Origin of the sequence: Actinopolyspora mortivallis DSM 44261 (assembly GCF_000384035.1) — a bacterium.
Taxonomy (GTDB): domain Bacteria; phylum Actinomycetota; class Actinomycetes; order Mycobacteriales; family Pseudonocardiaceae; genus Actinopolyspora; species Actinopolyspora mortivallis.
The window spans coordinates 2,094,927-2,208,230 of the sequence record NZ_KB913024.1 but is presented as its reverse complement, the minus strand read 5'-3'; the positions used below and the strand labels follow the sequence as shown (position 1 = coordinate 2,208,230).

Here is a 113,304-nt window from a genome sequence, read left to right as displayed (position 1 = left end):
TCGACGGCCTGTCCTCGGCGTTGTCCACCTCCTACCGCAACACCGAGCTGGAGCAGCTGCGCAGCGACGACCAGCGGCGTCACGCGCTGGTGGAGGACCTGTTGGGGGGCAGAGCGCGGGACACCGCCTTCGCCCAGCGCACCGCCAAGGAGCTGGACCTGCCCACTTCGGGGCCCTATCTGGTGGTCGTGGCCGAGATGATCGCCGACGGCAGCTTCGCGTTGCGCGGGCAGCAGGCCGCGCTGTCGGCGCTGCACATCCGCTCGGTCTGGCAGGTGCGTGCCGACACCTTCGTCGGTCTGGTCGCGCTGGAGCAGCACGAGGAGGCGACCGCGCTGTCGGCCCTGCGCCAACTGGTGCGCGGGCGGGTGGGGGCCTCTCCGGTGGTGCGTGGTCTCGCCGAGGTCGGGGTGGGCCACGAACTGGCCGTCACGGCGTTGGGAACCTCGCCGCGGGGGGCGGTGGAGCTCGTCTCCCTGGGGCAGCGTTACCCGGAGGCGCTGTTGGTGCAGTCCCCCGACCTGGCGCAGCGGTTGTTGGACGAACACTTGGGCGCGATCCTCGCCCTCCAGCCCAAGGAGCGGGACATGCTGTTGGAGACCCTCTCCGCCTGGCTGGAGGAGAACTGTTCCACGGCGAACGCGGCGGTGCGGCTGCACTGTCACCGCAACACCGTGCTCAACCGGCTGCACAGGATCACCACCCTGATCGGCAGACCGCTGCACGGCCGGGACTCCTACGTGGCCCTGTCCCTGGCCTTGTCGGCGTTGCGGATGCGCTCCGAGGGGTGAGCTCCCACCGGGGGCTTGAACAATCCCTCCGCGCTGGGTCAACCGTGCGAGTGGGGAAATTTCCGTTTTTTTCACTCTGGGTCGGAGGCCGCTGTTGTTTCCCGGCGCTCTCTCTGGAGTTACTGCCAGTAGGTTCTCGGAGAGTGTTGGTTTGTGCGCTCTTCGTCGCTGAATAGTGGGAAAGATGTGCGGGGTGCACAGTCACGGGCGGTCAACTCTGGGCGTGACGGCATGGCGCGACCGTGGTCGCGGTCACGACACTCGACACGCGACAACGCGACGCTTTCGGCGGTGCGACACAGAAGGAGCACAGCGACGTGCAGGAATTCGACCTCCTCGTGGTAGGCGGGGGCCCCGGTGGCTACGTAGCGGCGATCCGTGCCGCCCAACGTGGCCTGTCGGTCGGCCTGGTGGAGAAGGAAAAAGCGGGCGGCGTGTGCCTGAACTGGGGCTGCATCCCCACCAAGGCGATGCTGCGTTCCGCCGAGGTGTACGAGACCGTCCTGCACTCCGAGGACTTCGGAGTGCACGCGGAGAACGTGCAACTCGACTTCGGGGCGGTCTCCCGCCGCAAGGACGGGGTCGTCAAGAACCTCACCGACGGGGTGGCCGGTCTGCTCAAGGCCAACGGAGTGACCGTCATCAACGGGCACGCCCGGTTCACCGGACCGACCAGCGTGGACGTCTACCCCACCGGGGAGTCGCCGCTGGGGGAGGGCGGCCCGAGGTACGCCGCTCAACCCGCCGGTGACCAGCCGGTTGAGCGGGCCAGCGCCCGGGACGTGATCCTGGCGACCGGTTCCGTGCCGGTCCGGCTGCCGATTCCCGGGGGCGACCTGCCGGGAGTGATCACCTCCGACGGGGCTTTCGGTCTCGACGACGTGCCCGGGCGCATCGCCGTGATCGGAGGCAGCGCCGTGGGAGCCGAGTGGGCGAGCATGTTCGCCGCCTTCGGCAGCGAGGTCACCATCGTGGAGATGGCCTCCAGCCTGGTTCCGATCGAGGACGCCGAGGTGGGCAAGGCCCTCGGGCGCTCCATGGCCAAGAGCGGGATCCGGGTGCTGACCGACTCGACCGTCTCCGCCGTCGAGCGCGGCGAACAGGGACTGCGGGTCCACGTCGACGGTGCCAAGGAACAGCAGCTCGACGTGGACGTCGTCCTCATGGGCGTGGGACGCAAACCCAACACCGGGGCCCTGGACCTGGAGGCCACGGGTGTGGACACCGACGAGCGCGGGTTCGTGCGGGTCGACGAGAGGATGCGCACCAACGTCGAGCACCTGTACGCCATCGGCGACATCACCGGTAAGGCGCTGCTCGCCCACGTCGCCTCCCACCAGGGCGTGGTCGCCGCCGACACCGTCGCGGGTCACGAGGCCCACATCGACTACGGGGTCGTGCCCGCCGCCACCTTCACCCACCCCGAGATCGCCAGCGTCGGTCTCACCGAGGCGGCGGCCAAGGAGGCGGGTCACGAGGTGGTCACCAGTCGTTTCCCCTTCGCCGCGCTGGGCAGGTCGAAGACCACCGGCGACGAGGAGGGCTTCATGAAGATCGTCGCCGGGGCCAAGCACGGCGAGATCCTCGGTGTCCACGTGATCGGCCCCTCCGCCAGCGACCTGATCACCGAGGGCACGCTGGCCATCAGCCTGGAGGCGACCCTCGACGAGCTCGCCGACACGATCCACGCGCACCCGACCCTGGGAGAGATCGGTATGGAGGCCGCCATGTCGGCACTCGGCCTCCCCCTGCACACCGCGCCGCCGCGACGCCGCTGACTCGCGGAGGAACCCGTCGGTCGGGACCCGCGCGAGGCGCTGGTCCCGGCCCCGCAGACATCGACGTTCGGCCGCGGCGGCCCCACCCGCCGTCGCGGCCGGCGGGACGTCGCAACCATCCACTCGAAGAGGGGATCTCTCATGGCGGAGACCGCTACCCGCACCAAGCCGGCAGGATCCGGTTCGAAGAGCCGTCGCGGCGGGAGCCGCTCGGGCGGCAGCCGGTCGCAGCAGCGCCGGGGGAACACCGCGCTGGGCTCCGAGTCCCCGGAGACACTGCGCGAGTACTTCCGGCAGATGACGCTCATCAGGCGTTTCGAGGAGCGCGCCGCCCAGGGCTACACCCAGGCCAAGGTCGGTGGCTACTGTCACCTGAACCTGGGCGAGGAGGCCACCGTGGTCGGGCTGATGAGTTCGCTGCGGGGCTCGGACTACCTGTTCACCAACTACCGTGAACACGGCTACGCCATCGCCAAGGGCATCGAGCCCGGCAGGGTGATGGCCGAGTTGTACGGCCGGACCACCGGCACCTCCAAGGGGCTGGGCGGCTCGATGCACATGTTCGACACCCAGGCGGGGCTGCTCGGCGGTTACGGCATCGTCGGCGGGCAGCTCCCGCTGGCGACCGGGGCCGCGCTGGCGATCGACTATCGCGGGGGCGACCAGGTGGTCATGTGCCAGATGGGGGACGGCACCACGAACATCGGGGCCTTCCACGAGTCGATGAACATCGCCGCGCTGTGGAACCTGCCCGTGGTGTTCGTGGTGGTCAACAACCACCTCGGTATGGGTACCACCGTGGAGATGGCCTCGGCCGAGTCCGAGCTGTACAAGCGGGCCGTGGCCTACCGGATGCACGGCGAGCGGGTGGACGGCAACGACGTGGTGGCGGTCAACGAGGCCGCCACGCGCCTGGTCGAGCACGCGCGCGGCACCGGTGAGCCGGCCATGCTGGAGGCGGTCAGCCACCGGATGAAGGGACACTCGGTGGTCGACCCGGCCAAGTACCGCAGTTCCGAGGACGCCGAGGCGGCCCGCGCCGCGGACCCGGTGGCCGCCTTCCGTGCCCGGTTGATCGCGGAAGGGGTGCTGGACGAGGACGGGGCCGCCGAGATCGAGAAGGCCGTCCAGGCCGATGTGGACGCCGCCGTCGCCTTCGCCGACGACAGCCCCCACCCGGACCCGTCCACGCTGTTCGACTACACCTACGCGACGCCGGTGGCCAACGACTCCCGGAGGTTGCCGGCCGATCCGGTCTTCTGAACGACCGTTCCGCCGGTCCGGCCGGGCCGTGCGCCACGGTTGACCGAACCACACCCCGCCACGAAGCGCCGGGGGCCGCCACGGCGGTCCCCGGGCGAAGCACGCCCAGGAGAAGAACCGTTGGCCGTCATTACCTATCGGCAGGCGCTGCACGACACGCTGCGCGAGGAGATGCTCGCCGATGAGAACGTCTTCCTCATCGGCGAGGAGATCGGAGTCTTCGAGGGCTCCTACAAGATCACCGCGGGACTGCTCGACGAGTTCGGGCACAAGCGCGTCCGCGACACCCCTATCGCGGAGGAGGGCTTCGTCGGTGCCGCGGTCGGTGCCGCCATGTTGGGGCTGCGTCCGGTGGTGGAGTTGATGACGATCAACTTCTCGCTGTTGGCGCTGGACCAGATCGTCAACCACGCCGCCAAGATCTACGGCATGTTCGGAGGACAGTGCAGCGCCCCGATGGTGCTGCGCACCCCGGGCGGCGGTGGCCAGCAGCTGGGGGCGACCCACTCCCAGAACATCGAGCTCTACTACGCCTTCGTGCCCGGGCTGAAAGTGGTCGCCCCCAGCACACCGGCCGACGCGAAGGCCCTGCTCAAAGCCGCGATCGCCGATAACGACCCGGTGTTGTTCCTGGAGAACCTGGCGCTGTACAACACCAAGGGCGAGGTGCCGGACGAGGTGGCTCCCGCCGAGATCGGCAAGGCGGGAGTGGTCCGCGAGGGCAGCGACATCACCGTCATCGGCTACTCCCGGATGGCCACTGTGGCCACCCAGGTGGCCGATCGGTTACAGCAGGAGGAGGGAATCTCGGCCGAGGTGGTGGACCTGCGCAGCCTGCGTCCCCTGGACCGGGAGACCATCGTCGAGTCGGTCCGCAAGACCGGCTGCGCCGTCATCGCCGAGGACGACTGGCTGACCTACGGGGTCGGGGCGGAGATCGCGGCCTCGATCTCGGACGGCGCCTTCGACTACCTCGACGCCCCGGTTCGGCGTGTCGCCGCGGCCGAGGTGCCGCTGCCGTACGCCAAGCCGTTGGAGCGGGCGGCGCTGCCTTCCGCCGACTCGTTGACCACGGCGGTCCACCAGACCCTCGAAGCCGTCGGACACCGTCGCTGACAGACCCAGCAAGGCGCAGACGCATCGTGCGGACGGGGGCCGGTGGGCCTCCGCGACCGGCTCGTCCCGCCCACGATGGGTCACTCACCAGGAGCCGAGGAAGACCATGACCGAGATACACATGCCGCGCCTGTCCGACACCATGGAGGAGGGCGTCATCTCCGCCTGGCGCAAGCGGGTGGGGGACCAGATCAACCGCGGTGACGTGGTGGCCGACATCGAGACCGACAAGGCCGTCATGGAGCTGGAGGCCTACGACGAGGGGGTCCTGGAGAAGATCCTGGTCGGCGAGGGCGAGACCGTGCCGATCGGAACCCCGATCGGTCTGCTCGGCGACGGTTCCGGCTCCGCGGCCGAGGCCGGGCCGTCCACGAGCGCTGCTCCCGCCCCGGAGGCGGAGGAGTCCGGGCAGGACGACACCTCCGCCTCCTCCGAGCAGTCCGGCATGGGCACGGCGACGCGGCCCGAGCCCTCCCGGGACGGGACCTCGACGGGCACGGGGCAGCGCCCCAAGGCGTCCCCGCTGGCCAGGGCCATCGCCCGGGAGAAGGGTGTCGACCTGTCCACGGTCACCGGCACCGGCCCCGGAGGCAGGATCATCCGGGTGGACGTCGAGGCGGCGGCCGAGCGGAACCAGGGCACCGCCTCCCCGGCTCCGAGCGCCACCCCCGCGGCGGCACCCGCTCAGCAGGAGGACCCCGACGTGGAGGAGATCCCGCTGAGCAACATCCGCAGGGTGACCGCCAAGCGGTTGACCGAGAGCAAGCAGCAGGCCCCGCACTTCTACCTGACCAGCGCCGTCGACGTCACGGACCTGGTGGCCTTCCGCGCCGACCTCAACGAGCGGTTGCGGGCCTCCGGCGGGCCGAAGGTCAGTGTGAACGACCTGGTCGTCAAGGCCTGCGCCACCGCGCTGCGCGCCAATCCCTCGGTCAACGTCTCCTACCGCGACGAGAAGCTGTTCCGGCACAAGCGGATCCACCTCGGCGTGGCGGTCGCCCTGGACTCCGGACTCGTGGTGCCGGTGGTCCGGGACGCCGACCGCAAGAGCGTCTCCGAGATCGCGGTCGAGGGCAAGGAGAAGGCCGAGCGCGCCCGCGAGGGCAAGCTCAAGCCGGACGAGATGACCGGCAGCACCTTCAGTGTGTCCAATTTGGGCATGTTCGGTATCGAGGAGTTCTCCGCGGTGATCAACCCGCCCGAGGCGGCCATCCTGGCCGTCGGGGCCACCCGCGAGGAGGTCCAGGTGCGTGACGGCGAGTTCGTGGCGCGCAAGATGCTGCGCATCACGCTCTCGGCCGATCACCGGGCCGTGGACGGCGCCGTGGGGGCGGTGTTCATGCAGCAGCTCACGAGCCTGCTGGAGGATCCGATCCGGATCATCGCGTGAGTCGAGCCCCCGGGGCGGTTTCCGCGTCGTGTCCGCCCCGGGATCCGGGCACCGTGCGCGGCCCTTCGGCGGCCCGTGCACGGTGCCGCGGAGCCGTCCGTCGGCGGGTGCCCGGCCGTGGAGGTGTCGGTGCCAGGCACCGGAGGCCGTGCACTAGGATCGCCGCAACGATGGCTTCGAACCGCGGGAGTTCGGTGATGAGCGAGGCGGCCGCGGGGCTGCGGGACCTCGGGACCGGCTTCACCAGCATGGTGCGTTCCCCGCGTATGCTGCTGCTGGGGGCCGTCCCGGCCCTGCTCAGCGGTGTGGTGCTGCTGACCGGTGTGGCGGTGGTGGCCTGGTTCAGCGGTGATCTGGCGCTGTTGCTCACCCCCTTCGCCGAGGACTGGTCGGACTGGCAACGCGTGCTGCTGCGCGCGCTGCTGGCCGTGGTGTTGGTGGCGGGGGCCGTGCTGGTGGGGGCGGTGTCCTTCGTGGCCCTGACCCTGTTGATCGGTGGGCCGTTCTACGACCACATCGCCGAGAGCTGCGAACACCGGCGTGGACTGGACAGCGGTTCCGACGGTGCCGGTTCGCTACGGATGGTGTGGCGGGGTGTCCGGGACGCGGGGTACCTGGTGCTGGTCGCCGTGGTGGGTACCCTGGTGCTGTTTCCGTTCGGTTTCGTGCCGGTGCTGGGGCAGACGGTGGTGCCGCTGCTCGGGCTGGCCTTCGGTTCCTGGTTGGTCGCCCTCGAAGTGACCGGACCGGTGTTCCAACGGCTCGGTGTGGGGGTCGGTGGGCGACACCGGATGCTGTGGCGTCATCGGCGTGAGGTGCTGGGCTTCGCGGTTCCGACGTATCTGCTGTGCCTGGTGCCCGTGGCCCAGCTGGTGGTGATTCCCTCCTCCGTGGTCGGGGGGACGCTGCTGGCCCACCGGGTGTTGGCCCGGCGACGACGGGGCGGGGAAGACGACCCGCGGGTCGGCGCGGAGCGGGCAACGTGACCGTGTCGTCGCGGTCGGTGTCCTGGGCGGGACCGACCGCTGTCCTGAGGATGTTCCATGGACGAACTCGGCCGTGACCTGTCGTCTCTCGTGGACTCCGTGCCCGCTCCGGTGGTCGGGCTGCTCGCGCTCGTGCTGGTCGGTTACCGGGGCAGCTGGCGGGTGCTGCGCAATGTGGTCACCATCGCCCACGAGGGCGGGCACGCCGGGGTGGCGCTGCTCAGCGGCCGCAAGCTCAACGGGATCCGGTTGCATTCGGACACCTCCGGGCTGACGGTCTCCACGGGTCCCGCGCACGGCCCGGGGATGGTGCTCACCCTGTTCGCCGGGTATCCGACCGTCTCGCTGTTGGGACTGGCGGCCTCCGGGCTGGTTTCCGGGGGACACCCGGAGACGCTGCTCTGGGCCGCGGTGGCCTCGTTGGCGTTGTTGCTGGTGGCGCTGCGCAATCTCTACGGGGTGCTGGCCGTGGTGGTCACCGGTGGTGTGCTCGCGGCCCTGGCCTGGTGGGGTGACGCGGGGCTCCGGCTGGTCTGCGCCGAGCTGCTGAGCTGGCTGCTGCTGTTGGGCGGGGTGCGGCCACTGTTCGAGCTGGCCCGCAAGCGTCGTGGGGGCAGGGCGGCGAACTCCGATGCGGACCAGCTCGCCCGGTTGACCGGAGTGGCCGGTGGGGTCTGGCTGCTGGTCTGGTTCGTGATCACTGTCGGGATGCTGCTGCTCGGGGCGGGCTGGCTGCTGGAGCTGTCCCCACCGGAGTGGGGGCGATTGTTCTGAGGCCGTGACGTGTTGGCCCGTGTGGAGCGATTCGGTGTCCGCCGTGCTTGCCGAGGCACCGCACCGTGGACGAGCATCGTCACAGTGACGTTGGGCGGTCACGGGCGAGACGTTCGTCCGTCGCTCGTGCCCGTGCGGGTCGTTCCGGGGAGTCGGTGTCGGACCGATTCGTCGGAGTCGCCCAGTAGCCTTGGTGCGTGTGACGGAGCCGACGAGGTGGTGGGATGACGGCACGGACCGGTTGGTTGCCGCGGAGTCTGGACGAGGAGGTTCCCACCGCGGCCAGGGTGTACGACTACCTGCTGGGTGGTGCGCACAACTTCGTGGCCGACCGACGGCTGGGTGAGCGGTTCCTGACCGCACTGCCCAGCGCGCGTGACGTGGCTCGGCTGAACCGGGGGTTCCTGCGCCGGGCCGTGCTCACTCTGCTCGGAGCCGGAATACGGCAGTTCGTCGACCTGGGAACGGGAATCCCCACCGCGGGCAGTGTGCACGAGATAACCGAACGGGCTGGGCGGGGCTGCCGGGTGGTCTATGTGGACCGTGAACCGGTCGCGGTCGCGCACAGCGAGTTGTTGCTGCGCAACGACCCACACGCAGCCATGCTGCGCGCCGACCTGCTGGATCCCGACCGCGTGCTCGGGCATCCGTACACCCGCCGCCTGCTGGACTTCTCCGAACCCATAGGCCTGTTGTTGGTGGGAGTGCTGCACTTCGCCTTTCCCCAGGACCGCCCCGAGGAGGTGGTGCGCCGTTACCGGGAGGCTCTGCCGAGCGGCAGTTGCCTGGCCCTGTCGCACTTCACGGCCGACCTCGCACCGGAGAACATGCGGCAGGTCGTCGAGGTGATGCGCGGCAGCGCGAATCCGGTGTACCCGCGTTCCCACGCGGAGGTAAGCGCGTTCTTCGACGGCTTCGAACTGGTGGAGCCCGGAGTGGTGGGCACGGGGCTGTGGCGCCCGGAACACGCCGAGGACGTGCGGACGCCCGGTGCCGAGCAGATCTACGCCGGTGTCGGTTACAAACCGTGAGAACGAGGATCCCCGGTTGCGTGATTGCGGGAACTCCGGTATGCGATTCGCAGCACGCGATGTGTGATCCGTGTGGTTCGTGTGGTGGTGAGTCCGGACGGAACACCGAGGGAGAGGTGGAATGAGTCGCGCTGGTTCCGGGAGCGGTGTTTCGGGGGAGGGGCTCGCGGGGACTCCGGAACTTCCCCGGTGGGGGAGTGCGTCCTGGTGCGCGGAGCTCGCGGCGCGCTGGGCCGGAGGACTGGTCCGCACCTGCTACGTGCCGATGAGTCGTGGCGAGCTCGAGGAGCGCACGCACGCGTTGGTGGAGCGCTTGGTGGAGGCGCTCGGGGACCCGACCCTGGCCGAGCGGGCCGGTCGTTCGGTGGGCGAGCAGTTGGTCCGGTTGAACGCCACGGGCGAGGAGAGCCTCACCTGGACCCTGGAGTTGCTCTGCGACGCCCTGCTGCCGCAGCGCACCGAGGAGACCCGTGATGTCGTCGGGTTGCTGGCCGCCGTGGCGGCGGGATACACCGAGGCCCGCCAGGCCAGCACCCTCGACCAGCAGGAGACGCTGCGTCGCGCCCTGTTGAGGACCAAACTGGACACCGATCGTCGGCTCCGGGTCAGCGAGGACCGGTTCCGGGAGATCTTCCGGAACACGCCCGTGGGGATGGGGATCTGTGACCTGGAGGGGACGTTCCTGGACGTCAACGACGCCCTGAAGGACACCCTCGGTTACTCCGAGCGGGAACTGCTGTCCCTGCGCCTGGACCAGTTGTTCCCCGCCGGGCAGACCGACGTCGTCTCGGGCGCCTACGCCGACCTGCTGCGGGGAGCCCGCAGCGGGCTGCGGGAGCGATGCGACCTGCGACGCGCCGACGGCGGCACCGCCTGGACCTACGTGGCCCTGTCGGGGCTGCGCGACGAGAACGGCGAGCCGACCCGTTTCGTCGTGATGGTGGAGGACCTGCGGGAACTGAGCTATCTGCAGGAGCGGCTGCGGCACCAGACACTGCACGACAGCGTCACGGGACTGCCGAACCGGCAGCACTTCTGGTCCAGGCTGGAAACCGCGCTGGCCGGTTCGCCGGCCGAGGACCGCCTCACGCTGTACCAGTTACGCCTGGACGGTTTCGGTCTGATCAACGAGGGGCTGGGCTACGAGACCGGTGACGCCATCGTCCGGGCGGTGGCCAACAGGCTCCAGCGGCTCGTCGAGGGGGAGGACGGCTTGGTGGCCCGCATCGGCGGTACCCAGTTCGCCGTGCTGGTGCGCCAGGGGCCGCACACTCCCGGCGTCGCCGAGTTCGCCGAACTGATCAACCGGGAACTGGACGAGCCGATCTACATCGGGGAGAACGGGCTGGCTCCCACGGCCAGTATCGGAGTCATCCAGCGCGCGGTGGGTGACCGGGAACCGGCGGACATGATGTGGGCGGCGGAGGTGGCGCTGCGCAACGCCGAACAGGCCGGCAAACGACAGTGGGCGCTGTTCGACCCGGACCGGGCTCCGCTGGAGCGTTCGGACTCCAAACTGGCCGCCACCATGCCCGGAGCCCTGGAACTCGGGGAGTTCGAGGTGCGCTATCGCCCCCTGGTCTCCCTGCCGGAGGAGCGGATCACGGGGGTGGAGGCGCGGTTGAGCTGGCAACCCCCGGACCACGACGAACTCGGCCACGAGGAGTGTCTACGTCTGGCCGAGCGGTCCGGCATCACGTTGTCACTGCGGGACTGGATGCTGGAGACCGCGTGGAGACAGCTGGAACAGTGGCACGAGCGGGGACTGTGTCCGCAGCTGGTGGTGGGACTCAGCCCCAACCAGTCCAGGGACCCGGACCTGGTCGGAACGGTCCGCAGGACCGTGGGCTCCGGAACGCTCGCGGCGGACCGGCTGCGGTTGTGCGTGTCCATGGGCGCCTTGATGCGCAGCGGAGGTGAGGCCAGGGACAACCTGGACACCCTCGCCGCCACGGGGGTGCGGACAGCCGCCCACGAGTTCCGCGCCTCCCCGGCGGAACTGCGTTTCCTGCGGGAGCATCCCACCCAGGCGGTGCTGTTGTCACCGGAGCTCGTGCGGCTGGTCGACGACGACGCCGGAGAGGAGTCTCCCGAGTTCAGGGCGCTGTGCGGCACGATCCCGCTGGTGCGGGAGCAGGGGATTCCGGTGGCCGTACCGGAGGTGCGCACCGCGCGGCAGGCCCGCTGGTGGTACGAGGCGGGCTGCGAGATCGCGGCCGGGGAGTACTACGGCGTCCCTCTGGACGCCGGGGCGATGGGGGAGTTGCTCGCCCTGCGGGTGTGCGGGTCAGTGGGAGCGGAACGCCCTTAACATGCGTTCGGCGGCGATACCGGCGGTGAGTTCGCCGTCGAGAACCCGGCGTTCGACCTCGGCACGCACCCTGCCCACCTCGGGATCGCGCACCAACTCGTCGACGAGCTGGTCCCGCACCAGCTCCCAGGTCCACTCCAGACGCTGGTTCCGGCGTTTCTCCGCCAGTTCCCCGGCCTCCTCCAGCGTGGCCCGGTGCTCGGTGACCTGTTGCCACAGCTCCTCCAGCCCGGTCCCGGTGAGACCGCTACAGGTGAGCACCCGGGGTTTCCAGGAGGCGTTCGACGGGGTGAGCAGCCGGAGCGCCCCCCGCAGCTCCCGCGCCGTCTCGCGGGCCTCGCCCCGGTGCTCGCCGTCGGCCTTGTTCACCGCGACCAGATCGGCCAGTTCCAGCACGCCCTTCTTGATGCCCTGCAACTGGTCACCGGTCCGTGCCAGGGTCAGCAGCAGGAAGCAGTCCACCATGCCGGCCACGGCGGTCTCGGACTGGCCGACCCCGACGGTTTCCACCAGCACCACGTCGAATCCGGCGGCCTCCATGAGCACGATGGTCTCCCTGGTCGCCCGGGCCACCCCGCCGAGGGTCCCCGCGGTGGGGGAGGGGCGGATGAAGGCGTCCGACTCGGTGGCCAGCGAGCCCATGCGGGTCTTGTCGCCGAGGATGCTGCCGCCACTGCGTTGGGAGGAGGGGTCCACCGCCAGCACCCCCACCCGGTGCCCCTCGGCGACGAGGCGGGTGCCGAGCGCCTCGATGAACGTGGACTTGCCGACCCCGGGGACACCGGTGATGCCGAGACGGTGGGAGCCACCGGAGTGCGGAAGCAGCCGGGTCAGCAGGGACTGGGCCTTCTCCCTGTGGTCGGGTCGGGTGGACTCGACGAGGGTGATGGCTCGGGCGAGGGCGGCACGCGAGCCGTCCAGCACCCCCGTTGCGTAGGTGTCGACGTCGATGGTGCGCGGCATGGATGGAGCGTCCGTTTCGCTGCGGTGCCGAGGGGGTCAGTGCGCGCTCGGGTGGCCGAGTTCGGTGCGGAGACGGTGCAGCAGGGTCCCGGCGGCCTCGGCGATGACGGTGCCGGGGCCGAACACCGCGGCGGCGCCGGACTCGTGCAGCGCCGCGTGGTCGCCCGGAGGGATGACCCCGCCGACGACGATCACGATGTCCGCACCGCCCTGCTCGTCCAACGCCGCGCGCAGGGCGGGGACCAGGGTCAGGTGCCCCGCAGCCAGGGAGGACACCCCGACGATGTGCACGTCGGACTCCACCGCCTGCCGGGCCACCTCCTCGGGAGTCTGGAACAGCGGACCCACGTCGACGTCGAAGCCGAGGTCGGCGAAGGCGGTGGCGATGACCTTCTGCCCCCGGTCGTGGCCGTCCTGGCCCATCTTGGCCACCAGGATCCGCGGCCTGCGCCCCTCGTCGGCGGTGAACTCCTCCACCAGCTCGCGGGTGCGCTCGATGCCCGCGTTCTCGCCCGCCTCCTCGCTGTACACCCCGGAGATGGTACGGATCTGGCCGGAGTGCCTGCCGAAGGCGGCCTCCAGGGCGTCGGAGATCTCGCCGACGGTGGCGTGGGCGCGGGCGGCGTCCACGGCCAGGGTGAGCAGGTTGTGCTCCAGGTCGTCGGGGCGGTTGCCGTCCACGGTGGCCTGCGCGGCCGCGGTGAGTCGGCGCAGCGCCTCGGCGCAGCGCTGCCCGTCACGTTCTTCACGCAGTCTGCGCAGCTTGTCGAGCTGCTCGTTCCGGACGGCGCTGTTGTCCACCTTGCGCACCTCGAAGGAGCCGTCCTCGGTTTCGTCCGGGGCGTAGCGGTTGACCCCGATCACCGGCTGTCGTCCGGAGTCGATGCGCGCCTGGGTGCGGGCGGCGGCCTCCTCGATGCGCATCTTCGGGATCCCGGCGTCGATGGCGGCGGCCATGCCGCCGGCCTGCTCGATCTCGTCCAGGTGGGCTTGGGCCCGCTCGGCCAGGTCCTGGGTGAGGCGTTCCACGTAGTGACTGCCTCCCCACGGGTCGATGACCCGGGTGGTTCCGGACTCCTGCTGGAGCAGCAGCTGGGTGTTGCGGGCGATGCGGGCCGAGAAGTCGGTCGGCAGGGCCAGGGCCTCGTCCAGGGCGTTGGTGTGCAGCGACTGGGTGTGGCCCTGGGTGGCGGCCATGGCCTCCACGCAGGTGCGGACCACGTTGTTGAACGCGTCCTGGGCGGTCAACGACCACCCCGAGGTCTGCGAGTGGGTGCGCAGCGACAGCGACTTGGGGTCGGTGGCCCCGAACTCCGAGACGAGCCTCGCCCACAGCAGCCGGGCCGCGCGCAGCTTGGCCACCTCCATGCCGAAGTGCATCCCGATCCCCCAGAAGAACGACAACCGGGGGGCGAACGCGTCGATGTCCAGACCGGCGTTCAACCCCGCGCGGATGTAGTCCAGCCCGTCGGCGAGGGTGTAGGCCAGTTCCAGGTCGGCGGTGGCTCCGGCCTCCTGGATGTGGTAGCCGGAGATCGAGATCGAGTTGAACTTCGGCATCCGTGCCGAGGTGTAGGCGAAGATGTCGGAGATGATCCGCATCGACGGCTGCGGCGGGTAGATGTAGGTGTTGCGGACCATGAACTCCTTGAGGATGTCGTTCTGGATCGTGCCCGCCAGCTTCTCCGGCGGCACGCCCTGCTCCTCGGCGGCGACGATGAACAGCGCCAGCACCGGCAGCACCGCCCCGTTCATGGTCATCGACACGCTCATGCGGTCCAACGGGATCCCGTCGAACAGCTGACGCATGTCCAGGATCGAGTCGATGGCCACCCCGGCCATACCCACGTCCCCGGCCACCCGGGGGTGGTCGGAGTCGTACCCCCGGTGGGTGGCCAGGTCGAAGGCCACCGACAGGCCCTTCTGGCCGGCGGCCAGGTTCCGCCGGTAGAACGCGTTGGACTCGGCCGCGGTGGAGAAGCCCGCGTACTGCCGCACCGTCCACGGCTGGTTGACGTACATCGTGGAGTACGGCCCCCGCAGGTACGGGGCGATGCCGGGATAACTGTGCGGGAAGCGCAGTCCGGCCGTGTCCGCGGCGGTGTAGAGCGGTCGGACGTCGATGCCCTCCGGGGTGTGCCAACCGAGCTCGTCCGGGTCGGTGCCCGCGCTCTCGCGCACCCGCTCGTGCCAGCGCCGGGGGCTCTGCTCGGCCGGCGGCTCGTCCAGTTCGATCTCGGTGAAGTCGGGGATGCTGTCGTGGCTGGTCATGATGTGGCCCTCGAAGCGTCGGTGGTGCTGGCCCACTGCTGGTGGATCTCGGTCAGGAGCCGGGGCACGTCGCTGCGGCTGTGCACGAACCCGTCCACCCCGGCGGGGGGCTCCTCCCACGGAGGGCCGGCCAGCAGCACGAGCCGTGCCCCCGCCTGCCGCAGGGCGGTCGCGGTGGCCTCGGCGCGCTCCGCGTAGAGCTCCTCGCTCGAACACAGCACGGCCAGGTCCGTGCCGGATACGGCGAACTCGGCGGTGACGTCTTCGGCCGTGTCGGTCTCGCCCGCCTCGTACGTCTCCACACCGCCGGTGGCGAGCAGGTTGCGGGTGAACGAGGCGCGGGCGGTGTGGGTGGCCAGCGGCCCGAGGGTGGCCAGGAAGACGCGGGGACGGCCCTCGGGGAGTTCGGCCATCCGCTCGGCCTCGTCGCGCAGTTTCTCGTAGTCGTCCGCGTAACGCCTGCGCGGCAGACCCCCGGTTTCCGGTTCGGTGGGACGAGGGCGGCGACGCAGGGGCCGTTCGCCGGGTTCCGGGTACTCGCTGACCCCGGTGAGCTGGTCGGTGCGGTGGGCGAGCGCCTCCCGACGCCGTTGCCAGGTGGTCTCCAGCCGTTCGGCGACCCTTCCCGAGCGCAGGGCGGCGGACAGTCCTCCGGCCGCTTCGAGCTCCCGGAACCAGTTCCAGGCGGCGTGGGCGAGTTCGTCGGTCAGTGACTCCACGTAGTACGAACCTCCCGCCGGGTCGATGACCCGTCCCAGGTGGGCCTCGTCGAGCAGCAGCGCCTGGGTGTTGCGGGCGATCCGGCGGGAGAAGGAGTCGGGCAGTCCCAGCGGCGTGTCGAACGGTTGCACGGTGATCGCCGTCGCCCCACCGACCGCGGCGGCGAAGGCGGCGACGGCCGAACGCAGCATGTTCACCCAGGGGTCGTAACGGGTGAGCATCGCGGTGGAGGTCACCGCGTGCTGGTGTTGTCCCCGGGCGTGTTCGGGCGTTCCACAGGCCCGGAGTACGCGGTCCCAGAGGCGCCGGGCCGCGCGGAGTTTGGCGACGGTGGTGAACTGGTCCACTGTGGCCGCCAACCGGAACTCCAGCAGTCCCGCCGCCGTGGCGGTGGGGATTCCGGACTCGGTGAGCAGGCGGAGGTACTCGACTCCGGCCGCCACGGCACAACCGAGTTCCTCGGCGTCCGAGCCTCCCGCGTCGTGGTAGGCCAGTCCGTCCACGCTGATCGCGTGCATACCCGGCAGGTGGGTGCGGCAACGGTGGGCGAGTTCCACGGCCGGTGCGGGGTCGTGCTCCTCGCCGGTGCGGGCGTGCAGCCCGAGGGGGTCCGCTCCGAGGTTGCCCCGCAGCGCCTCGCCGGGCACGTCCCGTTCGGCCGCCAGCCGCAGCAGCTCCTCGGCGGTCTCCGCGTAGTGCTCGCCGGGCTGGAGGACGAGTCCGGCCAGGTCCAGGCGCATCCCGTGCAGGGCGTCCCCGAGTTCTCGGACGGGGACACCCGCCGATCCGGTGCGCAGCCACACCGACTCCGCGCCGCCCTCCAGGTCGGCGAGTATCTCGCGGTTGGTGGTGTCGGTGTCCGGGTCGTCGTGGTACTGGCGGACGTCCCAGCCCCGGTCGACGGCACCCACTGCTCTGCTGTGCCGGGTGAACGGGGCCAGCCCGGGAAGCCCGGGGCAGGGATGCGGGTCCCGGTGGGTGTACAGCGCACGGACCGTGATCCCGTCGTGGGTCTCGGTCTCCAGCAGTCGTTCCGGCTGTTCGGGAGCGGAGGCCTCCCGCGCCAGCAGTCCGGTTCTGCGCAGCACCTGGTCGACCTGTTTCCGCCACTGTTCGTGGGTGGGTGGTTCGAACCCCGCCATCAGGTCGAGCCGGTCTCCGTGCTCGCTCGACGTTGAGCGCTCCGACGCCGTCATGGGAGCCGATGGTAGGCCGGTGTCCGACGTCACGTGACCGGCATCGGGTGTGACGCGTGTCCCAAATCTGTTAGGGCTCGTTAACCGGGGCTGTTTCCGGTGTCGGCGCCCGGAAGTTCGCCGACGCCGCGTCTCGGTCGTGGTGTGGTCGCGGAACCGTTCCGCCGGGGGTTTCCGGGTTCTCCGAGTGCCGTGTGGTGGGGAGAACGGCGGGTGCCGCGCGGCTTTCCGTCCTGGTGTGCCTCGACGGATTCTCGTGTTAGCTCTGCTGAAGTTTTATTTAGCTTTTTTCACTTGTGCTAATATCAGTGGTGGAGCATCCTCGACAGTGACCAAGAAGGACGGACCCGTGGAACGGGCTTCTTTTCCGCGGGTGTCACGACGAGGGGAGCCGACGATGGCGAACAGGATTCTCGGGGACGAAGGGTGCTCGGGCGAGACGGCCACGGCGCTGTTGGACGGTGCCGAACACCTTTCTCCGGACACGGTGGAACACGGGACGACGCCGACGAACTCCGAACTCCACGAGTGCGGGCACGCCTTGGAGGAGACGCCGAGCGAGGTGAAGCCGTCCGCCGGAACCCCGAGGTGGCGTTCCTGGTTCTGCGAGATCGGACGTTGGCGTGCCGACGTGCTCAAGTGACCCGACGGCGTCGCCGAACCACCGGCCGCGGACCGTCACGGCCGACGGGGAGGTCCCGGCCGGTACGGGTGGTCACCCGTGTCCGCCCAGTTCCTCCAGTTCACGCACGATCTCCCCGAACGGTGGCAGCGCCAGGAACTGGCGCGCCATGGCTCGGGCGCGGTGCCGGTAGGAGGGACTGTTCAGCACCGTCTCCACGGTCTCGCGCAGTGTCGTGTGGGTGAGTTCGTCGAGGTGGAGTTGTTCTCCGACGCCCAGTTGTTCCACACGTTCGGCGTTGGCGGGTTGTTCGGCGAACATGGGAAGCACCGTCATGGGGACGCCGCTGCTGAGTGCCTCCCGAATCCCGCTGAAACCGCCGTGGGTGATGAAGACCTCGCAGGAGGGCAGCAGGAGCTGCTGTTGGACGAAGGAGGTCAGGTGCACGTTGTCCGGACGCGCTCCGTTCCAACTCTCCGGCGGGATGTCCCTGCCGAGGGCCACCACTCCGGTGACGGGGAGTTCACCGAGCACGTCCACGATGGTGTGCAGCGGGGTGCGTTCGGCGCTGTCGTGGATCCTGGCGGCGTTGGACCCCAGCGTGGCCAACACCAGGGGACGGTCGTCGGGCAGGGCGGCGAGTTCGGGATCGAGGCGGTGCTCCGCCGGTGGGGGCGCGTTGTGGTGGCGTGCGCCCTGCAATCGCAGCCGTTGGGGGTAGAAGCTCTCGGGGGCCAGCCCGATCCGTCCACCGTGGAAGGGGTGCAGCGGATCGGTCACGGGGGGCAGGTCGAACCTGTCCCGCTGCTCGTTGACGTTGGTGAGCACCGGGGCCTCGTCGAAGGGGGCCAACGGCCCGATGTCCAGGGCGAGGTGTCGGATGCCGAGGTACTCGGCGGCGTAGTAGCTCGCGTAGTCGGTGGACTCGCGCACGAGCAGGTCGGGGGCGAAGGACTTCAGGGACTCGATGGTTCCCTCCGCGTTGTCCCCCGCCACGGGGCCGGCGAACATCGTGGCGAAGAAGTCCGCCCCGGCACGGAAGGTGCGTCGCCCGAAGTCGTCCATGACGGAGGGATCCAGTCCGAGCCGTTCGACCAGGTCGGGACGTTGGAGAATATCCGGGGCGGCGATGATGTTCCTGGGAACCAGTGGGGTCAGGCCGAACCAGCGGACCTGTTCGGACAGTTCCTCCGAGGTGAGTACCACCACCTCGTGCCCCGCCTCGGCCGCCAGCCGCGCGAGCGGAAGCAGGGCCGGAACCAGGTGCGAGTAGATGGGTTGGCTGCCGAAGGCGATGCGCAAGACCGCTCCCGAAGACGTAGCAGGATCGTGATCGAGTTCCTCGGAATCGACACTACGCAGCGGGTTTCTCACTGTCAGTGAGATCGTTGCCACAGTACGCTTTCGTGTGGGCGTTCCGGGATGTGGCCGTGCCCGTGAGGTACCGGAGAGCGGCGGGAGGGGGCGGCTAGCGTGGACGGTGTGCTCGTCGCTGGTTCCGTGGCGCTGTTCGTGCTGGCCGCCCTCTGCGAGATAGGCGGTGCGTGGTTGGTGTGGCAGGGAGTGCGGGAGCGCCGTGGCTGGTGGTGGATCGGCGCGGGGGTGGCCGCGCTCGGCGCCTACGGGTTCGTGGCGACCCTGCAACCCGAGTCCCACTTCGGACGGATTCTGGCCGCCTACGGTGGTGTGTTCGTGGCCGGGTCGTTGGTCTGGGGGATGGTGGTGGACGGCTACCGCCCCGACCGCTACGACGTGCTCGGGGCGTTGGTCTGTCTGCTCGGAGTCGCGGTGATCATGTACGCGCCCAGAGCGTGAGCGTGGAGAAGAGGTCCTTGTTCCTCCTCCCGCCTCGGCGCGAAGGAGCACTCTTCTCCGGTGGGAAGCACGAACGCGTCGGTGCCGGGCGGTTCCCGGACACCGACGCGGGGTGTGGGCTGGTAGCCGTCGGGGTCGTCGTGTCAGTTCCCGGTGAATCTCACGTCACTGCAGAAGTAGTAGGACTGGTCCATGTGCGCGGCCTGCCAGATCGTGTAGACGATGTGGCGTCCGGTGCGGTCCCCCGCGTCGACGTCGATCGTCGTGGTCGTGGCGGGTGGCCGTTCGCCGACCTCGGTGACCAGTTCCAGGTCGTCCCAACCGAGCCGCTGGGTGGTGGGGTCGAAGCCCTGCTCGGTGATGTAGACCTTGTAGTAGTCCGCGCCGTGCTCGGCCTGGTCGGTCACGGTCACGGAGAACTGGTTGTCCCTGGTGACGGCCTTCCACGGGCCGACCTCGTCCAGCGCGGCGTAGCGGTCCCTTCCGGCGCTGCATAACTGTCCGTCCGGGACGGCGCCCTGGTGGTCGCCGTTGACGCCGTTGAGGTACAGCCCGTTCCAGTTCCACATCGCGTTCGGGTTGTCCTGCCACGCCTGCCAGCACATCGGGTCCTCGTCGGCCATCTCCGGTGACTGGAAGTCGTCGGCCCACCGGTCCCAGCAGCCGTAGTTGCGCGAGGGCGGGTCGGTGGCGGATCCGTGGGCGCTGGCCTGCTGGGGTTGGCTCAGCTGCGCCCCGGCGAACGTCGCGGCGACGGCGGCGGACAGGGCCACCATCCGGGTGAGGGCACCGGTACGTCGACGAGCGGAACGCTGGAACATTTTCTCCTCCTCTGGAGAGACACAGGGTTTGGGAGCGCTCCCAGAAGAGACCGTACCGGGAGTACCGAAAGATGTGAACCCTCTCACAGCCGCGTTCGACGCCCGTGGGCCTCAGCGGGAACCCTGGGGAGTGCGCTCACCGGGTTCCATGGTCGAGGAAGGGGGTGTGCGGGTGGTGCCGTGTCACCCGGTCATGGACCACGGTGTGCGGGACGTCGCGATCACTCGTCCGGTGGCAGGTTGTCCAGGACCATGCCCGCGATTTTGTCGGACATGGCACACGGATCCGAGTACTCGGGATTGCCCCGCCCCTCGGTACCGACGGTGAAAGAAACATAGAAAGTGTATTTTTCTGTCACTCCCACAGAGGTGGAGCAGCGAATATTCGTTTTCCCTATTCCGTGTACTGCCGGATACTCGTCAACCTTGTGGGTTGGTTTTCCGTCTTCCGTGTTGGTAAATGCTGTGTACTCAATTCCTTGTTTTTGCTGTGTATCGGGGGCGATGCTGATCGTCATCTGTTGGTTGCGCCATTTGCATTGTTGTTGTCCCCATGCTGATTTCCCGTCGGGTTGTGGTGCTCCGGCGTCGAGCTGGTGGATTTGTTGCTTGGTGAGTAGGTCGCAGGGATCCTTGATGGCGGCGAGGTTGAGGGGTTTCGGGATGGCGAAGGGGTCCTCCTTCGTGGTGGTGCTGGTGGTGTTCGGGTCGGTGTTGGCGGGGGTGTTGGTGGCGCAGCCCGCGAGGGCGGCGATGCAGGCCGCGGCGAGCAGGAGACGGGTGAGGTGCTGGTGTGTCATGGTCATGCGGTTTGGTTGGCCTCGTCGATGCGTTGGGTGTCGGTGATGGCCTGTTGGACGGCGGCTCTGAACTCGTCCACCCACCTGATCATTCCTGTGGCGGTGTCGAACAGGCTGTTCTCGCCGCCCTGGGCGCGTTGAGCGATCTGCTTGGTGATCTGTGCTGTCACCTCGTCATAAGCAGGAGGATGGATATAAGTAAGTTCGACTGCCAAATCTTGAGCGTTCTTATACTTCTCGCGTACCCGTTCGAGTCCGGCCAACAGGCGGGGGAGCATGTCGGGGTGGACTTCGAAGGTCTGTTGTCCGTCGACGGTGGCGGCGGTGATCAGGGCGGCGCCGGTGGTGGGGTTGAAGGGGGTCATGATTTTGCCGAGTCGCAGCATCTCGTCGGGGGTCATCTGTGGGGCCATGTGTGCTCCTTTCTGGTAGTGGGGTGTTGTCGGTGATCCTGGCACAGGGGTTTCGTGGGTGTGGGCCGGTTGGGGGCAACCGGGTTGTGATGTCGGCTACGTGTGGGTCTCAGTGGTCGTAGCGTCCGGTGCGTAGGGCGGTGAGGAAGGTTGTCCATGTGCCGGAGGGGATGGTCAGTGTGCCGTCGTGGGGGGTTTTGGAGTCCCGCACGGCGGTGATGCCGGGGCCGAAGGCGACCTCGACGCAGTTGCCGCCACCGGGACCGCCACTTCCTGAGCGGCTGCTCTTGCGCCAGGCGGTTGTCGGACCGAAAGGCTGACTGACCATTGTGTTCACCTCGGATCAGGAGTGTCTCTGTAGGGCTTGCTCGATCAAAGCTATCGAATCAGCTTGGGAACAGGAACGTTCTGTGAGGATCCCGAACTTGAACGTACAGTCTCGTACGGACGAGCGGTCCTCGATGTAGACACCGCCACCATGGCCTTCGACATAACCGAAATCCGGTATGGGGTCGGGCAAGGTCAGGAGGGAGAACGGTCCGTCGAGCGCTGGGCTGGCCCCTGTGGCTTTGGGAAGGATCTGGATGGTCACGTGATCCCTGGTTGCCTCGTCGAGCAGATGACGAAGCTGGTTACGCATGACCCTGGATCCGCCCACGGGGCGTTCCAGCACGGCTTCGTCCAGAATGACGTGGTACTGCAACGGCTTCTCGCGGTTGAGGATGCGTTGTCGTGCCAAACGAGCCGTCACCCGTCGTTCGACGATGTCCTCGGACAGCCCCGGAGCGGCACCGTGGATGAGCGCCCGGACGAAGTCCGCTGTTTGCAGAAGGCCGGGAAAGACCATCGTCTCGAACTGGCGTAGTGCGATCAGCGCGCTCTCCACGCTGAGGAACGAGTGGAAGTCCTCGGGGAGGTCCTTGCGCAGGGCGAGCCAGTATCCACGTTCGTGGGCGGTACCGGCGAGTTCGAGTACCCAGTTACGAAGTTGGACATCCTCCACCGCGTACAGATCGAGTAGCTGCTCGACCTCCCGGACACGTACTCCCTGCTCCCGTGTCTCTATACGCGACAGCTTGGAGGTCGACCATTTGCCGGAGCTCTGTTTGAGCCGCATGACGGCTTGGTCGATGGTCAGCCCAGCTTGTTCACGCAGCTGCCGAAGTGTCTCCGTGAGCTGCCATCGTCGCACCGTGGAGTTGGCGACCTCGCCGTTGTCCTGCTCCAACCTTCACCTCCCAGAGTGAGGATCTTCCTTGCTGCGGTCATCACATCGAGCGATACATCTGGGATCCCACTATTTTTTCTGCAATTCCACATGCATGCTGGTTGTTGCGTAGGGTGTCTGCGCGTACGCACAGTGCAGGAGGTTGTGATGCTAGTCGGTTCGCAGGGCGGTGGAGTGTGTGCCTCGGAGGGGGAGTCGGAAGCGTGGGGTGGTGCGGAGCTGTTCGCAGGGGCGGTGATTCCGGAGGAGGCGGCCGGGGTGGTTCCTCGGGTGTTCGCTCTGCTGGAACGTGGGGGTGAGTGCGGGCGGCGGTTGTTCGCCTGGGGAGTGGAGATCGGTGCGCACGCCAGTGTGTTCTGGCCCGACGGGCGGGTTCTGGGGCACTGCGACTCGGGTGTGGGCGCTCGGGAGATGTTCGCCCTGATCCGGGACGTGGTGTTGGTCTGGGTCGAGTGTCCCGGTGAGGGGCACTGTGGTGAGTGCTGACTCCGTCGGGAACCGTCACGGCGGCGGGCGGCTCGTGGAGGGCTACTGGGCGGGGATGGCCCATCACGGGCACGTGGTGCCCGTGGGCGCGCGGCCGGACTCCCGGGGTCGGATCGCCGCACTGTGCGGGGTGCTGGCTCTGCCGGGTGAGATCACCGGAGTCGACCGGCGGCCGGTGTGTGGCTGGTGTGCCGAACAGGTACACACCGGCCACGTGCTCCTGGCGACGTGAGAACAGCCACACCGGGGCTTTCCCCGTGTTGTCCGGGGAAAACCGTGGCCGGGTGCCTCCGGCCCGGCAACGCCGACGGCACCCGGCCAGTCATCCGACAGGCACTGTCCACGCCCCCGCCGGTCGCCGCGTCAGCGTCGCTCCTCCTCCGAGGAGCGACGGGGCGGTTCGAGGTCCCCGCCGATCACCGCCGGGGCGGTGCGGGGGATACCCAGGTCCTCCCACGCCTCGTCGGTGGGCAGCACGTACTTGGTCTCGTGCTCGGCGTCCTCCTCGCCGTTTCGGCCTGCCCCGCGACCGGCACCGGCCGGTCCCATCGCGGACCCGCCGCGAGCGGTGGAGGCACCTCCCGCCGCACCCGAGGTCGTACCGCCGGAACCGAACGAACCACCGACCCCGGCGCGGCCACCCGGGCCGAGCGTTCCCCGGCCGGAGCCCGTGCCGGACCCGGTGCCGTAACCACCCCGGGTTCCGGAGCCGCCGCGCACACCGGAACCGGAGCCCGCGCGTCCCCCGGTGCCCGGGCCACCACGGCCGCCTCCGGATCCGCCCGGGCCGCCGACGACGCCGACACCGCCGCCGGAGCCACCTCCGGACCCGCCTCCGGAACCCGGAGGCGGTGTGGGAGCCGGGCCTCCGGTGGAGGGAGGAGGAGTCCACGCCGAACCGCTGCCCGCGGCGGGCGGCACGGAACTCCCGGCGGAACCGGAACCGGAGCCGACACCTCCGGTTCCCGCACCCCCGGCCCCACCGGAGGAACCGAAACCGTCCGAGGTGCGGTAGGTACCGCCCGAACCGACACCGGAGCCACCCCCGGATCCGGGCCCGCTCATGCTCGGGTCGATCCTGCCCACCGGGTTCGTCTCGACAGCGCGGACGTCTCCGGAGAACGTCGGCACCGGGGAGAACCGCTGGATACCGTTGACCCGATCGTTGCTGGCCTGGGTGTAGCTCTCGTACTGGCGTCGGGCCTCGGCCTCGACCTCGTCGCGGTTCTGTTCGTGGGCCGCGTGCACCCCGGACTTGAGCGCGTAGCTGGTCGGGCTGAGGTAGTCGGACCAGCCGATGTTCGCCGGGGGGACGTCGTAGGGCTTGGGGAAGCTGTTCTTGAAGTCCGCCGACCCCTGGGCCTGCTGCTCGACCGCCGAGCCGGCCTGGGCGGCGACCGTGATCGACTCCTGCGTGGCCTGCTTCAACGGCGTGACGCTCTCCCGCATCCGGTCACCGGCGGCGCCCCGCATGGCCACCTGGGAGTCCTTCAGTACCGCCTCCAGTTCGGAGTGCGCCTCGTCGAAGGCCTTGCTGACCCGCTGCTGCCACTGCCCGGCGGCCTGCGACATGCTCGTCACACCGGGGCCGCTCTGCCACTGTTCGTAGATCTTCCTGTGGTCGAACGCGGCCCCGGCCCGGCCGCTCTGCCCGTCCGAGCCGAAGAACCATCCGAAAAGCCCCATCCGTGCCCCCTCTCGTTCGGTACACGTGCTCGCACATCTCCGTGATCGGGAGAAGATCCTCGCACACACGCCGGCGGCCGTGGTCCACAACGACCGGAAAAGGACCGCGGTCCGCACGTACGCGCCACGCGTGTGCTCAGCGGACGTCCTCTTTGGGCACCGGTTTCCCGTGGTGCTCGGACGGTGCGCTCACTCGTCCCCGAGGTCCTCGTGCAGCTCCCGCACGAGTCGTTCCGTGGTGTCGGCGACCGTGGCCAGGTCTGCGGGACCGACCGTGGTGGTGGAGCCGTCCGGAGGCTGGCGCACGATCGCCACCCGGCCGGAGGGCGCGTGGTGCAGGTTGATCGCCCGGGGGCCGATGTGCAGCGCACCACGCGTGTCCCGGGCGGCCACCGCGATCTGCGTCGTCGTGCGGTCGACCATCCGGTTGTACTCGCCCAGGGCCCTGGCCCGCTCGGCGGGAACGCCGCGTTCGCGGAGCGCGTGAGCCATGCGCAGGTGGTGCTCCCCCGGGCCGTCGGTGGCCTCGGCGACCTCGGCCAACAGGGAACTCGGCACCGTCACCGGCCTGCCCTCGGCGGGTTCCGCCGACGGCAGGTACGCCGCCAGCGCCTTCCACGCGTCGGCCGCGCGCACCTCGTCGATGACCACCTCGTCCCGACACATCCAGATCCGGAAGGCCAGCCCCTGCTGCACCGCGACCACCACGCGCACCTCGTCGGCGTCGGGATCGCCGATCTGGAGGAAACCGCAGGAGGAGCCGTGCACCAGGGCGGTGACGAACTCGTAGGGCTGGTCGGCCAGCTGGCCGTCCTCCTCGATCCATCCGCGCCGCCGGATGCTGCGCTCCGCCTCGGCCAGCACGGCATCCGGGTCCGCCGGTTCCTCCAGGCCGCTGTTGCGTGAGGTCACGAAGGAGGGAACCACGAACTTCCTGCGGCCGAGCACCCCGCGCACCAACCCGGCCTCGTGACGTTGCCTCTCATGGCGCACCACCGCGCCGAACTCCCAGTAACTGCACCGAACCGTGGTCATCGTCCGTTCCGTCGTGCCCGTACGTTCTCGACGCGCACGAGCCTATCGCCCCGGGAGCGCCAGGGAGGCCGATCATCGGCCGAACGGGTGTGGGTGACCCCACGTGCCCACCACGGAAGCTGAACAGGGAAGATGGAGACGAGATGACGCTTATCGACCTGCTTCCCCCGGCTCCCTACACCGACGCGGACACCCTGTTCGAGAGTTTCAGGCTCTGGACCGGTGAACAGGGCTACGAGCTCTACTCGGCGCAGGAAGAGGCGCTGATGGAGGTGGTGTCCGGATCCAACGTGATCGTCAGCACCCCCACGGGCTCGGGAAAGAGTCTGATCGCGGTGGGGGCGCACTTCGCGGCCCTGGCGACGAAGCAACGCAGCTTCTACACCGCGCCCATCAAGGCGCTGGTGTCCGAGAAGTTCTTCTCGCTCGTCGAGACCTTCGGCGCGGACAACGTGGGGATGCTGACCGGAGACAGCAGCGTCAACCCGGACGCCCCGATCATCTGCTGCACCGCCGAGATCCTGGCCAACATCGCGCTGCGTGACGGCGACCGCGCCGAGGTCGGTCAGGTGATCATGGACGAGTTCCACTTCTACTCCGAGCCGCAGCGCGGCTGGGCGTGGCAGGTGCCGCTGCTGGAACTGCCCCAGGCCCAGTTCGTGCTGATGTCGGCCACCCTCGGCGACGTCACCGGTTTCCGGAACGACCTCACCCGCCGCACCGGTCGGGAGACCGCCGTGGTCAGCTCCGCCGAGCGCCCGGTTCCGCTGACCTTCCGGTACGCGATGACCCCGCTGCACGAGACCATCGAGGAGCTGCTGGGTGGGCACCAGGCCCCCATCTACGTGGTCTACTTCAACCAGGCCTCGGCCGTGGAGCAGGCCCAGGCGCTGGTGAGCATGAACGTGGCCAGCAGGGCCGAACGCGACGCCATCGCCGCCAGACTCGACGGGTTCCGGTTCACGGCCGGTTTCGGCAGGACCCTCTCCCGGCTGATCCGCCACGGGATCGGCGTGCACCACGCCGGGATGCTGCCGCGGTACCGGCGGCTGGTCGAGCAGCTCGCCCAGGCGGGGCTGCTCAAGGTCATCTGCGGCACCGACACCCTCGGCGTGGGCATCAACGTCCCCATCCGCACCGTGCTGCTGACGGGGCTGACCAAGTTCGACGGCACCCGCACCCGCCACCTCAAGGCCAGGGAGTTCCACCAGGTGGCGGGCCGGGCCGGACGCGCGGGCTACGACACCGACGGATACGTGGTGGTGCAGGCGCCCGAACACGTCATCGAGAACGAGCGGGCCCTGGCCAAGGCGGGTGACGACCCCAAGAAGCGCCGCAAGGTGTCCAAGAAGAAGCCCCCCGAGGGGTTCGTCTCCTGGAGCGAGAAGACCTTCAACAAGCTGGTCGAGGCCGAACCCGAGCCGTTGACCTCCAGCTTCACCGTCACCCACGCCATGCTGCTCAACGTGATCAGCAGGCCGGGCGACACCTACGCGGCGATGCGCAGGCTGCTCACCGACAACCACGAGAGCCGCCCGGCCCAGCGCAAGCACATGCTGCGCGCCATCGCGATCTACCGCGCCCTGCTGGCTGCCGGTGTGGTCGAACAGCTGGAGGAGCCCGACGAGCAGGGCAGGCTCGTGCGGCTGACCATGGACCTGCAGTTCGACTTCGCGCTCAACCAACCGCTGTCGCCGTTCGCGCTGGCCGCCATCGAACTGCTCGACCCGGACTCGCCGAGCTACGCGCTCGACGTGCTCTCCGTCATCGAGTCCACCCTCGACGACCCGCGCCAGGTGCTGAGCGCCCAGCAGGCCAAGGAGCGCGGCGAGGCCATCGCCCGGATGAAGGCCGAGGGCATCGAGTACGAGCAGCGGATGGAGATGATCGAGGAGATCACCCACCCCCAACCGCTGGCCGAGATGCTGGAGGCCGCCTACGATACCTACCGGCAGGGGCACCCGTGGGTCTCCGAGCACGAGGTGTCGCCGAAGTCGGTGGCCCGGGACATGTACGAGCGGGCGATGAACTTCGTCGAGTTCGTCAACCACTACGGGCTGGCCCGCTCGGAGGGGCTCGTGCTGCGGTACCTGGCCGACGTGTACAAGGCGCTGCGGCACACCGTGCCCGACGACGCCAAGAACGAGGAACTCGGCGATATCATCGAATGGCTCGGTGAGCTGGTGCGCCAGGTGGACTCCAGCCTGCTCGACGAGTGGGAGCGGCTGCGCAACCCCGCCGCGCAGACCGACGCGGAGGAACCCGCCGACGAGGGGCCGGGCCGACTCACCGAGAACAGGCGGGCCTTCCGGGTGCAGGTGCGCAACGCCCTGTTCCGTCGGGTCGAGCTGGCCGCGCGGGAGCGCTACGAGGAACTGGGCGAGCTCGACGCGGAGGGCGGGTTCACCGCCGAGGACTGGCGAGCCGCCATGGACGAGTACTTCGCCGAGTACGACGAGCTCGGTACCGGAGCCGACGCGCGGGGACCGGCACTGTTCATGGTCACCGAGGAGTCCCGCCGCTGGCTGGTGCGGCAGATCTTCGACGATCCCGAGGGCGACCATGACTGGGGCATCAGCGCAGAGGTCGACCTGCCCGCCTCCGACGAGGCCGGGGTGGCCGTGGTTCGGGTGACCTCGGTGGGCCGGATCGAGCAGTACTGATCAACCCCGTCCCGTCGTCTCCGCCGGGGAGGCGACGGGACGGAGACCTCGCTTCGTCGGTGCGGGGCGAGGCCACCCAAAAAGATTGCGCAAAACTTAGTTTTAGGCTACTATATTGGAGAAAGCGGAAATCGCGACAAGGAGTCACACCATGACGACCTCCTACACGGCCGAGGCCACGGCCACCGGTGCGGGACGAAGCGGGCACACCAGGTCCTCCGACGGGGTGCTGGACCTCGGTCTGTCCGTTCCCCGCGAACTCGGCGGAGCGGGCGGAGAGGGCACCAACCCCGAACAACTGTTCGCCGCCGGCTACGCGGCCTGCTTCCACAGTGCCCTGCAGCTGGTGGCCCGACGCGAGAAGGTGAGCGTCGAGGGCTCCTCGGTCACCGCCCGCGTGGGCATCGGCGCCGACGGCTCGGGCGGATACGGCCTGTCCGTTGCGTTGCTGGTCGAGATTCCGGGCGCGGACCGTGAGCGGGCTCTCGAACTGGTCCGTGCCGCCGACGGCGTGTGCCCCTACTCCAACGCCGTGCGGGGCAATGTGGACGTCGAACTGGACGTCGTCTGAGACGCGGGATACCGGCCGGGTCCGTCGCCGCGGCGCCGGAGTGTCCGGCGCGGTTTCACCACCTCGGGGGCGACGGCCGGGCGGTCACCCGGACAGCTCGGCGCACAGTATCGCCGTGTTCTCCGTGAGCGGAGCCAGGGTTTCCTCGGAGGGAAGCCTCCTGTCGTAGGAGGCGGCGATCCGGGGAAGATCCCGTCGGCCCGTTCGCCAGCCGAGCTCGCCCAACAACCCGGCCGGATCGGGCTTGTCCTCGGGAGCGAACAACGCGGTGAGGTCCACGCCCCACTCGGTGGCGGGCAGTTTCGGCACCACGTCGCTCATCAGGTCGATCCGTCGAAGCTGCTCGACCGCCACGCGGCTGCCCGGTGCGGACAGGGAGTGGACCGTCTCCAGCAGGCGACGTTCGGCCCTCGCGGGCAGGTAGGGCAGCAGCCCCTCGGCGAGCCAGGCCGTGGGGGCCGTCCTGTCGAAGCCGGCCCGTTCGAGTTCGCCGGACCACTCCTCACGCAGGTCCACGCCGACCGTGCGCCGGTCACAGCCGGGTTGCCGACCCGAGAGCACCGAGTCCTTGAACTCCAGTACCCGGGGGCGGTCGATCTCGAACAGGCGGAACCCCTCCGGCCAGCTCAGGCGGAACGCCCGGGTGTCGAGTCCGCTGGCGAGCACCACGGCCTGGCGCACACCCGCGGAGCAGGCGCGGTCGAACCAGTCGTCGAGACACCGCGAACGCACGGCCATGTGGTCGGCCAGGTGGGCCATCACCGGATCCGCCTCGCAGGGATCGGTGGCCAGGGGGGTTCCGGTTCCCGCCGCGCGTACCAGCTCGGCGGCGTAGGGATCGTCGATCAGTCGGTGTGGTCTGCCGCTCTCGACGGCCCGACCCGCCGCGACCACCAGGGCGGTGAACCCCACTCCCGTCGCGATGTCCCAGTCCGAGTGTGTGGTCATCGGATTCCTCCCGACCGAACACGACCAATTCCATTAGTGATCTTAACTAAGAATAAGGGTGGAGCAATCGACTGTGACCGAACTCCCCGGCAGCCCCCGACGAACAGGAGGACAATCCCGGCGAAACCGTCCCGGGAAGGCCCGGCCAAGACGTGCCGGACGTCACGGAACCGGCGGTGGGTACGGAAGCCCCAGCGCTGCGCGCTTCGCTGCTCGGCGGCTCGGATAGACTGCCCGCCATGGGTCACGGACTCGGTGAAGCGACCGCGCCGGCCGCACGCCTGGACCACGAGTCGGCCGTTTCCGTCGCCGAAACGCTCCAGGCGCTGGCCACTCCCTCCCGTCTGCTGATCCTCAGCGAACTGCGCAGGGGAGCCCGTTCGGTCACCCAGCTGGCCGAAGCCGTCGGGATGGGACAGTCCGCCGTCTCCCACCAACTGCGCGTGCTCCGCTCGCTGTGGCTGGTGAAGGGCAACCGCGCCGGCAGAGCCGTGGTGTACTCGCTCTACGACAACCACGTCGCCCAGTTCCTCGACGAGGCCGTACACCGCGTGGGCCACCTCCAGCCGAGCGCCCTGGAACACCAGCATCCCCTTCCGCACACCCCGCACGGTTCCTGACCGTTCCACTGGTCCCGGCCCGGGAAGAATCCGGCGGTGGCCCACCACCCGCGGCGTGGGTGGCGACCACCTCAGGACCTCTCCTCCAACCAGGTGGTGTGCACCGGCCCCGCGAGCAGCTCCGGGTCCTCGACCAACCTCCGGTGCAGCGGGATCGTGCTCGCCACCCCCTCGACGCGGAACTCCCGGAGTGCCTGTCCGGCACGGGCGTAGGCCTGTTGCCGGTCGGATCCCCAACAGACCAGTTTCGCGATCAGCGAGTCGTAGAAGGGGCTGATCCGATCCCCCCGGGTGAGCGCGGTGTCCACCCGCACCCCCGGTCCTCCCGGCTGGTCGAAGGCGGTGATCTCACCCGGCGTGGGGGTGAAGTCGTTGTCCGGGTCCTCGGCGTTGATCCGCAGTTCCACGGCGGCCCCCCGGTGGGAGACCGACTCCTGGGACAGGGACAACCGTTGCCCATCGGCGACGCGAAGCTGCTCGGCCACCAGGTCCACACCGGTGATCGCCTCGGTGATCGGGTGCTCCACCTGGACCCGTGTGTTCATCTCGATGAAGTAGAACCCACCGTCCGGAGCGACCAGGAACTCGACCGTGCCCGCGTTGCGGTAACCGACGTGACTTCCCAACAGCCTGGCCGCCTCGCCCAGCTCCCGCCTGGTGCTCTCGGGCAGATCCGGGGCGGGGGCCTCCTCCAACAGCTTCTGCCTGCGCCGCTGCACCGAGCAGTCCCGCTCGAACAGGTGCACCATCCCGCCGTGGTCGTCGGCCAGCAGCTGCACCTCGACGTGCCTCGCCCCGGGCAACGCGCGCTCCAGGTAGGCGGTCCCGTCCCCGAACGCCGACTGGGCCTCGGCGCAGGCCCCGGCGAAGACCTCCTCCAGCTGGGCCCTGTCCCGTACCGGGCGGATCCCGCGTCCGCCCCCGCCGGCGGCCGCCTTCACCAGGATCGGATACCCGATCTCCTCGGCCGCCCGCAGCGCGTCCGCGGTGTCGGCGACCGGCCTGCTTCCGGGGACCACCGGAACCCCGGCGGCGGTGGCGGCCGTGCGCGCGCTCGCCTTGTCCCCCATCAGCTCGATCACCTCGGGCGGAGGGCCGACGAACGTGAAACCGGCCGCCGTGACGGCACGGGCGAAGGCGGCGTTCTCGGACAGAAAACCGTAACCCGGATGAACCGCGTCCACCTCGGAGTACTTGGCCGCCTCGAGGATCGCGTCGGTGTTGAGGTAGGACTTGGCGGCGGGCGAGCCACCGATGTGGACGGCCTCGTCGGCCAGCTCCACCCAACGGGCGTTCTTGTCCGCGTCCGAGTAGACCGCGACCGCCTCATGACCCGCCGCGTGGCAGGCCCGTACGACACGCACCGCGATCTCGCCGCGGTTGGCCACCAGGATTCTTCCGCGCCCGTTCATACCTCATCGACCTCGACAATGCCCTGTCCGGCCTCGACCTCGTCGCCGTCGTCGAGCAGGATCCTGCTGACGGTCCCCGAACGGTCCGCCTTGACCTCGTTGTAGGTTTTCATCACCTCGATCAGGGCGATCGTCTGTCCGGGCTCGACCTTCCCACCCACCTCCACGAAGGGAGCGTGGTCCGGCGTGGGACGTCGGTAGAACACACCGGGTAGCTGTGCGTTCATCGTGGACATGACAACCTCCTTCGACGAGTGGCCCTGGCGGGCCGTTGCACCCTGACCGCCGGGACTCCGGCGGAACCGAGGGAACCGCCAGTGGTCCACCGACCCCACCGGTCGGAAGGACCGCTGCGCCCCTTCGGGACCGACCGCGAAGCGGCACTCTCCGCGAGCGGTCCCCGTTTCACCTCCCCAGGACCGCGCGGAGCTTGGACAGCCGTGTCTCGCGGTCCAGCCTGGCCTGTACGGCGGTGTCGACGTCCACGGGAGTGAACCGCACGTGACCACCGGTTCCGGTTTGCGCGACGCGGTCGCGGTCGGCCGAGACGACGGTGCCCACCGTCGCGTAGCCGCCGCCGGTGACCGCGTCGTTGAGCAGGATGATCGGCTCGTTGCCCCCGGGAATCTGTACCGAGCCGATCGGGTAGCCGAGATCGACGACGTTGGCCGGGTCACTGCCCGCGCCGAAGGGCTGCTCCCGCTCGACGAACTCGATCGTGCCGCCCCGCAGCCGATAGCCGATGCGGTCGGCGTCCTTGGTGACCTTCCACGTGGTCTCCAGGAAGGACTCCAGGGAACGCTCGGTGAGCCGGTAGGAGCACAGCCCGACCACGAGACGCAGCTGGACCACCTCCGGGAACTCGGGGAGGAACTCCTCGGGGACGGAGAGCCCGTCCCGCGGAGGAGCCTGGAGTCCCCCCAGGGGGAGACGGTCGCCCTCGGCCAGCGCCCTGCCCTCGAAACCGCCTATTCCGGTGAGTTTGTAGGTGGAACGCGAGTTCAGGTACTCGGGAACGTCGATACCCCCGCTGACCGCGACATAGGGGCGTGCTCCGGCGCTGAGCGCGCCGAAGCCCAGCACGTCGCCGGGAGCCACCCGCAGACTCGTCCACTGCGGAACCGGATCGCCGTTGACGGTCACCCGGGCCCGGGCCCCGGTCACCGCGACCGTGCGCGGATCGGTGAACTCCAGCTCGGGGCCCAGGTAGGTCGCCTCCAGCGCCGCGGCCGAGTCCGGGTTTCCCACGAGCATGTTCGCGGCCACGAAGGAGTAGCGGTCCATGGCGCCGGACGGCGGCATCCCGATCGCGTAGTACCCGTCCCGCCCCGCGTCCTGGACCGTGGTGTACAACCCTCCCGAACGGACTAGTACTTCGTTCATCGGTACAACTCCTTGAGCAGATCGCGGTTGACCGCGTCCGGATCCTTCAGGAACGCGGTGGGGGAGAACTCCACGTCGCGGATGCGGTAGCGGAAGGTGCTCGCCTCCACCTCCGACCGGAGCCGGTCGTACTCGTTCCGGTCGATGGGGCGGTAACGCAGAATGTCGCTGGGACGTGGGAACGCGATGCGGTCGTGGAAGTCGGGCAGACTCCGGGAGTTGTCGAACACCGGGGCGGGGGCGATTCCGAACAGTTGGTACCCGCCCGCGCCGCGGACCGGGTAGACCACGGCGAAGGCCCCGCCGTACCCGAAGGCCCGTTCGGGAGTGTCGGTGCGCGGACGCACGTACTTGGGAACCTCGATCTGCCTGCTCCTCGGGACCATCTGGTAGCAGAAGGGCAGTCCGGGCACGAACCCGAGCATGGTCACGATGAAAGGGGCACTGCCGATCGCCTCGATCAGTTCCCCCACCTCGGAGAACCCGTTGATCCGGGCGGCGTACTCCAGGTCGGTGACGTTCGGGTCCTGGTGGTTCTCCCGGAAACGCAGCAGGGTCTCCCTGGTCCAGGGGTCGTCGAACAGCACCGGCACGTCCACGATCCTGGTGTTGATCACCAGGTCCTCGTCCAGGTCACCCGCCGAGTGCTCCAGCCTGCGCAGTTCGGTGACCAGATCGTTCGGATGCAGTCTCTCCGGGTCGAGCCTGACCAGATAGGAGGCGTTGGACGGGCAGATGTCGACGATCCCCGCTATGTTCTCCTCGCGCAGAGCCCCGGTTATGGCCATGGCCTTGAAGTTGGCGTGCAGGCTCATTTCCCGGTCCAACTCGACGAAGACGAACTCGTCTCCGCCGAACTCGTAGCGGGCCTCTGGCAGCCGTACCTGTGTTTCCGCCATATCGACCTCCAGGGCTTGCTGCGATCTGTCCCGTGTTCACGAGCATGCACCGCGCGGAGTGATGGCGCAGGACGTCCCGCTACGGGGTTCGCACGTTCGAGGGACAGCGTGAGCGATCCCGCTTCGCGGGGGCAACGTCCTTCTGCGTGACGTGTCAACATGAAGTAGAGTGTTTGTGACCGGTATCACGCGCCAGGAGGTGTGCAGTGCGGACGCTGGTGGATCTCAACGCGGACGCGGGAGAGAGCTTCGGGCGCTGGACGCTGGGGTCCGACGAGCAGCTGATTCCGCTCGTCACCTCGGTGAACATCGCGTGTGGATGGCATGCCGGCGACCCGGCCACGATGTACCGGACACTCTCACTGGCGCGCGAGGCCGGGGTGTCCGTGGGGGCCCATCCGGGAATGCCGGACCTGGCCGGTTTCGGCAGACGGGCCATGGCGCTCACCCCGAAGGAGGCGGCCGAGGCCTGCCTGTACCAGTTCGGGGCGCTACGCGGAATCGCCGACCACGTGGGAGTCCCCGTCAACCACGTCAAGCCGCACGGGGCACTGTACGGACTGACCCTGCGGGACGAGGCGGTGGCCGACGCCGTGGTCGACGCGGTGGCCACCGCGGCACCGGACACCCACGTCGTGCTGCTGGCCGGGCCTACCGCGCAACGGGTCTGGGACAACGGTTACCCGGTGGTGCGCGAGGCCTTCGCCGACCTGGAGTATGACGACAACGGGCACATCGTCATCGAACCGGTTCCCCGGGCCAAGTCCCCCCAGCAGTGCGCCGAACAGGCGATGGCGATACTGCGGGGGGAACTCGTCTCGATGAACGGGCGGACTCTCGACGTGGACGCCGACACGATCTGCGTGCACGGCGACCGACCGAACGCGGCGGAAATCGCCGAGACCATCCGGGCCCGTTTCGAGGAGGCGGGGGTCGAAACCGCCCCGATGGCCACCGTGCTCGCCAAACGGCAGTGACCCCCGGCTTCCGCGCGCCGTGCGGTACTACGGGTGGGCACGGGTGTCTCGGCGTCGGCGCGCCGAGACACACCCCCACGTGCCCCCACGCGAAAGTCGGGCGGGTCCGCGGTGCACCCGTGTCGCAGGGGATCCGCGGGATCGCCGGCGCTTTCCCCGTGGAGGAGCTGCCGCGGGATCAGGTGGCCGGCAACAGCTCGTCCCGCAGCGGCATCCGGAGATCGCTGAAGTGGTCCCCCTCCGGGCTGAACGGCGGAATCTCGTCGGGAACACAGTCACCGACCAGTAGCGAGTCGACGGACCGTTCCTCGGGGCCCGCCGCCATCAACGTGCTGCCGTCCGGGGCCCACACTCCCGAGTTTCCCCGGTACTGCCAGTTCCCCCGTTCGGTGCTCTCCCAGCCGCGTCGGTTGGCATAGGCCACGAAGACCCGCCAGACCGAGGCCATCGCGGGGATGATGTGCGCGGTCGCGTCCGGGTAGGGGACCTGGGTCGGTGTGCCGTCGTGCAGCACGAAATGCTGGTCGGCGGCGGTGGGACCGACTATGAGACCGGCTCCCCGCTGCACCAGACTCTGGTAGAGCGGGGGGAACTCGCACTCGTAGCAGTTCAGCAGGCCGACCGGGTACTGGTTGATCTTCGACACGGGCGGCAGTTCGCTTCCCGCGGTGAAGTTGGCGCGTTCGGCCGCTCCGTACAGGTGGGTCTTGCGGTAGTTGGCCACCAGTTCGCCCTCGGAGACCAGCGCGATCGAGTCGTGCACGGTTCCGGAGCGGGAGCGTTCCACATAAGGCAGCGCTATCGCGGTGCCGTGGCTGCGGGACAGCTCGCACGCCGTGGTGACGGTGTGCCCCGAGCTGGGTTCGGCCAGCCGCGCGCACTCCTCCGGGGAGAGCGCGTAGCCGGTCACGTAGCACTCGGGGAAGACGACCAGTTGGCAGCGGTACGAGGCCGCCACCCGGAGCGCCTCGTGCATCCGTTGCAGGTTGGCCTCCACCGCCTCCGGCGTTCCGACCCTGGTTTCGGCCTGGAAGATCCCCAGACGTATCCCACTGCCCGCGTAGGGCGGTTCCTGACGGTTGAGCCTGCAGACGATACGGATCGGCAACATTGCCACTCCTTTTCCATCGGATTCTTGTCCTCTCCGGGCTCCGGTGCCGCGTGGGCATCGCAACCCGGTCCGCTCGCTGATCCCCGTGTCCGGCCGGGGCACGAGGACTCGTGCCGGGAACGGGGGCGGGGTCCCGGCGAGGCGCTGGCTCCGGGGCACCGGGTGTGCCGAGATGCCGCTCGGGTGGTGTCCTGCCGGGAAGTACGTCAGGAACGCCGCCCCGAACCGAGGGGCCGTGCGGGTCGGTGGAACGGCCCCGCACCACGGGTGGGGGACGTTCGCGGGGAAGGCTGGAGATCTCAGGGAACGGTCACGAAGCGCCGTACACCCGACAGCAGGCTCTCCGCCTCCTGCGGTGTCATGTCGTCGCGGATGACCACCCGCAGCACGTCGACGTCCTCCATGTCCGGAGGAAGCGGATACACCGGCACGGACCAACCGGACTCGCCCAGGTGGTCGGAGAGTTCGTGCAGCTTCCAGTTCTTGGTCTCCTCCCGCAGCCGTACGGTGACCACGGGGAGCTGGCGGCCGTCGCCCACCACGTGGAAGGGGCCCATCTCCGCCAGTTCGTCGGCCAGTTTCACCGCCGTCTCGCGGGTTCTCCGGTGGGCGGCCCGATATCCTTCGAACCCGAGTCGGACGAAGTTGTAGTACTGCACCACCACCGGAGCGGCCGAGCGTGAGAAGGTCAGCTCGTGATGGGAGCGAGTGCTGCCCAGGTAGTTGGTCCGGAAGTTCAGCCATCCGGTGCGGGCGCGCTGGTCACGCCAGAGCATCCACCCCAGCCCCGGCGGTACCAGGCCGTACTTGTGTCCCGAGGCGTTGATGGAGCGTACGCGGGGAATCCGGAAGTCCCAGACCAGCTCGGGGTCGAGGAACGGGGCTATGAAGCCGCCCGAGGCGGCGTCGATGTGCAGCGGAACGTCCACTCCGGCCGAGGTGGACAGTTCGTCGAGCGCGGCGGCGATGGCGGAGACGGGTTCGTAGCTGCCGTCGATGGTCGAGCCCAGCACACTGACCACGCCGATGGTGTTCTCGTCGCACAGTTCCACCGCGGCCTCGGGGGTCAGGTGCAGCGTGTGGGGACGTACCGGAGCCACCCGGGGTTCGACGTTCCAGTACCGGCAGAACTTGTGCCAGCAGACGTGGGCGTTGGCACCGAAGACGATGTTGGGACGTTCGCCGTTGTGGCTCGTTCCGTTCGGGTGCTCGTGTTCCCAGCGGCGCAGTAGGGAGGCCCCCGCGAGTAACGCCGCTTCGCTGGAACCGGTGGTGGCTCCTCCCACCACGGACCTGGGGTCCCCGTTCCACAGTTCACCGAGGATCCGGACGCACCGCTGCTCGATCTCGGTGGCAGCGGGGTACTGGTCCCGGTCGACCAGGTTGTACCCGAGGTACTCGTTGAACAGGTGAGCCGCCTCAGGCTCGTAGGAGGTGGTCAGGAAGGTGGCCAGATTCATGGTCGGGGTGGTGTCGCCGTCCAGGCTGTTCCTGATCACCTCCGCCGCGGCGGAAGCGTCCCTGCCGTGTTCGGGCAGTTCGCCCGGCGGTACCTGTGTGGAGGCGGGTGTGCCAGGTCGGCTGACCGCCGTCCTACCTGACATGGTCATCTCCTATGAATCGAGTGGTCGTTGTTTCGACTTTTCGAAACCTATTGCGGGAAGAGCGTGCGAGCACATAGGAGGATGGTTCCAATACCGTCGGTCACAGGCTGAAATTGGTGTGTGTTTCAATGGTCCGTTAGTACGAATCGGATGAACGTAAGGGCTACATCACTGCCGGAAAGGTGGGATTTTTCCTCTACAGTGACGACAACCAGGATGCGTCCGGGCGAGCCTCGGCGCGGACGACTGGTCGTGATCAACGCTCGGTGCTTCCGGAGCTCGGCTCGGACACCGTCGGGTCGATTGGTGACACAGGTGGACAGTGGCGGGAGTCATTTCATGATCGATTCTTACCGGAAGGCGCTGGATTCGGCCATCACGGCGATGCTGCGCGAGGCCATGGAGCACTCGGAGGCCCTGGATCACCTGGTCGACCAGATAAACCAGCTGGTGACCCTGCGCATCAGGTTGTCGGGAGGAAACGAGGAGGAGGGTGAGCACGAGGACGAGGTCGTCAGGTCCGATTCCTCCGGGCTGAGTCGGTTGACCCAGCGGGAGAGGGAGGTGTTGGACCATCTGGTGCGCGGCAGGTCCAACCGACAGATCGCCCGTTCCCTGTCGATATCGGAGCGTACAGTGAAAAATCACCTGCACGGTATATTCACCAAGTTGGGGGTTACGGACCGTACTTCCGCCGCGATCGCCGCGCTGGACGAGAGCAGAAATTCTTGATCAACTTTCCGGGATTTTTCCCGAGCCGATCTTTCGTTGTCTGTGTTTCGTGTCACACGAGGAAAAGCGGGCGGGGAAATCCGCCCGAGGTCCGGAAGGCTCGACGGGCGAGGACCGTGGTTTCGCCCACGATGCGCGAAATATGTTCGCGAATGTATTTCTGAAAAATTGCTTACCTGGAATCACGGAGTTCGGTTCCTACCGGGCGAAGGGTGTCCCGCGTCCGTTCCCCGTGTCCGCCGGAGGAATGTCATCTTCTCGTGTTAGCCCGAAACGGCGAAGCGGGGGAGGAACCGGAGAACTCGCTCCGGCACACCACGAACGAACGGCCGCACCGGAGGAACCGCTGCCGAGCGGTACCGACCGGTGCGGCCGGATCGGACGAACACGCGGGAGGAGTCAACTCAACCCGACGACCTCGCCCCGTTCGTCGATGTCGATGCGCTCCGCGGCGGGCCGGGAACTCAATCCGGGCATGGTGCGCATGTTGCCGCAGATCGGGTAGACGAATCCGGCACCCACCGAGGCCCGCACCTCCCGGACCGGCAGCGTCCATCCCGTCGGCGCCCCGAGCAGGGCGGGATCGGAACTCAGCGACAGGTGCGTCTTCGCCACGCACACCGGCAACGAACCGAAGCCGTTGTCCGTGTAACTGCGCAGCGCCCGTTCCGCGGCCGGTTCGTAGGAGACTCCCTCGGCCCCGTACACCCGGGTGGCGATGGTCTCGATCTTCGTGTGGAGATCGGCCGAGTCGGGGTAGAGGAACTCGAAGTCGTTCGGTTCCGTGGCGGCCTCGCTGACGGCCTCGGCCAGCTCCACCGCCCCCTTCCCACCGTCGCTGAAGTGAGTGCTGACGGCGACCCTGGCCCCACACCGCTCGGCGATCTCGCGGATCGCCTGGTGCTCACTGGCGTGATCGGTGGGGAAAGCGTTGATCGCCACCACGGGGGACACCCCGTGCAGCCGGAGATTCTCGATCTGCTTGCGCAGGTTGTCCGCCCCGGCCTGCACGTCCTCCGGGTTCTCGGCGAGCATCTCCTCGGGGAGATCCTTGCCCGCCACCACCCGGAAGCGTCCCGAGTGGGCCTTGAGCGCCCGTACGGTGGCGACCAACACCGCAGCGTCGGGACGAAGCCCCGAGTTCCGACACTTGATGTTGAAGAACCGCTCGGCCCCCATGTCGGCCCCGAAACCCGCCTCGGTGACCACGTAGTCGGCACACCTGTTGGCGATCAGGTCGGCCATGATGGAGGAGTTGCCGTGCGCGATGTTGCCGAAAGGCCCGGCGTGCACCAGCACGGGCGTGTTCTCCACGGTCTGCATCAGATTGGGCTTGATGGCCTCCCGCATGATCACCGTCATGGCACCGGCGGCCCCGAGCTGTTCCGCCGTGACCGGCTCACCGTCATAGGTGTAGCCGACGACGATCCGACCCAGGCGGGCCCGCATGTCGTGCAGCGAGGTGGACAGCGCCAGGACGGCCATCACCTCACTGGCCGCTGTGATGTCGAAACCGGTCTGACGGGGCGAACCGTCGTCACCGCCGCCCAGGCCGGTCACGACGTGGCGCAGGTCCCGGTCGTTGACGTCGATCACCCGACGCCAGGTGACACGGTGGGGGTCCAGCCCCAACCGGTTCCCCTTGTGCAGGTGGTTGTCCACCATGGCGGCCAGCATGTTGTTCGCGGCGGTCACCGCGTGCATGTCCCCGGTCAGATGCAGGTTCAACGCCTCCATGGGCACGACCTGGCTGTAGCCGCCACCGGCCGCCCCGCCCTTGATACCGAAGGTGGGACCCATGGAGGGCTGTCGAACCGCCACGGCCGAACTCGCACCCAGGTGCCGCAGCGCTTGTCCCAACCCGACGGTGGTGGTCGTCTTTCCCTCACCGAGCGGGGTGGGGGTGATCGCCGAGACCAGGACGTACTTGGCCCGGTTCTCGGTGGGGAGCTCGTCGAGGGCGTTCAGGGAGATCTTGGCGACGTCCCCGCCGTAGGGTTCGAGCAGGTGCGGGGCCAGTCCCAGCTGCCCCGCGATCTCCTCCAGTGGCCTGCGTGGAGACGAGCGCGAAATGTCCAGGTCGGACGGCATGTTCATGCGGGCACCTCCTGCAACCGGTCAGCGGTCTCCACGGCCCACTGCCTGGTTCTGGTGATCTCGTTGAAGGTGAACAGGTGCCAACCGGCGATGTTGTACTCCGGATCGACGATGTAGGGAGACAGCTCCTCGAACATGTTCTCCGGGGTGTAGCGACTGAGCAGTTTTCCCACCACCCCGTGCTGCTTGCGCAGAAAGCGCATGGACTGACCCAGTCCGATCTTCATGGAGATACGCAGCAGTTTGGTCGGGTCGATCGAACCCGGCGCACCCACGTAGACCGGAAGACGCACCCCCCTGTCGCGCATCGCCGTGATCCACGACGCGATCGTGTTCGGGTCGTAGCAGATCTGCGAGACGATGTAGTCCGCGTAGCGGGCCTTCTCGTCGGTGGCCTGGATCGTCATGCGGTCCGGGATGAAGGAGTGCGGCTCCGGGTAGCCGGTGATGCCCACCCTGTACGGCCGGGCCCCGATCTCGTCCATACCGCGCAGCAGGGACAGCGCGTCGGTGAACCCGCCCGCGGGTTGGTCGGCGTCGCCCGCGATCACGAACACCTCGGTGAACCCCAAGCCGTGGATCCTGTCCAGCAGGTCCTTCAGGTGCGCGTTGTCCCGGACCAGCCGTGCCGCCAAGTGGGGGACCACGTGCATCCCCACGCCACGCAGCCTGGCTGCCAGGTCCAGAGTGGCCTCGATCCCCTTCGCCGGGGAGGAGGTCACCGTCACCGTCGTCCCCTCGGGGAGGTCCTGGGCCTGCTCCAGGGCTCCCCGCAGTGGGAGTACTTCGTAGCGGGCGTGGTGCAGGTAGTGCCGCAGCTGTTGCCGTTCGTTCGTGCTCATTTCGACACCGCCGCTTCCTCTTGCCGCTCGAACTGCTTGGGGATCTGCTTCTTGGGGTCGAGGAAGGGCTTCTCGACCACCACGGCGTCCTGCGGACCGTGTTGGGTTTCGATCACGAGCGGGGTGCCGAGTTCGTGGTAGCTGATCGGCACCATGGCGTAGCCGATGTTGCGTTCCAGACGCGGCGAGTAGCAGGCCGAGGTGACGTCGCCGATACGCAGACCGTTCGGGTCCCGGACCGGGAAGACGTCGATCATCGAGCCGTCGTTGAAGCTGCCCACCTCCGGTCCACCGATCTCCACGCCGACCAGCTTGCGGCTGATTCCCTCGTTGTAGATGCGGGTCAGCGCGGACTTGCCGATGAAGTCGGCCTCCTGGTTGAGGTCCACCATCCAGGTGGCCTCGAACCCGTACCCCACCTCGAAGGGGTTGGTGTCGTAGGTGATGTCGCAGCCCCAGGAGAGGATCCCGGCCTCGATCCTGCGGATGTGGCAGGGGCCGATCACCCGCATGTCGTAGGGGCGACCCGCCTCCCAGATCCTCTCCCAGAGCCGCACCCCGTCCCTGCTCGCGTTGTGCAGGTAGATCTCGTACCCGAGCTCGGCGGTGTAGCCGGTGCGCGAGACGATCACGTCCATGCCGTCCAGCTCGCGGTCCACCGCGTAGTAGTAGGGGATGTCCTGGATGGACTCGCCGAACAGGTCGACCATGACCTCACGGGACTTCGGGCCCTGCACCTGTACCGGCCCCACGTCGGGTTCGCGGATCTGCACGTTCATCCCCAGGCTGTACGCCAGCCCCTTGGCCCAGAGCAGCACGTCACTGTCGGCCAGCGAGAGCCAGAAGTGGTTCTCCCCGAGCCGCAGCAGCACGGGATCGTTGATGATCCCGCCGTCCTCGGCGGTGACGAACACGTACTTGCACTGTCCGACCCGGCACTTGTTCAGGTCCCGGGGGACCAGCATGTTGGTGAAGTCGAAGGCGTCCGGACCGGTGATCTCGACCTGGCGCTCGACCCCGACGTCCCACAGCGTGACCCCGTTCAGCAGGTGCCAGTACTCGGCGACGGGGTCGCCGTAGTGCCGGGCGTGGTAGGTGTGGTTGTACACGCTGTACATCCCCACCCCGTGCCTGCGCGAGGCGTAGAAGAACGGGGACTTGCGGATACGGGGGTACTGCAGGATCGCGGGGGTCGGGTTGATGCTCATGGGGGACTCCTCGTGGGGTCGCAGGGTTGGTTGGCTCGGTTGCCGGTCCGCGGGACAACGGGCCGACAACGGATCTCGGAGGGATCGGAGTGGGTGCGCCGTCAGCAGCGCATCCGTTTCATCTCGGGGTCGAAGACCGGATCGGACATCACCGTGGCGGGGTGTCGCTGCCCGAAGTAGGCGACCCGCACGGAGGTCCCCGGTTCGGACAGTTCCGCCGGCAGCCACGCGTAGGCCAGGCTGAGGCCGACGCTGTGGCCGTAACCCGTGCTCGTGGTGAATCCGCAGGCCCGCTCGCTCGTGGCGTCGGCGAAGACCGGTTCGGATCCCATGACCACGGTGCCGTCGTCGACGGACAGACAGCACAATCTGCGTCGTACCGGTTCCTCGCGGCGGCGGAGCAGCGCGTCCCGACCGACGAACTGGCCCTTGTCCGGTTTGACGGCGAAGGCCAGTCCGGCCTCGTCGGGGGTGTGGACGCTCCACATGTCCCCGCCCCAGGCCCGGTATCCCTTCTCCAGCCGGAGGTTGTTGAAGGCACCTCGTCCTCCGGCTATGACGCCGTACTCGGCGCCCGCGGCGGACAGCAGGTTCCACAGCCGGAGCCCGAAGTCCGCCGAGGTGTACAGTTCCCAGCCCAGCTCACCGACGTAGGACAGGCGCAGCGCCGTGACCGGCACCTCCCGCACGAACATCCGCTTGGCCCGGAAGAAGCGGAACCCCTCGTGGGAGACGTCCCGGTCGGCCAGGGACTGCAGCACGTTCCTGGCGTAGGGCCCCCACAGGCCCACGCAGCAGGTGCCGCCCGTGATGTCCCGCACCGTGGTGGACTCGTCCGCGTGATCACGCATCCACGCGATGTCCCGCTGCCCGTTGCAGCCGACCTGGAAGGTGTCCTCGGACAACCGGGCGACCGTGACGTCCGAACGAACTCCGCCGTCGTGGTCCAGCATCAGGGTGTAGGTGACGTAGCCCGGTGCCCTGTCCAGCTGGTTGGTGGTGAGCCGTTGCAACAGGTCCAGCGCACCGCGTCCGCTGACCTCGGCCCGGCACAGTGAGGTCATGTCGTACATGGCCACCCGTTCCCGGGTGATCTGGTGCTCGGCCCCGATGATCGGTGACCAGTAGCGACCGGCCCAGCTTCCCGGCTCCGCTATCTCCCGGCCGGCGACCAGGGGGGCGTTCGACTCGAACCAGTGCGGGCGCTCCCAACCGTTGGCTTCGAGGAAGACGGCGCCGAGTTCGCGCTGTCTGGGGTAGAAGGGACTGGTCCGCAGCGGACGCGGGTGTTCGGGGGGCTGCTGCGGGTGGATGATGTCGTAGACCTCGCGGAAGGTCTGTGCGCTGCGTTCGGCCACGTAGCTGTCGCTGTGCGCGAAGTTCTCGAAACGTCGTACGTCGGCCGAGCGGAGGTCGGTGCCGGGAATCCCGTCGGTCATCCACTCGGCCATCGCCTTGCCGACCCCGGCCGAGTGGGTGATCCACACGGCCTCGGCCAGCCAGAAGTTGTCCACCTCGCGCGTGGGTCCGAGTACGGGAGCACCGTCCGCGGTGAACAGGAAGATCCCGTTCATGCCCTCGGAGACCTGGGTGTGGCGCAGGGCGGGGATCAGCGCGCGCCCGTTCTCGAAGGGCTCGGCGAAGTCCTCCGGGGTGAAGGGATGCACCGAGGACATCCCCTTCCACCCTCCCCCCTCGGGCGGAGCCTCGGCTCCCTGCCCGGGAGCGTTCGTGGGGGAGATCTCCGCTGTGGAGACCGGGATGACCCGGTGCCGGTAGGAGCCCACTCCGTAGCGGTCGTGGATCTGACGGAAGTACATCGAGTTGTCCTGCTGGCGGAGGATGGGCTGCTCGACCTCCTCCGTGCCGGCCTCGAGTCCGGGGACCGGTTCGGTGACGGCGTACTGGTGTGCCACCGGCTGCACCGGTACGGACACCCCGGCCATCCGACCGATCCTGGGCCCCCAGATGCCGGCGCAGCACAACACGGTCTCGGCCTCGACCGTTCCGTGCGAGGTGTGCACGGCGTGCACCTTGCCGTCGGCCACGTCGAATCCGGTCACCTCGGTGTGGTCGGCGAAACGCACCCCCAGTTCCCGGGCCTGTCGGGCCATCGCCTCGGCGGCGCGCACGGGTTTGGCGATCCCGTCGGTGGGCACGTACAGCCCCCCGTAGATCCGTTCGGGGTCCACCTGTGGGATCCGTTCCCGTACTTCCTCGGGGGTGAGCAGGTAGCCGTCCACACCCCACGCGGTGGCCAGACCGAGCTTGCGGTGCAGGTCGTCCCAGCGGGCGCGGGTGGTCGCCACCTCGATACCGCCCACCTGGTGGAAGCAGGGGCGGCCGTCCACGCTCAGGGAGTTGAACCGCTCGACCGTGTAACTGGCCAGCTGGGTCATGGTCTGCGACCCGCTCGTCTGGAAGACCAGACCCGGGGCGTGGGAACTCGACCCCCCGGTGGCGAAGAGCGGTCCCTGCTCGACCACGAGCACGTCCGTCACCCCGCGTTGCGCGAGGTGGTACGCGGTACTGCATCCGACGATTCCAGCACCGATGATCACGATGCGTGCACGTGAATCGAGCACCGAAGCCATAGCCGCCCCCTGTGAATACTGGGAATCGGTGTTGCGTTTAGAACAACCCTGTGCGTCACTCGCAACAATGCGCCCGGATCTCGATGTGCGTCAAGACACACGTTCGGGCTAAGAGTGAGCGGCCGACTCCCTGGGATGGGGGAGGGCACGCAGGAGGGTTCCGCGAACGGCTGAGAGGCGGGAACGAGGCGGAGTGCGGCCTTCAGATCACGCGGCGGATGGCGTCCTCGAAGTGGTCGACGTGCTCGACGGCGATGCGGTCCGCGCGTTCCTCGTCCCCCGCGACCACGGCCTTGAGCAACTCCGCGTGTTCGGAAACGTGCCCCGGTACGTCGGAAAGGCGGTCGAAGAACAGCCCCCAGATGCGCAGAGCCAGGTTGTAGTACTGCCCGAGGGTGTTTTCCAGGTAACCGTTGTGGGTGCAGCGGTACAGGGTGCGATGGACCCGGGCGTCCACGTCCATGACCGGTTCGCGTTCCTGTGGGAGCTGTCGCACCGCCCCCACGAGGCCTTCGAGTTCGCCGCGTTCTGCCTCGGTGGCCCGTTCGGCGGCCCTGCGTGCCGCGTGCCCCTCCAGGCGGCGGCGCACGTCCGCGATCAGGGCGTGGTCGGTGATGTTGACCTCGGTCACGAACGTCCCCCGGCGGGGGTAGATGGCCACGAGCGATTCGGCGGCGAGTCGCTTCACGGCCTCCCGGAACGGCGTGCGCCCCAGGCCGAGCTCGCGGGTGAGGGAGTCCTCCTGCACGGGGGCACCCGGTTCCAGCCGCAGGGAGAGGATCTCCTCCCGGAGGGTCAGATAGGCCCGTTCCGCCTGCGAGAGGCCCCGGCAGGAATCGTCACCCGATGGGGAATTGACCGCTTCCGACACGGCTCGTAGCCTACCGCACAGACTGACATTTCAGTTGTTGATTAGTTGTATATAACTCTTCGTATGCCATGGCCGGCCCGGAAACCGGTGAACGCTCACTCCGGAGTGGGATCCGGCGGACCGTGAGAACACGGTGAGCAGCTCGTCCCCCGTCCGACTAGGAGTCCCGTTGGCCGCTGACAGCAACACCTCGCACGAACCGGGTCGGCTGTGGCGCAACCCGGAGCCGAAGAGCAGCTACGACGTGGTGATCGTCGGTGCCGGTGGACACGGGCTGGCCACCGCCTACTACCTGGCCCGCAACCACGGTGTGACGGACGTGGCCGTCCTCGAACGCGGCTGGCTCGCCGGTGGCAACATGGCCCGCAACACCACGATCATCCGTTCGAATTACCTGCTCGATCCGAGCGCCGCCCTCTACGACCACGCGCTGCGTCTCTGGGAGGAGCTGGCCGAGGAACTGGACTACGAGTTCCACTTCAGCCAGTGCGGAGTGCTCAACCTCGCCCACACCGAGCAGGAGGTACGCGACGCGCGCAGACGCGCCTTCGCCAACGAGCTCAACGGTGTGGACGCCGAATGGTTGACTCCCGAGGAGATCGCCGAGGTGTGTCCCATCCTGGACACCTCGCCGAGGTTGCGCTATCCGGTGCTCGGAGCCACCTACCAGCCCCGGGGTGGGGTGGCCAAACACGACCTCGTCGCCTGGGCCCTGGCACGTGAGTGCGATGCCATGGGGGTGGACTTCATCCAGAACTGCGAGGTCACCGGGTTCACCACCAGCGGTGACCGGGTCACCGGGGTGCGCACCAGCCGGGGGACGATCGGTGCGGGCGGCGTCGGACTGGCGGCGGCGGGCAGGACCAGCCTGCTCACGGACACACTGGGGATCTCCCTGCCCCTGCAGAGCCACCCGCTGCAGGCGATGGCCACCGAGATCCTCGAACCCGTGCACCCGTGCGTGGTCATGTCCAACCACGTCCACGTCTACACCAGCCAGGCACACAAGGGGGAGTTGGTGCTCGGGGCGGGTATCGACGCCTACAACGGTTACGCCCAGCGCGGCTCGGTACACGTGATCGAGAACCAGCTCGCCGCGGCCGTGGAACTCTTCCCGATCTTCGGCAGGGCTCACCTGCTGCGCACCTGGGCGGGCACCGTGGACGTCACCCCGGACGCCTCTCCGATCATCGGTCCGACTCCCTACGAGAACCTCTACGTCAACTGCGGCTGGGGGACCGGCGGGTTCAAGGCCACCCCCGGAGCGGGTTGGGTGTTCGCCCACACCATCGCCACCGGTGCTCCGCATCCGCTCAACGAGCCCTACGGCATGGAGCGTTTCACCACCGGTGCACTCATCGACGAACACGGCGCGGCGGCCGTGGCCCACTGAGAGGAGGCGCCGATGCTGCTCATCCGATGTCCGTGGTGCGGGGACCGGGACGAGGTCGAGTTCCGCTACGGCGGTCAGGCCGACGTCGACTACCCGGCCGATCCCGAGCGGCTCGACGACACGGCCTGGGGGAACTACCTGTTCGTGCGGGCCAATCCACTGGGGACGCTCACCGAACGGTGGGTACACACCGCCGGATGCCGCCGGTGGTTCTCCGTCGTCCGTGACACGGCGACCAACGAGATGAGTCCGGACATTCCGTCTCGACGGGAAAGTCGGTAGTGCCATGACCAGTTCGCCGAATCCGCACCGGCTCAACGCCTCCGTACGTTCCGGCCGGATCGACCGCGCCCGTGCTATCGACTGCACGGTGGACGGCCGTCGCGTCCGGGGACATCCCGGCGACACCCTGGCCTCCGCCCTGTTGGCCTGCGGGATCACCGAGGTGGGCCCCTCCATCCACCGGGGACGTGCGCGGGGGGTGTTCACCGCGGACTGCACCGAACCCAACGCGTTGGTGCAGCGCCTGGACGGGTGTCCGGAGCCCATGCTTCCCGCGACGGAGCTGGAGATCTACGAGGGTCTGGAGGTGCGGACCCTCTCCGGTGTCGGCTGGTTGAGCGGGCAGCGCGACACGGCGGGCTACGACAAGAAGTTCGTCCGTTCCGACGTGGTCGTGGTGGGCGCGGGGCCGGCCGGACTGGCGGCGAGCCTGGTGGCCGCGCGGGGCGGAGCGCGGGTGATGCTGATCGACCAGCACCGTGAGCTGGGCGGGACGCTGCCGGACGGGCAGGCCCACGTCTCCGGGCATCCCGCCACGGAGTGGGTGGGTCGGGCCGCCAGGGAGCTGGCCGAGAACGAGAACGTGCGGATACTGACCCGATCGGTGGCGCTGGGTTGCTACGACCACAACTACCTGCTGGTCGCCGAGCGCAGGGCCGAACACCTGCCGGTGTGGCGGAGCTCGGGGCCGCGCCAGCGCCTCTGGCACGTCCGTGCGGGGCAGGTGGTGCTCGCCACCGGAGCCCACGAGCGGCCCCTCGTGTTCGCCGACAACGACCGTCCCGGCGTCATGCTCGCCTCGGCGGTGCGGTCCTACGTCAACCGTTACGCGGTGCTTCCGGGGCGGGAGGGGGTGGTGTTCACCACCTCGGACAGCGCCTACGCCACCGCCCTCGATCTGCTGTCCTGCGGGGCGCGGGTCCCCGCGATCGTGGACACCAGGGCCGAACCACCCGCCCGGCTGGTCGAACAGGTCCGGGCCGCGGGAGCTCAGGTCTATCCGGGTTCCGTGGTGACCGCCGCGACGGGCGAGCCGGGGGTCACGGGAGTGCGGATCGCCGGATTGGACGGAAACGGCTCGCTCACCGGAACTCCCGTGGAGGTGGGGTGCGACCTGCTCGCCGTCTCCGGTGGTTGGAACCCGGCGGTGCAGCTGTTCGCCCAGAGCGGGGGGACGGTGCGGTGGGACCCCGTGGTGGCCGGATTCGTCCCGGACAGCCCCGGTGGGCGTTCGGCGCGTGTGGTCGGGGCGGCCCGCGGTACCTATGACCTGGCCGGCTGTCTGGCCCAGGGGTTCGCGGCTGGAGCCGAAGCGGCCACGGTGGCGGGCTTCCGGGTCGCTCCGCCGGCGGTGCCCCAGGTCGACGGGGACCGTCCGGTGGGACGCCCACGTCCGGTCTGGGCCGTTCCGGACGAGTCCCGGCCCCGGCGGGAGTGCACCGAGCACTTCGTGGACCTGCAACGCGACGCCACCGTGGCCGACGTGCACGCCGCCACCGAGACGGGAATGCGTTCGGTCCAGCACGTCAAGCGCTACACCACCGTCTCCACCGGTGTGGAGCAGGGCAAGAGCTCGGGGGTGAACACGATCGGGGTGTTGGCCGAGACACTCGCCGCGAGCTCCCCCGGCGAGGTCGGCACCACCACGTTCCGTCCCCCGTACACACCGGTTCCGCTGGCGCTGTTCGCGGGACGTACGCGGGGTCCCCTCTACGACCCGGTGCGTACCACCCCGATGCACACCAGGCACGAACAGGCCGGGGCCGTCTTCGAGGACGTGGGGCAGTGGAAACGGGCGCGTTACTACCCCAAGAACGGCGAGGACATGGAGACGGCCGTACTGCGGGAGTGCGCCGCGGCGCGCACCGGTGTGGCCCTACAGGACGTGAGCACGCTGGGACGGATCGAAGTGGTCGGTTCGGACGCCCCGGTGTTCCTCGACAGGGTCTACACCAACAAGTTCTCCAACCTTCCCGTGGGCAAGGCCCGCTACGGGGTGATGTGCGGTGCCGACGGCATGGTCCTCGACGACGGCGTCTCGTTGCGGCTGGCCGAGGACAGGTACCTGATGAGCACCACCACCGGCGGGGCGGCCAAGGTGTTGGACTGGCTCGAGGAGTGGTTGCAGACCGAGTGGCCGAAACTGGACGTCTACTGCACCTCGGTGACCGAGCAGTGGGCGGCGGTGGCGGTGGTCGGTCCGGACTCCAGGACGGTGGTGGGGCGGCTGGCCCCCGAGCTGGACGTCTCGGCCGAGGGGTTCGGTTTCATGCGCTTCGCCGAGACCGTGCTCCGGAACGGCGTGCCCGCCCGGGTGGCGCGGGTGTCGTTCTCCGGGGAGCTGGCCTTCGAGGTCAACGTGGCGCGCTGGTACGGCCAGGCACTGTGGGACGCCGCCATGGAGGCCGGGCGCGACCTGGGGATCACCCCCTACGGCACGGAAACGATGCACGTGCTGCGTGCCGAGAAGGGGTTCGTGATCGTGGGGCAGGACACCGACGGAACGGTCACACCGCTGGATCTGGGGATGAACTGGGCCGTCTCCCGGAGCAAGGACTTCATCGGGAAACGTTCGCTGTCCCGCCCCGAGATGCTCCGCGCGGACCGCAAGCACCTGGTCGGGCTGTTGCCGGTCGACGGGCACAGCCTCCTGCCGGAGGGAGCTCACCTGGTCGACCAGCGGGCCCCACGCCGCCCTCCCGTGCCGATGCTGGGCCATGTCACGTCGAGCTACCGCAGCGCCGCGTTGGGCAGGACTTTCGCTCTCGGCCTGGTCAGTGGTGGTCGGGAACGTGTCGGGGAGGTGCTGCGTGCCCCGGTCGGTGGAACCGACATCGAGGTGGAGGTAACCACTCCCGTTTTCTACGACGAGGAAGGAGTCCGCCGTGACGGTGCTGCACAGGGTTGAGTCGGAATCCGGAGTGGCGGACACCGCCACGGTGACCGCCGAGAGGCACAGTCCGTTGGAACACCGTGTGGCGGAGTTCGAACGTTCCGCGGTGCACGGTCCCCGGGGGGTTCGGCTGGCTGAGGAGCCGTTCCTCACCCAGCTCGATCTCCGGATGCCGCCGTCCGGCACGGCGCTGCGTGCGGTGTCCGAGGAACTCGGCCTTCCGGTTCCCGCGGCCAACCGGGTCAGCGGGGACGAACGGCAGGGGCTGTTGTGGTTGGGACCGGACGAGTGGTTGCTCGTGGCCGAGGAGGGGCGCGCCGGGGAGTTGCTGGGGGTGGTGCGCTCCGCGCAGCAGGGGGAGGCCGGTTCGGCTGTGGACGTGTCGGCCAACCGGACCACACTGCGGCTTTCCGGGCCGATGGCGCGGGAGGTGCTGGAGAAGGTGTGTTCGGTGGACCTGCATCCGCGTGCCTTCTCCACCGGGCACTGTGCCCAGACTCTGCTCGGACGGGCGGTCGCGGTGTTGTGGCAGGTGGGACGGGAGCCCGAGTACCGCGTTCTGGTGCGTTGTTCGTTCGCGAACTACCTGGCGGACCTCCTGCTCGACGCGATGGCCGAGTTTCTGCCCGGGTGAGCGGACACTCGGGCACGGACCGCTTCCGGCCCGTGTGAGGGGCCGGTGGCGGTCGGAATGCTTCCCACCGGGCCTGCCGGTGGACTCTTCCGGGGACACGGTGGTTCCCCCGCGCGGTACGGTAAACATGACGGGTCCGGTTCGACCGGACGGTGGTAACGCAGCCGGTGAACTCGCCGGTGCCGCCGGGTTCGCCACAGGGCGAGCATTTGTTGCGAATAACGGAACCTAAGTGTGCGGTGTTCGTCTCCGACCCCCAGGCACCGCGCACCCGTTGGTTTCCGACAGTTGTCCCCGGACGGATACGGTTGAGTCGTGAGTGAATCAGCGGACGCACGCGGTAAGGGATCGGGAGCGCTGGTCCAGTCGGTGGACCGGGCGGTGACGATCCTGGAACTCGTGGCACGTAACGGCGAGGTCGGTATCACCGAAATCGCCGGGGAGCTGGGCGTGCACAAATCCACCGCGTCGAGGCTGGTCAGCGTGTTGGAGACACGTGGCCTGCTGGAACAGCTCAAGGACAGGGGAAAATACGCCATCGGATTCGGGGTGGTTCGTCTCGCGGGTGCCGCGACCGAGCGCATGGATCTGCCGCGTCTCGGCGGGCCCTACTGCGACTCGTTGGCGGCCGAACTCGGGGAGACCGTCAACATCGCCATCCGCGACCACGACGTGGCGATCAACATCAGCCAGGCCCGTGGCACCGCCGCGGTGACCGCACACAACTGGGTCGGTCAACGCACCCCCCTGCACGCCACCTCCAGCGGCAAGGTGCTGTTCGCCTACGCCCCCGAAGAGGACCGTGAGGATCTGCTGGCCGAGGACCTGCAACAGTACACGGCACGAACCATCACTGACTCGGACGAACTCCGCGGTGAGTTCCAGTCCATAGTCCGTGACGGCTTCGCGACCAGTTACGAGGAACTGGAGCTGGGACTCAACGCCGCCGCCGTGCCGGTGTACAACCACGACGGTGGAGTGATCGCGGCACTGAGTGCCTCCGGTCCGTCCTACCGATTCTCCCGCAGACGCATGAGGGAGCTGGTCGACGCGATGACGGTGGCCGCCAAGGAACTTTCCGCCCAACTGGGCTACCTGGAGACCTGAACGATTCTCGGGTGGGGAGCGGTGCCCGCGTCGGGGCGCTCACACACCGAACTCCTGGCGCCGTCGCGGGGGAACCAGGTCGAGATGGTCCGGGTTCGCCCGCAACCACTCGCGCACGAACGGGCAGTACGGAAGGACGGCGAAACCGCGCTGCCGAACGGCCTCCGCCACACGGCTCAGCAGCTCGCTGCCCACACCGCGCCCCCGCTGCTCCGGGGAGGTCTCGGCGTGCACCAGCCGCAGTGCGTTCCCGTCCAGACGGTAGTCCAGGAATCCGAGGAGTTTTCCGGAACCGTACAACTCGAACCTGGAGCGGTCGATGTTGTCCAGCAGTTCGGTGCCCTCCGTCATCGACTTCCTCCGGGTCGACTGAGCGGGGCGGTTCCCCTCCACCGAAGTTCAGCCTACCCCTCCCCGTGCGTTCCCTCCCACCTCCGGCCAGGCTCGGGAGAGTCGCTCGCTCCTGTGATCTCCCCGTCGGAGACCACCGTGGTTTCCGTCTCGGCCTCCCCTCGTTCCGGTGCGTAGTGTGCCGTGATCTCGGCGGCCTCCCGGGGCATGTGGTGTTTCGTGAACAGCTCCGCGACCTCGCGGGCGAACAGCGCGCGGTGTTGTCCGTCGTCGGGATGAGTGCTGTCGATCATGTGCCTGGCGAAGTAGACCCGCAGCGTCGCGGGCTCCCCACGGCCGTCCAGCGGCAGCACCGTGGGGTCCACCTGCCGTCCGTCGAGGTCGGCGGGGACGTGGTGGAGCCGCCCGTCCCCGGTGTCCGGGGAACTCGGCCGGACGCTCCACCGGTCGGTGGTGCCGCGTGTCGCCGCCTCGGTGTGGGCGGAGCGCACGAGGGAGGAGAGGTGGGACAACGCCTCCACCGAGCCCAGCGTCTCCGTGAGGCGTTCCCCGGAGATCTCACGTTGGGTCAGCCACCACACCACCGCCGTGGGAGTGTCGACGAGTGCCTCCTCGGCCAGGTACCTGCGCAGCCCACGCTCCTGGTCGCGCCGGCGCTCCTGGATCTCCAGGTCCTTGGCCGCGTCGCTGAGCGCGCGCAGTCTCTCGGCGTCCTCCTCGCGGAGGGCGAGTGAGACGTCCGTGGCCCAGGCCTGCAGGTACCCTCCCTCGTCCCTGCGGAGCTGCCCGAGTTGCGCCCGCAGGTGGTGGAGGGTGATCTCGTGGTCCAGTGCGCCGGTGTGCGCGGTCACCGCGCTGGCACGCCGGTGTACGGCTTCCACGGCGATGGCCCGTTGACGTTCCGGATCCGGTCCCGCCGCGCCGGGGCCGGGCAGCCAGTGCACCGTGGCCGACAGCAGCAGTGGGTACTCGGGATGCACCGTCGGAAGGCGCAGGTCGTTCACCTCGTGGAAGGGATGGTTCTCCGGGACTTCCCCGTGTGGCCGCTGCCGTTCCCGCGTCTCCCTCCGGGCCCGCTCGCTCTCCGCCCTCCGTTCCAGGATCCGTCGCGCGAGCAGGAGCGGAACCAGCTGGGTCAGCACCGTCAACGGCAGCCACACCCAGAACGGCCATCCGAGACCGAGTCCGAGCACCGGCGGCGTGAGTGCCAACACCCCGGCCAGCGTGGCCAGCAGCGTCCTCTCCTCCTGGGACATCGTCATCGGTCGACCTCCTCGCCCGTGGCCCGGTACCGGGGCACCCCGTGCCGCGATCCCGCGAGGGCGGAGGAACCCCTCCGCCGTCTTCGCTCGGGTACCACGCCCCGTACGTACCGCCTCGGTGGGGCGGAGAGACAGCTCACGTGATCGAGTTCGCTCGAACGGAGCAGTGCGCGGTTGTCGGGCACCAGCGGGCTCACCACGAAGCGGGCAGTGCCCGTCCCAGCTCCGGAACCATCACCAGCAGGGTCAGTACCAGGCAGCAGACCTGCACGCCCTTCTCCACACCAGCTCCGGCGGAGAACCTCATCGCGGCGGGAAGCACGTGCTGACGGTCCCAGCGGACTCCCGGACACCGGGAGCCGTCTCGGCAACGGTCACAACTGCGGGCGAGGGGCCAGGTGAACGGGATTCCGGAGTGGGTGGCACCGTCGCCGAGGCTGTGTACGATCATGCCCAGCGTCACGATCCCCCCGAGCCAGGCACCGACGGCGGCGACGGCGTGCACGTACACCAGCGCTCCGGTGATCCCCAGCGCGTACAGCGGAGGAGCCGTTCGGCGGGGGAGCTGGAGCATCCGGCGGACCCGGTGGGGGAAGGACCAGCGCAGTGAACGCAGGGCGGCGCTGGTGAGCAGGTAGACGGCCACGATGCCGGCCCAGTCGGTGACCAGGGTGGCCCCGGCGAGTGCCGCTCCCACCACCACGGCGAACACGGGAGTGTGTATCAGTCCTCTGTGCTCACCGGTTTTTCCGTCCGCTCGTGGATCGTGCGGCAGGCGGGTGCGTCGGTAGGTCCACCTCGCCAACGCCTGCGACAGCTCGGCGGCGGCCCTGGTGACCGGACCCGAGGAGGTGGTGATGGTGGATCGGTCGTGGTCGATGTCGGGTAACAGCGCCGCTCCCGCTCCGCTCAGGGCCCCGAGCGCGACTCCCGGCACGGTCGGTTGTGCGAGCGTGGCCACGACAGTGCCCGCCAGTAACCCGGTGGCGGCGTGGGCTCCGTTCATCATCGGCTGAGTCATCCGTTCTCGTCGGCGGGACAACGAAAAACCCGGCTCCCTCGGGAGCCGGGCAGTGGGACGAGTCGGTCCCACCGAACAAGATCACATCACCCGTTCCGGTGTGGACGGATGCGGCCCCTCGGGAATCCCGAGGAGACGCGTCCCCTCGGGATCACCTCGGGCGGGAACGTCGAGCGACGTGGGTACCGGTCGGGACGGCGAGCTCCCACGGGCACGGGGGGCTCACTCGCGCGGTGGACCCCGTGGGAGGGTCACCGTCCGCTTCCGGTCGCCTCCTCGTGCTGTTCCTTCAGCCGCAGGTAGTGCTGCGCGTTGGCTTTGACGAGTTCCCGCTCCTCGGCCGACAGCTCCCGGCGGACCTTGCCCGGCACTCCCGCCACCAGGGAGTTCGGCGGGATCTCGGTACCCTCCAGGATCACGGTCCCCGCGGCGACGAGACTTCCCTCACCGACGCGGGCCCCGTTGAGCACCGTGGCGCTCATCCCGACCAGGACCTCGTCCTCGATCGTGCAACCGTGCAGCACGGCCCGGTGTCCCACGGACACGTGTCGTCCGAGACGGACCGGAACACCGGGGTCGGCGTGCAGCACGCACCCGTCCTGGACATTGCTGTCGTCACCGACCGAAACGCTGTCCCCGTCGGCACGAACGACCGATCCGTACCAGACACTGACCCCGGAGGACAGCGTCACCGCCCCCACCAGGGTCACCCCCGGTGCGACCCAGGCGTCCGAATCCATCCGGGGGCGGTTTCCGTCGATTTCCACCGTGTACATGCGAACCTCCGTGGCCTCGTGCTCACCTCGCGGGTCAACCTACCCCTGTCGGGTGAGGGAGAGAGGGCCGTGGCCCCGGAGGACGCGGCGTCGGGAGTTCTCCGGCGTCCAGTCCGTTCCCCCGGACACCAGCCCTCTCACACTCCGTACACCTCGGTACGCGCCCGTCGGTATGCGTTTCTGACCTCGGCCCCCGCCTCCGCGTTCGTGACGGGGTGCTCGACGCAGTCCAGCGACCAGTCGGGAGGACGGGACGTCGCCGAGGCCACCCAGGCGGCCTGTCTCGCCGCGCCGAGAGCCACGTACTCGCCGGGTGCGGGGACGAGCACCCGCGCCCCGAACAGGTCCGGGGCGATCGCACGCACCGCCGGGGACTCGGCGGCCCCTCCGATCAACAACACGCGCTCCACCCGCACCCCGCTGGCGCGCAGTGCCTCCACCCCGTCCGCGAGTCCGCACAGCATTCCCTCCACGGCGGCTCGGGCGAGGTTCTCCGGAGTGAGATTCGTGGTACGCATCCCGGTCAGGGACCCGGCGGCCAGCGGCAGGTCCGGGGTGCGTTCCCCGTCCAGATAGGGCACCAGGGTCAGCCCCCCGGCACCGGGCGAGGCTGCCAGGGCCAACTCGCTGAGCCCTCCCAGGTCCGTTCCCAACAACCGCGCGGTGGAGTCCAGCACCCGCGCGGCGTTCAGGGTGCAGACGAGGGGGAGATAGCGTCCCGTGGCGTCGCAGAAACCCGCCACCGTCCCGGTCTCCTCGGTGACCGGGTGCTCGGACACCGCGAAAGCGGTTCCCGAGGTCCCCAACGAGACCACCACGTCCCCCGGCCCGATCCCGAGCCCCAGGGCCGCGGCCATGTTGTCCCCCGTCCCCGGGCCGAGTACGGCCCCGGACAACTCCGCGGGCTCAACCGCCGTCCCGGCCCGTTCGGCGGGGCCGAGCACTTCGGGAAGGCACGGGGTGTGGCCCTTCAGCACCTCACGGCACAGCTCGGGCAGCCACTCCCCGGAGGTGGGGGAGAAGTACCCGGTTCCGGAGGCGTCTCCCCGGTCGGTGCAGGCCCACTCCGGCCGGCCGGCCAGTCGCCACGACAGCCAGTCGTGCGGCAGCAGTACCCGGTCGAGACGTTCGACCAGCCACGGTTCGTTCTCGGCCAACCAGGCCAGTTTGGTCAGGGTGAAACTCGCGACCGGTACGACGCCGGTGCGCTCGGCCAGGTTCCGCGCACCGTGTCGTTCGACCAGTTCCCGCGCCTGGGGGGCCGACCTCGTGTCGTTCCACAACAGCGCCTCACGCAGAGGAGTTCCGTCGGGATCCAACGCGACCATCCCGTGCTGCTGACCGGCCACGGAAACAGCCTCCACCCCACCGGGGGAACGGGCGAGGGCCTGCCGCGTGGCCTCCAGGCAGGCGCGCCACCACACGGCCGGGTCGATCTCGGTTCCCGACGGGTGCGGAGACCTGCCCTCGGAGACCACCGTTCCCCGTTCGGCCTCGACCACCACGGCCTTGGTGGATTGGGTGGACGAATCGATACCCAGTACGAACACGTCGTGTCCTCCTCGTCGTACACCAGGTGGTGGGAGACTACGCCGGGCGCGAACCGGAGACCGGTCCGCGCCCGGCACGGTCGTTCACTTTGGATGCCGCCCTCAGTGAACTCCCATGAGGTGCTCCAGAGCCAGCTGGTCGAGGCGTTCGTAGTGCATGGCTCGTCCGCCGGCCTCCTCCGGGTCGAAACCGGTCCGCTCGACGAGCAGCTCCTCCGGCTTCTCCCCGGGGCCCAGCGTGGGCTCGGCCAGCTCGGTGACACGGGCCGCCTCCAGGGCGGCCCGCACCCGGGGGTCGGCTCGGAAGGCGGCCACCCGGTCCCGCAGGATCAGGTAGTTGCGCATGCACCCCTGCGCGGCGGTCCACACCCCCGTCTCGTCCTCGGTGCGGGAGGGTTTGAAGTCGAAGTGTCGCGGCCCCTCGTAGCCCGATCTCTCCAGCAGGTCCACGGTGAAGAAGGCGTTTTTGAGATCCCCCGCTCCGAAACGCAGGTCCTGGTCGAACTTGGCCCCGCGCTGTCCGTTGAGGTCGAGGTGGAACAGTTTGCCCGCCCACAGTGCCTGGGCGATCCCGTGCACGTAGTTGAGTCCGGCCATCTGCTCGTGGCCCACCTCGGGGTTGACCCCGACCATCTCCGGGTGTTCGAGCCGTTCGACGAACGCCAGCACGTGCCCCACCGTGGGAAGCAGCATGTCCCCGCGCGGCTCGTTGGGTTTCGGCTCCAGGGCCAGCCGCAGCTCGTAGCCCCGGTCACGGATGAACTCGCAGATCAGGTCGATGCCCTCCCGGTAGCGCTCCAGGGCGTTGTAGGTGTCGATCGCGGCCTCGGACTCGGAGCCCTCCCGGCCGCCCCAGGCCACGAAGGTGCTGGCGCCGAGTTCGGCGGCGAGTTCGACGTTGCGCAGTACCTTGCGCAGGGCGAAGCGCCTGATGTCACGGTCGTTGGCGGTCAGCGCGCCGTCCTTGAAAACAGGGTGTCCGAACAGGTTGGTGGTCACCATCGGCACCGTGAGGCCGGCCGTCTCGACCGCCTGCCGGAACCGGGTCACCGCCTCCTGCCGCTGTCCCTCCGGGGCCCCGAACGGGATCAGGTCGTCGTCGTGGAACGTGACTCCCCAGGCTCCCAGCTCGGCCAGCTTGTGCACGGTACGTACCGGGTCCAACGTGGGACGGGTGGGATCCCCGAACGGGTCACCTCCCCGGAACCCGACCGTCCAGAGCCCGAAGGAGAACCTGTCCGCGGGGGTGGGTGAGTAGTCCGTCACGCTCATGCTCCTCTATGTGGTTTCGTGTGCCTGTCGGATGTCGGTTCGCCGCGACCCGCTCGCGCGGTTCACGACGTGGCGGAACCGCCCGGTCGACCGACGCCGGGCGGGAAACGCCGTGTCTCCCCGGATGGGGCCACGTGGAGCCCACAGCCGGGCGGCGGATCACCGGACCTTCACGACGAAGCTCGTCGATGCGGAGGTGCCGCGGTAGTGGACCGTCGCCGTGATCGTGGCGACGCCGGTGTTCTGAGTGCGGATCACTCCGTGCCGGTCGACCGCGACCACCTCCGGTCGGTTGCTCCGGTAGTCGATCCGCATACCGGGGGGCAGGGGGAGATCCGGTGAGTCGGCGCGGTGTCCGTACAGCCTCGCGTCGTTCATGGCCACGGTCGGACGGGGTTCCACCACGGTGTCGTGAGGGAAGATCCTGCGCAGGGGGATGTCGCGCTCGCCGTCCCCGGCGGCGCGCGGAGTGGTGCTCACCGAGACCGGCCGCGGCTTCGACGCCCCGCGCACGGTGATCTTCGTGCGGTGGACGACCTCGGAGCTGGAACTCGCCAGGTGCAGCCGGTAACCGCCTCCGTCGACGGTGCTGCGTTCCTTCCGAGGGTCGAACAGCGCCAGTTCGCGCACCGGGACCTCGAACTCCACCAGCTCGGACTCCCGCGGTCGCAGCGAGACCTTGGCGAAGTCCACCAGCCTCCGGTCCGGCCGCTGGGGATCCGCCGCCTCATCCGACCGGGCGTAGAGCTGCACCACGTCCGAACCCGTGTTCTCCCCCGTGTTGGTGATCCGGGTGGTGACGCGCACGGTGTCGTCCGGGCTCACGTGGGTGCGGTCCACGTGCGGCGTGCCGTACTCGAAACGGGTGTAGCTCAGCCCGTGGCCGAAGGGATAGGTGGGCTCGCCCGCGAAGTACATGTAGGTCCGGCCCGGGTGGGACTCGTCCGGCCTGATGTCGTAGTCGTCCATCGGGGGGAGTTGGGATTCGTCCCGGTACCAGGTGAACGGAAGGTGTCCGCTCGGATTCCGCTCGCCCAGCAGCACGTCGGCCAGGGCCTCCCCCTTGCGCTGTCCGTTGTAGGAGCTCCACAGGATCGCGGCGACGTCCGCGCGGAAGTCGCTGACGTCGACCTGGCCGATGGTCTCCAGGTAGACCACCGTCTCGGGATTGGCCTCGGCCACCCGTTCGATCAGGGCGGTCTGCGGGGCGGGCAGTTTCAGCGAGTCCCGGTCCTCCTCCTCACTGGCGGTGGACTCGTCGGTGGCGCCGTAGACGACCACGGCGTCGTAGTTCGCGGCCCTTCGGACGCTGTCCTCGTTGAGCTCCTCGCCCGCACCGGTGACGGTTCCGGGAAGGTGGTCCACCGTGGCCTCCGGATTCACGGACTCGATGGCCTCCCGGATCCCCTGGTAGCCGGTGACGCTGTTGGCCCGGCCGGAGGCGGTCTGGTTGCTGGAGTAGCCGCCCAGGTACATCTCGTCCGGGTCGGCGTGGTCGCCGATCACGGCCACGCTGTAGGGGCCGGACCGGGGCACGTTCAGCGGCAGGACCCGCTCGTCTCCGGAGCCCTTCGTGTTGCGCAGCAGCACGATCGACTCGGAAGCCGCCTCACGCGCCAGAGCCAGTCGTTGCGGTGTCTGCGTGACCGCCTTGTTGGCCTCGGAGTTCTCCCAGCTGTCCTCGGGGACACGGTCGCGGGCCCGCCGCACCCAGGGAACCTCGTTCGGGTCGTCGAACTCACCGAGCGCGATGCGTACGGTGAACAGGCGGACCAGGGAGGCGTCCATGAAGTTCTCGGTGTAGGTCCCGTTGTCGGTTCGGATGCCCTGCTCGGCGGCGGCGGGAAGGGTGTTCGAGTAGTTGTGCTCGTCGTGGTAACCCTGGTTGCAGTTCAGGTCCACCCCGGCGGCGTTGGCGTAGGCGTTGCGTTCGACGTGGTCCAGTGGTTCCTCCCGCCCCTCGGGCCTCCAGTTGTGCCCGTGCTGGATCTCGTAGACCGAGTCGCAGTCCGAGGTGAAGAAACCGTCGAAGCCGAAGGTTCCGCGCGCGAGGGTGTCCAGCAACGTCACGTCGGCCGAGGCGGGAACCCCGTTGACCCGGTTGTAGGCGCTCATGACCGAGGCCGGGGAACTGTCCCGGATCACCTCGCGGAAGGGGGCCGTGTAGTACTCGCGCAACGTGCGCTCGTCCGTGTCGGAGGATCCGGTTCGCCGGTTGAACTCACTGTTGTTGGCCGCGAAGTGCTTGAGCGTGGTGCTGGTCTTGAGGTAACCCTCCCCGGTGGGCAGCGGGTTGCCGTTCCGGTCCTTGCCCTCCATGCCGTTGACGTACTGCTCGGCCATCGCCGCGGTGAGCCCGGGATCCTCGCTGAAGGTCTCGTCGTTGCGGCCCCAGCGCGGGTCACGACCGAGGTTGACGGTCGGGGAGTAGAAGTTGAGGTTGAGCGTGTTGTCCTCGACGACCTCCCTGGCCTCGTCCGAGACCCGCTCGGCCACCCGGTACATCAGATCCGGGTTCCAGGTGGACCCCATGGACAGGCTGACCGGGTAGGAGGTCGTGTTGGTCAGTATCTCGGGGTTGGAACCGTTCTCGGTCTGTTCCCGGGCGACGCCGTGGGCGGCCTCGTTCCACCAGCCGTAGGCACGCACCCCCAGCCGGGGGATCGCCGGTGCGCGGCTGCTGACCATCTGCGCGGCCTTCTCGGCCGGGGTCATGCGGGAGACCAGGTCGACGGCTCGTTCACGGGCGGGGCGGTTCGGATCCAGATAGACAGGTTCGTTCGGGGCCGTTGTCTTCCCCGCCACGGCGGGGGCGGTGCTGACGGTGCACGCCATGCACAGGCCGAGCAGCGTCAGCAGACGTGTCGGTCGTCGTCTCACGTGGACCTCCGTGACTCGTGTCCGGGGCTTGCCGCCAGGCGGTGGTTTCCGGGGAGGAGGCGGTGCCCGAACGGTGGTGGTGCGGAGAGGAAGGTCGGCCGGAGTCCACCGGCAGCACTCGGATGGCGACCAGGGGCGTCCATCGTGCTGTCACCTCCGACCATGAATATGATTTGTAATAGGTGAAAACAAAATAGGTGATGTGTCAAGCCCCACAACCGTTGGTGCCGCTCAGCGGTGCCACGTTGACTGGAGACAACCGTGAGTGAGTGAGGACAACGTGACCACATCGACCACGCAGGGACGTGACCCGGCGAGCCTGCGTCGCCACAACCTCCGCACGCTGCTGGGCCACCTGCACCTGCACGGGGCGACCAGTCGGGTGCGGCTCGGTGAGATCACGGGACTGACCCGCAGCGCCATCGCGGATCTGGTCGCGGAGCTCACCGAGCGAGGACTGGCTACCGAGGCAGGCCCCAGTCAGCCCCAGCCGGGACGGGGACGGCCACCGCTGATCGTCTCCCCCCGGGACGAGAGCGCCTACGTGCTGGCACTGGCGGTCGATGTGGACACCGTCCGGATCGGACGTGTGGGACTGGGCGGCACGTTGTTGCGGGAGTCCGCCACCCAGTACGTACCCCTGCCGGAGCGTCCCGAGGAGGCGGTCACCGTCCTGAGCCGGATGATCCGGCGGGAGACGGAAGCCGCGGAGGTCTCCCCCCTGGCGATGGGGGTGGCGGTTCCCGGCCTCGTAAGGGCCGGTGACGGGGTGGTCACCCGAGCACCGAACCTGGGATGGCGTGAACTGGCCCTGGCCGAGCGGCTGCGGGAGGGGACCGGTTTCGCCGGACCGGTGGTCGTGGGCAACGAGGCGCGCTTGGCCGCGTTGGCCGAACACCGTAGAGGGGCCGGTCGGGAATGCGCGGACCTCGTGTACGTCTCGGCCGGTGTCGGCGTGGGTGGCGGAGTGATAACCCGCGATCGCCTGCTGACGGGAAACACCGGTTACGCGGGGGAGATCGGACACATGGTCACCAACCCAGCAGGACATGCCTGTCACTGCGGCGGGCGGGGGTGCTGGGAGACCGAGATCGGTACTGACGCCCTGCTGAGACGTGCCGGGATGGTGACACCGGGTGACCGAAACGCCGCGCTGGCCGAGCTCGTCTCCCGTGCGCATGGTTCTGAGTCGGAGGCCCTGGAGACGTTTCGCGGCATGTCCCACGCGGCCGCGGTCGGTCTGGCCAACCTGATCAACATCTTCGACCCGTGCCGGGTGATCCTGGGCGGGCTGCTGCGCCCCACCCTGTTGTACGCCGGAGATGAGCTGCGCGGCGCCCTGGAGGAACTCAGAGGGCTACCCGAACTTCCCGTGGAGCTGTGCCCGGCTGAGCTGGGCGAACAGGGGCCGATGCTGGGGGCGGCTGAGGCAGCCGTCAGCAGTTTCCTCGCCGGTATGGAATGAGACGCTGTGTCCGAGGACGGGCGACCGGTTCACGAAGCCCCGGTCGGTTGTGACGACGACAATGGAGCGGACGGTGCGCGGACGAACGGGTTCGTCGGCTCGGGCTGCTTCGAGAGGGTGAGAACATGAGTGGTACCGGGGCGATCGCCGAGGCCATCAGTGTGGTCCCGATGCGTATGGCGCACCTGGAGGGAGTGCTGGAGCTGGGGTTCCGTGCCTTCGACGTCTCCACCATGCCCTACACCTCGTGGTCGTTGTCGAGCATCACCGAGCACTTCGACACGCAGCCGGAGGCGTGCTGGGTGGCCGAGGCCGAGGGAGAGGTGCTCGGGTTCGTGCTCGGCTCCATGTCCTACGACGAGCGTGAGGACTGGGGATACATGGAGTGGATCGCCCTCGATCCCCGGGCCCGGGGCAGCGGAGTGGCCAGCCACCTGGTCGAGGCCTGTTGTCAGGCGCTGTTCGACGCGGGAGCCGCGCGGATCATCACCGATGTCGAGCACGGCAACGAACCCTCGGCCCGGATGATGCGTCGTAATTCCTTCATCGAAGGGGTTACCGTTACGCTGTTCGTGAGGAAGCGGTCGGACGAGCCTGGCAGGCAGGGGCGGATGCCTCACGTACGCAGCAAGCCGGAGGATCCGGCCAGGGCCCGGGTCCGCAGCGTGGCACGACGGTCGACCGGGGGAGGACGTTCCGGGGAGTGAGGTGTCGACCGGCGAGGGTGACCCGGCGGATGGGACTCCTGGGGGCCGGCTGCGGCGAATATATTCATCGACTCGTGAGTTCCAGGTCGGGGAACGCGCAAGATCGTGGAACGGACCGTAAAGTCCCGTTCTGATGTCGTGGTTGTATTGTGGGGATAGGCAAAGCGCCGTACGGAAGAGGAGCTACGTTATGGGGCGCGGTCGAGCCAAGGCCAAGCAGGCCAAGATCGCTCGTGAGCTCAAGTACAGCTCGCCGCCTCTGGACATCGAAGCTTTGCAGGAGGAGTTGACCGAGAACGAGTCCGAGGACACGGAGGACGACGAAAGGCCGTACCGTGATTCGGACGAGGGTGATCGGCGCTCCGGGTGAGTGTTGACTCCCGTGGGTGGAGGGACTCCGGACGTGCGGTCGTGTTCCGTCCGGAAGGGGCGCGGTTCGGCTCGACAGGCCGCCGCTTTTCCGTTTTCGTGGAGGGTGGAGCGGATTTTGTGTCCGATGGTTTCGTGGGTTTTCTTTTCCGGTTTTCGTTCGGAATTGTTCGCGACGGACTCTCGTCGGAATCGTTCTGACGTCCACCGGCGCGAAAACGTTTTTCGAAAATAATTCGCATTAGAGTGTCTCATTGGCCCCCTCCCGGAGGTCGTGGAGTAACCGCCCGGCTGGGGAAGGCCGTGGGCCCGTGGGTGTTTTTCTCCGCACTCTTCCGGGCGACCCTCACGCTCCGGACGGGCCCACGGTGGCCAGTACCGCGATCATGAAAACCAGGGCGAGCACGAGTCCGGCCACTCCGATCCATCCGAGTACCAGACCGGCGATGGCCATGCCTCTACCCCTTTCACCGGAGTGTTTCTTGTCGATGTTGTGCAGTGCTATGTGCCCGAAAATCACCGCGAGCGGGCTGAAGCCCATGATGCCGAGCACGAGCGCGACGACGGCGAAACCACTGGTGGGACCCGCATGGTAGGCCGGTGGTGACCGGGTGAGTAGGACTCCGTCATGAGGTCCTCCCTTCGGAGCTTTTCGAGACGTAGAAAGTGAATTCTTTTCCGAAGTGGAGTCGGGAGTGCTGCCCTCAGTACACGCCGCACAAGGCCCGCTGTCCAGGAGGAGGGAGGAGGCGTACACACCGGCCCAGCGGTGGGGGCGGCCTCGGTCGAAGACGATCCGGGTCCGCCTGGGGAGCGGACGGTAAATCACTGTTCGGGACGCCCCAGGGCCTTGTACACGGTCTGCGGGGAGACCCGGGCCAGAGCTGCGATCTCCCTGCGGTTGAGCCCGGCGTCATCGGCCTCGCGGATGGCCCGGCGGGTGCGTTCCCAGAGTGCCTCCAACCGCTGCTCCACCGCTGTCCGCTCCTCGGCCAGAGCGGTCAACGTGCCTCGCGCCGTCTCGGGGTCCTCCATGGGAGTCGAGTCTGCCCGGCAGGGGAAAGCTTCGCGAGCGGACACGCTGGAGAGCCCGGGCGACCGCCGTGCCAGACTGGCGGACATGCGTCTGGTCGATCTCAGTCACGTGGTCGAACACGGCACGGTCACGTATCCGGGGCTGCCGACCCCGGTCGTCGACACGTACCTGCCCTTCGAGGACTCGGCCGAGCACTACGCTGCCGGAACCGAGTTCACGATCGGCCGGATCACCATGGTCGCCAACACGGGCACCTACCTCGACACTCCCGCGCACCGGTTCCGGGACGGTCACGACGTGTCCGGCCTGGCGTTGGAACGCTGCGCACTGCTTCCCGCCGTGGTCGTCGACGCCGGACCGGGGGCCGTCGACGAGTGGGTGTTCTCCGGACACCGGGTCCGCGACGCCGCGGTGCTGCTGCGTACCGGCTGGGACCGCCACTGGGGGACCGAGCACTACGGCGACCCCTCCCACCCGTATCTGACCGAGGACGCCGCCTCCTTCCTGGTGGAGGGAGGAGCGCATCTCGTCGGTATCGACTCGGTCAACATCGACGACACCTCCACAGGAGAACGTCCGGCACACACACGACTGCTCGCCGCCGAGATCCCCATCGTCGAGCATCTGACCAATCTCGACGTGCTGCCCGCCTCAGGAGCGACCTTCACGGCCGTTCCCGCCGCTGTCCGGGGGATGGGGACGTTCCCGGTGCGCAGCTTCGCAGCGTTGCCCTGAGTTGGGTCGTGGCCCGGAGGGAGGAGTCCGTCTCGGAGGAGGGAAAGACGGGGCTGCCCCATCGGACAGCGCGGAGGGGAGCGTCTTTCCGGGCAACCCACACGGCTGGCCCTCATGCGAAGCCGGTTCTTCCGTGCCGTACTGTCCCTCTCCGCACCGAGCACGGTGATTGCACCGCCGGTGATGTCATGACGTCGTGGACCTCCTCCACCGGGCCGGTTTCCCGGGGGAACGCGTCCACGGCCAGGTGATCAGCGCCCACGCGGTGAGTCCCACCACGAACTCCACCGCGAGATACCACGGCCACGGGCCCATGACATCCAGCAACGAGGGGTTGTTCGGCTTGGAGTTGAGGAAACCGTAATTCGTGCCGGTGACCCGGTTGAACCAGAACACGGCCACGCCCCACACGACCGTGACCATGACCGTGGTCGCGAAGTCACGCCAAACCGGCCGCAGCCCCAGACCCCAGGTCAAATAGATGGCCGCCCACACCACGAGCGTGTGCTGCGTCCAGAAGTCGACGAAGTCGATGTGCGGAAAGCTCGGCGCGTCCAGGGCGGGAGTGAGCATGGCCTGGGGATTGAGCGTGAGCCCCCAGTAGTACGTCAGCGAGTACGCCCACTGCCGATGTGTCCACAACGCGTACACGGCCACGATCCAGGTGAAGTCGGACAGGTGCAACGGCAGCGAAACGCTGATGTTCCACTGTGAGGGCAACACCCGGTAGACCTGCATCGCTACCGCGAACAACCCCAGAGACAACGCGAACGCCCTGGTGAACAGCACACCCGCACGGGTCCCTCGATGTCGGCGCCCCGCACGGACGAGCAGCAGCGCCCCTACGGCGAGCACCCCGAGGAGCACCCAGTGGGAAACGCCGTAAGGAGTGAACGTTTCTGCCGTGCCCGCTTGGCCCACGAGGTGAAGGTAGTAGACGAACCATCCCACTCGCCCGAAGAACCATGTGGGGCACCACTGGCGGAATCCCAACCCGATCGGTCCCGCGTTCTTCCCGGTCCTGGTGATGTCGCGGGGATCCGGGGCGATGGTTCAGGGGAGGAGCGGATGTGCCTGGGGAATCGGGCACCGGCGGCGGGCTTGGTCCGGGTGAGGCTGCTGGTGGGCCACGTGCCGACGGCTGACGAGCACGTCCGCTCCAAGAGTCGCTCGACGACAGAGTCGAATCCGTGTCCGTGTATTGCCGTGTGGTTTTCCCGCCGTTTGCTGAGAACCCAGTCAGCTCGAAGTCTCGGACTGGGAGAACCATCGCACGGTGACGACGGTGGAGTCCTCCTCGGCTTCCCATGAGTGTTCGAGGCCGGGCCCCAGGCGAGGTGGTCACCTTGGCGTGAGTGCATGGGGCTTGTTCAGCGTGCCGCCGAGGTCGCCGAGTCGTTCGTCGAGCCGCTGGGACGTCGGTGGCTGCACGACATCGGCTACGCTTCCGAGATCGGGCACACGGGCTTTCATCCGCTCGACGGGGCGCGCTACCCGCGTGGTCAGGGGTGGCCGGAGACGATCGTCAACCTCGTGGCTCACCACTCCGGTGCCCGCTTCGAGGCCGAGGAGCGCGGGCTAGCGGCGGAGCTGGCCGAGTTCCCGTTCGAGGACTCGCCGCTGCTCGACGCGCTCGTCGCGGCGGACCTGACCACCGGCCCCGCCGGTGAACGCTTCGACTACGACGAACGCATGGACGAGATCCTGAGCCGCTACTCGCCCGGCGATCCGGTCCACCGGACGTGGACGCGGGCACGGCCGGTCATCGCCGAGGCTGTCGAACGAGCCGAACGCAGACTCACCGAGACGGAACCAAGGTAAGGATGGCGTCTCCCAACATCGCTGCCCCGCTATTCGGCACGGGGTGGTGCCTTCGTGGCCCAGCCGGACGCTGGACATGGCCGATATCACCGTGCCTTCCGGGGAGCGCTTCGAGCATCACAAGGTGTGACTTCCGCCGGCGAGGATGGTTCTCGTGCTGAATGAGAACGAGAGCCACGTCCTGCTCTCCTACCGTCACCGGTTCGTCTCCGACGTGTGGAACTACGAGCTCCCCGGTGGTCTGCTGAATGAGAACGAGTCCGCGGCCACCACGGCTGCTCGCGAGTTGGAGGAGGAGACCGGATACCGCGCCCGTTCGATCGAGCCGCTGGTGACGTTCGAGCCGAACATCGGCACCGTCACCAATCCGCACCACGTCTACCTCGCCCGAGGCGTTGAACGAGTAGCCGAGAGCGTGGAGCTCAACGAGGGCAACTTCATCTGGGTGCCGGTTGAGGAACTGCGGAAGTTGGTCTCCTCCGGGGGATCGTCAACTCGGGAACACTCGTGGCGGTTCTGCACTACCTGGCGTTCGACGCACGCTAGTGCTGTGACCGCAATCCTTCGCAGGTTTGTGCGGCCAGTCTGTGTCGGTGAGGCGTGCTGGCGGAGTAAGAAGGCCCGGTGCCGTGTCGGGGGTGGCACCGGGCCGGATCGGGGACGGGGGGTACTGCCCCGGCCGGTCGGGGGATGGGGAACCGGGGCAGTCAACGGCCGCGTGGCGCCAGCGGCCGAAGCTCAGGGCTGTTCGCCCAGCAGGATCCTGGTGCACTCCTGGCAGGTGGGGGCCTGGAACCAGTCGAGTTCACTGGGTTGGGCCATCGCGCACTGGACGTTGCACACCGACGTGTCGGCGCTGCGGCCGTCCCACTTGTGGCCGCGGAAGGCGTGGCGGGTCCAGCGGTAGCCGGTTCTGTCCGGGACGGGAAGCCAGTAGTGGTGGGTCTGGGTCGCGGTCATGGGAATCACTCCGTGGGTTTCCAGCGAGGGGTGGGGCCGGGCAGATTCAGGTAGGCGGCGAAGCACTCGGGACAGAACCGCTGGGTGTGCCGCATCCGGTCTCCGGAGTTCGGCGGTGCCTCGACAGGGCCGTGCCCGCCGAGCGTGTCGACCGGCCCGCCGGTTTCCGGGGGAGTCGTCAGCGTGGCGTGCTGTGCCCCGCCCTCGGCCGGGGTGACCCAGTAGACCGTGTGCCCGTTCTCCGGCGGGTCCACATCGAGCATGTCGCGCTCCACCGCCTCCAGCACCGACCGGGCCAGCCCCCGGCCGATGGGTGCCGTTGCCGCGTTCATCATTTCCAGCATCGACAGGGTGAGCGGGCGACCCAATTCCAACTCGGGATTCTCATAGTGAGAAGATCGTTCTCGTGTGGAACTCACTCAATGTTCCCGAATCAGTGTGGAAGCGCGATGACTTGCGGAAAGCATGTCGTGACCGTGACGTCGGGGAACTTTTCTGGGTGTTGCAACGCTCGGCCGGAGTTACGCAGTCTCAGCTTTTCGGGGCCACAAACATCCTTCAAGGACGTGTCAGCGAGATCGTCAACGGCTCACGTAAGATCACGGCCTTTGAGGTTTACGAACGCATCGCCGACGGGTTGAACATGCCGGATGAGGTGCGAGTTCTGCTCGGATTGGCACCGACACGCCCTCTGGGTGTGGACCACTTGGGGGCAGCTAACCAGGCCGAGCTGCTGGCGACATACCCGTCCCAGTCCAGCGCCACACCGGATATCCATCGGGCAGCCGCCAGCGCCAGCACGATCGAGATCGTAGCGGTGCGCGGGTTGGGCATCCTCGCGATGAACGACTCCCTGCTCCGGTCGGTCGTCAGCCGTAGTCGTCCCAGGGTGAGCGCTCTGCTGCTGGACCCCAACGGCGAGGCAGCGCGGCGTCGAGCCAGCGAGGTCGGCGAAAGCTGGAGAGTGTTCAAATCGGGAGTAGAACTCAGCGTCTCCCGTCTTGAGGAGCTGAGCGCGTACACCGACGTACGCGTGTATTTCTACGACATGCTGCCGACCTGGCGAGTACTGAGTCTCGATGATGTCCAGTTCGTGTCCGTCTTCGGGGAAAACCACGAGGGACACACCTCACGGATGTACAAGATTGCGGAAAGTTCGCACGGTGCGTTACACCGGGGCTTTCGCAGGTTCACCCGCGAACTGCGCAACCAGGCCGTCCGGATCGTGTAGGGAGCCGCCGTGGCTGTGGAGGCCGAACTGAAGGCACGCGTTCGTCACCCCGAGGCGGTGCGCGAGCGGCTGGTTTCGCGTGCCGTTGAACACGTGCAGGTCTACCGGGACCGCTACTTCGACCGACCGAGTGGGGAGCTGACCGATCAGGGCTACGAGGTGCGGCTGCGAACAGTGGAGGGCGAGCACTCCTCGACAACCGTGCTGACCTTCAAGGAACCCGCCGTGCACGCCAGTGGCTCCAAACCCGAGCACGAGACCACCGTCGCCGACGGGCAGGCCGTGGCGGCGTTATTGACCGGTCTCGGACTGACCGAACGCATCGCCTTCAGCAAACACTGCCGCAACCACCGGTTCACCGAGAACGGCTACGACCTGCTCGCCACCCTGGTCCACGTCCCCGAACTGGAAGGCACCTTCCTCGAAGTCGAAACCCAGGTCGAACGCACCGAGGATGTCCCAGCCGGATTGGCGATGGTACGCGCGGTCCTGAACTCGTTGGGCGTCGTCGAGGACGATCTCACCACCGAGCAGTACACCGATGCGGTGGCAGCACAACGGGCCCGGACAGCCAGTGTCGAGTGACCCAGTCAAACCCCCGGCCCGGCGTGGTCGGGGGCTTGGTGTATGGAGAGGGGCATGAGCCTGCGCCCCTTCCCCGCCGAGTCGGACTTCGGAAAGTGGGATGGTGCTGTCCGCCGATCCGGCTGAGACCAAGCACGCGCTCGTCGGGGGATCGCCTCCGAGCGTGAAACGTGATCTTTGATCCAAGACAGCGGGACCGCTGAACGAGTGATCCCCCATGGCGAGAGTCACCATGGGGGACCGTCACGGATGCGCGCCAGCGAGTTTGTGGACCCTCAGACGCAGTCGAAAGCGGTACCAAAGCGGTACCTTGATCTTGCGATGTGATCAAGCTCAGGCTCATGACCTGGTAAAACCGGTGCCCCCGGTCCGATTCGAACGGACACTACACGGATTTTGAGTCCGCCGCCTCTGCCTGTTGGGCTACGGGGGCCTTACCTGCGAACAGCATACGTCACCGGAGATCGTCACCTGCGGGCGGGGTCTGCCGGTGTCGCGACCCACACGGCCCGAGGGGTCCGCGTGGCCCAGCTCTCATCCCCACCGCACGCGGCCCCTGCCGCTCTCCGGAGGGTGCGCGAGACGATAAGCTGCACTCTCCGGTGCGACCGCACCGGAAACACCCGAGAACCATCCAGGAGGATCCGGTGAGCACGCCGGCTGCCGAGGACCCGAACACGGCGACGAATGCTGCCCAGCATCGCGTGCTCGTGGCCGAGGACGAGGCGCTGATCAGGCTCGATCTGGTGGAGATGCTTCGTGAGGAGGGATATCAGGTCGTCGGTGAGGCCGGTGACGGCGAAGAGGCGGTTCGTCTCGCGGAGGAACTGCGTCCCGACCTGGTGATCCTGGACATCAAGATGCCGAAGATGGACGGCATCGAGGCGGCCTCCTCCATAGCGGGGGAACGGATAGCTCCCGTGGTGATCCTGACCGCTTTCAGCCAGCGTGAACTGGTCGAACGGGCCAAGGAGGCGGGGGCCATGTCCTACCTGGTCAAGCCGTTCGCCAAACGTGACCTGGTTCCGGCCATCGAACTGGCCGTCTCCCGGTTCGCCGAGGTGCAGGCCCTGGAGGCCGAGGCGGCCAACCTCTCCGAACGTCTCGAATCGCGCAAGACGATCGAACGGGCCAAGGGGTTGTTGATGAGCAACCACGACATGTCCGAGCCGGAGTCCTTCCGCTGGCTGCAACGGACCGCCATGGACCGGCGTACCACGATGAAGGCGGTTGCCCAGGCGGTGCTCGACAGCCTGGAGTGAGCCTCGCGTCTCACGGTCCGCTCCGCCAGAGCCCCTCCGGCGGAGGAGGACGGCACCGATCCGGTCGGTTCCGGACCGGTGCCGTGTTGTCAGCTTCCGGTTTTCCGCTCCCGCAGCACGCAGGTCAACCGCGCCGAACAGGTACGCTTGCCGCGCTCGTCGGTGACGACGATCTCGTAGGTCGCCGTGCTGTTCCCCCGGTGCAGCGGCGTGGCCACGCCGGTCACCTTCCCCTCGGCGACGGCGCGGTGGTGAGTGCACGACAGTTCCAGTCCCATCGCGATCCGGTCCTGCCCGGCGTGCAGCGCGGCCGCCACCGATCCCAACTGTTCGGCCAACACCGCGTTCGCTCCGCCGTGCAGCAGTCCGTAGGGTTGCCGGTTGCCGGACACCGGCATGATCCCGACCACACGATCGGGGTCGTACTCGGTGATCTCGATGCCCATCCTGCTTCCGAGCTGTTCCTCCTCGGAAACCAGGGGCTCGGCCCCCGGTTCGTTCGTGCCGGGCAGCACCGTTCCGTTCGTTTCCTCTGCCACGTGTTCCTCTCCTGCCCTGTACGCGACCACTGACGGGGGATGAGCCTAGACTCGCACGCCGTGATGGCATCCGAGCACCGACGCCTGCTGCTGATCGACGGCCACTCGATGGCCTACCGAGCGTTCTACGCACTGCCCAAGGAGAACTTCCAGACGGGGACCGGACAGCACACCAACGCGGTCTACGGGTTCACCTCGATGCTGATCAACCTGTTGCGGGACGAGCAGCCGACGCATCTCGGGGTGGCCTTCGACGTCTCGCGTCAGACCTTCCGGTCGGAAACCTATCCCGAGTACAAGGCCAACCGGGGCTCGACCCCCGAGGAGTTCCGCGGTCAGGTGAGCCTGATCCAGGAAGTGCTCGGTGCGCTGAACGTTCCCGTGCTGAGCAAGGACAACTACGAGGCCGACGACGTCATCGCCACGTTGACCCGCCAAGCCGTGGGTGAAGGGTTCGATGTCAGCATCTGCACCGGGGACCGCGACTCGCTCCAACTGGTCTCCGAGAGCGTCACCGTGCTCTACCCGAGCAAGGGCGTCTCCGAGATGACCCGGTTCACCCCCGAGGCCGTGCGGGAGAAGTACGGCCTGACCCCCCAGCAGTATCCGGACTTCGCGGCTCTGCGTGGTGACCCCTCGGACAACCTCCCCAAGATCGACGGCGTGGGGGAGAAGACCGTCACCAAGTGGATCCAGCAGTTCGGTTCGCTGGCCGAGCTGGTGGACAGGGCCGACGAGGTCACGGGCAAAGCCGGGGAGAAGCTGCGCAACCACATCGCGCAGGTGCTGCGCAACAGGGAACTCACCCAGCTGGTCTCCGATCTGGAACTCGGATACCTGCCCGACGACCTGGCGATGCGGCAGTGGGACCGCGAGGCGGTGCACCGCGTGTTCGACAACCTGGAGTTCCGGGTGCTACGCGAACGCCTGTTCAACACCCTGTCCACCGAGGAACCCGAGACCTCCGAGGGGTTCGAGGTCTCCGGAGGCGTCGTCGAACCGGGAACCCTGCGGGACTGGTTGGACCGGCACGCCCGGGACGGCGCGCGGGTGGGGTTGTCCTGCCGCGCCAGCTGGTCCCAGGGCAGTGGTGATCTCGGCGGGATGGCCGTGGCGACTTCCTCCGGGAACGGAATCTACGTGGACCCGGCCGAGTTGACCCCGGACGACGAGCGGGCGTTCGGGCAGTGGCTGGCCGACGAGTCCGTGCCGAAGGCCGCGCACGACGTGAAGGTCTCCGTGCACGCCGTCCGGGAACGCGGTTGGGACCTGAAGGGGGTGAGCAGCGACACCGCCCTGGCAGCCTACCTGGTTCGCCCGGGGCAGCGCTCCTTCGCTCTCGGCGACCTCGTCGTGCGCTACCTACAGCGCGACCTGGACGTGCGGGGCGGAGACGGGGAAGGGCAGCTCTCCCTGCTGGAGGACGAGGACCGGACGCGTGAGGACGCCGCCGTCTCCGAGATGATCCGGGCCAGGGCCGTGCTGGAGCTCGCCGAGGCGCTGGACGGCGAGCTGGAGAGCATGGAGAACAGGAGGCTGCTCACCGAGCTGGAACTGCCGCTGCTGCGTGTGTTGGTCGACCTGGAGGAGGCCGGGATCGCGGTGGACCAGCGACGGTTGGAGGAACTCGGGGACCGTTTCACGGCGCGGGTCGAGCAGGCCGCCCAGCAGGCCTGCTCCGTCATCGGCAAGGAGATCAACCTCGGCTCGCCCAAGCAGCTGCAGGCGGTGCTCTTCGACGAACTGGGGATGCCCAAGACGAAACGCACCAAGACCGGCTACACCACCGACGCGGAGGCCCTGCAGGGGCTGTACGAGAGAACCGAGCACCCCTTCCTGCGGTACCTGCTGGAGCACCGGGACGCGACCAAGCTCAAGACCACGGTGGAGGGTCTGGTCAAGGCCGTCGCCCCGGACGGGCGGATCCACACCACGCTGAACCAGATGATCGCCTCGACGGGGCGGCTGTCGTCGACGGAACCGAACCTACAGAACATCCCCGTCCGCACCGAGGAGGGGCGACGGATCCGGGAGGTGTTCGTGGTCGGGGAGGGCTACGAGACCCTGCTGACCGCGGACTACAGCCAGATCGAGATGCGGATCATGGCCCACCTCTCCGGTGACGAGGGACTGATCGAGGCGTTCCGCACGGGTGAGGACCTGCACAACTACGTGGCTTCCCAGGCCTTCGGCGTCCCCATCGACGAGGTCGACCAGGAACTCCGGCGCCGGGTGAAGGCCATGTCCTACGGGTTGGCCTACGGACTGTCCGCCTACGGGCTGGCCCAGCAGCTCCGGATCTCCAACGAGGAGTCCAGGCAGCAGATGGAGGCCTACTTCGCCCGTTTCGGCCGGGTGCGGGACTATCTGCGGGAGGTCGTGGAGCGGGCCCGTCGGGACGGTTACACCTCCACCATCCTCGGACGGCGTAGGTACCTGCCGGACCTGCTCAGTGACAACCGACAGCGTCGGGAGATGGCCGAGCGCATGGCACTGAACGCTCCCATCCAGGGCAGCGCCGCCGATATCATCAAGGTGGCGATGTTGGGAGTACACAGCGCGCTGAGCAGCCAGGGACTGTCCTCCAGGATGTTGTTGCAGGTGCACGACGAACTGATCATCGAAGTGGCCGAGGGGGAGACCGAGGCGGTCGAGCGGCTGGTCCGGGAACAGATGAGTTCGGCCGTGCGGCTGGACGTGCCCCTGGATGTCTCGGTGGGCACGGGAGGATCCTGGGACGCCGCGGCGCACTGAGTGCGGCGGGCCGTCGCGGTGTCCGCCCCGACGTTCCGGGCGGAGACCGTCGGCGACGCCACGCACCCGGTGTTTCCGAGGGGGAACGCTCTGTGATCGCCCGGCGCTGGCCCCCGCCGAAAGAGCCAGGTGGTTGTCCCCCGGAGGGAGTGGTGCGGTTAGGCTGCCCGGGATTCGGTGGCGCGTCGGCGGCACAGGCTTCGTCGGGGGGTTCCAGTGGTCGTCTCATCGGGGGGTTCGAGCCGCCGGACAACCGACGTGACACGACACGGGAAACCGCGGACGGGTCGGAACCCGATACCGGGGGTCCTCGGGTTCCGGCGAAGGAGGAACATGATCAGCGTCGACAGGCTGGACCATTTGGTGCTTACCGTGGCCGACGTCGAGCGTTCCCTGGAGTTCTACGAGAACATTCTCGGGATGCAGCCCGTGACCTTCCAGGGCGAGCGACGTGCGGTGCGTTTCGGGCAGCAGACCATCAAGCTGCACGCCGCCAGTGAGCTGGCGGAGCCGACGGCGACGCATCCGGTCCCCGGGTCGGCGAATCTGTGTTTTGTCACCGGCAACGCCCTCAGCGAGGTTCAGGAACACCTCAGGTCCAACGACGTGCGCATCGAGGCGGGTCCGGTGGTGCGCACCGGCACCGAGGGTCCGATCACCTCGTTGTACCTGCGGGACCCGGACGGCAACCTGATCGAGATAGCGCGCTACGACGAGCGGGAGTAGTCGTCCGGGCACATCCTCGCGAGCGCGGCCGGTGACGGATCGACGGTCCGTCACCGGCCGCGGGTTTGCCGGGAGGTTTTCGCTCCTCAGTACCGTTTTCGGCTCACAGGGACAGTTCCGGCCGGAGCCGGGAGGCCGTCCAGACCCGTTGGCGCATGGCGGCCACCGTGCTCAGCAACAGCCCGCACACCAGGTAGCAGAGCAGCACCAGCGCCGCCTGAATCGCGTTGTCCGCGCTGCCGCCGTAGATCAGGTGCCGCAGCCCGTCCACGACGTAACCGAGCGGAAGGACCTTGTGCAGCGGGTGCAGCACCTCGGGTGTGCTCTGCCAGGGGAAGGTTCCGCCCGCCGTGATCAGCTGTAGCACCAGGAACACCAGTGCCAGGAACTTGCCCTTCGGGCCGAAGGCCGCGTTGAGCGAGTGCACCACGGCGGTGAACGCCAGCGAGGTGAGGATCAGCAGCCCGAGGGTCCACCAGGGGCTGGCCGTGTCGACGCCGATGCCGAACACCACCACCGAGTACAGCAGCACCGCCTGGATGGTTCCCACCAGTGCGGCGGGCAACCAGCCCCCCAGCGCCGTCCGCCACGGTGCCACCCCGGAGGCCAGGGCACGGTTGGACAGCGGACGCATCAACAGGAACAGCACGAAGCCGCCGATCCACAGGGCCAGTCCCATGAAGTACGGGGCGAGGCCGGCTCCGTAGGTGCCCGCGTCGGTCTGGGCCGTTTCGTCCACGGCCACCGGATCCCCGATGGTTTTCGCGGTGGCCTCGCGGGTGGACTCGTCCGGGTTGGGGATGTCCTCGGCTCCCGTGCCGAGTTTGTCGGCGAGTTCGTGGGAGCCGTTCACCAGCTGGTCGGAGCCGTTGGACAGCCGGGAGACCCCGGAGTTCAGCTCCTCGGCTCCGGACACCGCCTCGCGTTGTTTGTCCCGCAGTTCGGTGGCTCCCTCGTGCACCTGCCGCGCGCCGCCGGCCAGTTTCTCCGACGCGGCGTCGAGTTCCTTGATCCCGTTCGTCAGCTGCGGGATGTTGTTGGCCAGTTCCCGGCTGGCCCGGGCAACCCGCTGGGAACCGTCCGACAGTTCCTGGACCCGCTTCACCCGCTGCTGCACCTGTGAGTTGGCCTCGTCCAGGGGCTGGTCGAGCTGTTCGAGGGACTCGGTGACGCGTTCGATCTGCTCCTCGGACAGGCCGAGTCCGCGTAGACGGTCGACGACGTCACCGCGCACCCCGTCGAGGCGGTCGGCGATGCCTTGGGAGATCTCGCCGACCTCGGAGGCCTTCTCGGCCAGCTCCGCGTTGCCCTCGGCGACCCGTTCCGCTCCGTCGGCCAGCTGGTCGGTCTTCTTCGGCAGGTCGGCGGTTTTGTTCCGCATCTGCGACAGCCCGTCGTGGAGTTCGCTGTTGCCCCTGGCGATCCGTCCGGACGCCGTGGCCAGCTCGTCGGCTCCCTGGGCGAGTTTGCGCTGCCCCACCAGTAACTGTTGTGTTCCCTGGTGGGTCTGATCCAGGCCCGTGTCCAGGTCCCCCGCCCCGTCCGCGAGGTCACCGGCCCCGTCGGCGGCGCGCACGGTCTGGTCGTGCACGGTGCTCAGCCCCAGCAGCAGTTCGCGTGCCGCGTCGCTGCCCGCGTCGGCGGAGACGGTCTCGCGGACCCGGCTGACCACCTTGTCGGCGATCGTTCCGGCGAGGTAGTTGTTCGCGTCGTTGGTGATCAGGCGCAGGCGGGCCTGTTCCGGTTCGAACTCGCCGGGGGACAGCAGTGCACGGGAGAAGTCCCGGGGAATCACCAGGGCGAAGGTGTAGGTGCCCTCGGAGACCCCCTCGTGCGCCTGTTCGCCGCTGACCCGGTGCCAGTCGAAGTCCCCGGAGTCGGTCAGGTTCTGGTAGACGTCCTCGCCCGCCGTGAGCTGGCTGCCGTCGTCCCTGGTGGCGCCGGTGTCCTCCACGGCCACGGCGGCGGGGACCGTCTCCAGGTTACCGTAGGGGTCCCAGTTGGCGTAGATGTAGAGCGCGCCGTACAGCAGCGGCACGAGGGTGACCGCCACCAGCGCCAGTTTGGGGAGTTTTCCGGAGGTCAGTCGGCGCAGTTCGGTTTTGGCCAGTCGAAACGTGGTCATGATGTGGTTCCCGGGGTTTCCTGGTCAGGAGTGCGGAGGGTGTCCGTCCGAGTCGGAGGGTCCTCGGTGGTCGAGCTGGTGCCGATGCGGACGGTGGGCGCGTTCAGGTCGTCGGCCGAGTGGGGCGAGCAGACCACCACCACGGCGTAGCCGTGCTCGGCGGCCTCACGGGCCGCCGGATACCAGTTCAGGGGGTCGTCCCCGTGTCGGTCCGGGCAGTCCAGGACGAGTGCCTCGGTGCCGCGCGGGGCTCGTCCCAGGTCCAACAGCACCCTGGTGCGGATCCGTGGGGGGAGCTGTTCGAAGCGTGTGTGGGCCCATTCGTCCAGACCGCGTCCGGTGATCCAGCGCCGCACGGCCTTCCGGCCGCAGCGACGTCCGGCCAGGCTGAGTCCCTCGCCGACGATCTCGGTCAGTTCGAGCGCTCCCTCCGGTTCGGTGATGTCGGGGGCGTCGATCACCGAGACCGTCTCGCGCAGCCGGGCCGGGTTTCCGCGCCCGTTGCGCAGTACGGTTCCCCGGTCGGGCCGTAGCCGTCCGGAGAGCACGAGGGCGAGAGCGGTGCGTCCCGATCTGGGTGGACCCGTGACGAGCAGGAGTTCTCCTGATCGTGCTCGTAGTGAGGTGGGTTCGAGTAGCGGTCCGTGCGGACCGTTCACTCCGACGTCCGCTGCGACGATCTCCACGGCTCGGCGTTGCCTTTCGCGTCGCGACCGGCCCCGCCAGGCGTGGTGTCAGCGCAACGCGGTGGCCGGTCTGATCTCCCATATGGTCCACAGTGGTCGGTATCCCTGCCGGTGCCAGAACACCGGGGACAACGGGTTCGCGGGGTTGTAGTACAGGAAACTGCCCACCGCCCCGGCCGCAGCGAAGTCGCTGTGGGCCATCGCCATCAGGTCGCGACCGATGCCGGTGCCCCGTTGGTCCTCGCGGACGGACAGGCAGTTGACGTAGCCCCACAACCCGGTGCCGAGTCGGTGTCCACCGTGGTGGCTCTCGGTGTCGACCCAGCCGCACTCGGCCAGCCCGAGTACCTCCTCGTCGCGTTCGGCCAGCCAAACGGGGTCACCACCTGTCGTGTTTTCCCGGGGGGAGGTGCCCCGCGGGCTGCTTCCCGAGCGCAGCCGGACTCTGAGCACGCTGCGTTTGAGTTCGGCCGCGTCGGGTCGCAGGACGGAGGAACCGACGAGGGCGGCGTACTCGAGCTCGGCCATGGCCAGCTCGACCACCTCGTCCAAATCGGGCGGACCCGCCCGACGCACTTTTACGGTACCAGACAGTTCCGTATCTACGTTCGGTGCCCGCGTGCGTACCGCGAGGCAGGACAGTGGAACGAAGCCGTGGTCGAGCAGCGCCCGACTGGCCCGCACGTCACGACTGGGCCAGGTGACCAGGCAGGAGGAGTCCGTCTCCGCGGGGGAACGGCTGGCCACCTGCTTCCCGAAGGCTCGGAGCAGGGCGTCCATTCCCTCGTGAGGACGATCGCCGACCAGGGGGAACAGTTCGTGTGTCTCCGTGGTCGTCCACAGGCTCGGCAGTGAGCCGGGAGGCTGTCGTGTGTGCGTGGTGAGACCGGCCACCGGTGGTTCCCCCGGGCGTGTGCGGGCCACCAGGGGTTCGCCGTCCCGGGGCAGGGGGTAGGAGTCCGGCAGTGCCGGATCCAGTCGCCGGAATCTCTCCTGCTGGGCATCGAGCAGTTCCTGTGCGTTGTTCACGACGCCTTCCGGGTCTCGTCTGGTCACGGGTTCCCTCGGAGGGGCTGGTCAGCGTCCCGGCGCCGACTCCGGTCGTTCGGGAAGCAGGCAGCGGAAGATCGCGGTGCCCGGCAGGGTTCTGCCCCGCAACGGACTCCACTGGCCCCACACCTGCGTGTGATCCTCGGGCCACTCCGGCTCGACCAGCTCCAGCAGCCGAAAACCCGAGGACGTGATCTGGGAGACGTAGTCGCCGAGAGTGCGGTGATGTTCGACATAGGTGGCCCTTCCCGTGGCGTCGATCTCCACGTAGGGGCTGCGGTCGAAATAGGACTGCACCGCGGTCAGCCCCTCCGGGCCGGGATCGTCGGGAAAGGCCCAGCGAACGGGGTGTGTGACCGCGAAGACCCACAGGCCCCCGGGACGCAGCACCCGGGCCACCTCGCGCATCACCTGCTCCGAGTCGGCCACGAACGGAACACCGCCGAAGGCGGAACAGGCGATGTCGAAGGAATCCGCGGCGAACGGCAGCATGTCGGCGCTGCCCTGGACGAGGGCGACGTCCGTACCCGTGCGCGCGTTGGCCGCCGCCGCGTGACTGAGCATCCTGCCCGAGATGTCCAGGCCCACCGGCCGGGCTCCCCGTGAGGCCAGCCACCGGGAGCACGCCGCCGCCCCGCAACCGACCTCCAGCACGTCCCTGCCGGAGACCTCGCCCAGCAGACCGGCCTCGCTCTCGCGAAGCCGTTCCGGGCACCACAGGAACTCGCGCTCACCCAGCATCGAACCGTGTTCGGCCAGGTAGTCGTCGGCGTCGGCGTCCCACCACAGCCTGCTGGCCGAACGCGACTCGGTGGGTCCGGGGTGACGGGCCGCGGGCCCGACCGTGCCGAGGATCCGTTCGGCGTTCGCGTGCTCGGACGCCCCGCCGGGGGAGTGCGTCCCCTCCGCGGGAACGCCGGCGACGTCGGTGCCGGTCCTCTCCCGGTGCGTGCTCTCGCGGGGTGCGTGCTCCGTCACTGTGCCCTCCGTGGTTTCTCGCCCGAACCGTCCTCACCGCGCGGGTGAACAGGCGACCCGCGCGAAACCGGCGGGGCGATTTGCCCCCCGATCGTCGGGGCGGGTACGCTATCGCTCGCACCAGGAGTATGTCTCCGCCAGGGCCCGTGTTCGAACACGGCGCCGGGGTCACCCCTTTCGCGTGGTCCGTCCATCCGCAGGGACTCGTCCCGAGATGGTCGTTCTCCGGAAAAACCGCGCGGGAAGCCACCGGCCGCGTCGCTTCCCGGTGGAAGTTACGGCCTCCGGCGACCCGTGGGGCGCGGCGGGGGACGAACCGCGCGCCGGCGGGGCCTGTGGGAGACGGATCCGGGTGTGTGAGAAAGCTAGACCCGACAACCGATCTATCCGTACCGGAGCAACCCACCTGATGTCCACCGACACCACCACCGTCCCGACTGCAGCCGCCACCAAGCCGCAGGTCGCAGTGAACGACGTCGGGACGGAGGAGGACTTCCTCGCCGCCGTCGACCAGACCATCAAGTACTTCAACGATGGCGACATCGTCGAGGGCACTATCGTCAAGGTCGACAAGGACGAGGTCCTGCTCGACATCGGCTACAAGACCGAGGGCGTCATCCCGTCCCGGGAGCTGTCCATCAAGCACGATGTCGATCCCGCCGAGGTCGTGGCCGTCGGCGACTTCGTCGAGGCGCTTGTCCTGCAGAAGGAGGACAAGGAAGGCCGTCTGATCCTGTCCAAGAAGCGTGCGCAGTACGAACGCGCCTGGGGGACGATCGAGGATCTCAAGGACAAGGACGAGCCCGTGCGTGGCTCCGTCATCGAGGTCGTCAAGGGCGGTCTCATCCTCGACATCGGTCTGCGCGGCTTCCTGCCCGCCTCCCTGGTCGAGATGCGGCGTGTCCGCGACCTGCAGCCCTACGTCGGGCGCGAGCTCGAGGCCAAGATCATCGAGCTGGACAAGAACCGCAACAACGTCGTGCTCTCCCGTCGTGCCTGGCTGGAGCAGACCCAGTCCGCCGTGCGCAGCGAGTTCCTCAACCAGCTGCAGAAGGGGCAGGTCCGCAAGGGCGTCGTTTCCTCCATCGTCAACTTCGGTGCCTTCGTCGATCTGGGTGGGGTCGACGGTCTGGTGCACGTCTCGGAGCTGTCCTGGAAGCACATCGACCACCCCAGTGAGGTGGTCGAGGTCGGCCAGGAGGTCACCGTCGAGGTTCTCGACGTGGACATGGACCGTGAGCGGGTCTCGCTGTCGCTGAAGGCGACCCAGGAGGACCCCTGGCGCCAGTTCGCCCGGACCCACGCGATCGGCCAGATCGTGCCGGGCAAGGTCACCAAGCTGGTTCCGTTCGGTGCTTTCGTCCGCGTCGACGAGGGCATCGAGGGGTTGGTGCACATCTCCGAACTGGCCGAGCGCCACGTGGACATCCCCGAGCAGGTCGCCCAGGTCGGCGACGAGGTGATGGTCAAGGTCATCGACATCGACCTGGAGCGCAGGCGCATCTCGCTCTCGCTGAAGCAGGCCAACGAGGGCTTCACGCCGGACTCGGAGTTCGATCCGACGCAGTACGGCATGGCCGCCGAGTACGACAACGAGGGCAACTACATCTACCCCGAGGGCTTCGACCCGGAGACCCAGGAGTGGAAGGAAGGCTACGAGGCCCAGCGCGAGGAGTGGGAGCGTCAGTACGCCCAGGCTCTGGAGCGGTACGAGGCCCACATGCGCCAGGTTGCCAAGGCTGCCGAGGCCGACGCCGCGGCCGCTGCCGCCACCGGTGACGAGCAGACCGAGGAGGGGGACTACACCTCCTCCACTCCCTCCGCCGAGGCGACCTCGTCCGCTCCGGAGGAGGACGAGCAGCCGAGCGCCATGGCCAGTGACGAGCAGCTGGCCGCCCTGCGGGAGAAGCTCTCCGGCGGTGCGTGAGCCGGCCTCGCGCCGACCCACCGTGTGACCGACGCGGCCCCGTACTCCGGTGCGGGGCCGCGTCGCTCGTCGGGCCCACACCGGCCTCTCGTACGGGGCGGGCTTCGTTCCGCGGCGGGCGCCCTGGCAGGATGACGTGGATGTTGCGTGTTGGGCTCACGGGAGGAATCGGTTCGGGCAAGTCGACGGTCGCCGAGCGGCTGGCGCGACACGGTGCCGTCGTCGTCGACGCGGACCGGATCTCCAGGGAGGTGGTCGCCCCCGGGACCGAGGGGTTGGCCGAGATAGCCGCTCGGTTCGGCTCCGAGGTGCTCGACGAGGAGGGCGCCCTGGACCGCGCGGCCATGGCACGACTGGTCTTCGCCGACGAGACGGCCCGGCGTGACCTGAACGGCATCGTCCATCCCAGGGTCGCCGCCCGTACCTCCGAACTCGTGGCCGCGGCGGGCGAGGAGGCGATCGTGGTCCATGACGTCCCGCTGCTCGTGGAGAACGGCTACCAGGCGGACTACCACCTGGTGATCGTCGTCGACGCTCCGGTCGAGCAGCGTGTCCGTCGACTGCTCGAGCGTGGGCTGGCGGAGGAGGACGCCCGCGCCCGTATCGAGGCGCAGGCCAGCCGGCAGCAGCGTGCGGAGGCCGCCGACGTCTGGCTGGACAACTCCTCCGATCCGGCGGGACTGTACGCCGAGGTGGACCGGCTGTGGGAACAACGTCTCGTTCCCTTCGAGACCAACGTGCGGACCCGCACCCCCTGTTCGCTCGGGGGGATCGAACCCACCGAACCCGACCGGGACTGGCCGCGTCAGGCCCGCCGCGTGGCGGCGCGGATAGCCGAGGCGGTCGGGGGCGAGGGCACGCGTGTCGACCACATCGGCTCGACCTCGGTGCCGGGACTGATCGCCAGGGACGTGCTCGACCTGCAGCTCACGGTTCGCTCCCGGGATGAGGCGGAGGAGTTGGCCGAACCACTCGCCGCAGCGGGGTTCCCCCGGTCCTGCGACTCCGATTCGGAGGATCCGTGGAGCGGTGCCGGGCGGGGGTGGTGGAGGCGGAGGCACCTCTCCGCCGACCCGGGGCGCGGGGTGGAACTGCACCTGCGGTTGGAGGATACGGCCAACTGGCGACTGGCGTTGCTGCTGCCGGCCTGGTTGCGTTCCGACGAACGTGCCCGCGCGGAGTACGCGGAGCTCAAACGCCGGTACGTGGATCCCTCCGGTGCGGGTGCCGCCGTCGCGGAGTACTCCGCGGCCAAACGGGCCTGGTTCGAAGGGGCGTTACCCCGTGCCGAGCGGTGGGCGGAGCGTACGGGGTGGAGTCCCCACCGGGAGGTCACGCTCCGGTGAACACTCCGCGGTAGGCCAGCCACTGGTCGAGATCGCGGTGGAGGCTGATCTCCTCGAAAGTTCGGTGCACCGTGTGCAGGGCCAGGTCGGCCTCCTCCGGCGAGAGGACACCGTCGCTGACGGCGGAGGCGAACTCCCCCGAGTTGACGATGCGTGGTGTCCCCCGCTCGGGAACCTCCAGACCCAGTTGTAGATCGGTCGTGATCCAGGACCACGCGTCCCGGTCGATGTGCACGGCGGTCAGCAGGCTTCCCTCGGGACGCGCGTGGCGGCTACGCGGGCGGTACCGAGTGAGCCGTAATCCCGGTTCGGGCAGTAACCAGGTGACCTCACTTCCGTGCGTCGGGTCGTGCGGGGTGCTGTACTCCATGCACAGCCCCCATCTCTCCAGGTGACAGTCGTCCAGTTGCTGGACCGTTCCGGAGCCCAGGTGCCGTTGGGCACTCGCTACGTCGACGATTTCGACATGCTGAGGAGTGATCACCGAACCCACGGGCCCGACCGTAGCGCGGAAATACTGTGAAATAGCCAACAAGACCGATCCGTTATGTAACCTTTGGAACTTGTTCGCGGGACGGTTACACACGCACCGGTTCATTCCCCAGAACGTTGGTTGTGCGTCAAGGAGTCTTCTGCTACTGGGTGTTCTCCTCGGTGGTCGGCGAGCGGCGCCGCAGTTCCACGCCGAGGGAGCGCAACCAGGCCGCCGTGTCGTAGTCGTGTCTGGCCAGGGCGTCCACGGTGGTGTGGGTGGTGGTCAGCGCCAGCTGCGCGATCCTCTCGTCCAACAGCTCGGCCCGCAACGCCGTCACGAACTCGTCGGTGTCGAGCACCTCGGCGAACCGGTTTCGGAACACCACGATGTCCAGGTAGAGGTCCACGCTCCGCCACCGGTGGGCCCCGCTCGTCACGGAGACGACGTCCAGGTAGAAGTCCTGATCCCGTTCGTGGCCGGGCTTCCAGCGGTAGTCACTGACCCGCAGGTTGAGCTCGGGCAACAGCCAGGACTCGAGGTAGGCCAGTTTCGGGTGGTCGACGATCGGGCGGGCCATGTACAGCCCGAAGCGTTCCCGGCGGAACTCGTCCACGGGGCGTACCACGCCCTTGGAGTCGGTGTTGGTCCCGGCGACCAGATCGAACACCTCCACCTTCGGAGGATGGACCGGAAGACCGAGACTCTCGGCGATCTCGTGCTGCGAAGTCACGCTGACACCGTAGACAGCACGAGGGGGTGCTGTCGCCGGTCACGACGGACACGCGTCTCGTACCGGCCACGGCGCGCTGTCGGTGTCACCTCGTAGGCTGGGGGCGTGGCATTCGCGACTGAGCATCCTGTCCTGGCGCACTCCGAGTTCCGCCCGGTCGGCGAGATCCCGCGCAAGGAGGGGCGTTTCCGGGTCGTCAGCGACTACGAGCCCGCCGGTGACCAGCCGGCGGCGATCGACGAGCTGGAACGGCGGATCAACTCCGGCGAGAGCAACGTGGTGTTGCTCGGTGCGACGGGAACCGGAAAGTCCGCGACCACGGCGTGGCTGATCGAGCGGTTGCAGCGGCCCACCCTGGTGATGGAGCCGAACAAGACGCTGGCCGCCCAGATCGCCAACGAGTTGCGCGGCTTCTTCCCGGAGAACGCGGTCGAGTACTTCGTCAGCTACTACGACTACTACCAGCCCGAGGCCTACGTCCCGCAGAGCGACACCTACATCGAGAAGGACTCCTCGGTCAACGAGGACGTGGAACGCCTGCGGCACTCGGCCACCTCGAACCTGCTCAGCCGACGGGACTGCGTGGTGGTCTCCTCGGTCTCGTGCCTCTACGGCCTGGGTACCCCGCAGTCCTACCTCGATCGCTCCATCGCCCTGCGGGCCGGGGCCGAGGTGGACCGCGACGTCTTCCTGAGAGCGCTGGTCGACGTGCAGTACCAGCGCAACGACCTGGCCTTCCAACGCGGCACCTTCCGCGTGCGGGGAGACACGGTGGAGGTCATTCCCGCCTACGAGGAGCTCGCCGTCCGTGTGGAGTTCTTCGGCGACGAGATAGAACGGCTCTACTACCTGCATCCGCTGACCGGCGACATCGTTCGTGAGGTGGAGGACCTGCGGATCTTCCCGGCCACGCACTACGTCGCCGGTCCCGAGCGGATGGAGCAGGCCATACGGGGCATCGAGACCGAACTGGCCGAACAGCTCGACAAGCTGGAACGCCAGAACAAGCTGCTCGAAGCCCAGCGGTTGCGCATGCGCACCCAGTACGACATCGAGATGATGCGCCAGGTCGGGTTCTGCTCGGGAATCGAGAACTACTCGCGGCACATCGACGGACGTGAACCCGGTTCGGCCCCGGCCACTCTGCTCGACTACTTCCCGGAGGACTTCCTGCTGGTCATCGACGAGTCCCACGTGACGGTGCCGCAGATCGGGGGGATGTACGAGGGGGACGCCTCACGGAAGCGCACCCTGGTCGAACACGGTTTCCGTCTGCCCAGCGCGTTGGACAACCGCCCGCTGACCTGGGACGAGTTCGCGGCACGGATCGGGCAGACCGTGTACCTGTCGGCCACGCCGGGTCCCTACGAGATGCGGAGCTCCGGCGGTGAGTTCATCGAGCAGGTCATCCGCCCCACGGGCCTGGTCGATCCGGAGGTGGTCGTCAAACCGACCGAGGGGCAGATCGACGACCTGGTGGCCGAGGTACGCGAACGGGCGGACCGGGACGAGCGGGTGCTGGTCACCACCCTCACCAAGAAGATGGCCGAGGATCTCACCGACTACCTGCTCGAACTCGGTATCCGGGTGCGGTACCTGCACTCGGAGGTCGACACCCTGCGGCGGGTCGAGTTGTTGCGTCAGCTTCGGCTCGGCGAGTACGACGTGCTCGTCGGCATCAACCTGCTGCGGGAGGGGCTGGATCTGCCCGAGGTCTCCCTGGTCGCGATCCTCGACGCCGACAAGGAGGGTTTCCTCCGTTCGGAGACGAGTCTGGTGCAGACCATCGGCCGCGCCGCCCGTAACGTCTCGGGCCAGGTGCACATGTACGCCGACGAGGTCACCGACTCGATGCGGCGGGCGATCGAGGAGACCAACCGCAGGCGGGCCAAGCAGATCGCCTACAACACCGAACACGGCATCGATCCGCAACCCCTGCGCAAACAGGTGGCCGACATCCTCGACCGGGTCTACACCGAGTCCGACGACACCGAGCAGACCGTCGCCGAGGCCGGATCGGCGCGTACCGCCTCCCGGGGCAAGAAACCCACCGGGGAGTCCTCCGCGGTGAGCTCCGGTGTGCTCAAGGACCGCGACATCGAGTCCATGCCCAGGGCGGAACTGGCCGACCTGGTTCAGCAGCTCAACGACCAGATGATGAACGCGGCACGTGAGCTGCAGTTCGAGCTGGCCGCGCGGCTGCGGGACGAGATCAACGACCTCAAGAAGGAGCTGCGGGCCATGGACGAGGCAGGGGTGGAGTAGACCACGGCGCGGTCCCGGTGGGCGGCACGGGGCCGCCCACCGGTGCGGACTCAGACGAAGGCGCTGCTTCCGGTGATCGACTTTCCGACGATCAGCGTGTTCATCTCGCGGCTGCCCTCGAAGGAGTAGACGGCCTCCGCGTCGGCGAAGAACTTGGCGACCTCGTAGTCGAGCACGATGCCGTTGCCGCCGAACAGCTCCCGGGCCCACGCCACGCACTCGCGCATCTTGGTGGTGGTGAAGCTCTTGGCCAGGGCCGCGTGGTCGGCTCCCGCCGTGCCGTCCTCCACCTTCTGGGCCAGTCGGGTGACCATGCCGAACATGGCCGTGATGTTGCCCAGCATTTTCACCAGCAGGTCCTGGATCATCTGGAAACCGGCGATGGGCCTGCCGAACTGCTCCCGAGAGACCGCGTAGTCCCGGGCCAGTTCGTAGGCGCGCACAGCCACACCGAGCGCCTGCCAGGCGACGTTGCCGCGTGTCTTGGCCAGCACCTTGGCGGTGTCCCTGAAGTTCTCGATGTTCTGCAGCCGGTTCTCCTCCGGCACTCGCACCTCGTCCAGCGTGATGTCGGCGTTCTGCACCGAACGCAGCGCGATCTTTCCCTCGATCTTGCTGGTGTGGAAGCCGGGTGTGTCCTTCTCGACCACGAAGCCCTTGACCTGTCCGTCGGCCTCATCCCGGGCCCAGACGACCACGAGGTCGGCGAAGGTGCCGTTGCCGATCCAGCGTTTCGCGCCGTTGAGCACCCACTCGTCACCCTCCCTGCGGGCGGTGGTGCGCATGCCCCCCGCCACGTCGGATCCTCCCTCGGGCTCGGTGAGCCCGAAGGCCCCGATCTTGTTCCAGGCCACCATGTCCGGCATCCAGCGGTCCCGTTGCCGTTGGTCACCGCCGCCGTGGATGCTGCCCATGGCCAGGCCGGTGTGTACTCCGGAGGCCACCGCCAACGACGGGTCGGCCTTGTTCAGCTCGACGCTGAGGAAGCCGGTGAACAGCGGCCTGCGGGTCCTTCCGTCCCCGTACTCGGGGAACTGGAATCCCGCGATGCCGAGTTTCGCGAAGGTCCGGATCGCCTCGAAGGGGAACTCGGCCCGGTCCCAGGCCTCGTTGGCCAGTGGTTTGATCTCGCGTTGGACGACCTCGCGGATCTCGGCGAGTTCGGAGCGTTCCTGGTCGGTGAGCAGCTCTCCGAAGCCGAAGAAGTCGGGGTCGGTGTTGACCGTCTTGGGCATGTGGATCACCTGTTTCCTGTCGAAGGACGAGACACCAGGGGTGCCGTCGTCACCGGTCAGAGTCACGCAGTGCCGCGAGCACCGCGCGTTGGTTGCGGTCGCGCCGGGCGGAACGCTCCCGGTAGGACTCGGCGTCGTTGCCGTAGGCCCGTTCGGTCTGGCCGGCGAGAACGTCGATGTTGGTGTCGGTGAGTTCGGGGGTGCCCAGGTCCTTCCAGCGCTCGGCCATCCCCTTGCCGAGGTGTTCCATCATGTGGCGGATCCCCGCCGGCCCGCCACCGAGGTGGAAGCTTTCGAACGGGCCCACGGTCGCCCAGCGGTTGCCGAGGGAGTTCTTCACGATCGTGTCCAGCTCCGCCGCGTCGACGACCCCGCGCAGCACGAGGTCGAAGGCCTCGGCCAGCAGGGCGCTCTGCAACCGGTTGGCGACGAAGCCCGAGGTTTCGCGATGCAACCGCACCGGGGTCTTGCCCAGCCGTTCGTAGTAGCCGAACGCGGCCTCGCTGACCGCCTCGTCGGTGCGCCGGCCGGGAACGATTTCGACGAGCGGAACGATGTGCGGGGGGTTGAACGGATGGGCGACCAGCAGCCGGGAGGCGGACCGGTCCGGGAGCTTCGCTGATATGTCGCTGGGCAGCAGCCCCGAACTGGAGGAGGCCAGAACCGCGTCCTCCGGGGCGGCCCGCGCGATGCGCAGGAACAGGTCCTGCTTGAACTCCAGACGTTCCGGGGCGTTCTCCTGCACCAGGTCGGCGTGGGCGACGGCCCACTCCGGTTCGCTGCCCAGCTCGATCCGTTCGCGGACCTGGGAGACGTCGGCCCCCGGGATGCCCCGGCACAGTTCCGGCAGGGAGTTTTCCAGGGACTCCCGGAGGTCGGAACGGGGGTCGGACAGTCGTACGTGCGTTCCGTGCGCGGCGAACAGGGCCGCCCACGCCAGTCCGATGGTTCCCGCGCCGACGACGGCGGCCGTGTCGAAGCGGGAGGTGTTCGAGGTGCTCATGGTGGTCTCCTTGCCGGTCACTGTTGGTCCAGGTAGTCGTGCACCGGATGGACCGGCCCCAGGGTCAGGTCCGTGAGAACATGGCTGGCCGAAACGATTTCGCGAACGGGGAGGTCGGCCAACGGAGCCAGCGCGTGTTCGAACAGCTGCAGACGGGCCGGGGCCGTCCACGCCTGCTTGACCGTGATGTCGGTGATCTCGGTGCGCACCAGCTCGCACACCCGGGGGCCCTGACGGCCGCCGGGAACGATGTTGAGCATGTAGGTGGGAACCGTGATCTGCTGCCGTGCCCGCTCACGGTCCAGGGGGTGGTGCTTGTATCCCATGGTCGCCGTGGCAACCCGCTGGCCGCCGTACTCCAGAGTGCCCACCAGCGCCGCGTGTTCGGTACGCAGTTCCGGGGTGGCCGGCACCTTCGGGTAGGCGCTCAGTTCGCGGCCGGAGGCGATGGCCGGGAAGTTGTCCAGATACATCGCGTGCAGGTACTCGCCGCGTTCGTCCCCGAAGCGCACGGGGATCGCCTGCCCCGCCTCGGTGTAGGGACCGAAGGAGGTCACCTCGTTCATGCGCATGATCTCGAAGCGGACCAGGGGCTCCTCGACACACAGCGGTTCGGGGACGACCCGGTCGAGCACCTCGGGATCCGTGCGGTAGACGATGTTCAGGTACTCCCGGTCGGTGAAGCGGGGGACGCTGGCCGCGAAGGCCGGGTTGGTCAGCGGGGTGGTCAGTGCTTGGCGAACCTCTTCCGAGCGCACGGCAACTCCTTTCGTCTCAGCGCGCGGACCACCGCGGTGAGCGGTGTTCCGCGAAAGCCCGTGCTCCCTCGGCGAAGTCCTCGGAGGCCAGGAGAGCGCGTAGCTCGTCACGTTGGGTGGTGAAAGCCTGCTGCTCCGACTGGCGGGCGGAGGTGCGGGCCACTCGTTTGGCGGCGGCGACCGCCAGGGGAGCGTTCGCCGAGATCCGGGCGGCCAGTTCCAGGGCCTCGGACTCGGCGCTGCCGTCCTCGACGGTGTGGTTGACCACGCCGAGCTCGGCGGCCCGCCGCGCGGTGATCGTCTCCCCGGTCAACAGCAGTTCCATCGCGAGGTGGTACGGGATCCTCTTCGGCAGCCGCACGGCGCCTCCACCTCCTGCGATCAGGCCACGCCGGACTTCGGGGAGCGCGAACTGCGCCCCGGAGCCGGCGACGACCACGTCGCAGGCCAGCGCCAGCTCGAAGCCACCTCCCATCGCGAAGCCCTCGACGGCGGCCACGAGGGGTTTGGCCGGTTCGGCCTCGGTGATGCCCGCGAAGCCGCCTCCCTCCACGGTGGCGGACTCGCCGTTGGCCGCGGCCTTGAGATCCATGCCCGCGCTGAACACGTCTCCGGCGCCGGTGAGCACCCCCACCCGCAGTTCGGGCTGTTCGTCCAACCGCCGGACGGCTTCGGCGAGGTCGTGGGCCACGGCTGCGTTGACGGCGTTGCGGGCTCGGGGCCGGTCGATCGTGATCACGAGGGTGTTGCCGTGTTCACGGGTGCGTACCGGTCGGGACTCGTTGGTGCTCATGCTCACTCCCCCGCTGTGGTCGTGTCGTCCGTCCCGCCGAGCACCTCGGCGGTGTCCTGGCCGGGACGGGGGGCGTGTCTGCGTACCGAGGCGGGAGTGCGGGAGAAGGTCATGGGGATTCCCACCACCCGGTAGCTCCCCTCGGTGGGGTGCTCCGCCACGTCCAGTAGTCCGCCGTCGCGGACGTAGGGGTCCGCGGTGGCCTCCTCCAGACGCAGGACGGGACCGACCGGGATGCTGTGCTTGGTGCCGACCTCGATCCACTCCGCGGAGGTGAGTTCCGGGGTGACCGACTCGATCAGCTCGGCGAGGTCCTGTCCGTCCCTGCGGGCGTCGATGAACTCCCCGTTCACCCGGGGATCCTCCGCCAGGTCGGGACGGCCGGCGGCGGCGAACAGGTCCCGGAAGTTCTGGGGGGTGTAGGGGATGATCATGACCAGCCCGTCCTTGGTGGGACGTGCCCGGTGTCCCTGGTTCAGCGAGTTCGGGAAGCCGGTCGGTCCCAGCGGAGGCTCGAAGGTGTGCCCCTGCAGGTGCTCGACCATGGTGAACGACAGCATGGTGTCGGCCATGGGGATCTCCACCCGTTGGCCCTCGCCGGTTCCGCGCTGGTGCAACAGGGCGGCCATGCTGGAGTAGGCGATCGTCAGCGCGGTGACCTTGTCGGCGAAGATGCTGGGCAGTACGGCGGGGGTTCCGAGGTCACCCGCTCGCTGGGCCAGGTCGATCAGTCCCGAGGCCGCCTGGACCGTCTCGTCGTAGGCCGCCAGTTCCGCCCTGTCCGAGTCGGGGCGGAATCCCTGGGCGTGGGCGTAGACCAGGGCGGGGTTGCGTCGGGCGAGAGTGTCGTAGTCCATGCCGAGGCGGTCCAGAGCGCTCTGCCTCATGTTGGTGATCAGCAGGTCCGCGTCGTCGATCAGTTCCAGTGCGCGTTCCCGCTGCTGCTGGTCCTTGAGGTTGAGCTCCACGCTGCGTTTGTTCCTGTTGACGTTGAGGTGCAGCGGGGTCATGCCCGGGCTGCGATGGGTGGTTCCGAGCCGGGCGCTGTCCCTGGGGGACTCGATCCGGATGACGTCGGCTCCGAGATCCCCGAGTATCTGTGCGGCGTAGGGGCCCATCACCACGGTGGACATGTCGATGACCCTGATGCCCTCGAGTGGTCCCGTCGCGGAGGACTCCTCCGTGACGGTGTCGGAATCGGCCGTGTTCGTCATGGTCACTCTCCCTCGGAGACCGAAATTTTCTTACCCTCACTAAATACAGTACGAGCGTACTGATTGGTTTTCAAACAATCCGCGCGATCATGTCGAGAAAAACGGCGTGACCGCACTGGTCACGCGTTCACGGGAGCTCCTACGGGGAGGGAGTGAGCCGACGGGCGCTGTCGAAGTCAGGAGTCAGGAAGTACCTTTTGGGCGATTTCTACTGGTTTTTGCAGGTCACAACCTTCTTCTCCACGGTCGGCGCGCCAGACCAACCCCGTGGAAAGGGCAGGGGAGAAATCCTCGAAGGGAAGTACCACCTGTTCGTCGGTGCGATATTTCCGCATTCCGCTTTCCGGGTCGAGCATGGAGATGGAAAAGGCGGAACCGTTGGCCACGAGCTCGCTTATCGCGGAGTAGTCCCCGGTGTTCAGGTGGATTCTCTTTTTGATTCCGGCCCTGTCCAGGCGCCTCTCCAGCTGTTCGAAGTACACGGGAACGGTTCCCTCGGCGGGCACGATGTAGGAGTACTCGGTGAGCTCGCTCAACGAGACACTGCTGTGCGCACCGAACTCCGCCTTCGGCAGCACGGCACCGAGCGGTTCGCGGGTGACCTCCACGATCCTCAACGCACTCGCGTGCACCGGAAGATGGACCAGGGCCATGGCGAGTTCTCCCCGAAGGACCGAGCGCACGAGATCGTCCGTGTTCGCCGGCCAGCGCTGGATCCGGTGGCTCCGCGCGCACTCCCGCTCCAGGGCCACCAACCGGTCACGAATCCGGGAGTGCAGTCCGGGGGCCACACCGACGTACACCGTCGGATGCGGAACCTCGGCGGCCTGGCGCATTCGCCAGGGAATGTCGTCGAAGCGGTGGACCACCTCCCTGGCGTGGGGCAGCAGCTGGCGACCGGCCTCGGTCAGCTCCACGTGGTGGGAGTCCCGGGCCAACAGCGTCGTTCCCAGTTCGCGTTCGAGGTCGCGGATCCGTTGGCTCAACGGCGAGGTCGCCATGTGGAGTTGCCGGGCGGCCCGGGAGAAACTCAGGTTCTCCGCGACCGCGAGGAAGTAACGCAGGTGGAAGATTTCCATCGGGGTCGAGCCTACTCAAGACCGCCGGTCCTCTCCCGTGCGTCGGAGGACGTCGTGCGCGATCACTCGGGAACCGTGTGTCCCTCCGCCCTCCGACCGCCCGACTCTCCTACGATCGAGGTGAACCGACGTCGCGCGAGACGAGCCGGGAGAGTCCAGCAGTGCCGAAACCGCCGTTGCCCGAGCAGGTGAGCGAGCTGCTCGCCGCCCCCAATCCCTGCGTGATCACCACGGTACGACCCGACGGGCAGCCCGTCTCCGTGGCCACCTGGTACCTCTGGGAGGGGGGAAGGGTCCTGGTCAACATGGACCGGGGGAGGAAACGGCTGGAGTACATGAGGGCCGAACCCAGGGTGAGCCTGACCGTGCTCGCCGCCGACAACTGGTACACCCACGTGAGCCTGCAGGGGCGGGTGACCGACCTGCTGGACGATCCGGAGCTGGTCGACATCGACCGTCTGGCCCACCACTACACCGGGAAGCGCTACCACGTCCGGGACCGGCACCGGATCAGCGCGTGGATCGGGGTGGACCGGTGGCACGGTTGGGGCGCCGCGGAGAACACCGACGTCGTGCACCACTGACGGCGGATTCGACGACAGTGTTTCCCGCGGGGAGAAACCGTTTTCTCGGGTCGGTCAGCTCGTGATGTCACTGCGATGGAAACGAACGAGGGCGGCCGTGGTGAACACCGAGGCGTAGGCGGTGGCGGACAGCGCTCCGTGGGCCATACCGGTCCAGTCGATCTCCGGATCGAGCAGGTCCAGCCACGCCGTGGCGTGATGGGTGGGAAGCAGCACACGAAGTTCTCCGAGTTGAGGGACGCTGTCGAGGATCCGGGAGAGCACCGAGATCCCCACGCTGGCCCCGACCGCGGCCAGTGGGTTGCGGGTGCCCACCCCGAACAGCAACGCCAGGCTCGCGACCCAGCTCAGGTGCACCGTCAGGTATCCGCAGACGGCGAGCAGCACGAGTGCGCTGTTCCCGCCGGAGAGCACCGTGTTATCCGGAGTGACCAGACTTCCCGCCCCGTACCAGACGGTTCCCAGCCCCAGTGACACCGCCGTGAGCACGCCCATGCCCGCCACGGACAGCAGACCGGCCACGAGCGCCTTCTGCCGCAGCAGTCGATGCCGTGGTACGGGAATCGTGACCAGGCAACGCAGGCTCGCCCAGGAGGACTCGCCGGCGATCGTGTCCCCGAAGAACAGTGCCACCATCAGCGCCAACAGCAGGTGCGTGCACAGCAGCAGGGTGAACACGGCGAAGTTGGTGCCGTTGAACTCGGCCAGCTCACCCAGACCAGTGGCTCGCCCTCGCGACTCGGTGTCCTCACCGAGCACGAGCGCGAGAACCAGCAGCGCGGGCAGCGCGACGAGACAGCCGAAAACGACCCTGGTACGGGTGCGGGTCAGCTGTCTGCGTAGCTCCACCCGTAACGGCAGTGTTCGCTTCGCCCGGTAACCGGCGGCGCTGCCGTCGGAGCCGGGTGGGTCGGCGGGGGAGTCGGTGGCGGTGAATAGCTGTTCACGTGACATCAGCGATCCTCCCCGACGAGTTCCAGGAAGGCGTCCTCGAGTCTGCGGTGAGGTCCCACCCGGTTGATCGAAACCTCGGCGTTCACCAGAGCGTTCACCGCCGTGGCCGTCGGGTGCCTGGCCAACTCGGCGTAGACGACGTCGTCACGGATCTCCACGTGGCCGATTCCCTCCAGCGAACGCAGGGTGCTGGCGGCGCGCTGCGGCTGGTCCACGTGGAAGGCCGTCACCGAGTCGGCCGCGATCAGTTCCTCCACCGTTCCGGAGGCCACCCGCCGTCCCCGACTGAGCACCACGACATGAGTACAGGTCTGCTCGACCTCCCCGAGCAGGTGACTGGACAACAGCACCGAACGTCCCGTGTTCGCGTATTCGCGGAGCATCTCGCGTGTCCGTTGGGTGTGCGTCGGATCCAGCGAACTCATCGGCTCGTCCAGGATCAACAGTTCGGGCATACCCAGCATGGCCTGGGCCAGGGCCACCCGTTGGCGCATCCCCGGCCCGTAGGTGCGGGCCTTCTGCTGGGCTGCCTCGCCCAGCGCCGCGATCCGCACCACCTCGTCGAGACGGGCCTGTTCCAGGGGACGACCGGTGGCCTCCCAGTGCAGGCGCAGGTTCTCCCACCCCGTCAGGTGGGGCAACAGTCCGGGGGAGTCGACGAGCCCCCCCACCCGGGAGAGGACGGGGGCGCTCGGGACGACCTCGTGGCCGAAGACGTGGATCCGCCCGCTGTCGGGACGTGTCATGCCGAGGACCATGCGCAGCAGCGTCGTCTTTCCGGCCCCGTTGGGGCCGAGCAAACCGACGATCTGCCCGCGCTCCACGCGCACGGACAGCTCCCGGACCGCGTCCGGATGGCGCGGATAGGACTTGTCGACCCGCTCCACCGAGAGCGGAACATCGGTGAGTTCCGGATCGGGGGGACGTTTGCGGGAGCGCTCGAAACGCACGGCCAGCACCGTGGCCACCACGATCAGTACCGCGAAGGCTGCGATTCCGAGCAGCGCTCCCACCGGAGGAGACGGTGAGCGCGCGGGCTCGGCGGCCACCGACGGAAGGGAGAGGGTGTTCCTGCCCGCGGGGGCGACCCGATAGACCGCGGCCTTGTCCGGCGTGGCGAAGGCGGGATCGGTGGTGCTCAGGCGCAGCCGCAGCCGATGCCCCTCCCGGAGGGTGTGCACCACCGCCGGCAGTGCGACGTCGACCTCGGTGGCCCCGCCGTCGGGGGACAACCGGTCGACCCGGATGGGAGCGCTGGTGGTGCTCAGCGGGGTGGTCGAACCGTCCGGCCCCACGTCGAGCAACCTGGCGAAGAGCACGGCCGTGGTGTTGCCGGGTTGGCCCGGTACCGAGGCCACCGACAACTCGGTCTGCGGGGTGCCCGTGATGCGTACCTCCTCCGACCTGGGTGCGCTGTCGAACACCGCCACCTGCTCGGCCGCCTGTTCGGGAGGGCCGGGATTCAGGGAGGGGGATGTGGAGGTGGCCGTCCCGGCACCGGGGTCGTCCTCTCCCGTGCTTCCCGAGGAGGAGTTGGAGCTTCCTCCGGGAGGATTGATCACCTCCGTCGGTTCGCCCCGCAACGGGAGGGTGAACCGGGGCGGGGGGGAACCGTCGAGTCCCGGATAGGACTCGGCCACCAGCGTGCTGCTCTCCGAGGAGGACCCCTCGCCCGTTCCGGACGGAAGCTGGTAGGAGAAGGAGGCGCGCGGAGCCTCCTTCCGGGGGGTTCCGGGAACGTGTAGGTGGTGGGAGAACCAGTCGCCGACCTGCTCCCAGACCTGGGAGGGGAGCTCGCCGTCCTCGGAACCGTCCACCCAGAGCATCTTCACGGTACCCCCCGCCGCGGAGATCTGGCGTGCGTTCGCGTCGGCCTGTTCGGGGCCGAACAGGGAGTGCCGCTGACGTTGGACCAGCAGTGTCGGTACGTCCACGTTCTCCGTGACGCTTTCGGGCGAGACCAGGCGCAGCAGCCGCCTGGTGCTTTCGTCGGCCCGTCCGTTCCGGGAGAGTCTCGTGTACGCCTCGCAGAGAGTTCCGACGAAGTTCTCGCACGTCAGGGGCTCGTCTCCGTCGGGAGGAGCGGGCGGGGCCGAGGTCGTGGTGGGCGAGGAGGGACCTCGGGAGCGTGTCGGGTCGCCCGTGGCCATCTCGAAGAGCCTGCGCGCCCAGACGCGTCGGAAGACTCCGGGAGAGCTGTCCGCCCCGTGGGCCGCCGTGGTGACCGGGATCGGACTCTTCGAGGCGGCGTTCGGCAACATCGCCGCCTCCAGGTCGTTGTAGGTGGACACGGGGGCGATCGCGTCGACCCGGGGATCGGTGCCCGCGAGCAGGATGCTCAGTGCTCCGCCGTAGGAGACCCCTCCCACGCCCACCAGCGGGTCCTTCTCACCCTGGGTGAGGATCTCGGGCTGTCGTGCCATCCAGTCCAGCAGGCGTCGTGCGTCCCGGACCTCGTAGTCGGGTGCGTTCAGGGCGATCTTGCCCGTGCTGTCCCCGAAACCACGGGAGGAGTAGGTCACCACGGTGAAGCCGCGGGCCGCGAGTCGGCGGGCGGGTTGCTCCAGTTCCGACTTGTCCCCGGTGAACCCGTGCGCCAACACGATCGCCGGTGCCGGGGTGGAGACGGGGATGTGGAGCGTGAGGTCGAGCTGTACGCGGTGTTGTTCCCGGGGGCCGTCCAGCACGTCGATGCTGGCGTGCCGGGTGCTCGTACGAGGCCGGTTCTCGGAGGAACCGTCGTCCGAGAACCACAGCGCCACTCCGGCCACGATCAGGGCCACCAGGGTGGTCGACAGCAGTGGAAAACTCGGAACGCGCCGACGGGACGGAAACACGCGCACGACCCTAGAGGACCGAAACCCTCCGTGGGGGTTCGTGAGGGGTCCGTGCGGGCAGAAGGTACCGATTGGATACGGCGTCGCAATCGCATCGCTATAGAACGTGCCGTGCGCCGCCGGTGAACCCATTTAACCACTCGGAGGCGTGATTGGCCACCGGAAAACGGAATATTCCGTTCGTCGTGGTGGGAGGTGGGGGGAGCAGGTCGCCCCGCCGGATTCGTCCGCCGGCTCATGGGTCAGAATCTTCGGAGATCGTGGAGGGGAGTATTCCTGCACGGCGGTGTCGTCATCACGGACCGCGATCGCCGCTCACGGTGATTCGGGCCCGGTGCCGTCGGCCGGTCCTCGACCGGTGGGAGAGACCTCCGGTCCCGGCTTTGGCCCCAGAACCGGAGGTGGTTGATGCGTCCCGCGCCCGTGCTCGCCCAGACGGCACAGCAGTCCCAACCGGACACCATGGGAGTGCCCTGGTGGGTCTGGTTGGCGACCCTGGGTGGACTGCTCCTGTTGATACTGCTCGACCTGGTCATCGTCGACCGCAAACCCCACGAGGTCGGCGCGGGCGAGGCGACCGGGTGGGTTCTCTTCTACGTCTCCTGCGCCCTGGTGTTCGGGCTCGGTGTCTGGTTCCTGGGTGGGCACGCCTTCGCCGTGGAGTACTTCACGGGCTACGTGGTGGAGTACTCGCTGAGCGTGGACAACCTGTTCATCTTCATGGTGATCATGTCCAGCTTCGCGGTCCCCTCCGTGTACCAGCACAGGGTGCTGCTGATCGGTATCGTGCTGGCTCTGGTGTTCCGCGGCCTGTTCATCGCGGTCGGCGCCCAGCTGATCTCGCGTTTCGTCTGGGTCTTCTTCGTCTTCGGCCTCTTCCTGCTCTGGACGGCGGTGAGCATGCTGCGGAACAAGGAGGAGAACGAGGAGGCCGAGAACGCGGTGGTGCGTTGGGTACGCAAGGCCTATCCGGTGACCGAACGGTTCCACGGAACGAGGATGTCGGTTCGGATCGAGGGCAAGCGGTGGCTGACTCCGATGTTCGTCGTGATCGTGGCCATCGGAAGTGCCGACGTGATGTTCGCCGTGGACTCCATACCGGCGATCTTCGGTGTCACCCAGGACCCGTTCCTGGTGTTCACGGCCAACGCCTTCGCACTGATGGGCCTGCGCCAGCTGTACTTCCTGCTGGGAAGTTTGGTCGACCGGCTGGTCTACCTGTCGACGGGGTTGGCGGTGATCCTGGCCTTCATCGGAGTCAAGCTGATCCTGCACGCCATGCACGCCTACCACTGGGTTCCTGCGTGGTTGGAGATCGGCAATCTGCTGTCCCTGGGCGTGATCGTGACCGTGCTGGCGGTCACCGCCGCGGCGAGTCTGCTCAGGTCCCGTCGGGAACAACGCGCCGCGGAGAGCGGCTGAGTGCCCGCAAGGGCCGTGTGCGGGAGGAGAGGATTTCCGGGGGGGCGTTGCCACCGTGAGGTCCGTCAGTTCAGCAGGGTGTAGCTGAGCTCTCTGCACACCCGGCCGAGCGGGAGGTCCAGCCCCGGGTTTTCCAGAGGAAGCAGCAGGTCGGGCGTTTCTGGCAGCACCGTGCCAGCGGGCGGGTCCCACAGGCAGACCGAGGGCTGGCCCGCGTCCATGGAGGAGCGGTACCAGAGTCCGTCCAGTTCCGGATAGGCGGCGCGGATGCAGCGGGCCCAGGCCTGGGTGCGTTCCTTCGTGCCGCTGCTGATCGCCTGGGAGGCCCCGGCCCTGGTGGGCCACAGTCCCGAGAGGTCCAGCAACCGGACCGTGCGGCGCGGTCGGAATATCACCAACTGCGGAGCACGCGTCTTTCTGTCTACTGTGGAAGTGGCTTGGAAGACCTCGGCGATGCAGGTTCGTACCGACAGGGAGAAGTACAGCACCCCGTGTTCCCTGGTGACGGCGGGACCACCCTGCGGGGTCGGGGGGTGGGGATCGAACCTGGCGTGGGGCAGCGGTCCGGCGTAACGGAAGCTGTTCCACTGCTGAGGATGGTTCCCTCCCGAGGTGAACACCCGGACGAGTCGCGTACCGGCGGGCAGGGCGACGACGTCCTCGGTGCGACGGAGCATCGCTTGCAGCGCCGCTGGAGCGGGCGGCTGGGGAAGCCGGGCCATCGCTGGTCCTGTGGTCGCCGGGGACTACACGGGGGTTCCGATGACCGAGGCGAGTTCGGCGACCCGCCGCGGATCGCCGTAGGCCATCAGCCATTCCCGCGGGCTCACCGGGCGGTCTCCGAGCTCCAAGTCCTCCTGGGGGGTGGTCATGAAGTTGGCCAGCACGAGCGCGGGTTGGTCGCTGGGCATGGCGGCCAGGACCGTCTCCAGCCCGGGCAGGACGTCGTCCTCGGTGAACTGCCAGGCGGGAAGACGCCAGCCGCCCCGGTCCTTCCAGCCGATCAACCGACGGGAGGCGACGCGGTGTCTGATCCGGCTGGTGTCGATCCCGAGACGTTCGGCCGCCTGTCCCACCGACAACGCGGTGTCCCGCAGCACGGCCTGTTCCGCCACGGCGCGCGCCCTGGGGTCGGTCTCCTCGTCTCCGAGGGGAGCCAGGTCGAGGCCGGTTTCGGTCAGCGCGGTGCGCTCGTTCTCGTCGAAGTGCGCGCCGGGATCGGTCTGGGCGGGGGTGAGCCGTTTGGCCGCGTCCTCGACGAGGGCGAGGAACTCGTGGGCGGTCACCTTCAGGCCGGCTCGGGCCAGTACGGTCTCCAGCGCCACTGTCATACTTCCAGCCTAACCCCTTTTTCGGGCTCGTGTGCGCCACTGTGCGGGCGATGTCGACGAAGTCACGTGCGGTGTTCGGGGGAGTTCGTGGAGTGACAGCATATATGACGTCGGCGCCGCGAGCGCCCGGGTGCTTCGCGCGGTCGTCGTCCGGGCCGGAGTCCGGGGAAGCCCGACCGGGAGGGCTCCCCCGGAGGTTTTCCCGGCCCTCAGCCCGTGGGCAGGGTGTCGAGGTGCTCGGAGACGGTGTCCGAGAAGTTCCTCCCGTTGCTGACGTCCCAGTTGACGGACCAGGTCATGACCCCACTGAGGGTGGGGCGGGGCGTGTCGGGCACGAAGCTTCCGCACCGGCTGGTCCGGGTCAGGCAGTCCAGTGCGTCGGTGACCACGGAGGGGGCGACGTGACCGCTGCCCGCCGCGGACGGAGAGGCGGGGAAGCCGAGTGAGACCTGGTCGGCGCGCAGGGTGTCCAGCAGAAGACATGCCTGCGTGGTGACGAAGTCCACCGATCCCTGGCTGTGGACCTTCCCGTCACAGCCGCGCATCGAGCCCGAGTTGTAGTACTGGGTGTGGACGACGGTGATGATGTCGCTGAGGTTGTTGATCAGCGGCATGTAGGAGCCGCCCGGCTGCACGTACAGCGTCTGGGGGGCCATGGTCAGCAGGAAGTCCTCCCCGAAGTGCTGGTGCAGTTGTCGGACGGCGCTGGTGACTCCCGCCGTGTCGAAGCTGTGTTCCAGGTCGATGTCCAGTCCGTCCAGCCCGTAGGACTCGATGATCCCGATCATGGAGTCGACGAAGTTGTCCACGCGCTGTTCGGTGCCGAGGTGGACCGAGCCCTTGGCTCCGCCTATCGACATCACGAACTTGGTGCCCTCGGAACGTTTGTCGGCTATGTCGGACCTGAGTTGGGCGTCGCTGTAGCCGCCCAGGGCCCGGGACAGTTCGGGGTCCACGCTGAACTTCACGGCTCCCGGTCTGGTGGGGTCGGACTGCGCGAAGGCCAGCGCGACGAGGTCGTAGCTGTCGGGGATCTCGCTGACACGCAGTGGTTCTGCGTTGTTGACGAAGTTCTGCCAGTAGCCGGTGAGTTGGTGGGTGGGGAGTCCCGAACTCTCGGGGCTGACGGCGGCCGCTCCGACGGCGCCGCGCTGGTCCTGTTCGGCGACCGCGGGAGCGGCGAGGGCCAGGGGAACGACGGCCGCCGCCAGGGCGGCGGTGATTCGGCGAAGGCGCATGGGAACCTCCGGGATCGCTGTTGGAGCTCCCCAAAGTGGACTAGACCAATAGTTCACGTCAAGGTTTCGTCGGGTTTCGGTCAGGCGACGGGTTGACGATCGCTCTCCGAATCAGTTGACTGGTGCGTACCGACTGGTCGGTCTCGCGGAGGTGTGTCGATGTCCGGCGTCTACGACGAACGCCCGTGGCTGAAGTGGTACGCGGAAGGGGAACAGGCGGACATAACCCCGGCGTACGAGGACATGATCGCCGTGCTGGAACAGACCCTGCGGCGCTGTCCGGAACGGGTGGCGCTGACCTACTTCGACGGCGAACTCAGTTACCGCGAACTGGATGTCCACGTCGACGCGCTGGCGGCCCACCTCTCCGCGCGGGGTGTCGGTGGCGGTGACCGCCTCGCACTGTACCTGCAGAACGTCCCCCAGTTCGTGATCGCCCTGCTCGCCGGATGGAGACTGGGAGCCGTCGTGGTCCCACTGAATCCGATGTACCGTGACCACGAACTGAACACGATCCTCGACGACGCACAACCCGTCGCCCTCGTCACCTCCGAGTACGGCTGGCACGAGGTGCTCGCCCGTGTACTACCCGCCCACGGCGAACCCGTGGTGGTCACCACCAGTGAACTCGACTTCGCCGGAGACGCCTCCCCACCCGTGCTGCGGGAGTCCGTACGCCGCCGTCCGGAGGAGACCGAGGACCTGGGGGAGATACTCCGGGACCGGCACGGACAACGTCCCCCGCGTCCTCGGGTGCACCCCGACGACATCGCGTTGCTGACCTACACCTCCGGAACGGGCGGCCCTCCGAAGGGCGCCACCAACACCCACCGCAACATCAGTTTCAACGCCCAGGCCTTCACCCAGCGTGCCGACGGGCCGGACGGGGGAGGTTTCCTCGCCCTGGCACCGCTGTTCCACATCACCGGGCTCGTCTGCCAGTTGGGCGCCGCGCTGGCCCTGGGAGGACGGCTCGACCTGCTTTACCGGTTCGAACCGGGTGTGGTGCTCGACGTGGTACGGAAGCGACGACCGCAGTACATGATCGCCCCGTCCACCGCCTATGTCGCCCTGATGAACCATCCCGGGGTCACAGCCGAGGACTTCACGTCCTTCGAACAGGTGTACTCGGGCGGTGCTCCGCTGCCCGTGGGGCTGGTGCGCAGGTTCCGCTCCGAGTTCGGGATCTACATCCGCAACGGGTACGGCCTCACCGAGACCACGGCCACCGCCACCTCGGTGCCGCCGCACCTGGAGGCCCCCGTCGACGAGGCCACCGGAACCATCAGTGTCGGGATCCCCACCTTCAACTGCCTGCTGCGCGTGGTCGACGACAACGGGGCGGACCTGCCCGCCGGCTCGGTCGGCGAGATCGTCGTGGAGGGGCCGATGGTGGTTCCGGCCTACTGGAACCGGCCGGAGCAGACGGAGACCACGATCCCGGAGGGGAGGCTGCACACCGGCGACGTGGGGTTCATGGATGCCGACGGGTGGTTCTACGTCGTGGACCGCAAGAAGGACGTCATCAACGCCTCCGGGTTCAAGGTGTGGCCCCGTGAGGTGGAGGACGTGCTCTACACCCATCCCGCGGTGCGGGAGGCCGCCGTCGTCGGCGTCGCCGACGAGTACCGGGGTGAAACGGTCCGGGCCTACGTCAGTCTCGTCTCCGCGAACGCGGCGAGCGAAGCGGAGCTGGTCGAGTACTGCCAAGGACGTCTCGCCGCGTACAAGTACCCGCGCGAGGTGGTGCTCCTCGACGAACTCCCCAAGACGGCCACGGGCAAGATCCTGCGCCGTCGACTCGGGGAGCGGACGAGCACGCAATGACCGATCGAAGGAAGGAAGACGGATGAACAGGTTCGACGGCCGTGTCGCGATCGTCACCGGAGCCAGCCGGGGCATCGGGTTCGGCATCGCCCAACGCCTCGTGCGGGAAGGGGCACGGGTGTGCCTGACCGCTCGCAAGGAGGAGACGCTGCGGGAGGCGGTCGACCTGCTGGGAGGCTCGGAACACGCCCTCGCGGTGGCGGGCAAGGCCGACGACTCCGCGCACCAGCAGGAGACGGTGACACGGACGCTGGACACCTTCGGGCGGGTGGACATGCTGGTCAACAACACCGGCATCAACCCGGCCTACGGGCCGCTGATCGAACTCGACCACGGCGTCGCCAGGAAGACCTTCGAGGTCAACGTGCTCGGCGCGCTCTCCTGGACGCAACTGGTGCACCGCGAGTGGATGTCCTCCCACGGTGGGGCGGTGCTCAACGTCTCCTCGGTGGCCGGTTCGGGACCCGCGCCGGGTATCGGCTACTACGGTGCGACGAAGGCGATGCTGACCCACATCACCCGGGAACTGGCGGTGGAACTCGCCCCGGACGTACGGGTGAACGGGGTCGCCCCCGCCGTGGTCAAGACCCAGTTCGCCACCGCCCTCTACGAGAACAACGAGGAGGAGGTGGCCGGGCAGTATCCCCTGGGCAGGCTGGGAGTCCCCTCCGACGTCGCCGGGGCGGCCGCGTATCTGCTCTCCGACGAGGCGGCCTGGGTGACCGGCCAGATCCTGACCCTGGACGGCGGCGTGACCCTCACCGGAGGGATGTGAACAGTGTCCGGGGGAACGGAGGAACGCGACGGCGGTGACACCGGAGTGCGGATCGAGGGCTCGGTGGCCGTGGTCACCGGAGCGGGAAACGGTATCGGTGCCGCGCTGAGCAGGGAGTTCGCGGCGCGTGGCGCCCACGTGGTGGTCAACGACCTCGACGGGGCCGCCGCCGAACGTGTGGCCGCCGAGGTCGGGGGAACCGCGGTGCCCGCCGACGCGGCCGACGAGCAGGGGGTGCGCCTGCTCGTGGACAGGACCCTGCGGATCCACGGGCGTGTCGACCTGTTCTGCGCCAACGCGGGCGTGGCCACCTCGGGAGGCCCGGACGCGCCCGAGGAGGACTGGGAGCACGCCTGGCGGATCAACGTCATGGCGCACGTGCGTGCCGCCCGTGCCGTGCTGCCGCACTGGCTGGACAACGGTGGGGGGCACTTCCTGGCCACCGTCTCGGCGGCCGGACTGTTGACCATGTTGGGCGCGGCCCCCTACTCGGTGACCAAGCACGCCGCGCTGGGTTTCGCGGAGTGGCTGGCCGCCACCTACGCCGACGACGGCGTCACCGTGCAGGCCCTGTGCCCCCAGGGAGTTCGTACGGGGATGCTGGAGAGCAGCGGTGAGCTCGGACGCACTCTGTTGGAGCCCGACGCCGTGGATCCCGAGCACGTCGCCACCACCGTGGCCGAGTCCCTCGGGGGGAGTTTCCTGATCCTTCCGCATCCCGAGGTCGCCGAGTGGTACGCGCGTCGTGCGGCGGACCCGGACCGATGGCTTGCCGGGATGAGTTCGTTGCGACGGCGTGTCGGGACCGACGGGTGAACGGTGTGACGTCCCCGGGGAGGGTGTTACGGGGGCCGCTTCAGACGCGGGGGACCGACCGGTCGGTACCCTGTGTTTCCGGGGTCCGTCGGGAGACGTTCGGTGGACTTGAACGATTCGACCGGAACGGGGCGCTGTTCCGGAGGCGGGACCCGCGGAGGGGCCGCACGTGTGGGTGCCGGCCGGCGGGCCACCCGCTCCGGAGCGGGAGCGGCGAGTCCGGTCCCGGCACGGGCGCCCCGGGCCGGAACACAGGGAGGGATCATGGCGGCGGAGATGTCCCCCGAGGGGGGCGAACAAGTGGTCCGGGAACCGGAACCGGAGCCGGTGCCCCAGCGACTGTTGGCGGCGGCGACCCGGTTGTTCGCGGAACACGGTTTCGAGACGACCTCCGTGCAGCAGATCGTGGACGCCGCCGGGGTCACCAAGGGAGCCATGTACCACTATTTCGGCTCCAAGGACGACCTGCTCTACGAGATATACGCCCGGGTGCTGCGCGTGCAGACGGCGCGTATGGAACAGGCGGCGGACAGCACGGAGTCGGTCCAGCGGCGTCTGCGGGCCGTGGCCGTCGACGTGGTGGTCACCACGGTCACGCACCTGGAGGACACCGTGATCTTCTTCCGTTCGATGCACCTGCTGCATCCGGACAAGCAGGCCGAGGTGCGTGCCCAGCGCCGCAGATACCACGAGCGGGTGCGCGGGTTGATCGAGGAGGGGCAGGCCTCCGGGGTGTTCCGTGCGGACCGCTCGGCCGAGCTGGTGGTGGACTTCTTCTTCGGAGCCGTGCATCACCTGGGCTTCTGGTACCGCAGGGACGGTCCGATGAGCGCTCGGCAGGTGGGGGAGCAGTTCGCGGATCTGCTGTTGGACGCCCTGCGCGTGTGACCGTGTGCGCCCTCCGGGCGCTCGACGGGTGTGCGGCGGTGTGCCCTCGTCCGGGTTTCGTGTCGGGATCGGGGAGGAACCGGTGCGACGGCCTTGCCGAGGGTATGTCCGCGCGACACAACACTGCCATACCGACTAGTCGGTACATGTTCTGGAACGAATCGACCGCCTCTCACGACAGCCCGAGTCCGAGAGGCGCAGGAGGTGGACTGTGCGTGCTCTGAGAGTCCGTCGCTTGGCCCAGCCGCGCGAGGCGCTCGAACTCGTGCGGGAGGAACCGGTTCCCGCACCGGCGGAGGGGCAGCTCGTCGTGCGCGTGCGGGCGTGTCCGGTCAACTTTCCCGACGTGCTGATGTGTGCGGGCGAGTACCAGGTCCGGCCCGAACCGCCGTTCACACCGGGGGTCGAACTCTGCGGTGAGGTGGTCGAAACGGCCGCCGGGGTGGACGGACTGTCCCCGGGGGACAGGGTGATAGGAGCCGGGGCCGTTCCGCACGGGGGTTTCGCCGAGTACGCCCTGATGGACGCCGCCCGGACTTTCCACGCTCCTCCCGAGCTGTCCGACGCGGAGGCCGCGTCGCTGTTCATCGGATACCAGACCGGATGGTTCGGGCTGCACCGCAGAGCCGGGCTGCGCCCGGGGGAGACGCTGCTCGTGCACGCGGCCTCGGGAGGAGTCGGAAGCGCGGCCGTCCAGCTCGGCAAGGCGGCGGGAGCCACCGTCGTGGGTGTCGTGGGAGGGGCCGAGAAGGCCCGTGTGGCTCGCGAGCTCGGAGCCGACGTGGTCGTGGACCGGCACACCGAGGACTTCGTCGACGTGGTCAAGGACCTCACCTCGGGAGCCGGTGCCGACGTGGTCTACGACCCGGTCGGTGGCGAGGCCTACGAGCGTTCGACCAAGTGCGTCGCCTTCGAGGGACGTATTCTGGTGATCGGTTTCGCGAGCGGGCGGATCCCCACACCGGGGCTGAACCACGCGTTGATCAAGAACTACTCGATCGTGGGGCTGCACTGGGGCCTGTACAACGAGCGGGATCCGCGGGCGGTGCGGGAGGCCCACCGGGATCTCTGCCGCATGGCTGAGGAGGGGAGGATCTCCCCGCTGGTCAGTGAGCGGGTCACTCTGGACGAGTTGACGGAGGCGGCCCAACGGGTGGCCGACGGCCACACCGTGGGACGGGTGGTTTACACCAACGAGTGAGTACCCTCCACCGGGGTGCCGGTCCGCTGGTGCGGTCCGCCGACCTCCCGTCGGCGGACCGCACGTCACGGTCTCAGAACACGACCCGGGAGAGGACCTCGGCGACACAGGCCGGCTTGTCCGACCCTTCGAGCTCCACGGTCGTCCGCAGGCTCATCTGCAGCGCCTCACCCTGGTCGGCCACCTCGGAGAGTTCGGAGCTGGCGCGCACCCGACTGTCGACCTTCACGGGGCTGGGGAAGCGGACCTTGTTCAACCCGTAGTTGATCACCATACGCGCTCCCTCGAACCCGTAGATCTGGGCGTTGAGCGCGCTGATCATGCTCAGCGTCAGGAATCCGTGGGCGATGGGAGCGCCGAAGGGGCCGCTGGCCGCCCGCTCCCGGTCGACGTGGATCCACTGGTGATCCCCGGTGGCCCGGGCGAACTCGTCGATCATCTCCTGGGTGACCGTCCACCAGGGACTGGTGCCGAGTGTGGTTCCCTCGGCGGCGCGCAGCTGGTCGGCGTTGGCGAAAACGGGCATGATCGTCCTCCCTCGTGTGGTGTTCGGTGTCTGCCTCGGATCGGTGGTGGACTCCTCCACCGGAAGCTCCCCGAGGGGAGCGGTGCGGTCTCAGCGGTACCGCGAGAGTTCACGACGAGCCAGCGAGCGCAGGTGCACCTCGTCCGGTCCGTCCACGATGTGCAGGGTGCGGGCGTGGGCGTAGAGGTTGGCCAGCGGCGTGTCCTGGCTCACCCCGGCTCCGCCGTGTGCCTGGATGGCACGGTCGATCACGGTGGTGGCCATCTCCGGGACGGCCACCTTGATGGCCTGGATCTCCGTGTGTGCGCCCTTGTTACCCACCGTGTCCATCAGCCAGGCCGTTTTCAGCACCAGCTGGCGTACCGACTCGATACGGACCCTGGCGTCGGCGATCCAGTGCTGGACCATGCCCTGTTCGGCCAGCGGACGCCCGAAGGACTCGCGGTGCAGCGCGCGTTCGCACATCAGGCGCAGGGCGCGTTCGGCCATGCCGATGGCACGCATACAGTGGTGGATCCGGCCGGGCCCCAGTCGTGCCTGGGCGATGGTGAACCCCTCGCCCTCCCCGGAGATGATGTTGGAGGCGGGCACCCGGACCTCGTCGAAGTCGATCTCGGCGTGTCCGCCGTGGTCGCCGTCGGAGTAGCCGAACACGGTCATGCCGCGGCGAACGCGCACTCCCGGAGTGTCGACCGGGACCAGCACCATGCTCTGCTGGCGGTGTCGTTCGGCGGTGGGGTCGGTCTTGCCCATCACGATCAGGATCCGGCAGGAGGGGTTCATCGCCCCGGAGGACCACCACTTGCGACCGTTGATCACGTACTCGTCGCCCTCACGCCGGATGCTGGTCCGTATGTTGGTCGCGTCGGCCGAGGCGACCTCCGGCTCCGTCATGCAGAAGGCGGAACGGATCTCGCCGTTCAACAGCGGGGTCAGCCACTGCTCGCGTTGCCGCTGGCTTCCGAACATGGCCAGCACCTCCATGTTGCCCGTGTCCGGAGCCGCGCAGTTCAGGGCGGGAGGGGCCAGGTGCGGGCTGTGTCCGGTGATCTCGGCGAGCGGTGCGTACTGCAGGTTCGTCAGCCCGGCTCCGTGCTCCCCGGGAAGGAAGAGGTTCCACAGTCCCCGGGAGCGGGCCTCCGCCTTGAGCTCGTCCACCACCGGAGGGATCCGCCAGCCGCTGTTCTCGGCCTGGCGGTCGAACTCCTCCTCGGCCGGGTACACGTGGCTGTCCATGAAGGAGTTCAGTTCCGAACGCAGTTGTTCGGTTCGTTCATCAAAAGCGAAATCCATTCATATCTCCTGTGTGTTGGAAAGCCCCTGACGAACGAGGGGCTCCACCATGTCGCCAACGTGCTCGAAACCGTCTCCGACGGTTTTTCCCTGGGTGTAGCGGTAGTGGATTCCTTCGAGAATGACGGCTATCTTGAAGAAGCCGAAGGCGACGTACCAGTCCAGTCCGGACACGTCGACCCCGCTGTGGGCGACGTAGTGTTCCACCAGCTCGCCCGCCGAGGGAAAGCCGTGCTCGGGACCCACACCCGTGGCGACGGGATTGTTCCTGATACCGCTGAGCCCCTCCCAGTAGACGACCAGCAGTCCCAGGTCGGTGAGCGGGTCACCGAGGGTGGCCATCTCCCAGTCCAGCACGGCACGGATCTCGCCGTTCTCGTCGGCCAACAGGTTGTCCAGCCGGTAGTCACCGTGGACCACGGCCGTGGAGCCGTTCTCCGGAACCGTCTCCGCCAACCGGTCCCGGAGCTCGACGATGCCGGGGATCTCCCTGCTGTACGAGGCGTCGAGCTGTTTGCTCCAGCGCCGCAGCTGACGGTGGAGGAACCCTTCCGGCCGTCCGAAGTCCGACAGACCCACCGAGTCCGGATCGATCCCGTGCAGCCGTGCGAGGGTCTCGGTCATCCGCAGGGCCAGTTCCCGGCGTTGCCGCCGGTCCAGCGTCGCGATCTCCTCGGGCGAGCGGTAGGTGCGGCCCGGGACGAAGTCCATGACGTAGAACGGAGCCCCGATCACCTCGTCCTCGGTGCAGAGCAGGTGGGTGCGTGGCACGGGAACACCGGTGTCGGCCAAGGCCGAGACGACGCGGTACTCCCTTCCCATGTCGTGTGCCGTGGCCAGCACGTGTCCGAGGGGAGGACGTCGCAACACCCACTCGTGCTCGCCGTCCGTGAGCCGGTAGGTGAGGTTGGATCTTCCGCCCTGGATCAGCTCCGCACGCAGACCGCCGTTGTGAAAGCCCGGGTGGTTGTCGTCCAGGTAGGTTCGCAACCGTTCCAGGTCGAGGCCGGGCGGGTGTCCCCGGTCGGTGTCTTCGGTCATCCTCGCTCCCCGTGGTGCTGTCGTTGGGCTCCGTCGAGGTGCTCCCGGACGGCTCGCCGGGTTCGTTCGACGTCGTGATGAAGGACGGCGCGCATCCCCGTACGCTGCGCCGCCGCGGTGTTGGCCCGGAGGTCGTCGACGAACAGGATGCGTTCCGGAGACAACTCCATCCGGTCCGACAGGAGGTGGTAGATCTCCGGGTCGGGTTTGCGCATCCCCACCTCGCCCGAGATCACCGCCTGTTCGAACAGGGGGCCGATCCGGTCCCAGGGGTAACTGTTTCCCCAGCTGTTGGACAGTAGGGCGGTGCGCAGACCCTCCTTCCGCAGGCTCCGTACCAGGTCGAGCATCCGTTCGTCCAGGGGCATGAAGGAGAACAGCCGTTCGAGCAGTCCCCGCGGGGGAACACGGGTGCCGTCCTCGTGGCGTAGTCGTGCGGCCAGCAGGCCGTTGAACTCCTCCAGCGCCAGTTCCCCGGTTTCCAGCCGGTGCAGCGGGGTGCCCTCGGGTGCGTCGCGCCCCGCCCACTCCCGTAGTGTCGTGGTGAAGCTCTCCCTGCGGATGCCTTCCGCCCGGGTCCAGGACTCGACGGCCTGTTTCCCGGGGGCGGTCAGCACGCCTCCGTAGTCGAAGACCACGGCGTCGACAGCGGACTCCGTCCTCATGGGTGGTCAGCATACCGTCTAGTCGGTATGCTGACTAGGGTTGATCCGAAGGGCCGTGTGGGACGAGCGGTTCCCTCCTCGGAGGGGCTCGTCGCTTCGTAGCGTGTCCTCCCGGAAGGCGGTTCTTGGGGAAGTAGCGGGAATAACACCCGGATGCAGCAGTGTGATCACGGTGGGTGCCGTTCGCGACGATGACAAGAGCCGTGTGGGTGGGGGTTACTGCGGTTTTCCGGTGAAATTTTCCGCGAAAAATATCACGATTAGTGCTCACTCTTTTTTTGTTTTACCGGGGGTTTCACGGGGGCTTATTGACGGAATGCCTTACCGGTGGGTAGATATTTCTGCTGTCGCGCGACATTTCATCGGAAATGGACTTTTCCTTGTTCAGAGGTGAGAACGATGGCTTCTTTCACGCGTTCGGGAGCACGATTATTGACCGCGGCGGCCTGCGCGGTGGCTCCGGTGATCGCTTTCGCCCAGCCCGCGGTGGCGGAGAGCTTCTCGCACAACTTCGAGTGCTCGGGTGACTCGCCCCTGGGTGCCCAGGAATTCAGCTACCAACAGGATTCCGAGGTGACCGCCCCCACCAGCGTCGCCGCCGGCGAACAGTTCGAGATCGTCATCGACCCGGCGGTCAACACCATTCCCTCCGAAGTGAACGGATACGGGGTGGAGCAGGTCGAGAACATGGACCTGAAACTGCCGGTTCCCGACAACACCACCCACGTCTCCTCCGAGCTCAGCGGTGGTTCCAACCTCGGCAGTCCCGCACCGACCATCGAGGTGAGCGACGGGGTCGCCACCCTCCACGTGGAGGGCCCCATCGCGGGAGGTGCCGAGTTCGAGCTGCCCACGGTGACGGCCACTCTGCAGGCCGGGGACTCCGGGGTGATCGAGACCCAGCTGTACGGAACCAGCTACTCCGATCCCGGACTCACCTTCGACGCCGACGTCTCCACGGTGTTCGGTACGGTCGACGTTCCGACCTCCTGCTACCCGGATCCCAACCCCGTGTTGACCACGACCGAGATAAGCTGACCCCCGGTATCTCGTGAGAAGGGGAGGGCTCCGCGCGGAGCCCTCCCCTTCGTGTGCCGGGGGCGGGAAACAGCCGGTTCCCGCCGGTTACGCGGCGTCCTCCTTGAGCATGTCGGAGCACTTCTCCCCGATGGCCATGGTGGTGATGTTCGGGTTCACCGCGACCAGGAAGGGCATCGCCGAGGCGTCCGCGACCCGCAGCCCGTGCACCCCCTTGACACGCAGCCTGGAGTCCAACGGGGTGTTGACGTCGTCATCGGCTCCCATCGGTACGGAGGCCGCTGGGTGGTAGACCGTGTTGTGCGTCTTGCGCAGGTAGTCCGCGATCTCGTCGTCGGACCGCACGTCCGGTCCGGGGTGCAGCTCGGCACCGGCCCACTCGCGCATGGCGGGCTGGTTCACGATCTCCCGTGCCAGCCTGATCCCGTGGGTCATCACCCGCATGTCGTGCGGGTCGGTGAAGTAACGTGGGTCCACCGCCGGTTTGTCCCGGAAGTCGCGGCTGCGCAGCCGCACCGTTCCGACCGAACGGCTCCGGGTCACGTTCGGGGTCAGGCAGAAGCCGTTCTCGGTGCTGGGGTAGCCCTGGCGAACGGTGTGCATGTCGAACGGCACCGACCCGAAGTGGAACATCAGGTCGGGGCGGTCCAGGCCGGGTTCGGTCGTGGTGAAGATGCCGATCTCCCACCACTGGGTGGAGTCCTGGACCATCGGCTGTGCCGCGTCCCAGCCGATGACCCCCTCCGGGTGGTCCTGCAGGTTGGAGCCGACCCCGGGGGAGTCCACGAGAACGTCCACCCCCACCGAACGCAGGTGTTCGGCCGGGCCGATCCCGGACAGCATCAGCAGTTTGGGCGTGTCGATGGCTCCGGAGCTGAGCACCACCTCACGCCGGGCGGTGACCCGCTTGGTGTGCAGCCCGTCGGGGGCGAGGTACTCCACACCGGTGGCGCGGGAACCGTCGAAAACGACCCTCTTGGCACGCGCGTCCGTGCGGATCTCCAGGTTCGGCCGGTTGCCCATGATCGGGTGCAGGTAGGAGACCGAGGAGGAGGCGCGGGTTCCGTCCTCGAAGGCGTTGATCTGGAACCAGTTCGCCCCGTGGGTCACGGTGCGCCCCGAGTTGAACTCGGTGATCGGGATACCCTGCTGTTCACAGGCCCGCAGCAGCGCGGCGCCGCAGGGGTCGTTCGGCGGGACGCTGCGCAGTCGGACCGGGCCGCTCCGACCGTGGTGCTCTCCCGGGGCGTCGTTGTTCTCCAGCCGTTTGTAGAGGGGGAAGACGTCGGCGGCACTCCAGCCGGTGGCGCCCATGGACTCCCACTCGTCGAGGTCCTCGGCCGGTGCCCAGAAGGCGATGCAGGAGTTGTGCGAGGAACAACCCCCCAGCACCTTGGCACGTGCGTGCCGCATGAAGGAGTTGCCCTGTTCCTGCGGTTCGATCAGGTAATCCCAGTCGAACCCGGACTCCAGCAGGGACATCCACTGTTTGAGCTCGAGGACCTCACGCTTGTCCTGGTCCGTCGGTCCCGCTTCCAGCAGGCACACTGTGGTGGCGGGATCCT

The 113,304-nt window shown here is 68.2% G+C and carries 102 protein-coding genes, 1 tRNA gene and 1 pseudogene (2 of these 104 running past the window's edge); 45 read left to right on the top strand and 59 right to left on the bottom strand.

All coding sequences use genetic code 11. The annotated features are described in order from the left end of the window. The 9 genes from ACTMO_RS0110460 to ACTMO_RS20910 all read left to right on the top strand — a co-directional run. Nucleotides 1–791, top strand: partial view of a PucR family transcriptional regulator gene (locus ACTMO_RS0110460; protein ID WP_019854642.1) — the 3' portion only. Its footprint begins 454 nt before the window's first position; only the last 791 of its 1,245 coding nucleotides appear in the window; the start codon falls outside the window, past its left edge; the stop codon is at nt 789–791. A gap of 317 nt (nt 792–1,108) precedes the next feature. Next, the gene (gene lpdA, locus ACTMO_RS0110455; RefSeq protein ID WP_026449076.1) at nt 1,109–2,569 is read left to right on the top strand and encodes a dihydrolipoyl dehydrogenase; all 1,461 of its coding nucleotides are present in this window, start codon (nt 1,109–1,111) and stop codon (nt 2,567–2,569) included. A 141-nt stretch (nt 2,570–2,710) separates the two neighbouring features. Next, entirely contained in the window at nt 2,711–3,832 is a 1,122-nt protein-coding gene (pdhA, locus tag ACTMO_RS0110450; RefSeq protein ID WP_019854640.1) for a pyruvate dehydrogenase (acetyl-transferring) E1 component subunit alpha, read from the top strand. A gap of 120 nt (nt 3,833–3,952) precedes the next feature. Then, complete coding sequence (locus ACTMO_RS0110445) at nt 3,953–4,948, top strand: alpha-ketoacid dehydrogenase subunit beta (RefSeq protein WP_019854639.1); 996 nt, start codon at nt 3,953–3,955, stop codon at nt 4,946–4,948. 106 nt (nt 4,949–5,054) lie between these two features. After that, the gene (locus ACTMO_RS0110440; RefSeq protein ID WP_019854638.1) at nt 5,055–6,338 is read left to right on the top strand and encodes a pyruvate dehydrogenase complex dihydrolipoamide acetyltransferase; all 1,284 of its coding nucleotides are present in this window, start codon (nt 5,055–5,057) and stop codon (nt 6,336–6,338) included. A gap of 197 nt (nt 6,339–6,535) precedes the next feature. Beyond that, a complete protein-coding gene (locus ACTMO_RS0110435) occupies nt 6,536–7,324 on the top strand; it encodes an EI24 domain-containing protein (protein ID WP_051099263.1) in 789 nt (262 codons plus the stop codon). A 57-nt stretch (nt 7,325–7,381) separates the two neighbouring features. Beyond that, a complete protein-coding gene (locus ACTMO_RS0110430; protein WP_019854636.1) occupies nt 7,382–8,098 on the top strand; it encodes a M50 family metallopeptidase in 717 nt (238 codons plus the stop codon). A 224-nt stretch (nt 8,099–8,322) separates the two neighbouring features. Then, nucleotides 8,323–9,129 (top strand): SAM-dependent methyltransferase, encoded by an 807-nt coding sequence (locus ACTMO_RS0110425; protein ID WP_019854635.1) that lies wholly within the window; start codon nt 8,323–8,325, stop codon nt 9,127–9,129. A 121-nt stretch (nt 9,130–9,250) separates the two neighbouring features. Further along, complete coding sequence (locus tag ACTMO_RS20910; protein ID WP_051099068.1) at nt 9,251–11,440, top strand: putative bifunctional diguanylate cyclase/phosphodiesterase; 2,190 nt, start codon at nt 9,251–9,253, stop codon at nt 11,438–11,440. Here the strand turns inward: ACTMO_RS20910 and meaB are convergent. From meaB to ACTMO_RS0110405, 3 genes are read right to left on the bottom strand one after another with little or no spacing between them, the layout of a single operon-like run. Further along, nucleotides 11,417–12,403, bottom strand: coding sequence for a methylmalonyl Co-A mutase-associated GTPase MeaB (gene meaB, locus ACTMO_RS0110415; protein WP_019854633.1), 987 nt, complete (start codon nt 12,401–12,403; stop codon nt 11,417–11,419). The genes ACTMO_RS20910 and meaB overlap by 24 nt on opposite strands. Nucleotides 12,404–12,439: 36 nt before the next feature. Then, entirely contained in the window at nt 12,440–14,674 is a 2,235-nt protein-coding gene (gene scpA / locus ACTMO_RS0110410; RefSeq protein ID WP_026449075.1) for a methylmalonyl-CoA mutase, read from the bottom strand. Beyond that, the gene (locus ACTMO_RS0110405; RefSeq protein WP_026449074.1) at nt 14,671–16,590 is read right to left on the bottom strand and encodes a methylmalonyl-CoA mutase family protein; all 1,920 of its coding nucleotides are present in this window, start codon (nt 16,588–16,590) and stop codon (nt 14,671–14,673) included. The genes scpA and ACTMO_RS0110405 overlap by 4 nt, the downstream gene beginning before the upstream one ends. A 397-nt stretch (nt 16,591–16,987) precedes the next feature. Between ACTMO_RS0110405 and ACTMO_RS0110400 the strand changes: the two genes are divergently transcribed. Further along, a complete protein-coding gene (locus ACTMO_RS0110400) occupies nt 16,988–17,233 on the top strand; it encodes a hypothetical protein (RefSeq protein WP_019854630.1) in 246 nt (81 codons plus the stop codon). A 72-nt stretch (nt 17,234–17,305) separates the two neighbouring features. Here the strand turns inward: ACTMO_RS0110400 and ACTMO_RS0110395 are convergent, their stop codons facing one another. Next, nucleotides 17,306–18,514, bottom strand: coding sequence for a glycosyltransferase (locus tag ACTMO_RS0110395; protein ID WP_019854629.1), 1,209 nt, complete (start codon nt 18,512–18,514; stop codon nt 17,306–17,308). 180 nt (nt 18,515–18,694) lie between these two features. On the opposite strand from ACTMO_RS0110395, the gene ACTMO_RS0110390 reads away from it, so the two are divergent. Beyond that, nucleotides 18,695–19,027 (top strand): YnfA family protein, encoded by a 333-nt coding sequence (locus ACTMO_RS0110390; RefSeq protein ID WP_026449073.1) that lies wholly within the window; start codon nt 18,695–18,697, stop codon nt 19,025–19,027. A 143-nt stretch (nt 19,028–19,170) separates the two neighbouring features. Here ACTMO_RS0110390 and ACTMO_RS0110385 read toward each other — a convergent pair whose 3' ends face one another. The 5 genes from ACTMO_RS0110385 to ACTMO_RS0110365 form a co-directional block, all read right to left on the bottom strand. Continuing rightward, nucleotides 19,171–19,848, bottom strand: a complete 678-nt coding sequence (locus ACTMO_RS0110385) for a lytic polysaccharide monooxygenase auxiliary activity family 9 protein (protein WP_019854627.1) — start codon at nt 19,846–19,848, stop codon at nt 19,171–19,173. A gap of 221 nt (nt 19,849–20,069) precedes the next feature. Next, a complete protein-coding gene (locus tag ACTMO_RS23460; protein ID WP_211212940.1) occupies nt 20,070–20,654 on the bottom strand; it encodes a DUF3558 domain-containing protein in 585 nt (194 codons plus the stop codon). After that, entirely contained in the window at nt 20,651–21,061 is a 411-nt protein-coding gene (locus tag ACTMO_RS0110375; protein WP_019854625.1) for a hypothetical protein, read from the bottom strand. Before ACTMO_RS0110375 ends, ACTMO_RS23460 begins: the two co-directional genes overlap by 4 nt. A gap of 109 nt (nt 21,062–21,170) precedes the next feature. Further along, nucleotides 21,171–21,389 (bottom strand): DUF397 domain-containing protein, encoded by a 219-nt coding sequence (locus ACTMO_RS0110370; protein ID WP_019854624.1) that lies wholly within the window; start codon nt 21,387–21,389, stop codon nt 21,171–21,173. A 15-nt stretch (nt 21,390–21,404) separates the two neighbouring features. Then, complete coding sequence (locus tag ACTMO_RS0110365; protein WP_019854623.1) at nt 21,405–22,289, bottom strand: helix-turn-helix domain-containing protein; 885 nt, start codon at nt 22,287–22,289, stop codon at nt 21,405–21,407. Between the two features lie 147 nt (nt 22,290–22,436). Here ACTMO_RS0110365 and ACTMO_RS0110360 point away from each other — a divergent pair, with 147 nt between their 5' ends. Both ACTMO_RS0110360 and ACTMO_RS0110355 read left to right on the top strand, forming a co-directional pair. Continuing rightward, nucleotides 22,437–22,775 (top strand): hypothetical protein, encoded by a 339-nt coding sequence (locus ACTMO_RS0110360; protein WP_019854622.1) that lies wholly within the window; start codon nt 22,437–22,439, stop codon nt 22,773–22,775. Then, entirely contained in the window at nt 22,765–23,007 is a 243-nt protein-coding gene (locus ACTMO_RS0110355) for a hypothetical protein (protein ID WP_157062859.1), read from the top strand. The genes ACTMO_RS0110360 and ACTMO_RS0110355 overlap by 11 nt, the downstream gene beginning before the upstream one ends. Before the next feature lie 131 nt (nt 23,008–23,138). Here the strand turns inward: ACTMO_RS0110355 and ACTMO_RS23910 are convergent, their stop codons facing one another. Together ACTMO_RS23910 and ACTMO_RS21995 are read right to left on the bottom strand one after the other, a co-directional pair. Further along, nucleotides 23,139–24,461 (bottom strand): PPE domain-containing protein, encoded by a 1,323-nt coding sequence (locus ACTMO_RS23910; RefSeq protein WP_019854620.1) that lies wholly within the window; start codon nt 24,459–24,461, stop codon nt 23,139–23,141. Nucleotides 24,462–24,650: 189 nt separating this feature from the next. Beyond that, complete coding sequence (locus ACTMO_RS21995; RefSeq protein ID WP_019854619.1) at nt 24,651–25,496, bottom strand: ESX secretion-associated protein EspG; 846 nt, start codon at nt 25,494–25,496, stop codon at nt 24,651–24,653. Nucleotides 25,497–25,639: 143 nt separating this feature from the next. Between ACTMO_RS21995 and ACTMO_RS0110340 the strand changes: the two genes are divergently transcribed. Continuing rightward, a complete protein-coding gene (locus ACTMO_RS0110340; protein ID WP_019854618.1) occupies nt 25,640–28,159 on the top strand; it encodes a DEAD/DEAH box helicase in 2,520 nt (839 codons plus the stop codon). A gap of 151 nt (nt 28,160–28,310) precedes the next feature. Beyond that, nucleotides 28,311–28,730, top strand: a complete 420-nt coding sequence (locus ACTMO_RS0110335; protein WP_019854617.1) for an organic hydroperoxide resistance protein — start codon at nt 28,311–28,313, stop codon at nt 28,728–28,730. A gap of 84 nt (nt 28,731–28,814) precedes the next feature. Here the strand turns inward: ACTMO_RS0110335 and ACTMO_RS0110330 are convergent, their stop codons facing one another. Beyond that, nucleotides 28,815–29,678: an SAM-dependent methyltransferase gene (locus tag ACTMO_RS0110330; protein WP_019854616.1), complete on the bottom strand. Its 864-nt coding sequence runs from the start codon at nt 29,676–29,678 to the stop codon at nt 28,815–28,817. 239 nt (nt 29,679–29,917) lie between these two features. Between ACTMO_RS0110330 and ACTMO_RS20895 the strand changes: the two genes are divergently transcribed. Further along, nucleotides 29,918–30,298 carry a metalloregulator ArsR/SmtB family transcription factor gene (locus ACTMO_RS20895; RefSeq protein ID WP_033401876.1) on the top strand — a complete coding sequence of 127 codons (381 nt, stop codon included), beginning with the start codon at nt 29,918–29,920 and terminating at the stop codon, nt 30,296–30,298. A gap of 71 nt (nt 30,299–30,369) precedes the next feature. Here ACTMO_RS20895 and ACTMO_RS0110320 read toward each other — a convergent pair whose 3' ends face one another. The 4 genes from ACTMO_RS0110320 to ACTMO_RS0110305 all read right to left on the bottom strand — a co-directional run bounded on the left by ACTMO_RS0110320 (nt 30,370) and on the right by ACTMO_RS0110305 (nt 33,992). After that, nucleotides 30,370–31,710, bottom strand: coding sequence for an acetyl-CoA carboxylase biotin carboxylase subunit (locus tag ACTMO_RS0110320; RefSeq protein ID WP_019854614.1), 1,341 nt, complete (start codon nt 31,708–31,710; stop codon nt 30,370–30,372). Next, a complete protein-coding gene (locus tag ACTMO_RS0110315; RefSeq protein WP_019854613.1) occupies nt 31,707–31,946 on the bottom strand; it encodes an acetyl-CoA carboxylase in 240 nt (79 codons plus the stop codon). The genes ACTMO_RS0110320 and ACTMO_RS0110315 overlap by 4 nt, the downstream gene beginning before the upstream one ends. A 169-nt stretch (nt 31,947–32,115) precedes the next feature. After that, nucleotides 32,116–33,093 (bottom strand): 5-oxoprolinase subunit C family protein, encoded by a 978-nt coding sequence (locus ACTMO_RS0110310; protein WP_026449072.1) that lies wholly within the window; start codon nt 33,091–33,093, stop codon nt 32,116–32,118. Further along, nucleotides 33,090–33,992 carry a 5-oxoprolinase subunit B family protein gene (locus ACTMO_RS0110305; protein WP_019854611.1) on the bottom strand — a complete coding sequence of 301 codons (903 nt, stop codon included), beginning with the start codon at nt 33,990–33,992 and terminating at the stop codon, nt 33,090–33,092. Before ACTMO_RS0110305 ends, ACTMO_RS0110310 begins: the two co-directional genes overlap by 4 nt. Before the next feature lie 206 nt (nt 33,993–34,198). Between ACTMO_RS0110305 and ACTMO_RS0110300 the strand changes: the two genes are divergently transcribed. Further along, entirely contained in the window at nt 34,199–34,969 is a 771-nt protein-coding gene (locus ACTMO_RS0110300) for a LamB/YcsF family protein (protein WP_019854610.1), read from the top strand. A gap of 178 nt (nt 34,970–35,147) precedes the next feature. Here the strand turns inward: ACTMO_RS0110300 and ACTMO_RS0110295 are convergent, their stop codons facing one another. After that, on the bottom strand, nt 35,148–36,080 hold the full coding sequence (locus ACTMO_RS0110295; protein ID WP_019854609.1) for a nitrilase-related carbon-nitrogen hydrolase: 933 nt from the start codon (nt 36,078–36,080) through the stop codon (nt 35,148–35,150). 299 nt (nt 36,081–36,379) lie between these two features. Beyond that, entirely contained in the window at nt 36,380–37,684 is a 1,305-nt protein-coding gene (gad, locus tag ACTMO_RS0110290; protein WP_157062858.1) for a glutamate decarboxylase, read from the bottom strand. Nucleotides 37,685–38,023: 339 nt separating this feature from the next. On the opposite strand from gad, the gene ACTMO_RS0110285 reads away from it, so the two are divergent. Then, entirely contained in the window at nt 38,024–38,416 is a 393-nt protein-coding gene (locus ACTMO_RS0110285; protein WP_019854607.1) for a helix-turn-helix transcriptional regulator, read from the top strand. A 399-nt stretch (nt 38,417–38,815) separates the two neighbouring features. Here the strand turns inward: ACTMO_RS0110285 and ACTMO_RS0110280 are convergent, their stop codons facing one another. The 5 genes from ACTMO_RS0110280 to ACTMO_RS0110260 form a co-directional block, all read right to left on the bottom strand. Next, a complete protein-coding gene (locus ACTMO_RS0110280) occupies nt 38,816–40,513 on the bottom strand; it encodes a formate--tetrahydrofolate ligase (RefSeq protein WP_019854606.1) in 1,698 nt (565 codons plus the stop codon). After that, on the bottom strand, nt 40,510–41,355 hold the full coding sequence (locus tag ACTMO_RS0110275; RefSeq protein ID WP_019854605.1) for a methylenetetrahydrofolate reductase: 846 nt from the start codon (nt 41,353–41,355) through the stop codon (nt 40,510–40,512). The genes ACTMO_RS0110280 and ACTMO_RS0110275 overlap by 4 nt, the downstream gene beginning before the upstream one ends. After that, nucleotides 41,352–42,563, bottom strand: coding sequence for a glycine cleavage T C-terminal barrel domain-containing protein (locus tag ACTMO_RS0110270; protein WP_019854604.1), 1,212 nt, complete (start codon nt 42,561–42,563; stop codon nt 41,352–41,354). The genes ACTMO_RS0110275 and ACTMO_RS0110270 overlap by 4 nt, the downstream gene beginning before the upstream one ends. A gap of 101 nt (nt 42,564–42,664) precedes the next feature. After that, nucleotides 42,665–45,157: a GcvT family protein gene (locus ACTMO_RS0110265; RefSeq protein ID WP_019854603.1), complete on the bottom strand. Its 2,493-nt coding sequence runs from the start codon at nt 45,155–45,157 to the stop codon at nt 42,665–42,667. A gap of 202 nt (nt 45,158–45,359) precedes the next feature. Beyond that, on the bottom strand, nt 45,360–46,028 hold the full coding sequence (locus ACTMO_RS0110260; RefSeq protein ID WP_019854602.1) for a GntR family transcriptional regulator: 669 nt from the start codon (nt 46,026–46,028) through the stop codon (nt 45,360–45,362). Nucleotides 46,029–46,197: 169 nt separating this feature from the next. Here ACTMO_RS0110260 and ACTMO_RS0110255 point away from each other — a divergent pair, with 169 nt between their 5' ends. The 5 genes from ACTMO_RS0110255 to ACTMO_RS0110235 all read left to right on the top strand — a co-directional run bounded on the left by ACTMO_RS0110255 (nt 46,198) and on the right by ACTMO_RS0110235 (nt 52,337). Beyond that, entirely contained in the window at nt 46,198–47,421 is a 1,224-nt protein-coding gene (locus ACTMO_RS0110255; RefSeq protein ID WP_019854601.1) for a sarcosine oxidase subunit beta family protein, read from the top strand. Between the two features lie 12 nt (nt 47,422–47,433). Then, nucleotides 47,434–47,703, top strand: coding sequence for a sarcosine oxidase subunit delta (locus tag ACTMO_RS0110250; RefSeq protein WP_019854600.1), 270 nt, complete (start codon nt 47,434–47,436; stop codon nt 47,701–47,703). Nucleotides 47,704–47,707: 4 nt separating this feature from the next. Next, on the top strand, nt 47,708–50,611 hold the full coding sequence (locus ACTMO_RS23905; protein WP_019854599.1) for a 2Fe-2S iron-sulfur cluster-binding protein: 2,904 nt from the start codon (nt 47,708–47,710) through the stop codon (nt 50,609–50,611). After that, nucleotides 50,589–51,230 carry a sarcosine oxidase subunit gamma gene (locus ACTMO_RS0110240; protein WP_019854598.1) on the top strand — a complete coding sequence of 214 codons (642 nt, stop codon included), beginning with the start codon at nt 50,589–50,591 and terminating at the stop codon, nt 51,228–51,230. Before ACTMO_RS23905 ends, ACTMO_RS0110240 begins: the two co-directional genes overlap by 23 nt. 315 nt (nt 51,231–51,545) lie before the next feature. Further along, nucleotides 51,546–52,337: an IclR family transcriptional regulator gene (locus ACTMO_RS0110235; protein WP_033401526.1), complete on the top strand. Its 792-nt coding sequence runs from the start codon at nt 51,546–51,548 to the stop codon at nt 52,335–52,337. Between the two features lie 39 nt (nt 52,338–52,376). Here ACTMO_RS0110235 and ACTMO_RS0110230 read toward each other — a convergent pair whose 3' ends face one another. The 7 genes from ACTMO_RS0110230 to ACTMO_RS0110195 form a co-directional block, all read right to left on the bottom strand. Beyond that, entirely contained in the window at nt 52,377–52,688 is a 312-nt protein-coding gene (locus ACTMO_RS0110230; RefSeq protein ID WP_019854596.1) for a GNAT family N-acetyltransferase, read from the bottom strand. 53 nt (nt 52,689–52,741) lie between these two features. Further along, a complete protein-coding gene (locus ACTMO_RS0110225; protein WP_019854595.1) occupies nt 52,742–53,950 on the bottom strand; it encodes a hypothetical protein in 1,209 nt (402 codons plus the stop codon). Between the two features lie 193 nt (nt 53,951–54,143). Continuing rightward, entirely contained in the window at nt 54,144–54,971 is an 828-nt protein-coding gene (locus ACTMO_RS20890) for a metal-dependent hydrolase (RefSeq protein WP_084792102.1), read from the bottom strand. Between the two features lie 251 nt (nt 54,972–55,222). Next, entirely contained in the window at nt 55,223–55,747 is a 525-nt protein-coding gene (locus tag ACTMO_RS0110210) for a gamma carbonic anhydrase family protein (protein ID WP_019854592.1), read from the bottom strand. Between the two features lie 137 nt (nt 55,748–55,884). Further along, nucleotides 55,885–57,297 (bottom strand): xylulokinase, encoded by a 1,413-nt coding sequence (xylB, locus tag ACTMO_RS0110205; RefSeq protein WP_019854591.1) that lies wholly within the window; start codon nt 57,295–57,297, stop codon nt 55,885–55,887. Between the two features lie 102 nt (nt 57,298–57,399). Further along, complete coding sequence (gene xylA, locus ACTMO_RS0110200; RefSeq protein WP_019854590.1) at nt 57,400–58,563, bottom strand: xylose isomerase; 1,164 nt, start codon at nt 58,561–58,563, stop codon at nt 57,400–57,402. A 165-nt stretch (nt 58,564–58,728) separates the two neighbouring features. Then, a complete protein-coding gene (locus ACTMO_RS0110195; RefSeq protein ID WP_019854589.1) occupies nt 58,729–61,449 on the bottom strand; it encodes a glycoside hydrolase family 3 C-terminal domain-containing protein in 2,721 nt (906 codons plus the stop codon). A gap of 265 nt (nt 61,450–61,714) precedes the next feature. On the opposite strand from ACTMO_RS0110195, the gene ACTMO_RS0110190 reads away from it, so the two are divergent. The 3 genes from ACTMO_RS0110190 (at nt 61,715) to ACTMO_RS0110180 (ending at nt 63,991) form a co-directional block, all read left to right on the top strand. Then, nucleotides 61,715–62,914, top strand: coding sequence for an ROK family protein (locus ACTMO_RS0110190; protein ID WP_019854588.1), 1,200 nt, complete (start codon nt 61,715–61,717; stop codon nt 62,912–62,914). Between the two features lie 125 nt (nt 62,915–63,039). Next, nucleotides 63,040–63,621 (top strand): GNAT family N-acetyltransferase, encoded by a 582-nt coding sequence (locus ACTMO_RS0110185; protein WP_019854587.1) that lies wholly within the window; start codon nt 63,040–63,042, stop codon nt 63,619–63,621. A 190-nt stretch (nt 63,622–63,811) separates the two neighbouring features. After that, on the top strand, nt 63,812–63,991 hold the full coding sequence (locus tag ACTMO_RS0110180) for a DUF3073 domain-containing protein (protein ID WP_019854586.1): 180 nt from the start codon (nt 63,812–63,814) through the stop codon (nt 63,989–63,991). 345 nt (nt 63,992–64,336) lie between these two features. On the opposite strand, the gene ACTMO_RS23900 is transcribed toward ACTMO_RS0110180, so the two are convergent. Together ACTMO_RS23900 and ACTMO_RS21990 are read right to left on the bottom strand one after the other, a co-directional pair. Then, nucleotides 64,337–64,747: a DUF4190 domain-containing protein gene (locus ACTMO_RS23900; RefSeq protein ID WP_281167495.1), complete on the bottom strand. Its 411-nt coding sequence runs from the start codon at nt 64,745–64,747 to the stop codon at nt 64,337–64,339. A 68-nt stretch (nt 64,748–64,815) separates the two neighbouring features. Further along, nucleotides 64,816–65,025, bottom strand: a complete 210-nt coding sequence (locus tag ACTMO_RS21990; RefSeq protein WP_019854584.1) for a helix-turn-helix domain-containing protein — start codon at nt 65,023–65,025, stop codon at nt 64,816–64,818. 85 nt (nt 65,026–65,110) lie between these two features. On the opposite strand from ACTMO_RS21990, the gene ACTMO_RS0110165 reads away from it, so the two are divergent. Beyond that, the gene (locus tag ACTMO_RS0110165) at nt 65,111–65,761 is read left to right on the top strand and encodes a cyclase family protein (protein WP_019854583.1); all 651 of its coding nucleotides are present in this window, start codon (nt 65,111–65,113) and stop codon (nt 65,759–65,761) included. Nucleotides 65,762–65,947: 186 nt separating this feature from the next. On the opposite strand, the gene ACTMO_RS20875 is transcribed toward ACTMO_RS0110165, so the two are convergent. Beyond that, complete coding sequence (locus tag ACTMO_RS20875; RefSeq protein ID WP_033401870.1) at nt 65,948–66,682, bottom strand: YwaF family protein; 735 nt, start codon at nt 66,680–66,682, stop codon at nt 65,948–65,950. A gap of 438 nt (nt 66,683–67,120) precedes the next feature. On the opposite strand from ACTMO_RS20875, the gene ACTMO_RS0110155 reads away from it, so the two are divergent. Both ACTMO_RS0110155 and ACTMO_RS24095 read left to right on the top strand, forming a co-directional pair. Beyond that, nucleotides 67,121–67,582, top strand: a complete 462-nt coding sequence (locus ACTMO_RS0110155; RefSeq protein WP_019854581.1) for a hypothetical protein — start codon at nt 67,121–67,123, stop codon at nt 67,580–67,582. 145 nt (nt 67,583–67,727) lie between these two features. Further along, nucleotides 67,728–67,988, top strand: a pseudogene (locus tag ACTMO_RS24095) (NUDIX hydrolase); the annotation flags it as partial. Nucleotides 67,989–68,320: 332 nt separating this feature from the next. Here ACTMO_RS24095 and ACTMO_RS0110145 read toward each other — a convergent pair. Both ACTMO_RS0110145 and ACTMO_RS0110140 read right to left on the bottom strand, forming a co-directional pair. Beyond that, nucleotides 68,321–68,542, bottom strand: coding sequence for a hypothetical protein (locus tag ACTMO_RS0110145; RefSeq protein WP_033401869.1), 222 nt, complete (start codon nt 68,540–68,542; stop codon nt 68,321–68,323). Nucleotides 68,543–68,547: 5 nt separating this feature from the next. Next, nucleotides 68,548–68,916: a hypothetical protein gene (locus ACTMO_RS0110140; protein WP_245556115.1), complete on the bottom strand. Its 369-nt coding sequence runs from the start codon at nt 68,914–68,916 to the stop codon at nt 68,548–68,550. Between the two features lie 125 nt (nt 68,917–69,041). On the opposite strand from ACTMO_RS0110140, the gene ACTMO_RS0110135 reads away from it, so the two are divergent. Continuing rightward, nucleotides 69,042–69,773 (top strand): helix-turn-helix domain-containing protein, encoded by a 732-nt coding sequence (locus ACTMO_RS0110135; RefSeq protein WP_019854579.1) that lies wholly within the window; start codon nt 69,042–69,044, stop codon nt 69,771–69,773. Between the two features lie 9 nt (nt 69,774–69,782). Next, a complete protein-coding gene (locus ACTMO_RS0110130) occupies nt 69,783–70,358 on the top strand; it encodes a class IV adenylate cyclase (RefSeq protein ID WP_019854578.1) in 576 nt (191 codons plus the stop codon). A gap of 359 nt (nt 70,359–70,717) precedes the next feature. Here the strand turns inward: ACTMO_RS0110130 and ACTMO_RS0110125 are convergent. Beyond that, nucleotides 70,718–70,791: transfer RNA gene (locus ACTMO_RS0110125), tRNA-Leu, on the bottom strand. Between the two features lie 214 nt (nt 70,792–71,005). On the opposite strand from ACTMO_RS0110125, the gene ACTMO_RS0110120 reads away from it, so the two are divergent. After that, the gene (locus tag ACTMO_RS0110120) at nt 71,006–71,620 is read left to right on the top strand and encodes an ANTAR domain-containing response regulator (protein WP_026449068.1); all 615 of its coding nucleotides are present in this window, start codon (nt 71,006–71,008) and stop codon (nt 71,618–71,620) included. 89 nt (nt 71,621–71,709) lie between these two features. Here the strand turns inward: ACTMO_RS0110120 and ACTMO_RS0110115 are convergent, their stop codons facing one another. After that, nucleotides 71,710–72,159 carry a PaaI family thioesterase gene (locus tag ACTMO_RS0110115; RefSeq protein ID WP_019854576.1) on the bottom strand — a complete coding sequence of 150 codons (450 nt, stop codon included), beginning with the start codon at nt 72,157–72,159 and terminating at the stop codon, nt 71,710–71,712. Nucleotides 72,160–72,222: 63 nt separating this feature from the next. On the opposite strand from ACTMO_RS0110115, the gene polA reads away from it, so the two are divergent. Together polA and ACTMO_RS0110100 are read left to right on the top strand one after the other, a co-directional pair. Continuing rightward, complete coding sequence (polA, locus tag ACTMO_RS0110110) at nt 72,223–74,913, top strand: DNA polymerase I (RefSeq protein WP_019854575.1); 2,691 nt, start codon at nt 72,223–72,225, stop codon at nt 74,911–74,913. Nucleotides 74,914–75,246: 333 nt separating this feature from the next. Then, nucleotides 75,247–75,639: a VOC family protein gene (locus ACTMO_RS0110100; RefSeq protein WP_019854573.1), complete on the top strand. Its 393-nt coding sequence runs from the start codon at nt 75,247–75,249 to the stop codon at nt 75,637–75,639. Between the two features lie 103 nt (nt 75,640–75,742). Here ACTMO_RS0110100 and ACTMO_RS0110095 read toward each other — a convergent pair whose 3' ends face one another. The 4 genes from ACTMO_RS0110095 to ACTMO_RS0110080 all read right to left on the bottom strand — a co-directional run bounded on the left by ACTMO_RS0110095 (nt 75,743) and on the right by ACTMO_RS0110080 (nt 80,478). Beyond that, nucleotides 75,743–77,764: a YhgE/Pip domain-containing protein gene (locus ACTMO_RS0110095; RefSeq protein ID WP_019854572.1), complete on the bottom strand. Its 2,022-nt coding sequence runs from the start codon at nt 77,762–77,764 to the stop codon at nt 75,743–75,745. Next, nucleotides 77,761–78,423 (bottom strand): hypothetical protein, encoded by a 663-nt coding sequence (locus tag ACTMO_RS0110090; protein ID WP_157062857.1) that lies wholly within the window; start codon nt 78,421–78,423, stop codon nt 77,761–77,763. The genes ACTMO_RS0110095 and ACTMO_RS0110090 overlap by 4 nt, the downstream gene beginning before the upstream one ends. Nucleotides 78,424–78,498: 75 nt before the next feature. Further along, a complete protein-coding gene (locus ACTMO_RS0110085) occupies nt 78,499–79,479 on the bottom strand; it encodes a GNAT family N-acetyltransferase (RefSeq protein WP_019854570.1) in 981 nt (326 codons plus the stop codon). 48 nt (nt 79,480–79,527) lie between these two features. After that, nucleotides 79,528–80,478, bottom strand: coding sequence for a class I SAM-dependent methyltransferase (locus ACTMO_RS0110080; protein WP_019854569.1), 951 nt, complete (start codon nt 80,476–80,478; stop codon nt 79,528–79,530). Nucleotides 80,479–80,887: 409 nt separating this feature from the next. On the opposite strand from ACTMO_RS0110080, the gene rpsA reads away from it, so the two are divergent. Both rpsA and coaE read left to right on the top strand, forming a co-directional pair. Next, on the top strand, nt 80,888–82,405 hold the full coding sequence (rpsA, locus tag ACTMO_RS0110075; protein ID WP_019854568.1) for a 30S ribosomal protein S1: 1,518 nt from the start codon (nt 80,888–80,890) through the stop codon (nt 82,403–82,405). Between the two features lie 140 nt (nt 82,406–82,545). After that, complete coding sequence (coaE, locus tag ACTMO_RS0110070; RefSeq protein WP_019854567.1) at nt 82,546–83,751, top strand: dephospho-CoA kinase; 1,206 nt, start codon at nt 82,546–82,548, stop codon at nt 83,749–83,751. On the opposite strand, the gene ACTMO_RS0110065 is transcribed toward coaE, so the two are convergent. Beyond that, entirely contained in the window at nt 83,738–84,244 is a 507-nt protein-coding gene (locus ACTMO_RS0110065; RefSeq protein ID WP_019854566.1) for a ribonuclease FAU-1 family protein, read from the bottom strand. The two genes, coaE and ACTMO_RS0110065, sit on opposite strands and share 14 nt — an antisense overlap. 142 nt (nt 84,245–84,386) lie before the next feature. Then, nucleotides 84,387–84,956 (bottom strand): ribonuclease FAU-1 family protein, encoded by a 570-nt coding sequence (locus ACTMO_RS0110060; RefSeq protein WP_019854565.1) that lies wholly within the window; start codon nt 84,954–84,956, stop codon nt 84,387–84,389. Between the two features lie 105 nt (nt 84,957–85,061). On the opposite strand from ACTMO_RS0110060, the gene uvrB reads away from it, so the two are divergent. After that, nucleotides 85,062–87,221, top strand: a complete 2,160-nt coding sequence (gene uvrB, locus ACTMO_RS0110055) for an excinuclease ABC subunit UvrB (protein WP_019854564.1) — start codon at nt 85,062–85,064, stop codon at nt 87,219–87,221. Between the two features lie 50 nt (nt 87,222–87,271). On the opposite strand, the gene ACTMO_RS0110050 is transcribed toward uvrB, so the two are convergent. The 6 genes from ACTMO_RS0110050 to ACTMO_RS0110025 all read right to left on the bottom strand — a co-directional run bounded on the left by ACTMO_RS0110050 (nt 87,272) and on the right by ACTMO_RS0110025 (nt 93,303). Further along, nucleotides 87,272–88,456 (bottom strand): acyl-CoA dehydrogenase family protein, encoded by a 1,185-nt coding sequence (locus ACTMO_RS0110050; RefSeq protein ID WP_026449065.1) that lies wholly within the window; start codon nt 88,454–88,456, stop codon nt 87,272–87,274. Nucleotides 88,457–88,505: 49 nt separating this feature from the next. Then, entirely contained in the window at nt 88,506–89,459 is a 954-nt protein-coding gene (locus ACTMO_RS0110045; protein ID WP_051099258.1) for a 3-hydroxyacyl-CoA dehydrogenase NAD-binding domain-containing protein, read from the bottom strand. 17 nt (nt 89,460–89,476) lie between these two features. Continuing rightward, nucleotides 89,477–90,217, bottom strand: a complete 741-nt coding sequence (locus ACTMO_RS0110040) for an acetoacetate decarboxylase (RefSeq protein ID WP_019854561.1) — start codon at nt 90,215–90,217, stop codon at nt 89,477–89,479. 16 nt (nt 90,218–90,233) lie between these two features. Continuing rightward, nucleotides 90,234–91,010 carry a crotonase/enoyl-CoA hydratase family protein gene (locus ACTMO_RS0110035; protein ID WP_026449064.1) on the bottom strand — a complete coding sequence of 259 codons (777 nt, stop codon included), beginning with the start codon at nt 91,008–91,010 and terminating at the stop codon, nt 90,234–90,236. 2 nt (nt 91,011–91,012) lie between these two features. Continuing rightward, entirely contained in the window at nt 91,013–92,224 is a 1,212-nt protein-coding gene (locus tag ACTMO_RS0110030) for a CaiB/BaiF CoA transferase family protein (RefSeq protein WP_019854559.1), read from the bottom strand. 176 nt (nt 92,225–92,400) lie between these two features. Then, a complete protein-coding gene (locus tag ACTMO_RS0110025; protein ID WP_019854558.1) occupies nt 92,401–93,303 on the bottom strand; it encodes a LysR family transcriptional regulator in 903 nt (300 codons plus the stop codon). A gap of 161 nt (nt 93,304–93,464) precedes the next feature. On the opposite strand from ACTMO_RS0110025, the gene ACTMO_RS0110020 reads away from it, so the two are divergent. Then, complete coding sequence (locus ACTMO_RS0110020) at nt 93,465–93,887, top strand: PPOX class F420-dependent oxidoreductase (protein WP_019854557.1); 423 nt, start codon at nt 93,465–93,467, stop codon at nt 93,885–93,887. A 54-nt stretch (nt 93,888–93,941) separates the two neighbouring features. Here the strand turns inward: ACTMO_RS0110020 and ACTMO_RS0110015 are convergent, their stop codons facing one another. Continuing rightward, nucleotides 93,942–94,841, bottom strand: coding sequence for an ABC transporter permease (locus tag ACTMO_RS0110015; protein ID WP_019854556.1), 900 nt, complete (start codon nt 94,839–94,841; stop codon nt 93,942–93,944). Beyond that, complete coding sequence (locus tag ACTMO_RS0110010) at nt 94,841–97,678, bottom strand: alpha/beta fold hydrolase (RefSeq protein WP_245556113.1); 2,838 nt, start codon at nt 97,676–97,678, stop codon at nt 94,841–94,843. Before ACTMO_RS0110010 ends, ACTMO_RS0110015 begins: the two co-directional genes overlap by 1 nt. Nucleotides 97,679–98,140: 462 nt before the next feature. On the opposite strand from ACTMO_RS0110010, the gene ACTMO_RS0110005 reads away from it, so the two are divergent. Beyond that, nucleotides 98,141–99,100 (top strand): TerC/Alx family metal homeostasis membrane protein, encoded by a 960-nt coding sequence (locus ACTMO_RS0110005; RefSeq protein ID WP_026449063.1) that lies wholly within the window; start codon nt 98,141–98,143, stop codon nt 99,098–99,100. Between the two features lie 65 nt (nt 99,101–99,165). Here ACTMO_RS0110005 and ACTMO_RS0110000 read toward each other — a convergent pair whose 3' ends face one another. The 3 genes from ACTMO_RS0110000 to ACTMO_RS0109990 form a co-directional block, all read right to left on the bottom strand. Beyond that, the gene (locus ACTMO_RS0110000; protein WP_019854553.1) at nt 99,166–99,822 is read right to left on the bottom strand and encodes an RES family NAD+ phosphorylase; all 657 of its coding nucleotides are present in this window, start codon (nt 99,820–99,822) and stop codon (nt 99,166–99,168) included. A 24-nt stretch (nt 99,823–99,846) separates the two neighbouring features. After that, nucleotides 99,847–100,431, bottom strand: coding sequence for a hypothetical protein (locus tag ACTMO_RS0109995; RefSeq protein WP_026449062.1), 585 nt, complete (start codon nt 100,429–100,431; stop codon nt 99,847–99,849). 209 nt (nt 100,432–100,640) lie between these two features. Next, nucleotides 100,641–101,669: a chitinase gene (locus ACTMO_RS0109990; RefSeq protein WP_019854551.1), complete on the bottom strand. Its 1,029-nt coding sequence runs from the start codon at nt 101,667–101,669 to the stop codon at nt 100,641–100,643. Nucleotides 101,670–101,828: 159 nt separating this feature from the next. Here ACTMO_RS0109990 and ACTMO_RS0109985 point away from each other — a divergent pair, with 159 nt between their 5' ends. From ACTMO_RS0109985 to ACTMO_RS0109965, 5 genes are all read left to right on the top strand, one after another. Next, nucleotides 101,829–103,496, top strand: a complete 1,668-nt coding sequence (locus tag ACTMO_RS0109985) for a class I adenylate-forming enzyme family protein (protein WP_019854550.1) — start codon at nt 101,829–101,831, stop codon at nt 103,494–103,496. Nucleotides 103,497–103,518: 22 nt separating this feature from the next. Continuing rightward, a complete protein-coding gene (locus ACTMO_RS0109980) occupies nt 103,519–104,271 on the top strand; it encodes an SDR family oxidoreductase (protein WP_019854549.1) in 753 nt (250 codons plus the stop codon). Nucleotides 104,272–104,274: 3 nt separating this feature from the next. Then, on the top strand, nt 104,275–105,087 hold the full coding sequence (locus tag ACTMO_RS0109975) for an SDR family oxidoreductase (RefSeq protein ID WP_019854548.1): 813 nt from the start codon (nt 104,275–104,277) through the stop codon (nt 105,085–105,087). A gap of 276 nt (nt 105,088–105,363) precedes the next feature. Continuing rightward, complete coding sequence (locus ACTMO_RS0109970) at nt 105,364–105,975, top strand: TetR/AcrR family transcriptional regulator (RefSeq protein ID WP_033401863.1); 612 nt, start codon at nt 105,364–105,366, stop codon at nt 105,973–105,975. 235 nt (nt 105,976–106,210) lie between these two features. Next, nucleotides 106,211–107,176, top strand: a complete 966-nt coding sequence (locus tag ACTMO_RS0109965; protein WP_019854546.1) for an NADPH:quinone oxidoreductase family protein — start codon at nt 106,211–106,213, stop codon at nt 107,174–107,176. A 73-nt stretch (nt 107,177–107,249) separates the two neighbouring features. Here the strand turns inward: ACTMO_RS0109965 and ACTMO_RS0109960 are convergent, their stop codons facing one another. The 4 genes from ACTMO_RS0109960 to ACTMO_RS0109945 form a co-directional block, all read right to left on the bottom strand. Beyond that, entirely contained in the window at nt 107,250–107,702 is a 453-nt protein-coding gene (locus ACTMO_RS0109960; protein ID WP_026449058.1) for a MaoC family dehydratase, read from the bottom strand. Between the two features lie 90 nt (nt 107,703–107,792). Next, nucleotides 107,793–108,995 (bottom strand): acyl-CoA dehydrogenase family protein, encoded by a 1,203-nt coding sequence (locus tag ACTMO_RS0109955; RefSeq protein WP_019854544.1) that lies wholly within the window; start codon nt 108,993–108,995, stop codon nt 107,793–107,795. Continuing rightward, entirely contained in the window at nt 108,996–110,036 is a 1,041-nt protein-coding gene (locus ACTMO_RS0109950; protein WP_019854543.1) for a phosphotransferase family protein, read from the bottom strand. Next, nucleotides 110,033–110,701: an HAD family hydrolase gene (locus ACTMO_RS0109945; RefSeq protein ID WP_019854542.1), complete on the bottom strand. Its 669-nt coding sequence runs from the start codon at nt 110,699–110,701 to the stop codon at nt 110,033–110,035. The genes ACTMO_RS0109950 and ACTMO_RS0109945 overlap by 4 nt, the downstream gene beginning before the upstream one ends. Nucleotides 110,702–111,100: 399 nt before the next feature. On the opposite strand from ACTMO_RS0109945, the gene ACTMO_RS0109940 reads away from it, so the two are divergent. Then, on the top strand, nt 111,101–111,739 hold the full coding sequence (locus tag ACTMO_RS0109940; protein ID WP_026449057.1) for a hypothetical protein: 639 nt from the start codon (nt 111,101–111,103) through the stop codon (nt 111,737–111,739). A gap of 87 nt (nt 111,740–111,826) precedes the next feature. Here the strand turns inward: ACTMO_RS0109940 and ACTMO_RS0109935 are convergent, their stop codons facing one another. Further along, on the bottom strand, nt 111,827–113,304 hold the 3' portion of the coding sequence (locus tag ACTMO_RS0109935; protein ID WP_019854540.1) for a GMC family oxidoreductase. Its footprint extends 82 nt past the window's final position; the window shows 1,478 of its 1,560 coding nt (coding positions 83–1,560); the start codon falls outside the window, past its right edge — the gene reads right to left on this strand; its stop codon occupies nt 111,827–111,829.

Excerpts from the sequence above, each read along its gene's own strand:
- ACTMO_RS20890 (WP_084792102.1), bottom strand. The coding sequence starts at position 54,971 with ATGACTCAGCCGATGATGAACGGAGCCCACGCCGCCACCGGGTTACTG.
- ACTMO_RS20910 (WP_051099068.1), top strand. The coding sequence starts at position 9,251 with ATGAGTCGCGCTGGTTCCGGGAGCGGTGTTTCGGGGGAGGGGCTCGCG.
- ACTMO_RS0109940 (WP_026449057.1), top strand. The coding sequence starts at position 111,101 with ATGGCTTCTTTCACGCGTTCGGGAGCACGATTATTGACCGCGGCGGCC.
- gad (WP_157062858.1), bottom strand. The coding sequence starts at position 37,684 with ATGTCAGGTAGGACGGCGGTCAGCCGACCTGGCACACCCGCCTCCACA.
- ACTMO_RS0110100 (WP_019854573.1), top strand. The coding sequence starts at position 75,247 with ATGATCAGCGTCGACAGGCTGGACCATTTGGTGCTTACCGTGGCCGAC.
- ACTMO_RS0109945 (WP_019854542.1), bottom strand. The coding sequence starts at position 110,701 with ATGAGGACGGAGTCCGCTGTCGACGCCGTGGTCTTCGACTACGGAGGC.
- ACTMO_RS0110295 (WP_019854609.1), bottom strand. The coding sequence starts at position 36,080 with ATGTTGCCGATCCGTATCGTCTGCAGGCTCAACCGTCAGGAACCGCCC.
- ACTMO_RS0110185 (WP_019854587.1), top strand. The coding sequence starts at position 63,040 with ATGAGTGGTACCGGGGCGATCGCCGAGGCCATCAGTGTGGTCCCGATG.
- ACTMO_RS0110430 (WP_019854636.1), top strand. The coding sequence starts at position 7,382 with ATGGACGAACTCGGCCGTGACCTGTCGTCTCTCGTGGACTCCGTGCCC.
- ACTMO_RS0110165 (WP_019854583.1), top strand. The coding sequence starts at position 65,111 with ATGCGTCTGGTCGATCTCAGTCACGTGGTCGAACACGGCACGGTCACG.
- ACTMO_RS0109980 (WP_019854549.1), top strand. The coding sequence starts at position 103,519 with ATGAACAGGTTCGACGGCCGTGTCGCGATCGTCACCGGAGCCAGCCGG.
- ACTMO_RS0110225 (WP_019854595.1), bottom strand. The coding sequence starts at position 53,950 with ATGACGATGTCCCAGGAGGAGAGGACGCTGCTGGCCACGCTGGCCGGG.
- ACTMO_RS0110275 (WP_019854605.1), bottom strand. The coding sequence starts at position 41,355 with ATGAGCACGAACGAACGGCAACAGCTGCGGCACTACCTGCACCACGCC.
- ACTMO_RS0110030 (WP_019854559.1), bottom strand. The coding sequence starts at position 92,224 with ATGACGAACACGGCCGATTCCGACACCGTCACGGAGGAGTCCTCCGCG.
- ACTMO_RS0109970 (WP_033401863.1), top strand. The coding sequence starts at position 105,364 with ATGTCCCCCGAGGGGGGCGAACAAGTGGTCCGGGAACCGGAACCGGAG.
- coaE (WP_019854567.1), top strand. The coding sequence starts at position 82,546 with ATGTTGCGTGTTGGGCTCACGGGAGGAATCGGTTCGGGCAAGTCGACG.
- ACTMO_RS0110280 (WP_019854606.1), bottom strand. The coding sequence starts at position 40,513 with ATGAACATGCCGTCCGACCTGGACATTTCGCGCTCGTCTCCACGCAGG.
- ACTMO_RS20895 (WP_033401876.1), top strand. The coding sequence starts at position 29,918 with ATGGGTCACGGACTCGGTGAAGCGACCGCGCCGGCCGCACGCCTGGAC.
- ACTMO_RS21990 (WP_019854584.1), bottom strand. The coding sequence starts at position 65,025 with ATGGAGGACCCCGAGACGGCGCGAGGCACGTTGACCGCTCTGGCCGAG.
- ACTMO_RS0110305 (WP_019854611.1), bottom strand. The coding sequence starts at position 33,992 with ATGGCGGAAACACAGGTACGGCTGCCAGAGGCCCGCTACGAGTTCGGC.
- ACTMO_RS0110015 (WP_019854556.1), bottom strand. The coding sequence starts at position 94,841 with ATGTCACGTGAACAGCTATTCACCGCCACCGACTCCCCCGCCGACCCA.
- ACTMO_RS0110005 (WP_026449063.1), top strand. The coding sequence starts at position 98,141 with ATGGGAGTGCCCTGGTGGGTCTGGTTGGCGACCCTGGGTGGACTGCTC.
- ACTMO_RS0110265 (WP_019854603.1), bottom strand. The coding sequence starts at position 45,157 with ATGGCTTCGGTGCTCGATTCACGTGCACGCATCGTGATCATCGGTGCT.
- ACTMO_RS0110385 (WP_019854627.1), bottom strand. The coding sequence starts at position 19,848 with ATGTTCCAGCGTTCCGCTCGTCGACGTACCGGTGCCCTCACCCGGATG.
- ACTMO_RS0110285 (WP_019854607.1), top strand. The coding sequence starts at position 38,024 with ATGATCGATTCTTACCGGAAGGCGCTGGATTCGGCCATCACGGCGATG.
- ACTMO_RS0110050 (WP_026449065.1), bottom strand. The coding sequence starts at position 88,456 with ATGCCCAAGACGGTCAACACCGACCCCGACTTCTTCGGCTTCGGAGAG.
- ACTMO_RS0110270 (WP_019854604.1), bottom strand. The coding sequence starts at position 42,563 with ATGAGCATCAACCCGACCCCCGCGATCCTGCAGTACCCCCGTATCCGC.
- ACTMO_RS0110180 (WP_019854586.1), top strand. The coding sequence starts at position 63,812 with ATGGGGCGCGGTCGAGCCAAGGCCAAGCAGGCCAAGATCGCTCGTGAG.
- ACTMO_RS23910 (WP_019854620.1), bottom strand. The coding sequence starts at position 24,461 with ATGGGGCTTTTCGGATGGTTCTTCGGCTCGGACGGGCAGAGCGGCCGG.
- ACTMO_RS0110155 (WP_019854581.1), top strand. The coding sequence starts at position 67,121 with ATGGGGCTTGTTCAGCGTGCCGCCGAGGTCGCCGAGTCGTTCGTCGAG.
- ACTMO_RS0110315 (WP_019854613.1), bottom strand. The coding sequence starts at position 31,946 with ATGTCCACGATGAACGCACAGCTACCCGGTGTGTTCTACCGACGTCCC.
- ACTMO_RS0109985 (WP_019854550.1), top strand. The coding sequence starts at position 101,829 with ATGTCCGGCGTCTACGACGAACGCCCGTGGCTGAAGTGGTACGCGGAA.
- ACTMO_RS0110425 (WP_019854635.1), top strand. The coding sequence starts at position 8,323 with ATGACGGCACGGACCGGTTGGTTGCCGCGGAGTCTGGACGAGGAGGTT.
- meaB (WP_019854633.1), bottom strand. The coding sequence starts at position 12,403 with ATGCCGCGCACCATCGACGTCGACACCTACGCAACGGGGGTGCTGGAC.
- ACTMO_RS0110250 (WP_019854600.1), top strand. The coding sequence starts at position 47,434 with ATGCTGCTCATCCGATGTCCGTGGTGCGGGGACCGGGACGAGGTCGAG.
- ACTMO_RS0109990 (WP_019854551.1), bottom strand. The coding sequence starts at position 101,669 with ATGCGCCTTCGCCGAATCACCGCCGCCCTGGCGGCGGCCGTCGTTCCC.
- ACTMO_RS0109995 (WP_026449062.1), bottom strand. The coding sequence starts at position 100,431 with ATGACAGTGGCGCTGGAGACCGTACTGGCCCGAGCCGGCCTGAAGGTG.
- ACTMO_RS0110435 (WP_051099263.1), top strand. The coding sequence starts at position 6,536 with ATGAGCGAGGCGGCCGCGGGGCTGCGGGACCTCGGGACCGGCTTCACC.
- pdhA (WP_019854640.1), top strand. The coding sequence starts at position 2,711 with ATGGCGGAGACCGCTACCCGCACCAAGCCGGCAGGATCCGGTTCGAAG.
- ACTMO_RS0109950 (WP_019854543.1), bottom strand. The coding sequence starts at position 110,036 with ATGACCGAAGACACCGACCGGGGACACCCGCCCGGCCTCGACCTGGAA.
- ACTMO_RS23460 (WP_211212940.1), bottom strand. The coding sequence starts at position 20,654 with ATGACCATGACACACCAGCACCTCACCCGTCTCCTGCTCGCCGCGGCC.
- ACTMO_RS0109955 (WP_019854544.1), bottom strand. The coding sequence starts at position 108,995 with ATGGATTTCGCTTTTGATGAACGAACCGAACAACTGCGTTCGGAACTG.
- ACTMO_RS0110400 (WP_019854630.1), top strand. The coding sequence starts at position 16,988 with ATGGCGAACAGGATTCTCGGGGACGAAGGGTGCTCGGGCGAGACGGCC.
- ACTMO_RS0110440 (WP_019854638.1), top strand. The coding sequence starts at position 5,055 with ATGACCGAGATACACATGCCGCGCCTGTCCGACACCATGGAGGAGGGC.
- ACTMO_RS0110145 (WP_033401869.1), bottom strand. The coding sequence starts at position 68,542 with ATGACCGCGACCCAGACCCACCACTACTGGCTTCCCGTCCCGGACAGA.
- ACTMO_RS0110230 (WP_019854596.1), bottom strand. The coding sequence starts at position 52,688 with ATGACGGAGGGCACCGAACTGCTGGACAACATCGACCGCTCCAGGTTC.
- ACTMO_RS0110340 (WP_019854618.1), top strand. The coding sequence starts at position 25,640 with ATGACGCTTATCGACCTGCTTCCCCCGGCTCCCTACACCGACGCGGAC.
- ACTMO_RS0110025 (WP_019854558.1), bottom strand. The coding sequence starts at position 93,303 with ATGGAAATCTTCCACCTGCGTTACTTCCTCGCGGTCGCGGAGAACCTG.
- ACTMO_RS0110045 (WP_051099258.1), bottom strand. The coding sequence starts at position 89,459 with ATGAGCACCTCGAACACCTCCCGCTTCGACACGGCCGCCGTCGTCGGC.
- ACTMO_RS0110360 (WP_019854622.1), top strand. The coding sequence starts at position 22,437 with ATGCTAGTCGGTTCGCAGGGCGGTGGAGTGTGTGCCTCGGAGGGGGAG.
- ACTMO_RS0110320 (WP_019854614.1), bottom strand. The coding sequence starts at position 31,710 with ATGAACGGGCGCGGAAGAATCCTGGTGGCCAACCGCGGCGAGATCGCG.
- ACTMO_RS0110310 (WP_026449072.1), bottom strand. The coding sequence starts at position 33,093 with ATGAACGAAGTACTAGTCCGTTCGGGAGGGTTGTACACCACGGTCCAG.
- ACTMO_RS23905 (WP_019854599.1), top strand. The coding sequence starts at position 47,708 with ATGACCAGTTCGCCGAATCCGCACCGGCTCAACGCCTCCGTACGTTCC.
- ACTMO_RS21995 (WP_019854619.1), bottom strand. The coding sequence starts at position 25,496 with ATGACCACGGTTCGGTGCAGTTACTGGGAGTTCGGCGCGGTGGTGCGC.
- scpA (WP_026449075.1), bottom strand. The coding sequence starts at position 14,674 with ATGACCAGCCACGACAGCATCCCCGACTTCACCGAGATCGAACTGGAC.
- ACTMO_RS0110035 (WP_026449064.1), bottom strand. The coding sequence starts at position 91,010 with ATGAGCACCAACGAGTCCCGACCGGTACGCACCCGTGAACACGGCAAC.
- ACTMO_RS0110210 (WP_019854592.1), bottom strand. The coding sequence starts at position 55,747 with ATGTACACGGTGGAAATCGACGGAAACCGCCCCCGGATGGATTCGGAC.
- ACTMO_RS0110095 (WP_019854572.1), bottom strand. The coding sequence starts at position 77,764 with ATGACCACGTTTCGACTGGCCAAAACCGAACTGCGCCGACTGACCTCC.
- rpsA (WP_019854568.1), top strand. The coding sequence starts at position 80,888 with ATGTCCACCGACACCACCACCGTCCCGACTGCAGCCGCCACCAAGCCG.
- ACTMO_RS0110375 (WP_019854625.1), bottom strand. The coding sequence starts at position 21,061 with ATGGCCCCACAGATGACCCCCGACGAGATGCTGCGACTCGGCAAAATC.
- ACTMO_RS0110335 (WP_019854617.1), top strand. The coding sequence starts at position 28,311 with ATGACGACCTCCTACACGGCCGAGGCCACGGCCACCGGTGCGGGACGA.
- ACTMO_RS0109960 (WP_026449058.1), bottom strand. The coding sequence starts at position 107,702 with ATGCCCGTTTTCGCCAACGCCGACCAGCTGCGCGCCGCCGAGGGAACC.
- ACTMO_RS0110000 (WP_019854553.1), bottom strand. The coding sequence starts at position 99,822 with ATGGCCCGGCTTCCCCAGCCGCCCGCTCCAGCGGCGCTGCAAGCGATG.
- ACTMO_RS0110330 (WP_019854616.1), bottom strand. The coding sequence starts at position 29,678 with ATGACCACACACTCGGACTGGGACATCGCGACGGGAGTGGGGTTCACC.
- ACTMO_RS0110370 (WP_019854624.1), bottom strand. The coding sequence starts at position 21,389 with ATGGTCAGTCAGCCTTTCGGTCCGACAACCGCCTGGCGCAAGAGCAGC.
- ACTMO_RS0110405 (WP_026449074.1), bottom strand. The coding sequence starts at position 16,590 with ATGACGGCGTCGGAGCGCTCAACGTCGAGCGAGCACGGAGACCGGCTC.
- polA (WP_019854575.1), top strand. The coding sequence starts at position 72,223 with ATGGCATCCGAGCACCGACGCCTGCTGCTGATCGACGGCCACTCGATG.